Annotated in this window: 122 protein-coding genes, 2 pseudogenes and 1 riboswitch (2 of these 125 running past the window's edge); of the genes and pseudogenes, 20 read left to right on the top strand and 104 right to left on the bottom strand. The window is 48.0% G+C overall.

Translation table 11 applies throughout. From position 1 onward, the window contains the following. The 54 genes from proS to sucC form a co-directional block, all read right to left on the bottom strand. Positions 1-391, bottom strand: partial view of a proline--tRNA ligase gene (gene proS / locus HI950_RS06315; RefSeq protein WP_169083044.1) — the start only. It extends 1,058 nt beyond the left edge of the window; only the first 391 of its 1,449 coding nucleotides appear in the window; its start codon is at positions 389-391; its stop codon lies off the left edge, out of view. A gap of 6 nt (positions 392-397) precedes the next feature. Continuing rightward, a complete protein-coding gene (rseP, locus tag HI950_RS06320; protein ID WP_169083045.1) occupies positions 398-1,672 on the bottom strand; it encodes an RIP metalloprotease RseP in 1,275 nt (424 codons plus the stop codon). Positions 1,673-1,760: 88 nt separating this feature from the next. Then, complete coding sequence (locus HI950_RS06325; RefSeq protein WP_169083046.1) at positions 1,761-2,900, bottom strand: 1-deoxy-D-xylulose-5-phosphate reductoisomerase; 1,140 nt, start codon at positions 2,898-2,900, stop codon at positions 1,761-1,763. Positions 2,901-2,918: 18 nt separating this feature from the next. Next, positions 2,919-3,713, bottom strand: coding sequence for a phosphatidate cytidylyltransferase (locus HI950_RS06330; protein ID WP_169083047.1), 795 nt, complete (start codon positions 3,711-3,713; stop codon positions 2,919-2,921). 27 nt (positions 3,714-3,740) lie between these two features. Continuing rightward, positions 3,741-4,505, bottom strand: a complete 765-nt coding sequence (uppS, locus tag HI950_RS06335; RefSeq protein ID WP_169083048.1) for an undecaprenyl pyrophosphate synthase — start codon at positions 4,503-4,505, stop codon at positions 3,741-3,743. 61 nt (positions 4,506-4,566) lie between these two features. Beyond that, positions 4,567-5,121: a ribosome recycling factor gene (gene frr / locus HI950_RS06340; protein WP_169083049.1), complete on the bottom strand. Its 555-nt coding sequence runs from the start codon at positions 5,119-5,121 to the stop codon at positions 4,567-4,569. Continuing rightward, on the bottom strand, positions 5,121-5,849 hold the full coding sequence (pyrH, locus tag HI950_RS06345; protein ID WP_169083050.1) for a UMP kinase: 729 nt from the start codon (positions 5,847-5,849) through the stop codon (positions 5,121-5,123). The genes frr and pyrH overlap by 1 nt, the downstream gene beginning before the upstream one ends. Before the next feature lie 103 nt (positions 5,850-5,952). Continuing rightward, on the bottom strand, positions 5,953-6,648 hold the full coding sequence (gene tsf / locus HI950_RS06350; RefSeq protein ID WP_317618318.1) for a translation elongation factor Ts: 696 nt from the start codon (positions 6,646-6,648) through the stop codon (positions 5,953-5,955). Between the two features lie 98 nt (positions 6,649-6,746). Further along, positions 6,747-7,445 carry a 30S ribosomal protein S2 gene (rpsB, locus tag HI950_RS06355; RefSeq protein WP_053375748.1) on the bottom strand — a complete coding sequence of 233 codons (699 nt, stop codon included), beginning with the start codon at positions 7,443-7,445 and terminating at the stop codon, positions 6,747-6,749. A 179-nt stretch (positions 7,446-7,624) separates the two neighbouring features. Next, positions 7,625-8,197, bottom strand: coding sequence for a hypothetical protein (locus HI950_RS06360; protein ID WP_169083052.1), 573 nt, complete (start codon positions 8,195-8,197; stop codon positions 7,625-7,627). Then, the gene (locus HI950_RS06365; protein WP_169083053.1) at positions 8,190-8,753 is read right to left on the bottom strand and encodes a DUF6115 domain-containing protein; all 564 of its coding nucleotides are present in this window, start codon (positions 8,751-8,753) and stop codon (positions 8,190-8,192) included. Before HI950_RS06365 ends, HI950_RS06360 begins: the two co-directional genes overlap by 8 nt. Positions 8,754-8,789: 36 nt before the next feature. After that, positions 8,790-9,116: a hypothetical protein gene (locus HI950_RS06370; protein ID WP_169083054.1), complete on the bottom strand. Its 327-nt coding sequence runs from the start codon at positions 9,114-9,116 to the stop codon at positions 8,790-8,792. A 43-nt stretch (positions 9,117-9,159) separates the two neighbouring features. Further along, entirely contained in the window at positions 9,160-10,566 is a 1,407-nt protein-coding gene (locus tag HI950_RS06375; RefSeq protein ID WP_169083055.1) for a flagellar assembly protein A, read from the bottom strand. 15 nt (positions 10,567-10,581) lie between these two features. Further along, a complete protein-coding gene (locus HI950_RS06380; RefSeq protein ID WP_169083056.1) occupies positions 10,582-11,367 on the bottom strand; it encodes a FliA/WhiG family RNA polymerase sigma factor in 786 nt (261 codons plus the stop codon). A 4-nt stretch (positions 11,368-11,371) separates the two neighbouring features. Next, entirely contained in the window at positions 11,372-11,809 is a 438-nt protein-coding gene (locus HI950_RS06385) for a hypothetical protein (RefSeq protein ID WP_169083057.1), read from the bottom strand. Position 11,810: 1 nt separating this feature from the next. Then, the gene (locus tag HI950_RS06390; RefSeq protein ID WP_169083058.1) at positions 11,811-12,305 is read right to left on the bottom strand and encodes a chemotaxis protein CheD; all 495 of its coding nucleotides are present in this window, start codon (positions 12,303-12,305) and stop codon (positions 11,811-11,813) included. Continuing rightward, a complete protein-coding gene (locus tag HI950_RS06395; RefSeq protein ID WP_169083059.1) occupies positions 12,302-12,922 on the bottom strand; it encodes a chemotaxis protein CheC in 621 nt (206 codons plus the stop codon). The genes HI950_RS06390 and HI950_RS06395 overlap by 4 nt, the downstream gene beginning before the upstream one ends. Before the next feature lie 3 nt (positions 12,923-12,925). Continuing rightward, positions 12,926-13,387, bottom strand: coding sequence for a chemotaxis protein CheW (locus tag HI950_RS06400; RefSeq protein WP_169083060.1), 462 nt, complete (start codon positions 13,385-13,387; stop codon positions 12,926-12,928). Between the two features lie 14 nt (positions 13,388-13,401). Further along, positions 13,402-15,486, bottom strand: a complete 2,085-nt coding sequence (locus HI950_RS06405) for a chemotaxis protein CheA (RefSeq protein ID WP_169083061.1) — start codon at positions 15,484-15,486, stop codon at positions 13,402-13,404. Positions 15,487-15,530: 44 nt separating this feature from the next. Beyond that, complete coding sequence (locus HI950_RS06410) at positions 15,531-16,892, bottom strand: protein-glutamate methylesterase/protein-glutamine glutaminase (RefSeq protein ID WP_169083062.1); 1,362 nt, start codon at positions 16,890-16,892, stop codon at positions 15,531-15,533. A 26-nt stretch (positions 16,893-16,918) separates the two neighbouring features. Beyond that, positions 16,919-17,788 carry a MinD/ParA family protein gene (locus tag HI950_RS06415; protein WP_169083063.1) on the bottom strand — a complete coding sequence of 290 codons (870 nt, stop codon included), beginning with the start codon at positions 17,786-17,788 and terminating at the stop codon, positions 16,919-16,921. Beyond that, positions 17,785-18,987 carry a flagellar biosynthesis GTPase FlhF gene (flhF, locus tag HI950_RS06420; protein WP_169083064.1) on the bottom strand — a complete coding sequence of 401 codons (1,203 nt, stop codon included), beginning with the start codon at positions 18,985-18,987 and terminating at the stop codon, positions 17,785-17,787. The genes HI950_RS06415 and flhF overlap by 4 nt, the downstream gene beginning before the upstream one ends. Then, the gene (flhA, locus tag HI950_RS06425) at positions 18,984-21,014 is read right to left on the bottom strand and encodes a flagellar biosynthesis protein FlhA (protein ID WP_169083065.1); all 2,031 of its coding nucleotides are present in this window, start codon (positions 21,012-21,014) and stop codon (positions 18,984-18,986) included. The genes flhF and flhA overlap by 4 nt, the downstream gene beginning before the upstream one ends. Positions 21,015-21,036: 22 nt before the next feature. Continuing rightward, positions 21,037-22,134, bottom strand: coding sequence for a flagellar biosynthesis protein FlhB (gene flhB / locus HI950_RS06430; protein ID WP_169083066.1), 1,098 nt, complete (start codon positions 22,132-22,134; stop codon positions 21,037-21,039). Between the two features lie 13 nt (positions 22,135-22,147). Next, complete coding sequence (gene fliR / locus HI950_RS06435; protein ID WP_169083067.1) at positions 22,148-22,945, bottom strand: flagellar biosynthetic protein FliR; 798 nt, start codon at positions 22,943-22,945, stop codon at positions 22,148-22,150. Between the two features lie 11 nt (positions 22,946-22,956). Beyond that, on the bottom strand, positions 22,957-23,226 hold the full coding sequence (fliQ, locus tag HI950_RS06440; RefSeq protein ID WP_169083068.1) for a flagellar biosynthesis protein FliQ: 270 nt from the start codon (positions 23,224-23,226) through the stop codon (positions 22,957-22,959). Between the two features lie 22 nt (positions 23,227-23,248). Continuing rightward, positions 23,249-24,004: a flagellar type III secretion system pore protein FliP gene (gene fliP / locus HI950_RS06445; protein WP_169083478.1), complete on the bottom strand. Its 756-nt coding sequence runs from the start codon at positions 24,002-24,004 to the stop codon at positions 23,249-23,251. Continuing rightward, a complete protein-coding gene (locus tag HI950_RS06450; RefSeq protein WP_169083069.1) occupies positions 23,994-24,593 on the bottom strand; it encodes a flagellar biosynthetic protein FliO in 600 nt (199 codons plus the stop codon). Before HI950_RS06450 ends, fliP begins: the two co-directional genes overlap by 11 nt. Positions 24,594-24,650: 57 nt before the next feature. Further along, positions 24,651-25,013 (bottom strand): response regulator, encoded by a 363-nt coding sequence (locus HI950_RS06455; RefSeq protein WP_169083070.1) that lies wholly within the window; start codon positions 25,011-25,013, stop codon positions 24,651-24,653. A gap of 20 nt (positions 25,014-25,033) precedes the next feature. Then, the gene (gene fliY / locus HI950_RS06460; RefSeq protein ID WP_169083071.1) at positions 25,034-26,299 is read right to left on the bottom strand and encodes a flagellar motor switch phosphatase FliY; all 1,266 of its coding nucleotides are present in this window, start codon (positions 26,297-26,299) and stop codon (positions 25,034-25,036) included. Then, positions 26,289-27,290, bottom strand: a complete 1,002-nt coding sequence (gene fliM, locus HI950_RS06465) for a flagellar motor switch protein FliM (protein WP_169083072.1) — start codon at positions 27,288-27,290, stop codon at positions 26,289-26,291. Before fliM ends, fliY begins: the two co-directional genes overlap by 11 nt. A 37-nt stretch (positions 27,291-27,327) precedes the next feature. Continuing rightward, positions 27,328-27,792, bottom strand: a complete 465-nt coding sequence (locus tag HI950_RS06470; RefSeq protein WP_169083073.1) for a flagellar basal body-associated FliL family protein — start codon at positions 27,790-27,792, stop codon at positions 27,328-27,330. Beyond that, positions 27,789-28,016, bottom strand: coding sequence for a flagellar FlbD family protein (locus tag HI950_RS06475; protein WP_169083074.1), 228 nt, complete (start codon positions 28,014-28,016; stop codon positions 27,789-27,791). The genes HI950_RS06470 and HI950_RS06475 overlap by 4 nt, the downstream gene beginning before the upstream one ends. Before the next feature lie 56 nt (positions 28,017-28,072). Further along, positions 28,073-28,891, bottom strand: coding sequence for a flagellar basal body rod protein FlgG (gene flgG, locus HI950_RS06480; protein ID WP_169083075.1), 819 nt, complete (start codon positions 28,889-28,891; stop codon positions 28,073-28,075). Positions 28,892-29,008: 117 nt separating this feature from the next. Beyond that, complete coding sequence (locus tag HI950_RS06485; RefSeq protein ID WP_169083076.1) at positions 29,009-29,386, bottom strand: TIGR02530 family flagellar biosynthesis protein; 378 nt, start codon at positions 29,384-29,386, stop codon at positions 29,009-29,011. After that, complete coding sequence (locus HI950_RS06490) at positions 29,386-29,898, bottom strand: flagellar hook capping FlgD N-terminal domain-containing protein (RefSeq protein WP_169083077.1); 513 nt, start codon at positions 29,896-29,898, stop codon at positions 29,386-29,388. The genes HI950_RS06485 and HI950_RS06490 overlap by 1 nt, the downstream gene beginning before the upstream one ends. A 41-nt stretch (positions 29,899-29,939) precedes the next feature. Beyond that, on the bottom strand, positions 29,940-31,310 hold the full coding sequence (locus HI950_RS06495; protein WP_169083078.1) for a flagellar hook-length control protein FliK: 1,371 nt from the start codon (positions 31,308-31,310) through the stop codon (positions 29,940-29,942). Positions 31,311-31,358: 48 nt separating this feature from the next. Next, complete coding sequence (locus HI950_RS06500; protein ID WP_169083079.1) at positions 31,359-32,264, bottom strand: MotE family protein; 906 nt, start codon at positions 32,262-32,264, stop codon at positions 31,359-31,361. Positions 32,265-32,301: 37 nt separating this feature from the next. Then, positions 32,302-32,748 (bottom strand): flagellar export protein FliJ, encoded by a 447-nt coding sequence (fliJ, locus tag HI950_RS06505; RefSeq protein WP_169083080.1) that lies wholly within the window; start codon positions 32,746-32,748, stop codon positions 32,302-32,304. Between the two features lie 8 nt (positions 32,749-32,756). Further along, on the bottom strand, positions 32,757-34,082 hold the full coding sequence (fliI, locus tag HI950_RS06510; RefSeq protein ID WP_169083081.1) for a flagellar protein export ATPase FliI: 1,326 nt from the start codon (positions 34,080-34,082) through the stop codon (positions 32,757-32,759). After that, positions 34,069-34,908: a FliH/SctL family protein gene (locus HI950_RS06515; RefSeq protein ID WP_169083082.1), complete on the bottom strand. Its 840-nt coding sequence runs from the start codon at positions 34,906-34,908 to the stop codon at positions 34,069-34,071. The genes fliI and HI950_RS06515 overlap by 14 nt, the downstream gene beginning before the upstream one ends. Beyond that, entirely contained in the window at positions 34,901-35,902 is a 1,002-nt protein-coding gene (fliG, locus tag HI950_RS06520) for a flagellar motor switch protein FliG (protein WP_411268077.1), read from the bottom strand. Before fliG ends, HI950_RS06515 begins: the two co-directional genes overlap by 8 nt. 23 nt (positions 35,903-35,925) lie before the next feature. Then, positions 35,926-37,500 carry a flagellar basal-body MS-ring/collar protein FliF gene (fliF, locus tag HI950_RS06525; RefSeq protein WP_169083084.1) on the bottom strand — a complete coding sequence of 525 codons (1,575 nt, stop codon included), beginning with the start codon at positions 37,498-37,500 and terminating at the stop codon, positions 35,926-35,928. Between the two features lie 43 nt (positions 37,501-37,543). Further along, on the bottom strand, positions 37,544-37,849 hold the full coding sequence (gene fliE / locus HI950_RS06530; protein ID WP_169083479.1) for a flagellar hook-basal body complex protein FliE: 306 nt from the start codon (positions 37,847-37,849) through the stop codon (positions 37,544-37,546). A 39-nt stretch (positions 37,850-37,888) separates the two neighbouring features. Further along, positions 37,889-38,338, bottom strand: coding sequence for a flagellar basal body rod protein FlgC (gene flgC, locus HI950_RS06535; protein WP_169083085.1), 450 nt, complete (start codon positions 38,336-38,338; stop codon positions 37,889-37,891). 2 nt (positions 38,339-38,340) lie between these two features. After that, on the bottom strand, positions 38,341-38,754 hold the full coding sequence (gene flgB, locus HI950_RS06540) for a flagellar basal body rod protein FlgB (protein WP_169083086.1): 414 nt from the start codon (positions 38,752-38,754) through the stop codon (positions 38,341-38,343). Between the two features lie 216 nt (positions 38,755-38,970). Continuing rightward, on the bottom strand, positions 38,971-39,741 hold the full coding sequence (gene codY / locus HI950_RS06545; protein WP_169083087.1) for a GTP-sensing pleiotropic transcriptional regulator CodY: 771 nt from the start codon (positions 39,739-39,741) through the stop codon (positions 38,971-38,973). A gap of 27 nt (positions 39,742-39,768) precedes the next feature. Then, a complete protein-coding gene (gene hslU, locus HI950_RS06550; protein WP_169083088.1) occupies positions 39,769-41,169 on the bottom strand; it encodes an ATP-dependent protease ATPase subunit HslU in 1,401 nt (466 codons plus the stop codon). Between the two features lie 76 nt (positions 41,170-41,245). Then, positions 41,246-41,791, bottom strand: coding sequence for an ATP-dependent protease subunit HslV (hslV, locus tag HI950_RS06555; RefSeq protein ID WP_169083089.1), 546 nt, complete (start codon positions 41,789-41,791; stop codon positions 41,246-41,248). 60 nt (positions 41,792-41,851) lie between these two features. Then, positions 41,852-43,171 carry an FADH(2)-oxidizing methylenetetrahydrofolate--tRNA-(uracil(54)-C(5))-methyltransferase TrmFO gene (trmFO, locus tag HI950_RS06560; RefSeq protein WP_169083090.1) on the bottom strand — a complete coding sequence of 440 codons (1,320 nt, stop codon included), beginning with the start codon at positions 43,169-43,171 and terminating at the stop codon, positions 41,852-41,854. Positions 43,172-43,714: 543 nt separating this feature from the next. After that, positions 43,715-45,820: a type I DNA topoisomerase gene (gene topA / locus HI950_RS06565; protein WP_169083091.1), complete on the bottom strand. Its 2,106-nt coding sequence runs from the start codon at positions 45,818-45,820 to the stop codon at positions 43,715-43,717. A 28-nt stretch (positions 45,821-45,848) separates the two neighbouring features. Then, a complete protein-coding gene (gene dprA, locus HI950_RS06570) occupies positions 45,849-46,982 on the bottom strand; it encodes a DNA-processing protein DprA (RefSeq protein WP_169083092.1) in 1,134 nt (377 codons plus the stop codon). 177 nt (positions 46,983-47,159) lie between these two features. After that, positions 47,160-48,092: a succinate--CoA ligase subunit alpha gene (sucD, locus tag HI950_RS06575; RefSeq protein ID WP_053375706.1), complete on the bottom strand. Its 933-nt coding sequence runs from the start codon at positions 48,090-48,092 to the stop codon at positions 47,160-47,162. A 60-nt stretch (positions 48,093-48,152) separates the two neighbouring features. Then, the gene (gene sucC / locus HI950_RS06580) at positions 48,153-49,313 is read right to left on the bottom strand and encodes an ADP-forming succinate--CoA ligase subunit beta (protein WP_169083093.1); all 1,161 of its coding nucleotides are present in this window, start codon (positions 49,311-49,313) and stop codon (positions 48,153-48,155) included. Positions 49,314-49,662: 349 nt separating this feature from the next. On the opposite strand from sucC, the gene HI950_RS06585 reads away from it, so the two are divergent. Continuing rightward, positions 49,663-51,231 carry a YifB family Mg chelatase-like AAA ATPase gene (locus tag HI950_RS06585; RefSeq protein ID WP_169083094.1) on the top strand — a complete coding sequence of 523 codons (1,569 nt, stop codon included), beginning with the start codon at positions 49,663-49,665 and terminating at the stop codon, positions 51,229-51,231. Between the two features lie 63 nt (positions 51,232-51,294). Here the strand turns inward: HI950_RS06585 and HI950_RS06590 are convergent, their stop codons facing one another. The 7 genes from HI950_RS06590 to rplS all read right to left on the bottom strand — a co-directional run bounded on the left by HI950_RS06590 (position 51,295) and on the right by rplS (position 56,764). Then, positions 51,295-51,711 carry a YraN family protein gene (locus HI950_RS06590; protein ID WP_169083095.1) on the bottom strand — a complete coding sequence of 139 codons (417 nt, stop codon included), beginning with the start codon at positions 51,709-51,711 and terminating at the stop codon, positions 51,295-51,297. Beyond that, positions 51,704-52,012 (bottom strand): EscU/YscU/HrcU family type III secretion system export apparatus switch protein, encoded by a 309-nt coding sequence (locus HI950_RS06595; RefSeq protein ID WP_169083096.1) that lies wholly within the window; start codon positions 52,010-52,012, stop codon positions 51,704-51,706. The genes HI950_RS06590 and HI950_RS06595 overlap by 8 nt, the downstream gene beginning before the upstream one ends. After that, positions 52,009-53,847: a hypothetical protein gene (locus HI950_RS06600; RefSeq protein ID WP_169083097.1), complete on the bottom strand. Its 1,839-nt coding sequence runs from the start codon at positions 53,845-53,847 to the stop codon at positions 52,009-52,011. The genes HI950_RS06595 and HI950_RS06600 overlap by 4 nt, the downstream gene beginning before the upstream one ends. A 254-nt stretch (positions 53,848-54,101) precedes the next feature. Further along, the gene (locus tag HI950_RS06605) at positions 54,102-54,716 is read right to left on the bottom strand and encodes a ribonuclease HII (protein WP_169083098.1); all 615 of its coding nucleotides are present in this window, start codon (positions 54,714-54,716) and stop codon (positions 54,102-54,104) included. 21 nt (positions 54,717-54,737) lie between these two features. Then, positions 54,738-55,604, bottom strand: coding sequence for a ribosome biogenesis GTPase YlqF (ylqF, locus tag HI950_RS06610; protein ID WP_169083099.1), 867 nt, complete (start codon positions 55,602-55,604; stop codon positions 54,738-54,740). 9 nt (positions 55,605-55,613) lie between these two features. Continuing rightward, positions 55,614-56,219, bottom strand: coding sequence for a signal peptidase I (gene lepB, locus HI950_RS06615; RefSeq protein WP_317618319.1), 606 nt, complete (start codon positions 56,217-56,219; stop codon positions 55,614-55,616). 203 nt (positions 56,220-56,422) lie between these two features. Continuing rightward, on the bottom strand, positions 56,423-56,764 hold the full coding sequence (gene rplS / locus HI950_RS06620; RefSeq protein ID WP_053375699.1) for a 50S ribosomal protein L19: 342 nt from the start codon (positions 56,762-56,764) through the stop codon (positions 56,423-56,425). 203 nt (positions 56,765-56,967) lie between these two features. Between rplS and HI950_RS06625 the strand changes: the two genes are divergently transcribed. Continuing rightward, the gene (locus HI950_RS06625) at positions 56,968-58,380 is read left to right on the top strand and encodes a CAP-associated domain-containing protein (protein ID WP_169083100.1); all 1,413 of its coding nucleotides are present in this window, start codon (positions 56,968-56,970) and stop codon (positions 58,378-58,380) included. A gap of 76 nt (positions 58,381-58,456) precedes the next feature. Here the strand turns inward: HI950_RS06625 and trmD are convergent, their stop codons facing one another. The 18 genes from trmD to HI950_RS06715 form a co-directional block, all read right to left on the bottom strand. Then, positions 58,457-59,209 (bottom strand): tRNA (guanosine(37)-N1)-methyltransferase TrmD, encoded by a 753-nt coding sequence (gene trmD, locus HI950_RS06630; RefSeq protein ID WP_169083101.1) that lies wholly within the window; start codon positions 59,207-59,209, stop codon positions 58,457-58,459. 3 nt (positions 59,210-59,212) lie between these two features. Then, on the bottom strand, positions 59,213-59,737 hold the full coding sequence (rimM, locus tag HI950_RS06635) for a ribosome maturation factor RimM (protein ID WP_169083102.1): 525 nt from the start codon (positions 59,735-59,737) through the stop codon (positions 59,213-59,215). A gap of 162 nt (positions 59,738-59,899) precedes the next feature. Beyond that, positions 59,900-60,130, bottom strand: coding sequence for a KH domain-containing protein (locus HI950_RS06640; protein ID WP_169083103.1), 231 nt, complete (start codon positions 60,128-60,130; stop codon positions 59,900-59,902). A gap of 25 nt (positions 60,131-60,155) precedes the next feature. After that, positions 60,156-60,428, bottom strand: a complete 273-nt coding sequence (gene rpsP / locus HI950_RS06645; RefSeq protein ID WP_053375694.1) for a 30S ribosomal protein S16 — start codon at positions 60,426-60,428, stop codon at positions 60,156-60,158. Positions 60,429-60,461: 33 nt separating this feature from the next. After that, positions 60,462-61,838 (bottom strand): signal recognition particle protein, encoded by a 1,377-nt coding sequence (ffh, locus tag HI950_RS06650; protein ID WP_169083104.1) that lies wholly within the window; start codon positions 61,836-61,838, stop codon positions 60,462-60,464. A gap of 27 nt (positions 61,839-61,865) precedes the next feature. Continuing rightward, entirely contained in the window at positions 61,866-62,228 is a 363-nt protein-coding gene (locus HI950_RS06655) for a putative DNA-binding protein (protein ID WP_169083105.1), read from the bottom strand. A gap of 166 nt (positions 62,229-62,394) precedes the next feature. Next, positions 62,395-63,402 (bottom strand): signal recognition particle-docking protein FtsY, encoded by a 1,008-nt coding sequence (ftsY, locus tag HI950_RS06660; RefSeq protein WP_169083106.1) that lies wholly within the window; start codon positions 63,400-63,402, stop codon positions 62,395-62,397. Between the two features lie 41 nt (positions 63,403-63,443). Further along, on the bottom strand, positions 63,444-67,022 hold the full coding sequence (gene smc / locus HI950_RS06665) for a chromosome segregation protein SMC (protein WP_169083107.1): 3,579 nt from the start codon (positions 67,020-67,022) through the stop codon (positions 63,444-63,446). 189 nt (positions 67,023-67,211) lie between these two features. After that, entirely contained in the window at positions 67,212-67,916 is a 705-nt protein-coding gene (gene rnc, locus HI950_RS06670; protein WP_053375688.1) for a ribonuclease III, read from the bottom strand. Further along, positions 67,906-69,147, bottom strand: a complete 1,242-nt coding sequence (gene fabF, locus HI950_RS06675; RefSeq protein ID WP_169083108.1) for a beta-ketoacyl-ACP synthase II — start codon at positions 69,145-69,147, stop codon at positions 67,906-67,908. Before fabF ends, rnc begins: the two co-directional genes overlap by 11 nt. Before the next feature lie 273 nt (positions 69,148-69,420). Next, positions 69,421-69,654, bottom strand: a complete 234-nt coding sequence (locus HI950_RS06680; protein ID WP_053375686.1) for an acyl carrier protein — start codon at positions 69,652-69,654, stop codon at positions 69,421-69,423. A 91-nt stretch (positions 69,655-69,745) separates the two neighbouring features. After that, complete coding sequence (fabG, locus tag HI950_RS06685) at positions 69,746-70,495, bottom strand: 3-oxoacyl-[acyl-carrier-protein] reductase (RefSeq protein ID WP_053375685.1); 750 nt, start codon at positions 70,493-70,495, stop codon at positions 69,746-69,748. Between the two features lie 29 nt (positions 70,496-70,524). Next, complete coding sequence (gene fabD / locus HI950_RS06690; protein WP_169083109.1) at positions 70,525-71,448, bottom strand: ACP S-malonyltransferase; 924 nt, start codon at positions 71,446-71,448, stop codon at positions 70,525-70,527. Positions 71,449-71,590: 142 nt separating this feature from the next. Further along, positions 71,591-72,577, bottom strand: coding sequence for a beta-ketoacyl-ACP synthase III (locus tag HI950_RS06695; RefSeq protein WP_169083110.1), 987 nt, complete (start codon positions 72,575-72,577; stop codon positions 71,591-71,593). A gap of 9 nt (positions 72,578-72,586) precedes the next feature. Beyond that, complete coding sequence (gene plsX, locus HI950_RS06700; protein WP_169083111.1) at positions 72,587-73,576, bottom strand: phosphate acyltransferase PlsX; 990 nt, start codon at positions 73,574-73,576, stop codon at positions 72,587-72,589. Then, complete coding sequence (gene fapR / locus HI950_RS06705) at positions 73,560-74,156, bottom strand: transcription factor FapR (RefSeq protein WP_053375681.1); 597 nt, start codon at positions 74,154-74,156, stop codon at positions 73,560-73,562. Before fapR ends, plsX begins: the two co-directional genes overlap by 17 nt. Positions 74,157-74,426: 270 nt before the next feature. Further along, positions 74,427-74,600: a 50S ribosomal protein L32 gene (rpmF, locus tag HI950_RS06710; protein WP_006036546.1), complete on the bottom strand. Its 174-nt coding sequence runs from the start codon at positions 74,598-74,600 to the stop codon at positions 74,427-74,429. A gap of 38 nt (positions 74,601-74,638) precedes the next feature. Continuing rightward, positions 74,639-75,157, bottom strand: a complete 519-nt coding sequence (locus HI950_RS06715) for a YceD family protein (RefSeq protein WP_169083112.1) — start codon at positions 75,155-75,157, stop codon at positions 74,639-74,641. Positions 75,158-75,319: 162 nt separating this feature from the next. On the opposite strand from HI950_RS06715, the gene HI950_RS06720 reads away from it, so the two are divergent. Then, entirely contained in the window at positions 75,320-76,567 is a 1,248-nt protein-coding gene (locus tag HI950_RS06720; RefSeq protein ID WP_169083113.1) for a nucleotidyltransferase, read from the top strand. Between the two features lie 15 nt (positions 76,568-76,582). On the opposite strand, the gene HI950_RS06725 is transcribed toward HI950_RS06720, so the two are convergent. Beyond that, a complete protein-coding gene (locus HI950_RS06725) occupies positions 76,583-77,638 on the bottom strand; it encodes a YlbL family protein (RefSeq protein WP_169083114.1) in 1,056 nt (351 codons plus the stop codon). 206 nt (positions 77,639-77,844) lie between these two features. Here HI950_RS06725 and HI950_RS06730 point away from each other — a divergent pair, with 206 nt between their 5' ends. Beyond that, positions 77,845-79,077 carry a nucleoside recognition domain-containing protein gene (locus HI950_RS06730; protein ID WP_169083115.1) on the top strand — a complete coding sequence of 411 codons (1,233 nt, stop codon included), beginning with the start codon at positions 77,845-77,847 and terminating at the stop codon, positions 79,075-79,077. 36 nt (positions 79,078-79,113) lie between these two features. Here HI950_RS06730 and coaD read toward each other — a convergent pair whose 3' ends face one another. Next, a complete protein-coding gene (gene coaD / locus HI950_RS06735) occupies positions 79,114-79,617 on the bottom strand; it encodes a pantetheine-phosphate adenylyltransferase (protein ID WP_169083116.1) in 504 nt (167 codons plus the stop codon). Then, positions 79,604-80,197, bottom strand: coding sequence for a 16S rRNA (guanine(966)-N(2))-methyltransferase RsmD (rsmD, locus tag HI950_RS06740; RefSeq protein WP_169083117.1), 594 nt, complete (start codon positions 80,195-80,197; stop codon positions 79,604-79,606). Before rsmD ends, coaD begins: the two co-directional genes overlap by 14 nt. A gap of 1,329 nt (positions 80,198-81,526) precedes the next feature. Here rsmD and HI950_RS06745 point away from each other — a divergent pair. Both HI950_RS06745 and HI950_RS06750 read left to right on the top strand, forming a co-directional pair. Beyond that, the gene (locus HI950_RS06745) at positions 81,527-81,886 is read left to right on the top strand and encodes a hypothetical protein (RefSeq protein WP_169083118.1); all 360 of its coding nucleotides are present in this window, start codon (positions 81,527-81,529) and stop codon (positions 81,884-81,886) included. Positions 81,887-82,266: 380 nt separating this feature from the next. Then, positions 82,267-82,488, top strand: coding sequence for a DUF2905 domain-containing protein (locus HI950_RS06750; RefSeq protein ID WP_169083119.1), 222 nt, complete (start codon positions 82,267-82,269; stop codon positions 82,486-82,488). Positions 82,489-82,766: 278 nt separating this feature from the next. Here HI950_RS06750 and HI950_RS06755 read toward each other — a convergent pair whose 3' ends face one another. Then, entirely contained in the window at positions 82,767-83,129 is a 363-nt protein-coding gene (locus HI950_RS06755) for a YmaF family protein (protein ID WP_169083120.1), read from the bottom strand. A gap of 571 nt (positions 83,130-83,700) precedes the next feature. After that, a complete protein-coding gene (locus HI950_RS06760) occupies positions 83,701-83,988 on the bottom strand; it encodes a hypothetical protein (RefSeq protein WP_169083121.1) in 288 nt (95 codons plus the stop codon). Positions 83,989-84,311: 323 nt separating this feature from the next. Here HI950_RS06760 and HI950_RS06765 point away from each other — a divergent pair, with 323 nt between their 5' ends. The 6 genes and pseudogenes from HI950_RS06765 to HI950_RS35685 form a co-directional block, all read left to right on the top strand. Further along, positions 84,312-84,452 carry a hypothetical protein gene (locus HI950_RS06765; RefSeq protein ID WP_169083122.1) on the top strand — a complete coding sequence of 47 codons (141 nt, stop codon included), beginning with the start codon at positions 84,312-84,314 and terminating at the stop codon, positions 84,450-84,452. 204 nt (positions 84,453-84,656) lie between these two features. Then, complete coding sequence (locus HI950_RS36355) at positions 84,657-84,788, top strand: hypothetical protein (protein ID WP_262985667.1); 132 nt, start codon at positions 84,657-84,659, stop codon at positions 84,786-84,788. A 152-nt stretch (positions 84,789-84,940) separates the two neighbouring features. Then, positions 84,941-85,099, top strand: coding sequence for an asparagine synthase (locus HI950_RS06770; protein ID WP_169083123.1), 159 nt, complete (start codon positions 84,941-84,943; stop codon positions 85,097-85,099). 226 nt (positions 85,100-85,325) lie between these two features. Next, entirely contained in the window at positions 85,326-85,439 is a 114-nt protein-coding gene (locus HI950_RS06775) for a sporulation protein YjcZ (protein WP_169083124.1), read from the top strand. Between the two features lie 1,397 nt (positions 85,440-86,836). Beyond that, positions 86,837-87,262: pseudogene (locus HI950_RS06780) on the top strand (NucA/NucB deoxyribonuclease domain-containing protein); the annotation flags it as partial. Between the two features lie 78 nt (positions 87,263-87,340). Further along, positions 87,341-87,439: pseudogene (locus tag HI950_RS35685) on the top strand (excalibur calcium-binding domain-containing protein); the annotation flags it as partial. Positions 87,440-87,453: 14 nt separating this feature from the next. On the opposite strand, the gene HI950_RS06785 reads toward HI950_RS35685, so the two are convergent. Both HI950_RS06785 and HI950_RS06790 read right to left on the bottom strand, forming a co-directional pair. Continuing rightward, positions 87,454-88,662 (bottom strand): MFS transporter, encoded by a 1,209-nt coding sequence (locus HI950_RS06785; protein ID WP_317618309.1) that lies wholly within the window; start codon positions 88,660-88,662, stop codon positions 87,454-87,456. A 55-nt stretch (positions 88,663-88,717) separates the two neighbouring features. After that, positions 88,718-90,250, bottom strand: a complete 1,533-nt coding sequence (locus HI950_RS06790; protein ID WP_169083126.1) for an FAD-dependent oxidoreductase — start codon at positions 90,248-90,250, stop codon at positions 88,718-88,720. Positions 90,251-90,414: 164 nt separating this feature from the next. Here HI950_RS06790 and HI950_RS06795 point away from each other — a divergent pair, with 164 nt between their 5' ends. Continuing rightward, positions 90,415-91,269, top strand: a complete 855-nt coding sequence (locus HI950_RS06795) for an MBL fold metallo-hydrolase (RefSeq protein ID WP_169083482.1) — start codon at positions 90,415-90,417, stop codon at positions 91,267-91,269. Positions 91,270-91,374: 105 nt separating this feature from the next. On the opposite strand, the gene HI950_RS35690 is transcribed toward HI950_RS06795, so the two are convergent. After that, positions 91,375-91,668 carry a WGxxGxxG family protein gene (locus tag HI950_RS35690; protein WP_223285154.1) on the bottom strand — a complete coding sequence of 98 codons (294 nt, stop codon included), beginning with the start codon at positions 91,666-91,668 and terminating at the stop codon, positions 91,375-91,377. A 301-nt stretch (positions 91,669-91,969) separates the two neighbouring features. On the opposite strand from HI950_RS35690, the gene HI950_RS06805 reads away from it, so the two are divergent. The 3 genes from HI950_RS06805 to HI950_RS06815 all read left to right on the top strand — a co-directional run bounded on the left by HI950_RS06805 (position 91,970) and on the right by HI950_RS06815 (position 94,767). Then, entirely contained in the window at positions 91,970-93,619 is a 1,650-nt protein-coding gene (locus HI950_RS06805; protein ID WP_169083127.1) for a glycoside hydrolase family 5 protein, read from the top strand. A gap of 294 nt (positions 93,620-93,913) precedes the next feature. After that, a complete protein-coding gene (locus tag HI950_RS06810; RefSeq protein ID WP_169083128.1) occupies positions 93,914-94,072 on the top strand; it encodes a hypothetical protein in 159 nt (52 codons plus the stop codon). Positions 94,073-94,188: 116 nt separating this feature from the next. Beyond that, a complete protein-coding gene (locus tag HI950_RS06815) occupies positions 94,189-94,767 on the top strand; it encodes a nucleotidyltransferase family protein (RefSeq protein ID WP_169083129.1) in 579 nt (192 codons plus the stop codon). An 80-nt stretch (positions 94,768-94,847) separates the two neighbouring features. Here HI950_RS06815 and HI950_RS06820 read toward each other — a convergent pair whose 3' ends face one another. The 11 genes from HI950_RS06820 to HI950_RS06865 form a co-directional block, all read right to left on the bottom strand. After that, positions 94,848-95,621 (bottom strand): glucosaminidase domain-containing protein, encoded by a 774-nt coding sequence (locus tag HI950_RS06820; protein WP_169083130.1) that lies wholly within the window; start codon positions 95,619-95,621, stop codon positions 94,848-94,850. Between the two features lie 174 nt (positions 95,622-95,795). Next, a complete protein-coding gene (locus HI950_RS06825) occupies positions 95,796-96,578 on the bottom strand; it encodes a TatD family hydrolase (RefSeq protein WP_169083484.1) in 783 nt (260 codons plus the stop codon). 78 nt (positions 96,579-96,656) lie between these two features. Then, positions 96,657-97,451, bottom strand: coding sequence for an ABC transporter ATP-binding protein (locus HI950_RS06830; RefSeq protein ID WP_169083131.1), 795 nt, complete (start codon positions 97,449-97,451; stop codon positions 96,657-96,659). A gap of 3 nt (positions 97,452-97,454) precedes the next feature. Next, positions 97,455-98,228: an ABC transporter permease gene (locus HI950_RS06835; RefSeq protein ID WP_169083132.1), complete on the bottom strand. Its 774-nt coding sequence runs from the start codon at positions 98,226-98,228 to the stop codon at positions 97,455-97,457. Further along, positions 98,218-98,520 carry a thiamine-binding protein gene (locus tag HI950_RS06840; protein WP_169083133.1) on the bottom strand — a complete coding sequence of 101 codons (303 nt, stop codon included), beginning with the start codon at positions 98,518-98,520 and terminating at the stop codon, positions 98,218-98,220. The genes HI950_RS06835 and HI950_RS06840 overlap by 11 nt, the downstream gene beginning before the upstream one ends. A gap of 75 nt (positions 98,521-98,595) precedes the next feature. After that, entirely contained in the window at positions 98,596-99,642 is a 1,047-nt protein-coding gene (locus HI950_RS06845) for an ABC transporter substrate-binding protein (protein ID WP_223285155.1), read from the bottom strand. Positions 99,643-99,810: 168 nt separating this feature from the next. Then, positions 99,811-99,924: riboswitch (TPP riboswitch) on the bottom strand. Positions 99,925-99,961: 37 nt separating this feature from the next. Beyond that, positions 99,962-100,090: a hypothetical protein gene (locus tag HI950_RS36360; RefSeq protein ID WP_262985669.1), complete on the bottom strand. Its 129-nt coding sequence runs from the start codon at positions 100,088-100,090 to the stop codon at positions 99,962-99,964. A 70-nt stretch (positions 100,091-100,160) separates the two neighbouring features. After that, positions 100,161-101,612, bottom strand: a complete 1,452-nt coding sequence (locus HI950_RS06850; protein WP_169083134.1) for a glycosyltransferase — start codon at positions 101,610-101,612, stop codon at positions 100,161-100,163. Between the two features lie 167 nt (positions 101,613-101,779). Further along, positions 101,780-102,862 (bottom strand): GerAB/ArcD/ProY family transporter, encoded by a 1,083-nt coding sequence (locus tag HI950_RS06855; RefSeq protein WP_169083135.1) that lies wholly within the window; start codon positions 102,860-102,862, stop codon positions 101,780-101,782. A 16-nt stretch (positions 102,863-102,878) separates the two neighbouring features. Then, positions 102,879-104,087 carry a Ger(x)C family spore germination protein gene (locus HI950_RS06860; protein WP_169083136.1) on the bottom strand — a complete coding sequence of 403 codons (1,209 nt, stop codon included), beginning with the start codon at positions 104,085-104,087 and terminating at the stop codon, positions 102,879-102,881. A 38-nt stretch (positions 104,088-104,125) separates the two neighbouring features. Then, positions 104,126-105,673, bottom strand: coding sequence for a spore germination protein (locus HI950_RS06865; RefSeq protein WP_169083137.1), 1,548 nt, complete (start codon positions 105,671-105,673; stop codon positions 104,126-104,128). Between the two features lie 268 nt (positions 105,674-105,941). On the opposite strand from HI950_RS06865, the gene HI950_RS06870 reads away from it, so the two are divergent. The 3 genes from HI950_RS06870 to HI950_RS06880 are packed head-to-tail and all read left to right on the top strand — an operon-like array spanning position 105,942 to position 107,726. Then, on the top strand, positions 105,942-106,151 hold the full coding sequence (locus HI950_RS06870; RefSeq protein WP_169083138.1) for a hypothetical protein: 210 nt from the start codon (positions 105,942-105,944) through the stop codon (positions 106,149-106,151). Further along, the gene (locus HI950_RS06875) at positions 106,141-107,406 is read left to right on the top strand and encodes a DNA polymerase IV (RefSeq protein WP_169083139.1); all 1,266 of its coding nucleotides are present in this window, start codon (positions 106,141-106,143) and stop codon (positions 107,404-107,406) included. Before HI950_RS06870 ends, HI950_RS06875 begins: the two co-directional genes overlap by 11 nt. Then, positions 107,403-107,726: a YolD-like family protein gene (locus HI950_RS06880; protein WP_169083140.1), complete on the top strand. Its 324-nt coding sequence runs from the start codon at positions 107,403-107,405 to the stop codon at positions 107,724-107,726. Before HI950_RS06875 ends, HI950_RS06880 begins: the two co-directional genes overlap by 4 nt. A gap of 278 nt (positions 107,727-108,004) precedes the next feature. Here the strand turns inward: HI950_RS06880 and HI950_RS06885 are convergent, their stop codons facing one another. Next, on the bottom strand, positions 108,005-109,297 hold the full coding sequence (locus HI950_RS06885) for a DUF2515 domain-containing protein (protein WP_169083142.1): 1,293 nt from the start codon (positions 109,295-109,297) through the stop codon (positions 108,005-108,007). Positions 109,298-109,471: 174 nt separating this feature from the next. Here HI950_RS06885 and HI950_RS06890 point away from each other — a divergent pair, with 174 nt between their 5' ends. Continuing rightward, positions 109,472-110,167 carry an SOS response-associated peptidase gene (locus HI950_RS06890; RefSeq protein ID WP_169083143.1) on the top strand — a complete coding sequence of 232 codons (696 nt, stop codon included), beginning with the start codon at positions 109,472-109,474 and terminating at the stop codon, positions 110,165-110,167. Positions 110,168-110,227: 60 nt separating this feature from the next. Here the strand turns inward: HI950_RS06890 and HI950_RS06895 are convergent, their stop codons facing one another. The 5 genes from HI950_RS06895 to HI950_RS06915 form a co-directional block, all read right to left on the bottom strand. After that, complete coding sequence (locus tag HI950_RS06895) at positions 110,228-110,515, bottom strand: stage VI sporulation protein F (protein ID WP_053375644.1); 288 nt, start codon at positions 110,513-110,515, stop codon at positions 110,228-110,230. A 70-nt stretch (positions 110,516-110,585) separates the two neighbouring features. Beyond that, the gene (gene recG / locus HI950_RS06900; protein WP_169083486.1) at positions 110,586-112,637 is read right to left on the bottom strand and encodes an ATP-dependent DNA helicase RecG; all 2,052 of its coding nucleotides are present in this window, start codon (positions 112,635-112,637) and stop codon (positions 110,586-110,588) included. A 7-nt stretch (positions 112,638-112,644) separates the two neighbouring features. After that, a complete protein-coding gene (locus HI950_RS06905; RefSeq protein ID WP_169083487.1) occupies positions 112,645-113,499 on the bottom strand; it encodes a DegV family protein in 855 nt (284 codons plus the stop codon). 33 nt (positions 113,500-113,532) lie between these two features. Then, positions 113,533-115,263: a DAK2 domain-containing protein gene (locus tag HI950_RS06910; RefSeq protein WP_169083488.1), complete on the bottom strand. Its 1,731-nt coding sequence runs from the start codon at positions 115,261-115,263 to the stop codon at positions 113,533-113,535. A 56-nt stretch (positions 115,264-115,319) separates the two neighbouring features. Beyond that, a protein-coding gene (locus HI950_RS06915; protein ID WP_053375640.1) for an Asp23/Gls24 family envelope stress response protein crosses the window boundary here: on the bottom strand, positions 115,320-115,343 show its final stretch. Its footprint extends 336 nt past the window's final position; the window shows 24 of its 360 coding nt (coding positions 337-360); its start codon lies off the right edge, out of view; it ends in the stop codon at positions 115,320-115,322.

Raw genomic sequence — 115,343 nt, forward strand, 5'->3', positions numbered from 1 at the left:
ATGATTGAATCCACTTCGAATACATATGGCCGAACATCGTTTCCGATGTTGGACGGATAGCAAGACGTTCTTCCAGCTTCTCCCCCGCCGCTTCCGTTACCCACGGCAGCTCCGGATTAAAGCCTTCAACATGCTCTTTCTCCTTCTGGAAAAAGCTCTCCGGAATGAATAGCGGGAAATAAGCATTGCGATGGCCCGTTTCTTTAAAGCGGCGGTCAAGGTCACGCTGAATATTTTCCCAAAGCTCATAGCCTTCCGGGCGGAACACGATACAGCCCCGCACCGGTGAGTAATCCATAAGCTCAGCTTTTTTAATAACATCAATATACCATCTGGAGAAATCTTCGCTTTGCGGCGTAATTTCTGTAACAAATTGTTTATCCTTAGACATGAGCGACTATTCCCCTCTAACCAATCGTAAAATATCATTATAGGTTACTACAAGCATCAGAAGCATAATGAGCGCGAAGCCTACAAAATGCACCATGCTTTCACGGTTTGGATCTATTGGCCTTCTTCGAATCGCTTCAATTCCGAGGAAAATGAGGCGGCTGCCGTCCAGCGCTGGAATCGGAAGCAAATTGAAAATACCTAGGTACAAGCTGAGCAATGCTGTCCATGAAGTAAGCTGCGCGATGCCTTGCTTGGCAATTTGACTGGTTACCTCAGCGGTACGCACCGGCCCTCCAAGATCATCAAGCTTGAACTCTCCGAAAATAAGCTTCTTGAACCCTTCAAAAATGCTTATCGTCATATTTTTCATCAGCTTGCCTGCACCGGTAAATGTTTCGGAGAACGAAGCAGGACGAGTCGGCAATGCCGCGCTAATGCCTACCTTGCCTACCCCTTCCTCGTTCGGCTCGGGCGTAATAACGATCTGCTGTGCCTTGCCTTCCCGAATGATGTCCATTTTGACAGGCACATTCGGTGATTTGCCGATTATTCCAATCATCTTATCAAAATCAGCACCGATTTTGATCCCGTTTACCGCATCGATAACGTCGCCTTTTCTCAGATCGACCTTATCTGCCGGCATTCCTTCGGAAATTTCGCTGACTAGCAGCTTATCCGGTGATTCAACTGGTATGCCAACCATCTGAATATACGTCGCAAACAATACGAATGCGAGCACAAAATTCATCAGCGGCCCAGCAAATATAGCAAGCGCGCGCTGCCCTACCGTCTTGCTGCCAAATTGTCTGTCAAACGGCGCAATTTGGGTGTCCTTGCCTTTGGCAATCATCAAAGCCTGAGGATGCACCGAGAAAGTCTCGTTCTCGCCTTCAACATCCAATGTTACGGATAGACTTCTTTCTAAATCAATTTTGACAATTTCGCCGCGAATAACGCCGCTTCTCTCGTCAAGACGATCCAAATACAATCGCGTAATTTTGTCATCCTTCAGACGAACCGCTATCGTTTGGCCGGGCTGAACGTCGACAATTTCAGGATCCTCGCCTGCCATGCGAACAAATCCACCCGCCGGCACTAGCCTTAGCGTATATCTAGTCTCGCCGCGTTTTACCGAAAAGAGCTTCGGCCCGAACCCAATTGCAAATTCTCGAACCAATATTCCCGCACGTTTTGCGAAATAGTAATGACCCCATTCGTGGATCGTTACGATAACGAAAAAGACGAGTATAGTCAAAAAGACGACCTGAATCATGTGCATAAAGCTGAAGCCTCCTGTTCGTTACGGCCTGTACATAGATTATCATTATTCTCCCGTCCGATACAAGAGAACCGGAATTTGACCGATATTATACGGATTCTGCCAGCTGGCGCGCCCAAGCGTCCACTTCTGCGATCATTTGCAGGTCATTAATATTCGATGCTTCATGACGTCCAACTACCGTTTCCAATATCCGCTCAATGTCAAGAAACGTAATTTCACCCTTTAGAAAACGAGCCACCGCGACCTCATTAGCTGCATTGAACACGGTCGGCGCAGATTGACCAAGACGGCCGCATTCAAAGGCCAGCCTAAGGCATGGATACCTGTCATAATCCATTTCACGGAAGTTCAGCTTGCCGATTTGAGCTAAATTCAGCCTATTCGTTGGTGTAGCGTTCCGCTCTGGATAGGATAACGCATATTGAATCGGCACACGCATATCCGGCATCCCAAGCTGCGCGATTACGCTATGATCGGAAAACTCCACATAAGAGTGAATGATGCTCTCCGGATGAATAATGACATCTATTTGCTCGTATGTAACGTCGAAGAGCCATTTTGCCTCAATGACCTCAAGTCCTTTATTAACCATCGTCGCGGAATCAATTGTAATTTTGGCGCCCATGGACCAGTTCGGATGATTAAGCGCCTCGGCAACCGTCACACCTTCAAGCTGCTCCCTAGTGCGATCGCGGAAAGAACCGCCAGAGGCTGTTAGCGTAATTTGCTTGATCGATTTACGATCTTCCCCATTCAGGCATTGGAATATGGCAGAATGCTCGCTATCAATCGGGAATATCGAAACGCCGCGCTGCCGCGCTCGCTCCATTACGATATGGCCAGCTGTCACAAGCGTCTCTTTGTTCGCCAAGCCAATCGTTTTGCCCGCGTCAATTGCCGCGAGCGTAGCAGGCAAGCCTCTGCTGCCCATAATTGCCGTTACAACGATGTCAGCGTCTGCACCAGCCGCTACCTCAACGAGACCCTCCTCGCCATGTACAACCTTAGTACCCGCCGGTAAATGGGGTCTTGCGGCGTCAGCATCAGCCTTTGAGGCCAAACTAACGATGGATGGCTTAAATTGCTTTGCCTGCTCTATAATCAAATCGACATTTGCACCCGCCGATAAACCGACAACCTGATAACGATCAGGATCATGGGCTATAATGTCTAGCGTCTGTGTTCCGATTGAACCTGTCGAACCTAATATACTTATTTTTTTCATGCCAAAAATCCTCCTGACTTATACGGGCAGCAGCTCGGTCAGCACTAACAGCGGAAATACGATAAGCCAGCTGTCGCATCGGTCAAGCACACCGCCATGTCCCGGCAATAACGTGCCTGTATCCTTAATATCTCGAACACGCTTATACGCCGATTGTATCAAATCTCCAAATTGGCCAGCTACAGCAGCAACTAAGCCAATGAGCAGCGCCTTTGGCAAATCGATAAAATCAGGAATCGCTAAAGCGAATACCGCAGACACAATTAAGGAAAATAAAACGCCTCCAAGGGCGCCTTCAATCGTTTTATTTGGACTAATGGATGGCCAGAGCTTCGTTTTCCCGAAAGCTCGTCCCATAAAATAAGCGCCGATATCCGATGCCCAAATACAGCCAAAGGCCAAAAACGTCCAAATTAAACCATCCTGATCAATTTGACGTGCCTGAACCATAGCGGAAAAGCCATAGCCTACATATAAAGCGCCAAGCAACATAAGTGCGGCGCCGTCAATTGTTGTTTTATTTTTTGTAATTACAGTTATGGACAGCAGAAGGAAGGCGAGCACCCAAAGGATGGTTAGCGGCGAAGGGATTGTTATCCCCCAATAAGACCAAGGCAGCACGAACAGTAGCACACCCGCATATCCAAGCAATGAGGACGGATGCGACCATGCTACACCATTCATGCGCGCATATTCAGTAAAGCCGATAATTGCAAGTAATACGAGTAGACTTGTGTATAGCCATCCGCCTACTATTGCTAAACCGATGAACACAGCACCTGCTACAACTCCGGTAATAATTCGTTGTCTCAATGAAAAGTCACACTCCGTCGCTTGAAGCTACAATCCGCCATATCGACGTGCACGGCGCTGGTATTCCAAAATCGCCTCTTGAAAATGCGCTTCCGTGAATTCCGGCCAATACACATCTGTAAACCACAACTCACTGTACGCAAGCTGCCACATCATAAAATTGCTAAGACGCAGCTCACCGCTAGTGCGAATGAGTAAATCTGGATCGGGCAATCCGCTCGTAAGCAATCGATCTGCCATCACTTTTTCATCAATGTCATCCAAGGATATATCTCCTTGCTGAACGTCTGAAGCGATGCTCTTTATTGCTTCAAGCATTTCCTTGCGGCTACCGTAATTCAGAGCAAAATTTAAAACAAGTCCAGTATTATTAGCAGTCTTCACAATGGCCTCTTCAACTGCGCTTATCGTAAATGATGGCAAATCCTCTTTATGGCCCATCATGCGAACCTGAACATTGTTGGCAATCAGCTCTTCTAATTCAATTTCAAGAAACTGCTGGGGCAGCTTCATGAGGAAATCCACTTCAGCTTTCGGTCTCTTCCAGTTTTCCGTTGAAAACGCGTATAACGTCAAATATTTGACGCCTAACCGGTCTGCTGCAATTGTTATTCGTTTGACCGCTTTCATGCCGGAATGATGACCTGCCATTCGTGGCAATCCACGATCTTTAGCCCAGCGACCGTTCCCATCCATTATAATCGCAACATGCTCAGGCACATTTTCTAAGGACACAGAATCAGTCGGCTGTAAGGACGATTTGCCTAGTTTGGCCCAAAGTCGCTCGATCATCTTACTTCCTCCCAACCGAAATCAAAACCAAACCCCACCTATCGGAGGGGCCCAGAGATTATTATACTTCCATAATTTCTTTTTCTTTGGCAACAAGCACTTTATCAACTTCAGCAATAAATTTGTCAGTTGTTTTCTGAATATCCTCTTGATGTCCGCGCGACTCGTCTTCGGAGATCGTCGTTTTTTCAAGCTTCTTCACGCCATCGTTGGCATCGCGACGAATGTTGCGAATAGCTACCTTCGCTTCTTCACCAAACTTCTTCGACGTCTTCACAAGCTCTGCACGACGTTCTTCTGTAAGCGGCGGAATCGAAATGCGAATCGATACGCCATCGTTCGAAGGCGTTAGACCAAGATCGGATTTCATAATTGCTTTCTCAATGGCCGACATGGACGATTTGTCCCACGGCTGAATAAACAGCGTGCGTGAGTCAGGCGTGTTGATGTTCGCAAGTTGATTGACAGGCGTCATTGCTCCGTAATATTCCACTTGAATACGATCCAGCAAAGCAGTATTCGCTTTACCAGCGCGCAGCGACGACAAATCACGCTTAAGCGCGGAGATCGCTTTTTCCATACGTTCTTCTGCGTTTTTCTTCAGCTCTTGTGGCATTATTTAGCACTTCCTCTCACTATCGTTCCGATTTTCTCACCCAGTACGACGCGTTTAATATTCCCTTTCTCCGTAATTGCAAATACGATAAGAGGAATATTATTGTCCATGCAAAGTGAGGCTGCAGTTGAATCCATTACACCTAAATTGCGGTTTAACATATCGAGGTATGTAAGCTCCTCAAATTTCTCAGCCGTATTATCCTTAAATGGATCTGCGGAATAAACGCCATCCACTTTATTTTTCGCCATTAGTATTACTTCTGCTTCGATCTCAGCTGCACGCAGCGCTGCTGTCGTATCCGTTGAGAAGAACGGATTTCCGGTTCCTGCTGCAAAAATGACGACGCGGCCCTTCTCCAAATGACGGATGGCACGACGTCTAATGTACGGCTCAGCGATTTGCTGCATCGCGATTGATGTTTGTACGCGAGTTGGCACATCAATTTGTTCCAATGCATCTTGAAGTGCGAGTGAATTCATCAGTGTAGCCAGCATACCCATGTAATCGGCTGTTGCACGGTCGATCCCTTTTGCAGAACCGGCAATACCGCGCCAAATGTTGCCGCCGCCGACGACAATTGCGACTTCTATGCCAAGTGCAACAACTTCTTTTACCTGATCAGCAATCGAAGATATGACTGTTGCTTCAATGCCATAACCTTCCTGTCCAGACAATGATTCACCGCTAACTTTCAGAACGATACGTTTATACACAGGTTGCTCCAACGTTAATACCTCCATCATGCACCTCATTAGATGAGGTCCCTCAAATATGTTCTAATCATACAAGCAGGCGGGGCGGACGCCCCGCCCCGCCTGTGCGTTCGGATTAATGTTTTACTTGTGCCATTACTTCTTCAACGAAATTGTCTACTTTTTTCTCTAGGCCTTCACCAAGCTCGTAACGTACGAAGCGACGGATGGAGATGTTTTCACCAATTTTGCTGATTTTTTCGTTAAGCAAAGTGGCGATTGTTTTGTCTGGGTCTTTAATGAAAGGCTGCTCAAGCAGACAGAATTCCTCGTAGTACTTCGAGATACGGCCTTCAACCATTTTCTCAACGATTTTTTCTGGTTTGCCTTCGTTAAGCGCTTGAGCTTTCAAAATTTCGCGCTCTTTTTCAAGCTCTTCGGAAGAAACTTCTTCACGGCGAACAAATTTCGGGTTAGCTGCTGCGATTTGCATAGCAACATCTCTTGCGAAATCACGGAATTGATCTGTTTTCGCAACGAAATCTGTTTCGCAGTTAACTTCAACGATAACGCCGATACGGCCGCCAGCGTGAATGTACGATTCAACTACGCCTTCAGTTGCAATACGGCCTGCTTTGTTTGCTGCAGCAGCCAAACCTTTTTCACGAAGGAATGCAATCGCTTTTTCGATATCATTGTTTGTTTCATCCAAAGCTTTCTTGCAATCGAGCATCCCTGCTCCTGTTCTTTCCCGTAGTTCTTTTACCGCGCTAGCACTAACTGCCATTGTAAGCCCTCCTATAAGTTTTACGAAGCCTTGTGACTTCGTAATAATATATTGTTGGTTCTAGTCATTTACATTCGAAAAAAGGGCAGTGAGAGGTTTATCACCATCTGACCACCCTTTGTTGACTAACTAAAGCCTCTAAATTAAGCCGTTGTTTGTTCGCCTTGGTTAGCTTCAACGATTGCATCAGCCATTTTCGACGTCAACAACTTAACGGCACGAATTGCATCATCGTTACCTGGAATAACATAGTCGATTTCGTCTGGATCACAGTTCGTATCAACGATACCAACGATTGGGATACCAAGTTTGCGAGCTTCTGCAACAGCAATGCGCTCTTTGCGTGGGTCAATGATGAACAACGCGCTTGGCAAACCTTTCATTCCTTTGATACCGCCAAGGAATTTTTCCAAACGGTCTTTCTCTTTGCGAAGAATGATAACTTCTTTCTTCGGAAGAACTTCGAAAGTGCCGTCCTCTTCCCACTTCTCAAGCTGTTTCAAGCGATCGATACGCTTTTGAATGGTTTGGAAGTTAGTAAGAGTTCCGCCGAGCCAACGTTGGTTGATGTAGAAGTTGCCGCAGCGTTCTGCTTCTTCTTTCACGGAATCTTGAGCTTGTTTTTTTGTACCTACGAACAGCATAGTGCCGCCGTCTGCAGCGATCGATTTAACAAAGTTGTATGCTTCGTCAACTTTCTTAACCGTTTTTTGCAAATCGATAATGTAAATCCCGTTTCTTTCTGTGAAGATATAACGATCCATCTTCGGGTTCCAACGACGAGTCTGATGACCGAAGTGTACCCCAGCTTCTAGTAGCTGTTTCATGGAAATAACCGCCATTTCTTCAACACCTCCTGTAATGGTTTTTTTAGTGCTCCTCCGCTAGTCGCATCTTTCACCAAAACTTCCGCCGGGCGGAAGCACCGTTTGGCAAAATTGACCTGCGTGCGTTTTTAACACCGTGAATTAATATACCATAAATACATGTCACGTGCAACATTCGTTTCAGAAAAGATAGGTTAACCAGCCTTTTTGCTAGACGATATCGCATCCGCTTCTTTTTTCGTTAAAGGTTCGCCCGTAACGACGTTGATTGCTTTATCAACCGTCATCCTTTCTTGAAACAAAAAATAACCGGCGCGAACCAGTTTTTTTGACTTTTTCATTTGACTGACGAAAGCTGCCTTATCAGCAATAATATGATTCTCAGCCAGCAGCTCTGCTGTTTTAGTTAAGCCAATTCCCACTTCGATCCGAATGACATGGTTTACTGCTGCCTGCTCCTTCACCGGTTCATCGGATGGCGCAGGAGCAGCAGCGGTCGCAGCTGGCTTCTCCTTGGACTCAGTCACGGGCAGCTCCGCTTGCTTCTTAATTACCGCCTTCGCATCTCGGTCAAGCTTAAACGAGTCGCGCTCAGCCTTAAGCAAGGCGTCTACCTCTACTTGTGTGTAGACCTTCTCGTTAGATTCATTGCCGAGTTGGCCTAGCTTTTGCCTGTTTTGTTCACCGGAGAGCATCAACTGGAATAATAAAGCGCCTAAAATGATACCTGCGCCGAGACCGATTAGAAATACACGATTTTTAAGCATGTGCGGATTCCTCCTGCTTAGCGAGCTGAATAATGAGCTGTACCTCGCCTTTATTCATGCCAAGCTTTTTGGAGATCATTTCAATCGATTTACCTTGTTCATATAATAGAAAAAGTTCCGAATACCGGGAATGAATGGTGTTCGTTTGAGGTGGCGCCTCTTCTGCTGGTTCTGGAAGCTTGTATATCGATGCATCCTTTTCTGCAGCATCATTCGGAATAGACAGGGTAGGAGCCGCTTGAGGCGCTATTGCTGAAGAACTAGCCTGCGACTTTTGCAGTTGAGCTGCAAGCTGCTCGCATTTTTTCTCTAGTTCTGCTATCCTCTGCTCCTTACTCTCTGCATCAACCTTAGACTCCTGCTGTGCTCTTCTAACCAAGTCAACAAGCTCTTCATTATCCTTCTCCATGTTCTCCATGAACTGCTCCAGCGCGTTTTCCATGTTTTGCATCGTTTGTGAAGGAAGGGTAGGCTCCTGCTTCTTCCTAGGCATTACAAAGGCGCCAACAATGACAACCGCTCCGAGTAATACAATATATTGCAAGTATGGCTGCATCGTTCATAGCCTGCCTTTCTAATATTCGCCTTTATTTTAAAGCTTTATATCTAGTTTATATCCTTTATAGGGATGAGCCGGAGGCTGCTCTTGCATGCTTTCTGCATCGTCGGTTTCTGAACGCTTACGTTTTGCTTGCTGATTGGCATGATCCGGATTACCCTCTTTGTCGCTGCGCACGTTAAGACCGTTCGTATGCTCTATCGCCGTATTTTTCCCTCTTGCAAGCTCTGTTTCCTTCGTTGACTGAGCTGCCAGCATATTCTGATCCGCTACAGGTTTATGTATAGCTTGTCCATGCATACCGCTGAATTCTTGCGTACGTGGAACAGACATTTGCAAATCTAGAGATTTGAACGTCATACCAGCTCGCCCCCTTGCGTCATTCATTTGCACCTTGTAGAAATTACCTTATAAAGGGAACTAAAACGATATCCCCTTCCGAATAACGGAAAGAAACGCGCTGCGAAGAATCCTTGACGAATTTGGTGTATCTGCCGATTACAATTTTGGTACCGCCAAATACGATATTGCTTACGTCGATTCTCGAACGGTCGGCATCCTCAAGCGATTTTTCAATGTCAAGAACACGAAGCTTCGTTTGATCATTCTCAAGAATCGTTTGACGCTTCGTTGCTGTTAATTTAATGCGAAGTGCCATCTTCTCCGGTGACAGTTGACCTTTTGCAGCTAGTTGATCCAATATAGTTAGCGCTTTTTCCGTTTTGTCTAGGTTTTCCATATTTTGTTTAAGCCGGCCTCTGAGTTCAAGCAGTTCTTCGCGATGTTCTGGCTTGACGCCTACCTCGATTGTTGTAGCGGTTGACATGGAGTTGCCGATCGTTCGAGCACTAACCAGATCGCCCGCTTGTACGAGACCTCCAACGATTAAACCTTTCGCGCCAGAGCAAATGACATTCTTTCCTGCCTTTACATGCGAATGCATAATGCTCTGAGAGACAAGCACTTCTTCACCGGCGATGACGTTGCCTTCTTGAATAAATGAACTGCGCACATTTTGACCAGCCTTAACGAAGCCTTTATTGCTTCCTAAAATTCCGCCTGTTATTTCAACGGAGCCCTCTGATTCGATTTCTGCCCCTTCGACTCCGCCGATTACTCGAATATCGCCAGATGCCTTCACGCGGAAACCGCTGAGCACGTTTCCTCTAATGACGACTGTTCCTACGAAATCGATATTTCCGATACTGTAATCAACGTCACCATTCACTTCATATACAGGGAAAACATTAATTTTTTCTTTGTCAGTCAGCGAAATAAGACCGTCAATGGCTGAATACATGGCCGTCTGATCATCATTAAGGACGACATTTTTGCCAACTTTAAATCGAACATGCTTGCCAAGCTTTGCTGGAACTTCTTCCCCCGTCACCGTCTTGCCGGATGGACCTGGCTGCGGGTCAAATCGCTCTGCAATCAATTGGCCTCGCTTGACATTTTTAAGCTGAACGACTTCTTTGAAGTCGACTTTTCCATCTTCAAGCTCAGCAGGAGCGCTGTTTCTTTTTTCCATATCATAAACAAGCCTAATGCTGCCATCCTTACCGGGTATGGGTGACTCGCCTTTTGCAATCAATGTTTGATCCTTATAAAATGCGAGCGGGTTTTTTGCAATTTGATCCAAAAGTTCATCTCGTATGCCATAAACGATCCCTTTGCTGCGTACGAAACGCTCGAGGTCTGCGCCGCTGCATCCAAACTCATCCGTAATTCGGGTAAATATTAAGAAGGCAGACAACTGATCGGTTGATGTCTGTATGCTTAGGTATGATTCTAATTGTAGATTTTCCACCTTACTCCCTCCTTCCTATTGCTGCATGAGTTGATCTTTATGCTTAGCCAAAACTCCCCGCAAGCGCAAAATGGCTTTTGAGTGGAGCTGGGAAATTCTCGAAGGTGATAGTGACATTACTTCAGCAATTTCACTTAATGATAATTCCTCGTAATAAAATAGGGAAACGACTGTGCGTTCCTTTTCGGTAAGACGTTCAATTCCTTTAACCAAAGATTCCTTCAAATAAAACTCATGTACTTTATGATCCGGATTTTTTGCCTTATCATCTACTAACAATGACATTCTAGTCTCCGATTCCTCTTCTCGAATCGGGTCTTCCAACGAGCATATTGTAGTTACGGCAATATCTTGGAGCATATTCGTAAATTCTTTCTCCGAAACTTCGAGGTAACGGCTAATCTCAGCATCTGTGACGGTGCGCAAATATTGCTGTTCCAAATGCTGATACGCCTCTTCCACTCGCTTCGCTTTCTCCCTTACGGAACGAGGAACCCAGTCCCCCTGCCGCAATCCGTCTATAATAGCACCGCGAATACGCCAAGATGCATACGTTTCGAATTGTAAGCCGCGGCAATAATCGAACTTTTCAATTGCATCGATTAGTCCCATAACGCCATTGCTGGCAAGATCATCCTTAATGACGTTTTTCGGCAGTCCAATTGCCATTCGATTCGTGACATAATCAACAAGCGGCAAATATTGCTCGATCAGCTTCTTCTTCGCTTCCAACTCGCCTTGTTCTCTCCAGGCTTGCCACATCTGCAAGTTTGTCAGATGAGGGTTTTTTTGCTCAATCATCGACTCACTCTCCTGTCAGGTGACGAATGGCTTTAACCAATTCTTCTGGCTGTGTATTTTTTGTAGATAATAATTGAGGAGGATTCAACGGTCGAAATCCAGTTGCTTCATTAGATTGTGCATCCCCACTGGATTTCGCCCCGCCATCCTGCAGCTGTGTTTTTAACAATTGATTAATATCCGCTGACTCGTCAGGGGTATGCAAATCCAGCCGGCTGCCCTTGCTCTCATCGTCTTCGATCTGCTCGCCTACTAGTATAGGAGGCTGAAGAATGTATGCCAATATGGCACGTACTCCATACGCAAGAACAAAAAAAGCGATGAAAGCATACATACTTCTAAGCAGCATTACAGAAATCGGATTATTTCCGATTGAGAAAGCTACCGTAAGCACGGTGCCGAAAATTCCAAATACGACATTCCATCGCCATGTTCCTAGCATATCAAATCTCCTTTGTACCGAACTGCACACTTCTTATTGATAACATTCCATTTTCACTATTAAACTCTATCGTGCGTCCAAAGCTGCCACCCGTATCCTGCGAAATAATCGGGATCTTAAACTTAAGCAGCATTTCCGTACAGGAATCCACGTTTCGGGGACCAATTCTTAATGAATCGGTATGGCCAGACATGGCAAACATTTGTGCTCCACCTGCCATCTTAGCTTTCATTCTCTCAACGTAAGCTCCGGCTGCTATCATCCGATCTAGCAGCTCGGGGATGGCTGTATCTGCATATTTAGCCAAGTTCATTTTGGTCTCGCGGGCAATCTCTGAAGACGGCAGCATGACATGTGCCATACCAGCTATTTTTCGGATAGGGTCGTACAACGTGAGCCCTACACACGAACCTAAGCCAGTCGTTTTGAGTATCGCTCCATCTGTTGCAATATTTAAATCAGCCATGCCTACTTTGACCAAGTTCTGTTGTATCATTCAATAACGACTCCCAAAGCCCTAAATATTTTTTCAAATGACTCTGGATCAGGTATTAGGAAAAAATGTCCTTCAAGCGATTGACAATCTTCCAAAAATGTCGTTTCAATAAGTAGGGCCGAGTCTCCCATCTCTCCGTATTGCATGAGACCGTAGCTTAGTACGGCTCCTGCCATATCTACTGCTATGGAAGGAACAGATGGTGCCATCGTTAAACGAGTAAAGTCTGCCAGCGAAGACAAGTATGAGCCTGCCAAAATGTTGCCGATCTCGCAAAGCGCGGACAGCTCCATCTCGGAATAGCTCTCTTGCGATTCTAAATTCATCGCCAGCAGCTGCCGCAAAATCCGCTTAGCAGATGCTTCCTCAATAATGAAAAACATATTGCCAGGCGCTTCGCCTTCCACCCGAAGAAAGACGGCGATGACGATTTGCTCGGAACCGCCAACACGCTCAGCGATCTCTTCAAAGGGCAGTAAGCTTACTTTGGGCACAGCCATATCTACTGGTTTGTCCAACAACCGTGATAGTGCAGTCGCAGCGTTTCCTGCTCCAATATTGCCGACTTCTTTTAATACATCAAGCTCAAATGCTTCTAATCGGTTGAATAGATTCACTCGTTATACCTCTAGCTGCTCTAGCTGTATGATCTCGTTTTTGTTCAACACTTCAGACAAATTCAGCATGATGAGAAGTCGACCTTCACCAAGCTTTGCGATGCCTCTTAAGTATTTAGCTTTAATGCCTCCAACAATTTCCGGCGGCAAATCGATCGTATCGGTATCGATATCAATAACATCATTTGCGGAATCAACGATAAAGCCCACCTCAATATCAGCCACTGCTACAACAATAATTCTGGAATTTTCGGTTGCAGTCGTTTCTGAAAGATTAAAGCGGCCACGAAGGTCGATCACTGGAACGACCACGCCCCGTAAATTAATAACCCCTTTAATAAACGAAGCTGTTTTGGGTACGCGTGTAATTGGAGATAATCTTTCGATCGTGCGTACCTTATCCACTTCAATTCCATACTCTTCGTTCCCAAGAGCGAACACGATAACCTTTAATTCTTCTCCCATCGTAAAAACCCCCTTTATTTGATTAGTGCATTCGGATCAATAATCAATGCCACATAGCCATCGCCTAGTATCGTTGCGCCAGAGATCGCTTCGACATTGGTTAAATATTTGCCTAACGATTTGAGGACGATTTCGCTTTGGCCGATAAATTCGTCAACCATTACTGCAGCCCATTTCTCGCCTTTGCGCACCACGACTATTTCAGTTTCCTGCTCTTGATTCTCATCAAAATCCGGAGAATCAAGCACTTTGCTAAGCGATACGAGCGGAATGATGGTGTTTCTAAACTCAATCATTTTGTTGCCGTGAACATGTAAAATATTTTCCTTACTGATGATTCCGGTTTCTACGATAGAAGATAATGGAATTGCATATTTCTCTGAACCTAGCTTAATAAGCATCGCCGATATAATAGAAAGGGTAAGCGGCAGTTGAACGGAAAACTTAGTGCCTCTGCCAAATGCGGAGTCAATCGTTACGTTTCCGCCTAACGATGTAATTTTGGATCGCACGACATCAAGACCGACGCCTCTTCCTGAAATATCCGAGATCTTGTCAGCAGTGCTAAAGCCTGCTGCAAATATGAGCATATTAATCTCGTCAGGTGACAGCAGCTTTGCTTGCTCTTCCGTAACAACACCATTTTTAATGGCTGTCTTTAGGACACGTTCGTGATGGATGCCACGACCATCTTCTTCTACCTCAATAAAGACATGATTTCCGCTATGGAAGGCACGTAAGTAAATTGTACCCGTTTCCGACTTGCCTGCAGCAACTCGCTCTTCAACGGTCTCAATGCCATGGTCAACCGAGTTACGTAGTAAGTGAACGAGCGGATCACCAATCTCATCAATTACGGTACGATCAAGCTCCGTATCTGCGCCTGTAATGACTAAATCGATTTTTTTGTCTAACGATTTTGCCAAATCTCTAATCATGCGAGGGAAACGGTTGAACACCGAGTCGACTGGAACCATCCGCAGCTTCAGCACGATACTTTGCAAGTCTGAGCTGACACGCGTCATATGCTCGACCGTCTCTGTTAAATCGTTGCGCTTAATTTCACTGGATAGCTGTTCAAGTCTTACGCGGTCAATGAGCAATTCGCTAAACAGGTTCATTAGCGTATCCAATCTCTCAATGTCCACCCGTATCGTTCTCGCTACATTTGCAGGTGCGGCAGGTGCGGCAGGCGCAGCCTGCGCTTGCCCTTTACCAGCTGCTTCTTGAGCTGATTGCTCCTTAACGATCGGCGGGGCCGGAGCTGCATCAACAACTTCTACTGCTGCAGCAGCGGTTGATTGACTGAGTACAGCTAACGACTCAGCATCGAGCAACGTTACGGTTGCCGTTTCGATTTCGGAGATGTTTAGAAGCTGCGATTGAAGATCTTCCTGCGTTAACTGAGAGATTGTAAAGACGGTGAACGAGAAATCGAATTTTTCCTGCTCGATATCTTGGGCAGGCGGATCAGATTTAATAACCTCTCCGTTTCGTTCCAGCAAATCAAACACCATATAAGCGCGTACTGCTTTAAGCATGCAATTATCACGAATTGCGATCTGAATGTGATAGACATAGTGTCCGGACTCGATCGATTGAAGCAAAATGGAGGATTGAAACTCATCAAGCAGCATCGCCCCTGATACGCTTGATGATGAAGCACCTGCTGCGTTTGCTGCCACTGTTGGAGCAGCAGATGCATGGCTAGCGCTATAATCGCTCTTTAGTATCGTTTGCAAGGATGCAACGATAGAGGTGACGTCAGCTTTGCCCGTACCTCCGCCAACAATATCCTGAACCATTGCTTCAAGAGCGTCTAACCCTTTGAATAAGGTGTCAAAAATAAAGCTGTCCATTTTGAGCTTATTATTGCGAACGAGATCCAGCACGTTTTCCATTTCATGCGTTAACGCAGCCAAATCCTCAAAGCCCATGGTCGCTGACATCCCTTTCAGCGTATGAGCTGAACGAAATATATTTTGAACGATACTAAGCTCCTCAGGCTCGCTTTCTAGCCTAAGCAAATTTTCATTCAGCGATTGCAGATGATCATTAGATTCATCGATAAACATCGATAAATAGGCATTCATATCCATTTACTAGCACCTCCTGTTAGTATGTTTAAACGATTCTAGCCTATTTATTTCAGCACTGCCTGTACAAGTTGCGGGGCAATGAGCTGCAGCGGCAATACTTTATCTACGCAGCCAGCCTCAACCGCAGATCTAGGCATCCCATACACGACGCAGGTTTCTTCTGCTTCTGCGATCGTAGTTTCGATTCCGCTGCCTTGAAGCAGCTTCATGCCCTTTGCGCCATCGCTTCCCATGCCCGTCATGATGACAGCATGCCGCTTCAACTCTCGAAACGGAGCCAATGATTCAAACAATACATCGACCGATGGCCGATGACCGTTGCGCGGCGGCTGCTCTGTCAGTAAGATCGAATAACCCGCAGCATCCTTGGCAAGTTCCATATGGAAGCCGCCAGGTGCAATGTAAACCACTCCTACAGATACTCTCTCCCCCTGCTCTGCTTCCACCACTTTCAACTCGCTAAAGCTATCCAGTCGCTGAGCTAGAGATTTCGTAAATTTAGGAGGCATATGCTGAACGATGAGCACTGGTGCCTGAAAATCTCCTGGCAATGAAGTAATGACCTCATGAAGCGCTCTCGGGCCCCCTGTTGAAGTACCGATGGCTACTATATGTTTGATTGATGCTAGCGGGCTGCCCGCCCTTTCCTTCCTAATAGAAGGTGGCTCTACATGAAGGGGCTTAGCAACAACCGGTGTTTCTTTATGTACGGTTTTGTGCGCGGCAATCGTCGGTTTGATTTTGCTAGGCGCAGCAACCTCAGGCTTCGTGCTTTTTTGTTGTTTATGTAAAGGGGGTGCCGTTTGCTCCAACGTCTGCTTGTCCACCATTTTCGGATCATTCGGTTTGCTCCGATCCTTGATGGGAGTAGGCAGCGGTGTTGCTTGCGGCTCCTCTTGTTGTGAAGGCTTAATCTTTGTTGATTTTATAATTTGCTCTGCCCGCGCAGGGCCAACCTCGTTTGGAGCTTGCTTCTCGCTAATTGCAATAATCGGTTGATAACGCTTTGTGAGTACAGCAATCCGCAATTTTTCAAGTAAAAAATCGCCAACCTGATGAATGTCATTCGATATGGCGCTTGAAGGCTTTCTAATGAAGTCGAAAGCGCCAAATTGCAAAGCCTTAATCGTTTCTCTCGTATTGTCTTCACTAATTCCCGAGAGCATAATGACAGGTGTCGGATTGTCCCTCATGATAATTTGCAGCGCTTCAATTCCGTTCATTAAAGGCATTTCTAAATCTAAGGTAACGGCATCCGGCTTCCATTCACGGACCGCTTCAATCGCTTCTTGACCATTTTGGGCAGTAGCTACAATTGTAAATTGCGGGTCCTGAATAATTAAATCACTAATAATTTTCCGCATAAAACCGGAATCGTCAACAACAAGTATGCGATAAGGAGCCATGCCATTTCCTCCTCACTTCCAAAGGATTATCTTGAGAGTCTGAACATTTTATGCAAAAATCCTTTGACTCCGCCGCTAATTGTAGAGCTCTGTGGTATTTCGAGAAAGCGCTTCGCTATCCGATCAATAGCTATGGATGCCTCGCTTCCTGGGTAAGCGACCGTAAACGGTACTTGGCGTTTAACCGCTTTAGTTACGTTAGGATCATCCGGCAAAATGCCCAAATGCGGCAAGTCGGATTGAAGAAAACGCTGAGCTACCATAGTGATCTTATCTGCCGTTTGCTTACCTTCGCGGGGATCCACGGCGCGATTGACGATTAATTTGAAATGAACGTTCACATCCATACCTTTAACCATCTTAATCAAAGCATACGCATCCGTAATCGATGTTGGTTCTGGCGTCGTAACCACGATTGTTTCCTGAGCGGCGGTAATAAACTTTACCGTTTCCTTCGAAAGTCCTGCGCCTGTATCAAATAAGATCACGTCATACTTCCCATGCAGCTTGCTTATCTCCACTTCGAAGCGATCGAGCTGATCTTCCGATAAATCCATCAGGTCGCGAAAGCCTGAGCCGCCAGCGATAAAGTTCAGCCCCTCTGGACCTTCCTGAACGATTTCCCAAATCGTCTTCTCCTGCTTAAGCAAATGGTATAAATTGTAGGTTGATGAAATGCCCATAAGCACATCGATGTTGGCCATACCGATATCCGCATCGAATACGAGTACTTTTTTGCCGAGCCTCTGAAGCGATAAGGCAAAGTTTAGGCTGAAATTCGATTTCCCGACGCCCCCCTTCCCGCTGGTGACGGTTACAACGCGGGTCGTTCGGCCTTCGTCTTGAAGCTCCTGCTGTTTGACTAAGTTGCGTAATGCTTCTGCTTGATCCATCATGGGCCATTGCTCCCGAGCAGCTTCTTAATGTATGAATCGATTTGAAACAACTCGATATCATCAGGTACTGTCTGTCCGCTTGCCATATAAGTAGGCAGCAATTCAAAGTTCATAATCAGATTGAAGATCGCGCCGTATACAGACGTTTCATCTAATTTTGTAAACAACACTTTTCGGACGCCATATTTGCTGAAGTGATCCGCAACCGCCGCCATATCGCGCGTTTTGCCAGTCAAGCTAAGCACGAGCACCGTTTCGCTGGGCTCAGAGGTTTGAAGCAAGCTATTTACTTCAGAGACATGCAGCTCGCTGCGAAAATTCCGTCCGGCTGTATCCATATAGATCAAATCCTGCTCGGCAAGCTGCTTGAAGGCACGAGTGAGATCCATTTGCGAGAATACAACCTCAAGTGGGACGTTCAGTATAGTGGCATACGTTCTTAGTTGATCTACTGCTGCTATTCGGTACGTATCAGAAGTAATAAATCCAACCTTGCGGCCCTTTTTTAGCGTTTGCTCCGCTGCCAGCTTCGCGATCGTTGTCGTCTTGCCAACACCGGTAGGGCCTACAAAATGAACGACTCGTGCATGATTGCTGATTCCGCTGCCGCTATAGGGCTGCAGCCACTCCTCAATCTGCTTTGCTGCATGCTCCCAAACTAACTCTTTACCGAATTCGCTTTGTTCTTCAAGCTGCTTTTCTACCATTAACTGCAGCAACCGCTCGATCCATAACGGGTCCATTTCCTGCTCGATCAAATGCTCTTTGAGCTGAATCAAATGCTCGGACATCCCACTATGGTTGCTTTGCTGCTTCGAAAGCTTAACCATGTATTCTCGTAAGTCGCGTATTTCGTCAATAATGTACTGTTCACGTTCTTTTCTATAATCTGATTCTTTCACAGAGACTGCCGCAGGCGGTTCCATGACAGCAGTAGCCGTACGCTGAGCCGTTTGCAAAATCTGTTCAACCGCCGCATCTACTTGAGGATTTGCTGTTCGCTGCTGGGGTGAAGGGATATTCGCTTGATTCGACTCGATAGCGGCTATCACTTCCATCTTCTTCTTGCGAAACATTCCCATAAACCCGCCAACCTTAATTTCCTTTGTATTCAGAATGACGGCATCTTTCCCAAGTTCGCTGCGAATCATAGTTACAGCCTCGGGCAATGCATTGACGACATATCGTTTTACTCTCATAGGTTCACCACCCCGACGCTTTGAACTTCAATGTTAGGTTCAAGCTCACTGTAAGAAAGCACGGGCAAATCTTGCATTGTTCTCTCCACAATTTGTCTCAAATACATACGGATAGTGGGCGATGCGAGAACGACAGGCTGTTGACCGGACTGAATTTGACGATTGACTTGCTCATTTAGCTTCTGGTAAATCTGCTGTGTAGATATCGGATCTAATGCGATATAGCTTCCTTGATCTGACTGCTGTACGGATTCTGCAATTTTTTTCTCTAACTGCGGGCCCACTGTGATAACTCTTAACGTATCGCCACCGGAAGAGAATTGCTGGGTAATTTGCCTTGACAAGGATTGACGAACATACTCGGTTAAAATATCCGGGTCCTTCGTATAATTCCCATGATCTGCCAACGCTTCGAAAATCGTAACTAGATCTCGAATAGACACTTTCTCACGCAGCAGCTTGGCTAGCACTTTCTGTACATCGCCGATGCTAAGAATGGAAGGAATTAATTCATCGACAAGTGCTGGATATGACTCTTTGACATTTTCCACAAGCTGCTTCGTTTCTTGCCTGCCTATGAGCTCATGCGCATGTCGTTTAATAATTTCCGTTAAATGTGTGGCAACGACAGACGGCGGATCAACAACCGTGTACCCTGACAGCTCTGCACGCTCCTTCATCTGCTCATCGATCCAAATGGCTGGCAATCCGAAGGCTGGCTCGGTCGTTTCAATACCGACGACAGAATCGTCCTCGAACCCTGGACTCATTGCCAAATAGTGATTGAGGAGCAAGTCGCCGCGAGCAACGGTGTTTCCTTTTATTTTGATCACATACTCATTCGGTTTAAGCTGGATATTATCTCTGATCCGAATTACAGGTACAACGAGTCCAAGCTCCAAAGCACACTGCCTGCGAATCATTATGATCCGGTCTAGCAAGTCTCCGCCCTGCTGAGTATCGGCAAGCGGGATTAGCCCGTAGCCAAACTCGAATTCGATTGGATCAACCTGCAAGAGACTGATAACACTCTCAGGACTTCGAACCTCTTCAATCTGTTGCTCCTCAACCAGCATATCCTCTTGCTCCTGCTGCTTATTAATCGCCTTCTGCATATACCAGCCGCCGAATGTAAGCATGATGGCGAATGGCCAAGTCCGAATCGGACCGATAGGCGTTAAGCCTAGCAAGCCGATTGTGCCAGCTGCGATAAACAATAGCTTTGGATATTTAAACAACTGCGAGGTAACATCCTCGGCCAAGTTGCCGTCTGATGCTGCCCTTGTTACGATAAGACCTGCAGCCGTTGAAATTAGCAAGGCAGGGATTTGACTGACGAGACCGTCACCTATCGTAAGAATAGAGAAGGTTGAAAGCGACTCGCCAAAGCTCAAATCATGGATAGCCATCCCGATAATGAAGCCGCCGACCAAGTTGATGACTAGAATGATGATGGAGGCAATCGCATCACCTTTTACAAATTTGCTGGCGCCATCCATGGCTCCATAGAAATCTGCTTCTCGTTCAATTTTGGATCTGCGGGCTTTTGCTTGCTGCTCGTTAATCAAGCCGGCGTTCAAATCCGCATCAATACTCATTTGTTTGCCGGGCATCGCGTCTAGCGTAAATCTTGCCGCGACCTCCGCCACCCGCTCGGAGCCTTTCGTAATTACGATAAATTGTACGACGACAAGGATGAGGAAGACGATAAATCCGATTGCGATTTGCCCTCCGCCAACCCAGCTGCCAAATGTAGCAACGACTTCCCCCGCTTCAGCATGCGATAAAATATTTCTTGTTGTAGAAACGTTCAGCGCGAGACGAAATAGGGTGGTTATTAATAGAATGGCCGGAAAAATAGAGAAGTCTAGCGCTTCCCTCGTATTCATAGCGATTAGCAAAATCATCAAGGCTATCGAAATGTTTAATATAATAAGGATATCTAGTAATAGGACTGGGATCGGGATAATCATCATGAGCACAATACCAATTACGCCAAATAGTACTACAAAGTCCTTTGCTTTCATGATGCCGTCTCCTCTCGTAGCGTTATGATGATTTTACTCGGCCCTTCATCTTATATACGTATGCGAGCACCTCGGCCACAGCTTGGAACAGGTCTGGAGGAATAACATCCCCTATCTCAGCACGTTCATAAAGCGCTCTGGCCAGTGGTTTATTTTCCATAGTAACAACGCCGTTCTCTTTGGCTATTTCTCTAATGCGAAGCGCGACATGATCCATGCCTTTGGCAATTATTTTTGGCGCCTCCATCTTCGTTGCATCATATTTCAATGCGATAGCAAAGTGTGTAGGGTTGGTGATGATGACATCCGCGTTAGGAACTTCCTGCATCATTCGCTGCATGGCCATTCTGCGCTGGCGCTCACGAATTTTGCCCTTGATGATCGGATCGCCTTCCGATTTCTTGTATTCATCTTTTATATCTTGCTTGGACATTCTGAGACTCTTGTTATGCTCGTAACGTTGATAGAAAAAATCTGCAAATGCGAGTACTGTAAGCACTGCACCAATTTCAATGCCTAATCTAACCGTCAAACCGGCTGTAAAGCTAAAGATCTGCTGAACAGGCAAGCTTGCCAAAACCAATATGCGGTCCCACTCTTTTGAAATAGCCATATAAACGAGAACGCCTATAATAAGCAACTTCAGTACGCTTTTCAGAAATTCAACGATCGTTTTTGCGGAAAAAATTTGTTTAAAGCCGTTTATTGGGTTTAGCTTGCTTAATTTCATTTGAAGAGGTTCGCCGGTGAGCAAAAAACCAAACTGGATGATGTTCCCTAGAATCCCAATGACAACGGCTATTGCAAATATCGGCATCAAAATGAGCAGCAATTGAATGGTTACGTCGGTAAAAAGTGACATCACGTTTTCGGTCGTCAGCTCCATCAGCAGCCAGTCTTCAAACAGATTTCCAAACAGCATCATAATATGCTTTTTAAAAAATCCGCCCAGCATGATGAATCCCATAAATGTAAACAGCATTATTAATGAACCGGGTAGGTCAGAGGATCTAGCAATTTGACCTTTCTTCCTAGCTTCGTCCTTTTTCTTCGGAGTTGCTTCCTCGGTCTTCTCCTGACTGAAAAGCTGAAGATCAAGCTTTAGTCGGTAATTACGCATGGGCAGCATCCTCCTATTGTCCCTCAGGCGGCGGTCCTTGCACGATTCCGAATAACTGCTCCAAAGCATCGAACATGATGGAAAACAATCTTTCGAATATGCCAGCAAGACTTGGCATTAACAAAATAAGCAAAAACATGCCAATGATCAGCTTAAGCGGGATACCGATTACAAACACATTGAATTGAGGTGCCGTTTTGGTCAAGAAACCTAGTCCAACATCCGTCAAAAACATCGCAACGATTAACGGTGACGCAATTTGGATGGCCAGTAAAAATGTGTTGCCTACGGATCTCGTCAAAAAGTCGGTGACGCTACCACTCATTAATTTGCTGAATAGTTCGTTTGACAAAGGCATCCATTTGTAGCTATCCATAAGCGCTGTCAACATAAAATGATGGCCGTTCATCATTAGAAAAATGACGATGATCAGCATGTACTTGAAATTGCCGAGCAATGGGGCTGACGTACCAGTGTGAGGGTCTACGATGTTAGCCATTGCAAAACCAACCTGCAAATCCATAAAGGCGCCTGCTGTTTGTACGACAGTAAAAAACAAATAGACCACATAACCCATCAGTACGCCGACCAATATTTCTCGCAGCAGAACAAGCACATATTCCGCATCCGGTACGATGGTCTGATTCATTCCATACGTCAAGAAAACGATAAATGAAATGAATGAGCCAAGCCCGATCTTGAATACATTCGGCACGCCTCGGGAAGAAAAGACAGGCGCTACGACGAAAAACGCTGTAATTCGACAAAAGATAAGCAAAAAAATAGGAAAGCCTTGTACGATTGCGTTCATCCACTCACAACCTAACCGATGTAATTATGAAGATTATTCAGCAGATTGTAAGTGAAATCGATAATCGTATTTAGAATCCATGGGCCAAATACAATGATAGACACGAAAACCGCTACAATTTTTGGAACAAAAGCAAGCGTCTGCTCCTGAATCTGTGTTGTTGCTTGAAATATGCTGACAATTAACCCTACAACCAAAGCAAGAACGAGCATTGGCGCACTGGCTTTCAAAACCACGAATACGGCCTCGCCGGCTAATCCGATTATGAAATCAGTACTCATCGAACGTCCCTCCCTGCTAGTCTCACGTGTTGAAGCTTAACAATAATGATTTTACGATTAAATACCATCCATCTACTAATACAAACAAAAGCAATTTAAACGGTAACGATATCATAACGGGCGGAAGCATCATCATCCCCATCGCCATCAAAGTGCTTGCAACAATCATATCGATGACTAGAAACGGAATAAAGATCATGAAGCCCATTTGAAACGCTGTTTTGAGCTCGCTTATGGCATAAGCAGGTATTAGTACCGTAATCGGAATCTCCTCGAATGAAGCCGGCTTCTCCGTCTTGGTGTAATTCATGAAGAGCATCAAGTCCTTTTCTCTCGTATGAGAGAACATGAACTTCTTCATTGGCACGGATGCTTCCTTAAAGGCTTCGGTTTGCGAGATTTGACCTTTTAAATAAGGCTGTAGAGCAACCTCATTTACTTGCGAGAATGTCGGAGCCATGATGAAAAAAGTTAAAAACATCGCAAGTCCTATTAGCACTTGATTGGGAGGCATTTGCTGCGTTCCGAGTGATGTTCTTACAAAGCCAAGTACGATAACGATACGGGTAAAGCTGGTCATAAGAACCATAATCGCTGGCGCGATGCTTAGCACTGTAATTAATAGAAGAATGGATAAAGCGCTAGTACCGGGCGTTTCGCCGCCTCCATCGCCGATATTGATGGATATGTCGGGCAACGGCTCTGCAAATGCTTGATTATGTAAAAATAGTGCAAGCAGTTGTACAGCAACGATTGATATCAACCATTTATTTTTCATCATCCATCAACCGTTCATTTGTTTTTGAGTCTTGTAGCAGTGATTCCAGTTGTTGTTTACGGTCCGCTTGCTTGCTTAGCTTGCTTTGTAACAAATCCGAAAAGGAAGATTCCTTGTTCCATTGTTCGTTTGACGGTTCGGGACTTGCATTCTCATTTCGGTTTTTCAGTTTGCTAAGCAATTGAGAGATTATATCCTTTGACCAGGCAGACTCTTGCTGGCGCTCAAGCGCCGATATAACCGCCTGAGCTTGCTCTGGATCATCAAGCTTATCAAGTAAAGTAATGTTCTCTCCTACGCCTACGATGTAAATCCGACCTGCAATTTCAACGACTTGAAGCGAGTTGTTTTGTCCTAGCGCAATTCCGCCGAGTGAACGAAGCGATCGATTCGTTCCCCACATACGGTTGCGCTGAGATAGCCATTTTATAACGAATATGATCAGCACGATAACGATGGCTAGCGAGATGATCACCCAAACCAAGCTGCCCGCTAGATCCTTTGACCCAGTAAACACCATCTGTTCATCTTGATTTGCGCTGCTGCCGTCAATTGCAGCAGCAGCCGCAAAACGAGGCCATATCGCCATCCCAAGAGCAGACACCATTGAAATGCGCGAAGGTATGTTAAGCATAATGTCCTACCGTTATCCGAGCGTTTTCTTAATCGCTTCAATTACGCGATCTGCTTGGAACGGTTTGACGATGAAGTCCTTTGCGCCTGCTTGAATCGCATCAATAACCATTGCTTGCTGACCCATTGCTGAACACATAATAACTTTAGCATTGCTATCAAGCTTTTTAATTTCCTTCAGTGCGGAGATTCCGTCCATCTCAGGCATCGTAATATCCATTGTCGTCAAATCAGGTTTCAATTCCTTGTACTTCTCAACCGCCTGAGCGCCATCTTGGGCTTCACCGACGACTTCGTAGCCGTTCTTTGATAAAATGTCTCGAATCATCATGCGCATGAAAGCTGCGTCGTCTACGATTAGAATGCGGTTTGCCATCTTTTTATCCTCCTAGGATACTATTGTAATTTTTGAATGCGGTCCCATTGGCTTACGATATCAGTTACGCGAACACCAAAGTTTTCATCGATGACAACAACTTCGCCTTTAGCAATTAGCTTGTTGTTTACTAGGATGTCGACTGGCTCGCCAGCAAGCTTGTCCAGCTCAATAATCGAGCCTTGCGACAGCTCTAAAATATCCTTTATTTGCTTTTGGGTCCTTCCTAATTCTACCGTGACCTTAAGCGGTATGTCGAGAAGTAAATTGAGGTTTGTTTCGTCTGGTTGAACAAAAGGTGCATTTCCAAAATTAGCAAATTGCACAGGCTGAACGTTCACATTTCGATTTGCTGATTGGCCATATGTATGCGGTCCAGGCGGCTGCATCGGAATGTCATAGCCAGCAGCTGGTGTTTGATACTGCATAGGCGGCATTTGCTGCATAGGCGGTTCCGTATACATCTGCGGCGGTACAGCGTTCATTTGAGCCGACGCAGCCGTTTCCTGCATCGCCATAGCTTGCTGTGCTGCGGGCGCTGTAGCTGGTGCTGGCTGGGCCGTAACAGCTGGCGGAGCCGGTTCTTCCTCTACAACCCCCATCAAAATATCCACCATTTGCTTTGCAAATGGGATGGGCAGCAGCTGCATAATCGTCGAATCGATTAAATCGCCTATCGTCAATCGGAACGAAATTTTAATAAACAAATCCACAGGCGGCAAATGATCCATGCCATCTCCGTTGTTTACATCTAAAATATCAATTCCCGGAGGCGAAATATTTACAAATCTATTAAATATCGTCGACATGGAAGTAGCGGAAGAACCCATCATTTGATTCATTGCTTCTTGTACAGCACTAATATGGATTTCATTCAGCTCTTCAATCGTAATGTTGTTACCATCACCACCCAGCATGAGATCAGCTATGATTTGGGCATCCTTCGTCTTAATGACGAGAGAGTTAATGCCTTGAAAGCCATCGACATACTGCACGCTTACTGCTACATGCGGCTTAGGGAAGATGTCAGGAAGCTCATCTTTCCTTACAATAGTAACTTGCGGCGTCGTAATATCTACTTTCTTGCCAAGCAGCGTTGACAATGCTGTAGCGGCGCTGCCAAAGGTAATATTTCCAATTTCGCCGAGTGCAGACTGTTCCATTTCGGATAAGAAGTCTGCAAGCTGAGCTCCGCCATCAGAGGACTGCACGGGCTCCGGCTCCATGGAGGATTGACGAAGCAACGCATCAATTTCCTCTTGCGACAAATAGTCCTTACTCGTCATAATCTTCTTCCACTCCTTCGCTGACGATCTCATCTACTTGTACAGCCAGTCGCCCTTTAACCGAGCCTGGACTGCCAATGAATTTAAGCTTGTCTCCAACTTTAATTTTCAGGCCATCATCGACTGTCTTATTCAAGGAGATCACATCGCCGACATTCAGCCCTAAGAACTCTTTTATTGTAAGCGCGGACTCGCCAAGCTCAGCGACAATAGGCAGCTTAGCTTTGTTTACGCGCTGCTCCAATATTTCAACTTCTTCAGGCGCACGCGCTTTCTTCTGCGAAACAAACCAATGATGAACGGAAAGTCTGGACATGATCGGTTCGATGACAACATGCGGAATACATAGGTTAATCATACCGGTAGTATCGCCTATTTTGGTACTGAAGGAGATTAGCGCTATCGTCTCATTCGGGGAAACGATTTGCATAAATTGCGGATTCGTCTCCAACGCTTCCAGCCTTGGAGAGATATCAATGATCGTTCTCCACGCTTCCTGCAAGCTTTCGAAAGTTCGGCTAAAGATACGCTCCATAATGATCGTTTCGATCTCCGTTAAATTGTTGATTTTGGAAGGCGCAATGCCTTGTCCGCCTAACATTCGATCAAGCATAGCGTAAGCTACGTTTGGATGCACCTCAAGCACCATTCGACCTTCCAGCGGCTCCGCTTCAAATATGTTCAAGATTGTCATCTTAGGAATCGAACGTATAAATTCGTCATAAGGCAATTGCTCGACCTGCACGACATTTATTTGAACAAAAGTGCGAAGTTGCGCTGAGAAATAGGTTGTCAAATATCGCGCAAAATTTTCGTGGATCCGTGTTAAGCTTCTAATATGATCCTTGGAGAAGCGAACGGCGCGTTTGAAATCATACAAGCTGACTTTACGCGTTATCTCTTCCTTTTTTAAATCCTCTGCATCCATTTCACCGGAGTCCAATGCAGCGAGTAGCGCATCAATTTCATTTTGCGATAAAACATCAACCAAATATCTCACCTCCTTCGAGGAATGTCTGCGTAGTCAGTTAAATCTCGGTAATTAGGAAATTAGTGATTTCAACCTTAACCAATTTACCTTTCGGTATAATCGGGGTAATTAGGTTAAGCAGCTTTGATTCAAGCGCATCCTCGCCTTGCGAGCCTTGAAACTCTGCAGCAGTCATGTCCGCTAAAGTACGGTTAATGATAGGCCGAACTTCAATCTCAAGCAGCTTGTCAAATTCTTCCTTCGTCTTCTTGCTGTCAAGCTGGAATGCGAAGCTTAGCACCACAACATATTCGGGATCCTTCAGATTTCTTCTGAAATCTTTTAATTCGGATGTAACCTCTACCCGCTCATCTGCCGACAGCACTTTAACCTCAATCGTTTTGGTTTCTGTCGCCGTTTCCTTCGGATCAGTAAAAAAGGACTTAAACAAAATGATAGCTACAATTGCGATTAAAGTTATGGATAATAAGATCGTTATTAACCATGGAAGCATTTTTTTCATGTTGAGGGACCCTCCGTTTGCTCACTCTTCTGGGCCGCCGCAATGAGGCCTATTGTTCGAAGATACTGTTGATTAAGCAGCAACAGATCAGCTGTCTTCTCTTTGACTACCAGCTTTTTTCCTGTCGTAAGCGTAATAACCGTATCAGCAGCTTCTTCAATCACTTCAATGAGTAATGCATTAATCGTGACTTTTGTTCCATTCAAACGTGTTACGGTAATCATCAGTTACCCCCTCACACCATAGGGAGGCTTTAAGCCTCCCGCTCATTATGACTTACCTATCGTTTTAAGTTAACGACCTCTTGCAATATTTCATCAGAAGTCGTAATGATACGCGAATTGGCTTGGAAGCCGCGCTGCGCAACGATCATTTCCGTAAACTCAGCCGTTAAGTCTACGTTAGACATTTCAAGCTGACCTGCAATGATTGCGCCCGTACCTAGATCCGGGTCGCCCGCGAAGGTCAGAAAGTCTTCAATGGAAGCATCGGGGTTTGCATTAGCCGTCACACGATACATATTACCGCCAAGCTTCTCAAGTCCGCTTGGGTTTACGACCTTGGCAACGCCAAGCTGCGCAATAGGCTCCGTGCCGTCAGCAGTAACCCCCATAATGGTTCCATCCTGTCCGATGGAGAATGCCGTGATCGCCTCATCAAGCACGATCGGCTCCTGGTCAGCGCTTAGAACAAAGTAACCATCACCTGTAACGAGCTGTCTATTCGCATCGAGAGTAAAATTGCCCGCGCGAGTAAGAAGCATTTCAGAATCATCATTGGCTCTTACTACAAAGAATCCATCTCCATCGATGCGAAGATCCGTCGGTTGATTCGTTGTCATTGCACTACCTGCGGTATGTACCGTATCGATTGAACCGATAGATACGCCTAAACCGATTTGCTTCGCGTTTACACCGCCGCGTACGCCATCTTCAGGCGCAGTAACACCCGCAACCGTTTGGCTTAAGATATCTTTGAACATGACGCGGCCAGCTTTGAAACCAACCGTATTGACGTTCGCAATATTGTTACCAATTACGTCAAGCTTTGTTTGAAAGCCGCGCATACCGGATACGCCCGAATACATCGATCTTAGCATTGTTTGTTATTCCTCCTGGAATATGGATTAGTCTCATTTGGCTTGAAAAGGATGTATGCACTATCATAGAGCTGCTTCAATCGGTCCACAGCTTAAGGCTTCCTGATAGGTCCAGCCTTACGATAAAATAATAGCACTGTCTATTTGCGTAAATACATTGCTCTTCATTTGTCCGCCATCCATCGCCGTTACGACTGTACGGCTTGGCACATTCACGATCATGGCAATATCTCGAAAAACAATTAATGAGTCCTGAGCGCCTTTTGATGCTGCCTCTTCAACAGCATTCATAATTTTCGTCAAAGATTCCGGCTGCAGCTTAATGCCTCTCTGCTGCATGCGCACCTCTGCATGATGACTGAACTTAAGCACCTTCGCATCAAGCATCTCTTGAAAAGGTGTTGGCTGCGAAGTACGGCTAACTGCTGATTTGCTTGGCTGTAGAGGTGTGGACTTAACCGGAAAAATATGCCCGATTCTCACGCCATCATTCACTAGACCTCAGCCCCCTCCTCAGCATTTGCTGTTTCAGAAGAGCTGTCAACCGATTCGTCTGGCTGCGTACTATCGCCATTTGCCTCCGAAATCGAAGTGACATAATCAAGAGCTATTTCCGCACCGCCTACCCTTGCATAGAGGATGCCTTCCTTCGAAATAATGGAACTTACAACCCCGCTTGCGGATGTTACTTCTCCTGCTTCGTCGTACTCGTTCCATTCAATCGTTTTTCCGATCATGGTGGACGCGGAACCTATACTCTGACGCATTAAGGTTAGCTCGGTCGCCATGTTCATAAGCTGCTCTACCGATGTAAACTGAGCCATCTGTGCAATAAAGTCTTTGTCCTGCAGCGGCTGCATAGGGTCCTGATTCCGCAGCTGCGTCACTAGAATACTAAGAAATTGATCCTTTCCTAGTGTATCTGAATCCTTTTTGCTTGCTGCCGCTTGCACGTTCGCTTGACTATAGTTCGGCCAAACTACGCGAGTAGAAATGCTCTCTGACATTCCCGATCACCTCCATCCTCTTTAGCGATCAAACAGCTCAGCTAGGCTCTGACATTTATTCCTCTACCGAAGCCAAGTCCTTGAATTGCAGCTTGTTCAATCATTTCGGTTTCGAATTGGGCTTCGCCTGTTCCTTCATCGCCGATAAAAGTATGTCGGCTCGAAGATTGCTGCTCTCTGCTTCCTTGGCCTTGATGCTGCTGGGAAAGCTGCGCTGCCGACTGCCCCTGTGATACCTCAAGCTTATCAACCATTAAGCCTTGCGCTTGTAGAGCAGATCGAAGCTGTGCCATCTGATTGTCTAGCATATCCTTAGCCATAGCCGTATCGGTTTGGAAGATTGCCGTTAACAAGCCATTTTGCATCGTAATTCTAACGTCCACTTGACCTAAATGCTCTGGAAATAGCATGATTTTCGCTTCTGATACCCCGTTCAATGTCGTCATATCAAATTTCTGCACGATCATTCCTGTCATAGACTTAGCAAAATCGTCCGCAACAACGAATGATGCAGCTGTAGCTGCTGCATTAGCGGCAAGCGGTGCAAGTCCACGAAGTGTTTCCGATTGACTTGTGCCGAGCTGAAGCTGCACGTTAGGCTCGATTGGCGAAACCGCCGTTTCTGCATTGACTGCCTGCTCCATGCTCTGAACTGCCGTAGAAAACAATGCAGGATGAACAGACTGCTGCGATAAACGCTGAAGCAATGTGCTAACCTCAGCTTGTGGAGCATTTTGCAAAGCAAACAGTTGTTGTGTGAAGGCAGACGATTTCGTCTGTTGCTTATTCGTATCCACCGTCTCGCCTTCCAAAATCGCCGTTAACGCTTTAAGCTGCTCCGCTATTAGCACGGTTGGCTCTTGCTGTTGAATCATCTTTGACGTCCCTTGCTGAAGCATGGCTTGCAGTTGAAGCAAGGTGTCCTGAAGGCTTGACTTCACATTAGAGATATTTACTGCCGCTTCTTGAACAGACATGCTTCCATTCTCAACCTGCAATTGGACATTGGTTTGTTGTATAACAGGCACTGGAATTCCTAAAAGCGCAAGCAGCGCATTCATCTGATCAAGTACAGCCTCAAGCTGCTTTGACTGCTGCTCATCTACAACTTGCGCCTCGACGTCTTCTGCTTCCGGAGCTTCAAGCTGTGCAAGCAATCCGTCAATAATCGACATCAGATCGGATAAAGCAGGTGCAGCAGCTATCTCTGCTTCAACCGTTCCTTCCTTTGACACATTCGCAACAAGTTGAACTCCCTGTGTATTTCCAGTCCCGCTAGCCGCTTCCCCGTTAATTTGTTGCACTAACGTTTTTTGGAATTCCGCTCCGCCTGCACTTTTGCTTGCTTGTCCACTTGCAGTCGATTGCGTCTGTTGCTGGGTCGATGCGATTTGAGAAACTATCATTTCCATTTTTTTCACCTCCTTTCAATTAGGGGGCTTAAAGGCGCATGGACAGCCTCAGCTGCCCGGCATCAACTTCGATACCAGCTGAGCTGTGATCGTTTCATTAAGAGCTGACATTTCGGCTAAAATCGTCGATCTGCTCGTGTTGTCAACCGCATTTAAAATGCGCAGCACTTTGCTTGGGCTTACGTCAACCATTTTAACAAGCAATTCAGCTGCGCTTTTAGGGTCCATAGCCGTAAAAGTTGCGCTAAGCTGCTCTTGATCAAGTACAGAGGAAGCCTGCGTCTTTTGCGGCGTCTTCTGTGCATCAAGCTTTGCTTGCAGTGCTGCAATTTGCAGATCCTTGACCTTCACATTATCCTTTAGCTTCATTGCTGCGTCAGCAGCCGTCTGTGGATTCATTTTCTCCATAATACGTACTCTGTCGTCAGCTCGCATATTTGCAAACACAAGGACCATTTCATCCAAAGTCATGCTTTGCAAAATAGGTGCTGCTTTGCTTGGCGCTATTTTGGAAAACATGCTCGCTAATTCTTGAATTTTCGCCTGGTACTGTTCATCCTCAAGCAATTGATCATCATTAGCGCTCTTGAGCTGAGTATTATCGCTCTCCAACTCCTTAACCTCTTGCTCCAGCGTCGTCTTCGTTTGATTCGCAGCAGCAAGCTCGCTTTCAATCGCAGTAAGCTGTGCTTGCAGATCCGCAATCTTCGCTGACATGTTTGCTGTTTTCAAATCATCATCATTTATTGCCCCGCCTGCAACCTTTGGCTCCGGAAGCACGTCTTTTAAGAATGGGATAGAGTTTCCGGTTTCCAGCATTTTATTGCGAAAGTCAATATTGAACAAGGTATACAATACGCCGAGCAAAACGATGGCGAATAAAATCGGCGTCATCAAAAACATAATTCGTTCTAGTGTGCTGTAGCCTTGCTTCTCATTTTCCGTACCCGCCAATTCCACTCACTCCCTCTAGCCGGTATATCGCATCAATTTATGGGGTTGGTATCATGAAACGGACGCTTGCCAGCTCATCCAATTCGTTCTGCTCTTTAATTTGCATCGCATACTGGAACCGGTCACGCGCATGATCTTTTGCTTTAAGCCATACTTTCTCATCCTTCATCTTATCTGAAAGTCTAAGCCTGCTTTGCTCAACCGCCTTCTGTGCATGCCATACATCTCTCAACTTGCTCGTAATACAAGCTATTAAATAATCCAAGTACTGCTGTATGAGCTGCAGCTCCGACAAAGGAACGGCAATGCTTGAAGCCTCTTGCAGCTTCACTTCCCATACTTGCTGCTTCGCGCGAAGCTCCTCTAGCGACAGCTCCTCTGCAGCTAGAGCGCCAATTGCCGTTGACAGCAACCATTCTGCTTGTGTCTTCTCACTCGACTTCAAATCAATGACCTTCTGAAATGAATACTTAAACGATGCCATCTATCGATTCAACTCCTGTAAAAATCGGTAATTAAACGATTTTGCGCTTCCTCTAAGCTCACCTTTTCATTGGTCTTCTGCTTTGTGAAGCTCTGAATGGGCTCAATAAATTGCAGCGCTTTATCAATTTCTGCATTTGATCCTCGTTGGTACGCCCCAATATTGATTAAGTCTTCCGAATCTTTATAAATAGCTAGCATTTTCTTCAATTCATTGGCGGCATCCTGCTGCTCTTCTGTCACGATTTCTTTCATAACGCGACTGACAGATGCAAGGACATCGATTGCCGGAAAATGTCCTTTATGCGCCAATTGACGGCTCAAAACGATGTGACCATCCAGTATTCCGCGGACAGCGTCCGCGATCGGCTCATTCATGTCATCGCCATCAACAAGTACGGTGTAGAAGGCAGTTATCGAGCCTGTAGGTCCTGTCCCTGCTCTTTCAAGCAGCTTAGGCAGCGCTGCGAATACAGAAGGCGTATAACCGCGTGTAGCAGGCGGCTCGCCAATTGCAAGTCCAACTTCACGCAATGCCATCGCATATCGCGTCACTGAATCCATCATCAACATAACGTTCAGGCCGCGATCGCGAAAATATTCTGCGATAGATGTCGCAATCAACGCGCCTTTCATTCGTATTAAGGCTGGCTGATCGGAAGTAGCGACGATAACGACTGAACGCGCCAAGCCTTCAGGTCCAAGGTCCTTCTCTATAAATTCCAGCACTTCGCGTCCGCGCTCGCCGATCAATGCGATTACGTTGACATCTGCAGATGTGTTCCTGGCAATCATGCCAAGCAGCGTACTCTTCCCGACGCCGGAGCCTGCGAAGATGCCTACACGCTGACCGCGGCCTACGGTAAGAAGTCCGTCGATAGCTCTCACGCCTATGCCGAGCGGTTCAACGACTCGAGGACGCATGAGCGGATTGCTTGGTGCATTATGTGTCGAATAATGAGGCATGCGGCTTGGCAAAAAAGAACCGTCGAGCGGATTGCCTAAACCGTCAAGCACTTTTCCAAGCAGCTCTGATCCGACTTGAACCGTTAGAGGCTTGCCGGTACCTACGACATCGCAGCCAGGGCTAATCGCATGAAGATCGCCTAGCGGCATCAAGATAACCTTGTTATCACGAAATCCGACGACTTCTGCTTTGATCGGCTTCGCGCCTTTGGATGGATAGATGAAGCATACGTCTCCTATGCTAGCATCCGGTCCCTCCGATTCGACCGTTAGACCGATGACCTGCGTTACTTTTCCGTTTATTCGTACCGGATCAAGCGGCTGTAGATGCTCAATGTATTTCAGAACATCCAAGTTATTCACTATCATTGTAATGACCTCGCTCTTCGCCGCTATGATGAGCAAGATGGATTAACTCACGTTTAATCTCAGCAAGCTGCGTATCGATGCGTGCGTCGATGCTGCCAAATGAAGAACGAATAACGCAGCCGTTATCCTTCACTGTCGAGTCAGGCAAAATTTGCAATTCCGCTTGTGAATCGATCGCGAAATGAAGTTCTTCCCTTGCTGCTTGCACGAAAGCAAGCTGGCCAGGAGCGACGCAGAGTGTGATGACTCCCTGCTCTCTACGGCGAGACAATGATTTGCGTATTAATTCAATCGCCATTTCAGGAGCTAACGTAAGCTGCTGCCCAATAATTTTTTCGGCGATGGCACAGCTTAATTCCACTAGAAATGGCTCTGCTTCCTGAATGATTTGTTCTCTCATTTCGAACGCAGTTTTCAGCACATCAGAAGCCTCAGTTAGCTTCTGCTCCCAAATTTCACGCAATTCCGTTTCTGAGTTTGCGGCTCCTTCCGCATAACCAAGCTCATAGCCGGATTGCCTTGAGGCTTCAGAAGCCGCTTCGTCATCGGTGCGCTTTTGCAGCCACCAGACATCGATTTGCTGCTGCGTTTCAGCCAGAAGCCTTTCGCTTTCCTGTGCTGCCTCGCGAAGACGTTCTTCAGCGTAGAGCTGTGCATCATTCAAAATTTGATCTCGCAAAGAGATCGTCTCTTCATCAGGAACAGGTTCGGTATTCGCTTCCTCTTCTTGCGGTTCGTTGATTTCTAGATTCCGTTGGTGCAGCCATTCAAGCTGCTTTAGTTGTTCAAGAGTAATCACGCTCGAAGATTTTATCAAATTAGACAATGATATCGTCTCCTCCACCGCGGGCGATGATGATTTCTCCTGACTCTTCTAATCTGCGAATGGTAGCAACGATACGTGTTTGCGCTTCTTCCACGTCGCGTAGTCGCACTGGGCCCATGAACTCCATCTCTTCTTTGAAGGTGTCGGCCATGCGCTTCGACATATTGCGGAAAATCGCTTCCCGTACTTCTTCGCTCGCCACTTTGAGCGCAAGCTGAAGATCTGAATTTTCGATATCCCGAATGATCCGTTGAATCGAGCGGTTGTCGATATTGACAATATCCTCGAACACAAACATGCGCTTCTTGATTTCTTCTGCAAGCTCCGGATCTTGAATTTCAAGCGCGTCGAGAATGGTACGCTCTGTACCGCGATCGACACCGTTTAGAATTTGTACGATTGAATCGATACCGCCGGCATTTGTGTAATCCTGTGTAACGGTAGCGGATAGCTTTTGCTCAAGAACACGCTCTACCTGCGAGATTACTTCTGGCGAAGTACTATCCATTAGCGCAATACGCCTTGCGACCTCTGCCTGCTTCTCTTGCGGAAGCGAGGAAAGAATATGCGAGGATTGCTCGGATTGCAAATACGACAAAACCAATGCGATCGTCTGCGAATTCTCATTTTGAATAAAATTCAAAATTTGTGTAGGCTCTGCTTTTCTGGCAAAATCGAATGGCCTTACCTGCAAGGTAGCCGTTAACCGATTAATGACTTCAAGCGCTTTTGTTTCACCAAGTGCTTTTTCCAAAATATCTTTAGCATACGAAATACCGCCTTGCGTAATATACTCTTGAGCCATGCATATTTGATGAAACTCGCTTAGTATGGTTTCGCGGTCTAGACTATCCACTTTGCGAACGTTCGCAATTTCAAGCGTTAACTGCTCAATTTCTTCATCGCGCAAATGCTTGAATATTTGTGCCGATACTTCAGGTCCAAGCGTTATGAGCAAAATGGCTGCTTTTTGACGACCAGACAAGCCTTGCATTGATTTTGACAATGGAACCACCTCTATTCATCCACAAGCCATGTGCGAAGAAGATTAACGAACTCATCCGGTTTACGTTTGGCAAGTGTTTCAAGATTTTTACGTGCTTGACTGTCATTATTGACACTTTCCAAATCAAGCGTAGGGTATTCAACTTTTGCAGGAGCAGCCAGTTCAATTTCTTCTTCAGCCACTTTTTTGCGTCTGCGGGCAGCAATTACATATATTAATCCGCCGATTACTGCGAGAGCAGCGACACCAATACCGATTAGCCATGGCATTGACAGTACACTTGCTTGGTTATCCGTGCTGCTTCCAGAGAATGTTCTCGCTATCAATGCAACCTTTTTGGCCATTAATGCGTCATCATTCACATCTTGACCGGAATCAGCGAGCTGTGCTCTCACCAAAGCTGTCAAATAAGTCATAATAGCTGTTCTGCTAGCTTCATCATTCATTTCTGCTTGCTCAATACCGATACTAATAGAGAGGTCTTTGAGAACGAACGGTCCTGAAACGATATTATTGTTTATTCGAGTTACTTCATAATTCCGGATCTGCGAGTTTGATTCCGAAGACCCTTGCCCAGCTGATGAATCTGTATATCCTGGTACATCAGTCTCTCCAGTACCCGCAACACCGCCAGCCTCACCAGCGCCTCCCGTTGAAGTACTGCTATCAATTTGTTCGCTAATGATTATTCCGTTATTGTTATTGTTATCTAACGGCTTCACAACTGATTCCTGCGATGTCTTCTTGTCGAAGTTCATGCTGCTAGAAATTTGAATAACTAGATTATCTGCTCCAACGATTGGTCCAAGAAATTGCTGAATGTTTTTCTTAAGCTCTGTTTCATATTTCCGTTGAATGCTGAATTGGGATTCTACAGCATCTGTACTATTAGCTAAACCGCCATCCACTTCGGAATATGTAAGTTCTCCTTGCGGGCTAGAAATCGTAATGTCCTTAATAGCTAAATCAGGGACTGCCGTTTTCACAAGGTTATAATAACCGTCTATTTCTTTTTGACTAGGTCGATAGCCCGACATGAATTTCATCATGATAGAAGCTGAAGCTTGCTCTGCGTCCTCTGCTGATAGAAACACGCTCTCTTCTGGTAAGTTAATAAGAACCTTAGAGCCGTCTACTCCCTGCATCGCATTAAGCAATTGCTGAATTTCGCCATTCAACGCATTCAAATATTTAACATTGAACTCATTTTCTGTCGTTCCAAACTGGCTGGAGCTTGTATTGAAAGCTTCAAATCCAATGGACCCGTTCTGAACCAGACCTTGTGAACCTACGTCTACCTTTATTCGCGATGCCTCCGTGCTGGGAACCGAAATGCTTTTCCCATTGTCGCTAAGCTGATATGGAATTCCGCTTCCGTCTAAGTAAGTCATTATGGCAGCTGCATCGGTTGTGTCTAAATTTTGAAAAGCAATCTCGTATTCCGTTCTCGTAAATACGATTGTCAACAAAATAATTGTCAACAATATTCCACTAATGGATGCCCCCAACCATATTTTTTGTTTTCTGCCCATTTGGCCCCAAAATTGAGTAAGCCTGCCTCTAAATTGGGCGATTCTCTCGTTCACATTGTCACCTCACCCAAATACTTATGCTAGGTCAAAAGTTGGATTAAATTTGCATCCGCATCATTTCTTGATAAGCCTCGACTACTTTGTTGCGGATTTGTGAGGTAAGCTGCAAGCTCAACTGCGATTGCTCGGAAGCAATCAGAACCTTCGTAACATCCACTTGACCCATCAAATATTTGTCATTGAGCTTATGAACGCCTTGCTCTTGGTTGCTTACGTTATCAATTGCTGTTTGCAAAAACTGTCCAAATGATTGTGTTAATTGCGCCGGAGTCGCTTCTTGAACCGATTTAGCTTCAATGAGTTTGGTTGGCTGAACCGGACCGAGCGACATCGATTGAATCATCATTATTCCTCCATTACTTTAAATGATGTTTACTCCTACTTATTTCCCTATTTCAAGCGCCTTTACGAACATGGATTTGGTTGCATTCAGAGCTGTTACGTTCGCCTCATAGGAACGTGTCGCCGCAATCATATCAACCATTTCCTTCGTAACATCCACATTAGGCATATTTACATAGCCATTCGCATCCGCATCAGGATGCGTCGGGTTATAAATCAGCTTATTCGGTGATTGATCTTCTTTAATTCTCGAAACCTTAACGCCCTGCGCAGCTGAATTACCGCTTAATTGCTGGGAGAGCACGCTTGAAAACGACTGCTGCATAGGCTCCATTACGACCATTTTTCGCTTGTAGGGCTGAAATTGTCCGTTTACGAAACTGCCGCGTGTCGTTTCTGCATTTGCGATATTTGATGAAATTACATCCATCCTAAGTCGCTGTGCCGATAAGGCGGAAGCACTAATATCAAATCCTGTTGACAACTTCACCCTTAGACTCTCCCTTCAATCGCTGTGCGCATCATTCTCACGTCATGATTAATTTGTTGGATATAAAAGTTATAGCTTAATTGATTTTTTGCTAGCAAAGACATTTCACGGTCGATATCAACATTATTTTCATTGTTGTTCATCGAAGTTGTTTCATCGGTAATAAGTTTGGGTATAGGTAGATTAGAAGACCCTGATCCGATCGGAATATGCTTTTGATTTGTTCGTTTGCCGATCAATTGCCCTTCCGGATTTCCCATCGATTGTTCTAATAATTCCTCAAACAAAACCTCAGACCGTTTGAAATGCGGCGTATCACCGTTGGCCACATTGTTAGAAATGACGCGCTGACGCATTTCAGCTGCTTGAAGCGCACCTTCCATTCTTCCAAATGCTGCGCCATTCAACAAATTCACGTAGTTTCACCACTTTCACATAGAAGATCTTCATAACGTATTCAACAGATTAATCCTCAATCCTTCTTTGTTCGACAGTAAAAATTAAAAAAATGAGACACAAGTGTCGATTTTTGCCGACATGATAATATTCAACAATTTCCTAAATTATTACAATAAGAAAAAAGCCCTATCTTTGCAATAAGATAGGGCAAATGTGGGTTTAACGTCCTATAATCAGGACTTAATTTTGTCCAATTCCTGTAAAAGCTGGTGATTTAAGATTTTAATGTATGTGCCTTTCATCCCTAATGATCTAGTTTCGATTACTCCGGCACTTTCCAGCTTACGCAGCGCGTTTACAATAACTGAACGTGTGATGCCTACTCTGTCCGCAATTTTGGATGCGACAAGCAGGCCTTCCTTGCCATCCAGCTCCTCAAAAATATGCTCCACTGCTTCGAGCTCACTAAACGACAAAGATCCGACCGCTACGGCAACGACAGCACGGCTGCGAACCTCCTGCTCAATTTCCTCTGTCCGCTCGCGCAAAATCTCCATGCCTACAATCGTAGATCCATATTCAGCCAAAATAAGATCATCATCATCGAATGTGCCCGACAACCGGGTCAGCACCAAAGTTCCTAGACGATCTCCCCCGCCGATGATCGGCACGACCGTCATAATTTCTTGATCGCCTAACCTAGGGAAAGTTTCATAAATGCCAGGATCAGGCTTAACATTTGTCATCGACTCTTGCATATCAAGAAAACGGACATTGCTCTCCTGAGGAAAACGAAGCTCATCTGCCGATAACGTTCGCATAAAATCATGATCATACGCATCAACAGCAGAACAGCCAAGTATTTTCCCTCTGCGACTAACGACAAACACATTCGTCTGAATCGTTGTGCAAAGCACTTCCGCCATTTCCCTGAAGCTGAGCGCCTTGCCGGCCGCACGCTGCAGCAAACGGTTTAGCGTTCTTGTCTTTGTTAGTAAAGTCATTCTATTGCCTCCCAAAACTCATAACAACTACAGTATATATTGACTCAAATCGCGGTTTTGTGCAATGCTTCCCAGCTTTTCCCGTACATATTCCGGAGTAATCGTCATTTTCTCGAGTGACAGCTCGGGCGCTTCGAACGAAAGATCCTCCAGCAGCTTCTCCAAAATGGTATGCAGACGCCGTGCACCAATATTTTCGGTATTCCGGTTTACGTCTGCGGCAATGGATGCCAGCTCATGAATCGCTTCATCCGAAAACTCGATTTGGATGCCCTCAGTCTCTAGCAAGGCTGCATATTGCTTTGTTAAAGCATTTTTAGGCTCCTTCAATATGCTTACAAAATCATCCAGGCTAAGACTCGTCAGCTCGACCCGAATTGGGAAACGCCCCTGAAGCTCAGGAATCAGATCGGACGGTTTTGCGACATGGAATGCGCCTGCAGCAATAAATAGCACATAATCGGTTTTGACGGGGCCATACTTGGTCATGACCGTTGAACCCTCTACAATTGGCAAAATATCTCTTTGAACGCCTTCTCTAGAAACATCCGGGCCTGAACCGCGTGAAGGGCTGGCGATCTTATCAATCTCATCTATGAAAATAATGCCGGATTGCTCAGCTCGTGTTATCGATTCCGATATGACATCATCCATATCGATCAGCTTATTTGCTTCCTCTTGGGTCAACACCTTGCGCGCTTCCTTGACAGGCAGCTTGCGTTTCTTAGGCTTCTTCGGCATCAGCTGGCCGAACAGCTCCTGCATATTCATGCCCATGCCTTCAGGTCCCTGACCAGATAGCATATCCATCATATTAGGCGAGGAATCCTCTACCTCAATTTCAATCACATCATTTTCAAGCTTGCCTGCAGCCAGCTGTTCCTTGATCTGCGAGCGTTTTTGATAAAGCTCATTTTCTACCTCAGGCGCTTCCTTCGGCTCATCCGCTTGCTGTTGATTGCCAAAGAGCATCTCGAATGGATTTTTTGAGGACTTGGCCTTTGTGGAAGATGGCGCCAGCAAAGTAACGATCCGCTCGTTAGCGAGCTTTTCGGCGCGATCTTTTACCTTTTCGGTTTTTTCGGTTTTCACCATACGAATCGCCGTTTCGATGAGGTCGCGGACCATCGATTCAACATCGCGGCCGACATAGCCTACTTCCGTAAATTTTGTCGCCTCAAGCTTTACAAAAGGGGCTTTGACCAGCTTCGCCAAACGCCTAGCTATTTCCGTTTTACCGACTCCGGTTGGTCCAATCATCAAAATATTTTTCGGAACGATTTCATCGCGCAGCGTTTCATCGAGCAAACTTCTACGGTAACGATTGCGAAGCGCAATGGCTACTGAACGTTTAGCCGGCTTTTGTCCAACGATATACTTATCAAGCTCCGCTACGATCTGACGCGGCGTCAGTGCATCATTTCCCATTATAAAATCCCTCCGATATCTATTCTTCGCTATGGCATTCCGAAGCTTATCCGTCTATTCCAAACAGCATTATGATTTATACGATTTCTTCTACGATAATATTATTATTCGTGAAAACGCAAATTTCAGAAGCGATCTCAAGCGACGAACGCGCGATATCCTTTGCTTCCATCTGGGGGGCATGGCGCTTGAGCGCTCTAGCCGCCGATAAAGCAAAGCTGCCGCCTGAGCCAATCGCTAAAAGTCCATCATCCGGCTCGATAATCTCGCCATTGCCCGAAATTAGCAGCAAACCGGTTTTGTCCATCACCAGCATCATAGCTTCCAGCCTGCGCAGCACGCGATCCGAGCGCCATTCCTTCGCAAGCTCAACAGCCGAACGCTGCAAATTGCCATGATGCTCCTCCAGCTTCGCCTCAAACTTCTCGAACAAAGTGATAGCGTCTGCAACCGAGCCTGCAAATCCTGCGACAACTTGGCCACGGTATAGCCTTCTCACTTTTTTTGCTGAATTTTTCATGACCATGCTGTTCCCGAAAGTTACCTGTCCGTCTCCGGCAATCGCGCCCTTCCCTTCATGACGAACTGCACAAATAGTCGTTGCGTGAAATTGCATTTCCATTGCGTTGCCTCCTCAAGGTTCCATATTGAAAATAGAATGCCATGCCATCATTACGAAATACTATTGCAAATGTTCCCGTTTAAATTGCTCAATGCCTTCTAGAGCCCGATTTGCAATCATTTCGTTCTTTTCTTTCTTGCTGCGAATCTTCTTCTCAAGCGGCGGGAACAAGCCAAAGTTAGCATTCATCGGCTGAAAATGCTTAAAATCTGCAGTCGTAATGTAGTTAGCCATACTTCCAAGCGTTGTATGCTCAGGCAGCACTACCGGCTCAAGGCCACGCGCTAGCTTAGCAGCATTAATGCCGGCGATTAATCCAGATGCCGCCGATTCCACATAACCTTCAACTCCAGTCATCTGACCAGCAAAGAAAAGGGTGTCGCGATTGTTAAGCTGGTAGGTCGGCTTAAGCAGACGCGGCGAATTGATAAATGTATTGCGGTGCATCACACCGAACCGTACAAACTCCGCGTTCTCAAGGCCAGGAATTAGCGAGAACACGCGCTTCTGCTCGCCCCACTTCAGGTGAGTTTGGAAGCCGACCAAATTATATAAAGTGCCAGCGGCGTTGTCTTGGCGAAGCTGAATAACCGCATGCGGCAGCGTGCCTGTATGCGGATTAACTAAGCCTACCGGCTTCATTGGTCCGAACAGAACCGTTTGCTTGCCTCTGCTTGCCATAACCTCGATTGGCATACAGCCTTCAAAGTAAACTTCCTTTTCAAAATCTTTAACTTCAGCTTTCTCAGCCGTCGTCAGCGCCTCATGAAAAATTTCAAATTCCTCTTCTGTCATCGGACAGTTCAAATAGGCTGCTTCCCCTTTGTCGTATCTGGAAGCCAAATAAACTTTATTCATATCGATTGAATCTTTTTCTACGATCGGAGCGGCGGCATCATAGAAATAAAAGTACTCCTCGCCAAGCAGCTCTTGAATTTGGGAGGATAAGCCCGGTGCCGTTAACGGGCCAGTTGCAATGACGACGATACCATCAGTTGGAATCTCCGTAACTTCCTCATTGCGAATCTCAACTAATGGATGCTCATGCAGCCTGCGCGTTACTTCACCCGAGAATCCGTCGCGGTCAACGGCAAGCGCTCCGCCTGCCGGCACAGCATGCAAGTCGGCGCAGCTTAAAATAAGCGAGTCCAGCTGGCGCATTTCTTCCTTAAGGACGCCTACAGCATTGGTAAGTCCATTTGCTCTTAGGCTGTTGCTGCAGACAAGCTCAGCAAATTGATTGGTATGATGGGCAGGCGTTTTCGTGACAGGGCGCATTTCGTATAAAACGACGGGCACTCCCTGCGATGCGATTTGCCAAGCGGCCTCGCTTCCTGCTAGTCCAGCTCCGATGACGGTTACTTTTTGTGGTTGTGACAAAATGTATTCAATCCTTTCGAAATATAATTCACATGGCTATAACTTCGCTGCACTTTATTCAAAGAAACCCTCATTGTATCTGCTACTCATTTAGCTACACTGCACTTTATACAACAGAATTACTTAATTCATCTTAACTCCCACTTTAAAAAACGGATTCCATTGCAATTATGCAACGCAGTCCATCTTACATCGTGTCATGTTAGGTTTCTGTTGTGCTTTCTGCAATGGAGAAGCCTCGCATTACAATTTAGTCGTTTTGTATGGTCATTAAGAAGCAAAACCGTTGTCAACACGTTTCATCATTTGTTAGCTTTCTTATCGAGGCTCTAAAACCTAATCGAGCAAATAATCATATAAAGCAACATATAGACGTTGGTTAAACCCTCCTAAATTTAGGAGGGTTTAATATGATTTAACTGCCCGTTTAACAACGGTGTCCTCCCTATTGCAGGGAGGACGAGTACAGCGTTATCATTCGTTTGCAGGCTGGCTAATGAGCGATACCTGTGACATGTTGTGTAAAATACCTCACATGGCTTGTTAATCCGTATCCGTACCTTGCTCATCCTCGTCCAAAACCTCTTCGGAATAGTCGCAGGTCGGGCAAAGCAGCTTCACCCCGCTGCGATTGCGCTTTTCTACGAGCTTGGAATCGCATTGCGGACAAGGCTTATTCGTTGGTTTGTCCCACGATACGTAATCGCAGCCAGGATATTGATCGCATCCGTAGAAAATACGGCCCTTCTTGCTCCTACGCTCAATGATCTTTCCTTCGGCGCATTTCGGGCAAGTTACGCCGATGTCCTTGACGATCGGCTTCGTATTGCGGCATTCCGGGAAGCCGGAGCATGCTAGAAATTTACCGAAGCGCCCCATTTTGTAAACCAAATGGCGTCCGCATTTCTCACATAACTCATCCGAAACTTCATCTTGAATCTCAATTTCCTTCATCTCATCCTCGGCTACTTCCAGCCGCTTCTCGAAGGATTCATAGAAATTGGCAAGAACCTTTACCCAGTCCTCCGTGCCTTCCTCCACATGGTCAAGGTTGCCTTCCATGTTGGCTGTAAATTCGGCATCGAGAATTTCAGGGAAAAATTCCTCCATAAGCTGTATGACGAGATCACCAAGCTCTGTTGGCATAAATTTTTTCTCTTCCATTGCAATATAACCGCGCTTCTGAATCGTCTCAAGCGTAGGAGCGTATGTACTTGGACGTCCTATGCCCAGCTCCTCAAGCGTCTTCACAAGCCGAGCCTCCGTAAAACGCGGTGGCGGCTGAGTGAAATGCTGTTTCGGATCAACAGATTCCGAGCTGATCACATCGCCAGCAGCGAGCGGAGGCAAAAATTTATGTTCTTCAACCGTGCCGTCGTCATTGCCTTCCACGTATACCTTCATGAAGCCTGCAAACTTCACTTTAGAACCGGTAGCTCTGAACACAGTCTCGCCAGCTTGCAAATCAACTGTCATCGTATCCAGCACCGCAGATTGCATCTGGCTCGATACGAAGCGCTCCCATACAAGCTTGTATAAACGAAACTGATCGCGACTAAGAAAAGGCTTCATTGTTTCGGGATCACGCAAAATGGATGTTGGACGGATCGCTTCATGCGCATCCTGCGCGTTGCTATTTTTCTTCGTATATACACGCGGTTGTTCAGGCACGAATGGCGCACCATACTTTTCCGTAATGTACTCCTTCGCTTCCTCTTGCGCGATTGGCGAAATACGAGTGGAATCCGTTCTCATATAGGTAATTAATCCGACGGTTCCTTCTTTGCCAAGCTCTACGCCTTCATAAAGCTGCTGTGCGACAGACATCGTCTTAGAAGCTCGGAAGCCCAGCTTCCTTGCCGCTTCCTGCTGAAGCGAGCTTGTGATGAACGGCGGCGCCGGATTGCGCAGGCGCTCCTTCTCTCTCACGTCAGATACGGTAAACTTGCTACCCTTCATCGCGGCGAGCACTTCCTGAACCTCAGCTTCCTTGCCAAGCTCGCGCTTATCGCCATTAATGGAATAATATTTTGCATCAAAAGGGATTCCGGAATGGCTCAGCTTCGCAGTAATCGACCAATATTCTTCTGGCACGAAGGCATCGATTTCATTTTCGCGATCAATGATAAGCTTAACCGCAACGGACTGCACCCTGCCGGCCGACAAGCCCTTTTTCACTTTTTTCCATAGCAGCGGACTGATTTTGTAACCTACCAAGCGATCCAAAATACGTCTCGCCTGCTGTGCGTTGACAAGATCCATATTAATTTTGCGCGGCGTTTTAAATGCATCCTTAACCGCTTGCTTCGTTATCTCATTAAATACGACGCGGCAAGTATCGGTTTCATCCAGCTCCAAGTAATGTGCCAAATGCCAGGCAATCGCTTCTCCTTCGCGATCCGGATCGGCTGCTAGAAAGACATGTTTCACTTTTTTGCTGGCATCTTTCAATTCCTTAAGGATGCTGCCTTTGCCTCGAATTGTTATATATTTTGGATTAAAATCATTATCAACCTCGACGCCGATCTGGCTTTTGGGCAAATCGCGAATATGTCCCATGGAAGCTTTAACGATATATTTGCTGCCTAGATATTTGCCAATCGTTTTGGCTTTTGCGGGTGATTCGACGATAACTAAAGAATCTGCCATGTAAGGCGCCTCCTCTCTCCATTGCAAGCTATAAAGCAATATATATTGATCCGGGCTGCAATTCAATTTTGCGTTTTATACATAAATTTAGCAGAAGTGCGTTCAAATGTCCAAACGGAATAGCTGATAGCTCGTGCAATTCATTGATAGATAATGGCTGATCCCTCAAAAAAGCGATCAATTTGCTCTCCTCCAGCGTCAGCTGGACGCTATCTGCCTTCTGTTTGGCATCGCTCGTTTTCTCTGCATCCTTGTACGCTTCTAATGCAGCCGGCAGCCAATTCAGCTCATCGATAATGTCATGTGCGCTGCTTATCAGCTTGGCTTCGCCGCGCTTAATTAGTTCATTTGGACCCTCACTCTTAGGCGATGTGATCGGTCCTGGTATGGCGAACAGCTCACGCGACATGTCAGAGGCGTGCTGAGCGGTAATAAGAGAGCCGCTCTTTGTTGCGCCTTCTACGACGACGGTTCCGACAGATAAGGCAGCGATAATCCGATTGCGCTGCGGAAATTGTCCCGGATGCAGCGGTGTGCCGATGGGAGTTTCAGAGACTAACAAGCCGTGCTCCGCGATTTTGTGAAATAAAGACAGATTCTCTGGCGGGTAACACTTATCAATCGGTGTCGGCAGAACGGCTATCGTTCCTCCCGCTTCGTAGAGAGCCGCTTCATGCGCTTTGCAATCTATACCTCTCGCTAAGCCGCTGACAACTGTCAACCCCTCAGAGGATAGCTCCTGTGCAAGCGTAGCCGCTGAATGCCTGCCATATGCGGTTGGCACTCTCGTTCCAACAATCGCAATGGACGGTCGCTGCAACAACTCTAACCTACCTCTGGCATATAAGACCCAAGGAGGCTGAGCAATTTCTCTCAATATCGTTGGGTATGCCAAATCATAGGGTGTTAACGCAACTGCATTCAATCTAGTTACTGCTTCATCCCGGACCTCAGCAAGCATCCATGACTGTTCAGCATAACGCTCCGCAGCTGCGTTTGCTTGGCCGCGATGCAAGCCTATCACAAGTAAATCCTCTATACTCCATAATGGCTTATTCCAAAATTGATGCCGGACGGCCTTCTGAATAGCATGCCATCCAATGCCGGGAATTTCATGCAAAGCCATAATCATTTGCCTGCGAATATCGTTGTTTTGTTCCATCCTCGTCCAACCCCTTCTTCAATAGGGCTGGCCTGCATACTTATCTATTGTGCGTTACACAGCATAAGAATGCAAGTCAACCCACAAAATAATGGCGACCGGCAACAAAAAAAGCAACCTTCCAACGCCCGTTATCGGGTAGTTGAAAGGTTGCTTACCTTGTATGGATCTATTTCATTATTTACGCGTAATGCATTTTTCGAGCAAGCCTTGCTCTTCAAGAACGCTAACAAGCGTTGAACCCATTTCCGATGGCGTTGGCGCTACTTTAATGCCGCAAGCTTCAAGCGTTGCGATTTTTTCAGCAGCTGTTCCTTTACCGCCAGAAATGATTGCGCCTGCATGTCCCATCCGTTTGCCTGGAGGCGCTGTAGCGCCGCCGATGAAGCCGACAACCGGTTTTTTCATGTTGGCTTTAATCCACTCAGCAGCTTCTTCCTCTGCCGTACCGCCGATTTCACCAATCATGATGACCGCATAGGTATCAGGATCTTCATTGAAGAGATTCAAAATATCGATGAACTCTGAGCCTTTAACAGGGTCGCCGCCAATACCTACCGCTGATGATTGTCCAATTCCGCGAGTCGTCAATTGATGAACCGCTTCATAAGTCAATGTACCTGAACGAGAGATAACGCCAACATGTCCAGCTGTATGAATGTAACCGGGCATAATGCCGATTTTGCACTCATCCGGCGTAATGACGCCTGGGCAGTTAGGTCCGATTAGAACGGTTTTGCTGCCGTCCATGTAACGTTTAACTTTTACCATATCAAGCACTGGAATGCCTTCTGTAATACAGATGACAAGATCCAATTCAGCGTCAACCGCTTCCATGATCGCATCGGCAGCGAATGCCGGTGGAACGTAGATTACCGAAGCGTTAGCTCCAGTAGCAGCTTTAGCTTGAGCAACCGTATTGAATACAGGCAATGATACGAGCGTGCCGTTATCAAGTGTAATGTCAACGTTCGTGCCACCTTTGCCAGGTGTTACGCCGCCTACCATTTGCGTGCCGTATTCTAATCCGCCTTTGGTATGGAACAAGCCAGTAGCGCCTGTAATACCTTGGGTAATGACTTTTGTATCTTTATTGACCAAAATGCTCACTCTTAACTCACATCCCCTGAATGAATTCGTATGCAGCCTAATGCCGCACAGCAAGTTATCTTATTTCACGAGAGCGACAATCTTCTGCGCGCCGTCCGCCATGGAATCCGCAGCCACGATGTTCAATCCCGATTCTTTCAAAATGTTTTTGCCGAGGTCTACGTTCGTACCTTCTAGACGAACAACGAGCGGACGGTCAAGACCGACTTGCTTCGCTGCTTCGACAACGCCATTAGCAATAACGTCGCAACGCATGATGCCGCCGAAAATGTTAACGAAAATACCTTTAACCTTCTCATCGGACAAAATGATTTTGAATGCTTCCGTTACCTTCTCCGCTGTAGCACCGCCCCCTACATCTAGGAAGTTGGCAGGGTCGCCGCCGTAATATTTGATAATATCCATTGTCGCCATCGCAAGGCCTGCACCGTTAACCAAGCAACCGATGTTGCCGTCAAGGGCGATGTAGCTAAGGTCGAATTTGGACGCTTCGATTTCTTTTGCGTCTTCTTCTTCCAAGTCGCGGAGCTCAACGATATCTTTGTGACGGTAAAGAGCGTTGGAATCGAAGTTAAGCTTCGCATCAAGTGCAATAACTTGTCCGTCGCCAGTTACGACAAGCGGATTGATTTCTGCAATGGAAGCGTCTTTCTCTACGAATGCTGTGTAGAGCGAGATCATAAATTTAACCGTTTTGTTAACAAGCTCATTTGGGATGTTGATCGCATAAGCCAATTTGCGAGCTTGGAAAGCTTGCAAGCCAACAGCTGGATCAACGATTTCTTTGAAAATTTTCTCCGGGGAGTGCTCGGCTACTTCTTCAATCTCCGTGCCGCCCTCTTCCGAAGCCATTATAACGACGCGACCTGTACCGCGGTCTAATACAACGCCGATATAATATTCTTTTTTGATGTCGCAGCCTTGCTCGATCAGAAGACGTTTTACTTCTTTGCCTTCTGGACCAGTTTGATGGGTTACGAGCACTTTGCCTAAAATTTCGCCAGCGTATGCGCGTACCTCGTCGATACTTTTTGCTACTTTAACTCCGCCCGCTTTACCACGGCCACCTGCGTGAATTTGTGCTTTCACGACAACTACCGGTGTTCCGAGCGCTTTAGCCGCTTCAACAGCTTCGTCTACGGAGAAGGCTACTTTACCTTCTGGTACGACGACACCATACTGTTTAAGGACCGCTTTCCCTTGATACTCATGGATATTCATTGTTGAAATCCTCCATTTCACAGACTGAAATCAGTCATATGTACACAAACCTCTATTATTGTAGCACCTTTCCCCATCCGTTACCTTATTTTAATACATAATTAATACGGCTTTTTTGATATGGGTTTCATCTCAAATTGAGATTAAATGAGTAAAGCCTTGTGCGGCGGCCATTTAACGGTGCTTTAAACTACGCCATCTAGTATGACCCAAAGCGCTTCTCTATACCCGAAACATTTTATACATTGACAACTAGAAGCAGCCTCCTCTATGATATTGGCAAATTCAAATTTGCAAACGGAATCGTAAGGAAGCACCTTCATCCATCATATTGGGGGTGCTTTTTGTCATGTTTAGTTTAATTCAGAGTGCAAGCGTATACGGGGTAGACGGCAAAGGGATATCGGTTGAAGTTGATATTGCAAGCGGACTGCCGCAGATCAGCATCGTCGGCCTGCCCGATCCTGCCGTCCGCGAGTCTGTTGAGCGAGTCAGGGCTGCGCTCAAAAATAGCGGCTTCACCTTTCCGATGGACCGGATTACGGTTAATTTAGCTCCCGCCGACCTGCGCAAAGAGGGGACATCCTTTGATTTGGCTATTGCTGCAGGCATCTTGACAGCAAGCAGCCAAATTAGCGCTGCTCTCTTCGAAAACACGATTCTATTAGGCGAGCTTTCGCTTAACGGTAGCGTTCGTCCGGTAGCTGGCGTATTGGCGATGCTTGAACAAGCAAAGCGACTTGGGCTTACGCGTGTTTTGCTGCCTATCGGCAATGTTAAGGAAGCAAGCTGGATCTCCGGGATGGAGCTGTTTGCTTTAAGTCATTTGAATGAGCTTGATATACACAAAAAGAAACAAGAAGGCTGGGCGCATATTCGCGTCGTTCACGCTAATGATCCCATCTATAATCCGAGCAGCTCTGCTGCTGTCTTGGATGGTCACGGTAATACCGGAGATTACGGGGACGTCATCGGTCAGCATCAGGCCAAACGCGCGATGCTTATCGCTGCCGCCGGCAAACATAATATTTTGCTGAGCGGGCCTCCAGGCACGGGCAAAACGATGATGATTAGAAGATTGCCCGGCATTTTGCCGGCCCTTAGTGAGGAAGAAGCGCTTGAGGTGACGAAAATATACAGTGTGGCAGGCAAGCTGCCGAGCAGCTCTCATGGCCTCCTTACGCAGGCTCCCTTCCGTGCTCCTCATCATACGATTTCATCCGGCGGCTTAATCGGCGGCGGCTCTATACCGAAGCCCGGAGAAGTCACGCTTGCACATCGCGGTGTGCTATTCCTAGATGAATTGCCTGAATTTCCAAGGCAGGTGCTAGAGGTATTGCGACAGCCGCTAGAGGACCGAATCGTCACGATATCCCGCTCCAAGGCTGTGTTCCAGTTTCCCGCCAGCATCATGCTCGCCGCTTCGTACAACCCGTGCCCTTGCGGTTATTTCGGTCATGAATACGGAGATAAGCGCTGCACCTGCAGCTCATCCATTATCAGCAGGTATCGATCCAAAATATCCGGCCCATTGCTCGACCGCATCGATTTGCAGCTGGAAGTTCCACGTCCGATTTCGCTCGATAATGCCGCCTCTGGTCCATCGTTGAACACTGCTCAGATGAAGGCGCTCGTAATGAATGCCATAGTCTTTCAGAATGCCCGAAGCGAGGATTCCAATTCCAAACGAATGGGTGAATTAACGGGTGCTGCCCTCCGTAAATCAGTAAATATTAAGCCCGATGCAATCAGCCTCTTAGAGCATGCGTTTGATGCGCTAGGCATCAGCATGCGTGCGTATGATCGTATGCTAAAGCTTGCACGGACCATTGCCGATCTTGAAGCAAGCGATTCGATTTCGGCAGAGCATGTTGCTGAAGCTATTCAGTATCGTGGTCTCGATAAGCAGCAGCCGTGAACATATAGAAAGGGCTTTCCCTGCAGGTTAACAGCCCTGGGAAAGCCCTTCATCAATTATTTTTCAAAAAGCGCCCTCATAATGGTTGCATTCAACGACCGTCGCATCCATTCGGTTAATGGCTATAGCGATGACATCGAACCGAATGGCCATATTTGCATGTCCAGCGCTCCGCATATAAACCTGAGCCGTATTTCTCACCTGCTGCTGTTTTCGCCGATCTACCGATTCGGCTGCTGTGCCGAATCTCCCGCCTAACTTCCTTGTCCGAACCTCAACAAATACGAGCCTTCCTTCATGCTCCGCGATAATATCGATTTCCCCGCTGCGGCAGCGCCAATTGCGCTCGACAATGGAATAGCTTTTCTTAATCAAGTATTCGGATGCGGCCGCTTCGCCAATCATGCCAGTCTGCTTTCTGGTGTCTCGTTTCTCTTTCTCGGTATTTGTACGCTCGCGCTCGCTTTCGTGGTCAACCATTTTTCATATCCCTCGCTTTACGGTCTGAGCGGTAGACGAAGCTTAATATTTCTGCAACGAGCGTATAGAGCTCAGGCGGAATCTCCTGATCGATATCAAGCTTCGAGAGCACTTCGACAAGCGAAGAGTCCTCTTGAACTGGAATGCCGTTTTCCTTCGCTTTCTCCAGTATAAGATCGGCCATATGCCCTTTTCCCTTGGCGACCATAACCGGTGCTGTACGTTCGCCAGGCTCGTATTTTAATGCTACTGCCTTCTTGATTTTTGATTTGGGCAGATCATTCGCTGAATCGCTGCTCATATGCGGTAATCGACTCCTTTGTAGCGATTCGAGGAAAAAGCGGTCATATCCGGCACTTGCAGGCTCGTTGCTGCAGCTGCCGCCTCCTCTGGCGCCTGAGCGCCAGCTTTTGGCAAAGGCGTAGTGCGCAGTGAAAGCAGCTGAAAGCCGGCTTGCTGAAGGCTGCTGGCAATTTCGCTTCGGGAAGATTCAGCCAGCATGGAAATGGCAGGATGATCATTCCATAAATTCAAGCTAACGATTTTGTCCATCACATTAACGTCAACCATCGTGTCTCCTAGCGTATTCATAGACAAATTGAACAGCAGCCTGCAGTTGGCAGAGTCCAGTTCTCCCTTTCGTCCTCTTCTCGTCTGAATATGAACCGAAGCGGTCTGTTTGCCATCCGGACTGTTAAGCGGAATAAACATCGTTACATGGGTTAGCACGGAGCTATTTCGCTCTGGGGTCAGCAAAAGCTGTTGTCCCGTAATTTGCTGAACGAGCTGCTGTGCGGTTTCTTTAATGGCAGGCGGCGTTTGATCGGAAGATACTAATGCAAGCAGCGCGCTTTTTAGGGACTCCTGCTGTGCAGGCATTGCATGATCTGTTACGGGAATACCGTCAGCAATTGAAGAAATGATGGCTGCTGCTGCTCGCTCGACATTATGCTTCGTATCATGGAGTCTAATCTGCAGCGGCTCATCCAGATCATCCGTGCTTCCTTGAGGAGGCGCGCTCGTTTGAGGCGTCTCCTTGCTGCTCATTTCAACGGTTTGACCTGAATGCAGGGCGGGCTGAGGCACAGCACCAGCCGCAGGCTTTGCAGCAGCTGCAGTATCAGCTGCTTGAGATGGCTGCGGTGCTATTGCCGTCTGACTCGCGGACGTTTCATTCCCCGCAATAAATGTCTTAGCTAGCTGCTGCTCGTGGTCCACACCCATCCACTTCATCATTTGTCCGAGCCAATTCGGCTGAGCCGCAGCGGATCTGCCCGCTTGTGATACCGGTTGATCTGCCGTCCCCTCATCGTTTGATGCAAGGCCGCTTGCAGTGGACTGCCCTTGTGTCAGCTCAGTTCTAACCATTTGGGCAGGCGGCGCTTTTACAGCTGCAGCCTCTTTCGTTCCGATTCCTGCCGTTCTAGCCGACTCGCTCTCATTTGAAACGACGCGCAGCAATTCCATGCCTTCTGTCAGCAGCGCTTGCACCTTTGCGACTGCTTGAGTTAATGGCTTCGCATCCCCCGAACCGTCATTCGAATCGCTGCTTGTAAGGGCCGCAAGCTGCTGCTGCATGGTTTCCAGCAGCTCATGCGCGCTGCGTCCGAACATAACCTGCTGCATAGCTGCTACGGTAGCACCTGTCATTGGCAAGCCCCGTTTAAACGTAGCCGCGGCGGCCTGCATCCATTGCTCCGCATCCCCTCCAGCCGGCATCGCGGCTGCGGCTTGCTGGAAGGCTTGCGCCACCTCGCGGTTTAGAATAACGCCTTCTTTTCGCAAATCCTTTACAATATGCGCCGCCCATTTCTGCTCGGGCAATGCGAGCTGCTTAGCCCATTCCTTGAATGTATCCTCCGGCAGCCCCACCGCACCGGGCTCAACCTGCTTTAACGTCACGAGCGCACCGCTTGATTGCGGTTGTACCTGAAGCATTGCGGTTTGCCCCACTTGAAGGGGGGCCTCCAGCTTCGCTCGCACCTGCACGCCGTTAATTTGAACGAGCGCCTCATTATTTTCCATCACCTGCAGGATGACGCCGCGCACCACTTGTCCCACCTTAAGCTCCATGGCCCGCGTATCCGTGCCAGACGCTTCTCCTAGGAAGCTTCGCATCATTTGACTAATATTCATCTGTTCATTCGCCTCCGCTGCGCTAGCGCCTATCTGCGCGTTTCTACGCACACGCTTATCGTTCTACTTTCTATGGTCACACGACACCATTAAACCTATAAACCATATATCGGTCACAATGCGTCCAGCATGAAGCGGTAACACCCAAAAACATGTTTCTAAACGAAAAAACGCCTGATCAACAAACGAAGCGTTCCTCTGCCTCGTACCATTAATCAAGCGTCATGCTTGTTTATTATTCAAAAGCTATTTCATTAAAAGAGCACTAGCTGCTCCTCTGTAAACAAGTTGCCTAGAAACGATCTGCGATGCAAAGGGCTTGGCCCTTTCTCTAGCAATCGCTCGCGGTGAAGCTTCGTCGCGTAGCCTTTATGTATAGCGAGCCCATACTCTGGATACTCCTGCTCCCATTGTCCCGCGCAGAGCCGATCACGAGTGACCTTGGCGACGATCGAAGCAGCCGCGATGGACTGGCTCGTGGCATCACCTTTGATAATCGACAGCTGAGGCAGTGATACGTCCACCTTCTCCGCGTCGATAAGCAAATAATCGGAAGGAATCTGCAAGGATTCCACTGCAAGCTTCATCGCAAGCCTAGCAGCCTGCTTTATATTGATACGGTCAATCGTTTCCGCGTCAACACGTGCAGCAGACCAAGCCACGCATTCTTGTAAAATAATTTCATATAGCTGATCCCGCTTCTTCTCGGACAGCTTCTTGGAATCATTGACTCCTTCAATCACGAGTCCTGGCGGCAAAATTACAGCTGCTGCCACCACATCTCCAAACAAGCAGCCGCGTCCTACCTCATCCACTCCGGCAATCGCCTTGTAGCCATCTTGCCATAACGACTGTTCATGTTGCAGCACGTTACGTTCCCCCGTTTCACATCAATAAGGTGGAGCTTCCAGCGTGATGCGTCCAAGCTTTCCTGCACGCAAATCACGTAAAATGATGCCTGACGTCTTCTCCAAATCGACGCGTCCGCCGCTTAGCAGACAGCCTCTCCGACGTCCGATATCCTCCATTACTCGTACGATCTCATCCGAATCGGATGTATCCTTTGGAGGCGTATCAAGCTCATAACGCTCCTTCATGTTAGGCCAGTACCGATCTAACAGCTCACGCATCGCAAAAAAGGCGATATCGTCAACGTTCAAAATTTGCTCACGTATTGCTCCTGTCATTGCAAGGCGGTAGCCGACCAGCTCATCTTCAAACTTCGGCCACAAAATACCCGGCGTATCAAGCAGCTCCATTTCTGTTCCGATCTTAATCCACTGCTGACCTTTTGTTACCCCTGGGCGGTCGCCGGTTAAAGCAATCGCACGTCCAGCCAGCTTATTGATCAGCGTAGACTTTCCGACATTCGGTATGCCGACGATAAGTCCGCGAATAGCGCGCGGATTTATCCCTTTGGCGATTTGACGCGCTATTTTGTCATGCAAAATCTGCTTCGCCTTAAGCGGAACCTCATTGACACGCGTTCCCGTCGAGGAATCGATCGCAATCGATTCATGGCCTTCGCTGCGGAAATAAGCCATCCATTGCTCGGTCGTCTTCGGGTCAGCCAAATCGGATTTGTTCAAGACGATCAGTCTTGGCTTGCCGTTCAAAATTTCCTCTATCATCGGATTGCGGCTCGAAAGCGGTACCCGAGCATCCAATAGTTCGATGGCAAGATCGATTAGTTTGAGCTTTTCTTGTATTTCCCGCTTTGCTCGGGTCATATGACCCGGAAACCATTGAATGGCCATTTACTCACCTCATTTTGTCCAGTGCTTTATAAACTCTAGCTTGTCCAATGGCCAAAAAATAATATCGGCGCGGCCAACAATTTCTTTATCGGTTACAAAGCCGATTACGCGGCTATCTGTGCTGTCGCTGCGATTATCGCCAAGCGCGAAAATCATGCCTTCCGGAACCGTCATTTCAGGCACATCGGCATTCGGGAAGTTTGGTCCGCCGCCATTGTACAACTCACCATTGGCATGCGCTTTTTCAATCGCTTCCTTAATATAAGGCTCTTCGATTTTTTTGTCATTGATATAAAGGTCATCGCCTTCTACTTTAATCGAGTCGCCAGGTACGCCAATAACCCTTTTAATGAATTTCCGGCCCTGCTCCGGAACGTCAAATACAACTACCTCACCAAACTTTGGCTCGCTGAACGTATACAGTATTTTATTTACAATTAGACGCTCACCTGTCTCGAAGTTAGGCTGCATAGAAGGGCCGTCAACGATAAATGGTGAAAATAAAAATTGGCGAATAAGAAATACGAGAACGACCGCAATGACTAAAGCTTTGATCCATTCTACGATTTCCTTGTAAGCACCGCCCTGCTTGCCTGAGCCGGATGCATGGGCCACGGCACGGTCTGGTAATTTTTGCTGAAAGTCTGTATGGTTTGGCGTATCTTTCAATTCATTATCATTACCGTTGTCCAGCCCGTCATTACGCTGCTGTGAGTCCACTTTTGTTCGCCTTCTTCCCATATGCTGTAATATGTAAATGACCTTTGTGAAAAAACGAAAAGGAGCTTGTTTGCGCAAGCCCCTCTTGTCGTTTGTTCTTAACGAATTTCTTTAATACGAGCAGCTTTTCCGCGAAGACTACGTAGGTAGTACAATTTCGCGCGACGTACTTTACCACGGCGAGCCACTTCGATTTTTTCGATTTTAGGCGAGTTAAGCGGGAAAGTTCTTTCCACACCAACACCGTAGGAAATTTTACGCACTGTAAAAGTTTCGCTGATTCCACCGCCGCGACGTTTGATTACAACGCCTTCGAACAATTGGATACGCTCACGAGTTCCCTCGATAACTTTTACATGAACTTTTAGCGTGTCACCAGGACGAAAGTTCGGTAGACCTTGGCGCAGGTTTTCTTGCGCAATAGTTTGCAAAAGATTCATTTGATTCACTCCTTCCACCATAGACGTTCTTATAAGCTCACCGAATTCCTCTGAACCGGTTCATCGCTGATAGCGGACCGTCCGACTTTACGAACAACATTAGAAATTTTACCACAGCCAGCCCAATAATACAATATGCTTTTTTTATTCATTATTCATGTATACTAAATAATGACATACACCGACAAGAAGAGGTGGATTATTTGATTCCTTTTACAAAGCGTTATTTTACCATAAAAAAAGGGGGGATTGTTGCTGTACTTTTATTTTTAGCCCTTTCAACGCCAGCTCGCGCAGTCGCCGAATCCATCGTATTCAAAGACACAAAGGAACATTGGGCCGGCTCTTACATATCATGGGCGATTGAACAAAAGCTAACGCAAGGGTATGGCGACGGCTCCTTTAAGCCCAACAAGCTTGTTAATGAAGCGGAATTTCTAGCTATGCTGCTCCGGGCATATGGCCTTGTTGACGAATCGCCCTCAAGCGGCAGTTCATGGTTTGAGCCTTATTATGATTATGCCAATCGTCTCGGGTGGCCGATAAGCGCAGCGCAGCAAAACGGCGAATTTCGACGCGGACAGGCTGCATTGCTACTTGCTTCTGCAGCGAGCGGCAAAGCATTCACGGAGCAAAGCGCTGTTCAATGGCTGCTGAATGAGAAAATATCCAATGGCCGAACATCCGCCACCGTAAGCGGCTTTATCCCAGACGGCAAGCTTACACGTGCAGAGGCGCTAACCTTCTTCTACAATCTCAAGCAGCATTCAAGCACGCTATCTGAAGCGAAAATCCCAAAATTGGTTAACTCGCTTGGAGGAATCGCTCTAAACGACACGCTACAGAAGCTCCAAAATTCGCTTGGAAAACCTGCACGCATCGATCCTAGCGAATACGGCTTTTCCTGGCATGTCTATAACAGCAGCTATAATCATTACATGATGTTTGGCGTTCAAAATGACCGTATTACGGCGCTCTTCTCAAATGACAGCGAAAGCTGGGTGAGTTCAACCGGGATCCAAATCGGCCAAACGATCACAGCAGTTAAAAAGCTCATTACTCACGGTACAAACGCCGAAGCAAATGAAAACTATTATGCCTTTACAACCGGCAGCGAACGTACGACCCTTTTCATCGACCGACAAAACGGCAACAAAATTGCCGGCATGATGCGGATGAGTCAGGCCGCTTCCAAACCAATAAAATCATCTTATTCAAGCAAGCTTGCAGCAGCCTTTGAATGGCAGCTATTTGATTTGGCAAATGCGGAACGTGCTGTTCGCGGCATCCCTATCTTGGAGTGGGACAAGCTCGCTGCCGCCTCTGCCCATAGCCATAGCGGCGATATGAGTAATCGTAGCTTTTTTAATCACACGAATCCGGACGGTTCTTCTCCCTTCGATCGCATGAAGGCCAAGGGCGTCAAGTACCACTCAGCAGCTGAAAATATAGCTGCCGGGTACCAAAACAGCATTTTTACGCACTACGGGTGGATTAACTCCAAAGATGGGCATCGTGAAACGCTGCTTGACCGCAAGCTTACTCGGCTTGGCACAGGCGTTGCCATAGGAGGAAGCTATAATGTCTATTATACCCAAAATTTTTACACCCCATAATCTCTCACTTCTATAGTAAAAAAGTAGAAAGCCGCAACGGATTCCGTTGCGGCTTTGTTACATTCCTAGGCTGCACTTATTTGCCATCTTTATTGGGCCCCTGCTTCAGCTGTGCAGCGATCCATTTCCGTTCCTTATCCGTGAGCGCTGCGCTCTTCAGCAGGTCAGGACGGCGCTGCAGCGTGCGCAGCAGCGATTGCTCGCGCCGCCATACCTCAATATTCGCATGATGGCCGGAAATAAGAACATCCGGCACCTCCCAGCCGCGAAACTCGGCAGGACGCGTATAATGCGGATGCTCGAGCAAGCCCGTGCTGTAAGAGTCTGTTACCGCAGAAGTCTCGTTGCCCAACACGCCCGGAAGCAGTCTCACAACGCTATCGATAAGCACCATCGCCGGTATTTCCCCGCCAGTTAGAACGTAGTCGCCGATCGACAGCTCGTCCGTCACGAGATGCTCGCGAATACGCTCGTCATAGCCTTCATAGTGACCGCATATGAGCACCAGATGCTGCTCCTTTGCAAGCTCCTCTGCCTTTTGCTGCGTAAACTGAGCACCCTGCGGGCACAGCAAGATGACGCGAGGCTTAATATTTTCATCCAGCTTAAGATCTTCAACGGCTGCAAATACCGGCTCTGGCTTGAGCACCATGCCGCCTCCGCCGCCGTATGGATAATCGTCCACCGTATTATGCTTATTGCCCGAATAGGCTCTAAAGTTGATCGCTTGCGGGACAACAATCCCTTTTTCCTTTGCTTTTCCAAGAATGCTCGCGTTAAACACACCGTCGAACATTTCCGGAAACAACGTTAGCACATCTATTTTCATCGGTTAAATCAATCCTTCCATCAACCGGACCGTCACGATTTTCTCTTTCGTATTCACGCTGATCAAGACTTCATCGATGACAGGCAATAGCAGTTGCTTCCCTGAGCCCTTCGGACGATCAACCACCCACACATCATTGGCGCCGGGACTTAATATCTCCGAAATGGTTCCCAGCTCCTCGCCTTCTTCTGTAACGACGCGGCAGCCAATGATTTCGTGGTAATAATATTCACCCTCGTCCAAATCGACCAAATTAGCTTCGGACACCTTGAGCACCCAGCCCTTGTATTTCTCTACTTGATTAATGTCAGTGAATCCTTCAAGCTTCAGTATGTATACGTTTTTGTTCTCACGAGCGCTAACGACCTTCACTTCAAGCGTTGCTCCGCTTTCCTCGTTCAGCATGAGCAGCTTGCTTCCCGCTGCGAATCGAACATCCGCGAAATCCGTTTGCGATAGTATTTTCAGCTCTCCACGAATGCCGTGGGTGTTAACAACCTTCCCGACTGTAAACCATTTTTCGCTCATTACAACCAGCCCTTCATATGTGTATCTTCCTATTATACATGCAAAAACGGCTTCGTTCCACGTTGGAGAACGAAGCCGTTTGGATATGCGTAGTATCTAGAATTAACTGCATTAAAAAAAGGCTAGGACATGCATCCTAACCTTCTCTCTCCAATACGTGCATCATGACATAATGTCAACGATGACGCGCTTTTGCGATTTGACGGAAGCAGAAGTCACTACCGTACGCATCGCTTTCGCAATGCGTCCCTGTTTACCGATGATTTTACCGATATCCTCGGGATGAACCGAAAGCTCGTATATCGTGCCACGGTCATCATCCCTCACATTGATTTGCACCTGATCAGGATGATCAACCAATGCCTTCGCTATGACAAGAATCAATTCTTTCATCTCAAGGCCCTCCGCTGTTCAACAGTTATTTCTGTTGCTTAAGCTCATGGAACTTTTTAAGAACACCTGCTTTGGAAAGCAAGTCACGAACTGTATCAGAAGCTTGCGCTCCTGTTTGCAGCCATTTCAACGCTTTCTCTTCATCGATCTTAACTTGAGCCGGTTGTGCAACCGGGTTATAAGTGCCGATCTCTTCGATAAAACGTCCGTCACGCGGCGAACGGGAATCCGATACTACTACGCGGTAGAAAGGAGCTTTGTGAGCACCAATTCTTTTCAAACGAATACGTACTGCCATGAAAATTCACCTCCTTCAAAGAGTAAACTGCGATTAAAACGGGAACTTCATATTTTTGCCGAGCATGCCCTTCAGGCCTTTCTTGCCGCCCTTCGGACCTTTCGGCCCCATCATCGATGAGAATTGCTTCATCATTTTCTTCATGTCGTCAAACTGCTTAATGAGGCGGTTAACCTCGACGATCGTCGTGCCGCTGCCAGCAGCTACACGTTTGCGACGGCTGTGATTAAGCAGCTCGGGCTTTTGCTTCTCCTCTTTCGTCATGGAGCGGACAATCGCCTCAACTCGGCCGATTTGCTTCTCATCGACCTTCATATCCTTCATGCCCTTCATCTTGTTCATGCCGGGCAGCATATCCATAATTTGATCAAGCGGTCCAAGATTGCGAACCTGCTCCATCTGCTCAAGGAAATCGTCGAACGTAAATTCTGCTGTACGCATTTTACGTTCCATTTCCTTCGCTTTCTCCGCATCGATGTTCGACTGTGCCTTCTCGATCAGGGAGAGCATGTCGCCCATGCCTAGAATTCGGGAAGCCATGCGCTCCGGATGGAACGGCTCCAAGGAGTCGATCTTCTCGCCCATCGCCGCGAATTTAATCGGGCAGCCTGTTACAGCTTTAACCGATAGCGCCGCGCCACCGCGAGTATCGCCATCAAGCTTCGTTAGTACAACACCCGTTAAAGCGAGCTGTTCGTGGAAGCTTTGTGCTACGTTAACCGCATCTTGCCCCGTCATTGCATCGACGACTAGCAACACTTCGTCCGGCTTCGTAACCTGATGAATTTGCTTGAGCTCTTCCATTAACTCTTCGTCGATATGCAAGCGGCCCGCGGTATCGATAATGACATAATCGTTGCCGTTCTCTTTGGCATGCTGGAGTCCTGCTCGCGCAATCTCTACAGGCGATGTCTGATCGCCCAAGGAGAAGACCGGCGCATTGATTTGTTCACCAAGCACCTGCAGCTGCTTGATCGCGGCGGGACGATAAATATCACACGCGATAAGAAGCGGTTTATTGTTGCTCTTCTGAAGCAGCTTAGCCAGCTTTCCTGTCGTCGTTGTTTTACCGGCACCCTGCAAGCCCGCCATCATAATGACCGTTGGCGGCTTGTTGGCCTTCGCAAGCTTGCTCTGTGTGCCGCCCATAAGCTCGGTCAGCTCTTTATTTACAATATCGATGACGACCATGCCGGGTGTAAAGCTCTTTGACACATCGAGGCCGATAGCCCGTTCCTTCACTTTCGCGATAAAGTCCTTCACGACCTTGAAGTTAACGTCCGCCTCCAGTAGCGCCAATCGCACCTCGCGCATTGCTTCGCTGACATCTTCCTCAGAAACCTTGCCTTTGCCCCTCAGCTTGCTGAACACATTTTGAAGCCGACTTGATAAGCTCTCAAATGCTGCCATGTACCGTCACCCCCACTCTTCATGTTATTAGTCGTTTAATTGAAATTGTGCAATAACACTCATGAGCGCCTGCCTGTCCTGCTCGGCAATCGATAGCTCATTTACGCTGTTCACGAGCTGCACCGTTAATTGTTGGAGTGATTCATGCCTCACAAGCAAGCCAAGCTTGCTTTCATAGCTTTCGAGCATCTGCTCGGCACGCTTGATATGCTCATATACCGCTTGCCGGCTAATGCCGAACTCGGCTGAAATCTCCCCAAGGGAGAAGTCATCGTGAAAATAATATTTGAGAAACGTCCGCTGCTTCTCAGTCAAGAGCGGCTCGTAAAAGTCGAACAACAAGTTTATTCGGGTCGTTTTGGATAAGGCATCTGGTTCATTTGCTTTCATCCCGTCAGCCCCTCCTGTTATTAAGCTTGTGTCACCGACATGGTAAACACCTTTACACCTGACAACGTTTATTATCATACATGACGCCATAGGCAGCTGTCAAGCATTTCCCCTTGTCACCTTTACAAGCAGCTATGACTGACTCTTAATAGGACTCAAACACAGCTTATTCCGCTGTTTTCTCCTCATCCTGCGTTTCCTCGCGCTGGATTAATCCAGCGAACAGCGCGTGAATGAATTGCTCCGAATCGAACTGCTGCAGGTCGCCCATCTTCTCGCCAAGCCCAACGAGCTTAACAGGCAAGCTGAGCTCATTGCGAATCGCGATAACGATGCCGCCCTTAGCTGTACCATCCAGCTTTGTCAGCACTAGGCCGGTAACGCCGCTCTTCTCTCCGAACAGCTTCGCTTGGCTAAGCGCGTTTTGACCTGTCGTAGCATCAAGGACGAGCAATACCTCATGCGGAGCATCGGGCAGCTCGCGCTGAATGACGCGAAAAATTTTGTTCAGCTCTTCCATCAAATTCGTTTTATTTTGCAGTCTTCCAGCCGTATCGCATAGAAGAACATCTACGCCGCGCTGCTTGGCAGCTTGGACGGCATCGAACATCACGGCTGCCGGGTCTGATCCCGACTGCTGCTTAATCACATCAACGCCTACGCGCTGGCCCCATACTTCAAGCTGCTCGATCGCTCCTGCACGGAACGTATCGCCCGCTGCCAGCAGCACGCTTTTGCCTTCGCTCTTGAACTTATGCGCCAGCTTTCCGATTGTTGTCGTTTTGCCGACGCCGTTAACGCCCACGAACAAAATAACGGTAATGCCGCTTGACGCCATGCGCAAACCGGAATGATCGTCACCCTTCATAAGCTGAATCAGCTTCTCGGATAAAACAGGCTGCAAGTCTGCAGCGTCCTCGATTTTGCGCTTCTTCACCTCGACGCGAAGCTCGTCAATCAGCTGCATGACGGTGTTAACGCCAACGTCCGCGCCAATTAGAATTTCTTCAAGCTCCTCGTAAAATTGCTCATCGATCTTTTTCCGGCGCGTAATAAGCTCCTCGACCTTCTCTACGAACGCCGTGCGCGTCTTCGACAAGCCCTCTTTGAAAATATTTGTCACCGCTTCGGTTTTCGTTGCGATGCTTTCCTTCAGCTTCTTAAAAAAGCTCATCGTTTCAGCTCCCTATCCTCACATTGCCGGTTTGTCTTTTTTTATGCGGATACCGGCTCTTCCTCATCCTCCAAGCGTACGGAAACCAGCTTCGATACGCCGCCTTCTTCCATCGTAACGCCGTACAGTACATCTGCTTCCTCCATCGTGCCTTTACGATGCGTAACGACGATAAACTGCGTAAGCTCCGAGAATTCGCGCAAATATTGAGCGAATCGCGACACGTTAGCCTCATCAAGCGCGGCCTCAACCTCATCGAGCACGCAGAATGGCACGGGCTTCACCTGCAATATCGCAAAAAGCAATGCAATTGCCGTCAATGCGCGCTCTCCACCTGAGAGAAGCTGCAGGTTTTGCAGCTTTTTGCCTGGCGGCTGCGCAACGATATCAATACCGGTATCAAGCACGCGGTCCGGCTCAACGAGCACTAGATCAGCCCTGCCTCCGCCGAACAGCTTCGCGAATACGACGACAAAATGGCCGCGAATCGCCTCAAAAGTCGCTTTAAACCGCTTCGACATCTCATCGTCCATCTCACGGATGACTTGGTATAGCGTCGTTTTCGCGTCAATCAGATCATTTTTCTGTTCCGACAAAAACTCAAAACGTTCGCTGACTCGCTCATATTCCTCAATAGCGCCGAGGTTAACCTCGCCTAGCGACGTTATTTGGCGCTTAATATCTCGAACCTCGTTTTGCGTTCCAAGAACATCCTCCGGCACGGGATACTGCTCCTTAGCCAGCTCATAGCTCAGCTCGTATTCCTCGCTAAGCTTGCGAAGCAAATTGTCAAGCTCAACGTCCAGACGGTTAGCAGCGATTTCGGTTTGCCTCATTTGCTCTTCAACCTGTCTTAGCTGAGCGCGCTGCTCCTTCGTCTCACTTTCGCCCAAATCGAGCTCGGCAATACGCTGTGCACGCGCGGATCGCTTCAGATCCGTCTGCTCCGCGCATTCTTGCTTCTTAATGCGGAGGTGATTGAGCTGTTCAATTTGCTGAACCGTCTCATTCGCATGTCTCGCAATCTCTTCCTCTTGCTGGACAGATAGCGAGCGCAGCCCTTCCAGCTCCTGCTTCGCCCTTTGAATATCAGCGCGAACGCGCGCCGATTGGTCCTCGAACGAAAGCTTTTCCTGATCCGTCTTAGCTGCTGCGATCTTAATATCGGTAAGCTGTCCCTGCAGCTCTTCCTTAGCGGATTCGCTCGCTTTGCGGCGCTCCTCCGCCATGCGGATCGCTTCCTGCAGCCTTGCTTCATCTACTACAAGCTGCTCTAGCCGCAGCTCTGCCGAAGCTGCCGCAGCCTGAACATCCTTTTGCTCGGTTAAATGCGTATTGCGGTCCGCCGAATATAGCTGCCGCTGCTCATCCAAATGCTTTGCTTCATTGTGCAGCTGCTGAAGCTCGGCTCTGATTTGCTGCTCCTCAATGCGGCTTTTCTCGCCTTCAGCGCGCAGCTCCTCAATGTTATGCGTGCGTATCGAATGCTCCTTGCGCAGATCGCTTAGCTTGCTGCGAAGCTGCTCCGCCATCCTTGTTGCATCGGCAATTTCTTTATCAAGCGAATCGATCTGGCGTTGACGGCCAAGCAAGCTGGCGCCTTTCTTCTGCAAGCTGCCGCCCGTCATCGATCCGCCTGCATTGACGATATCGCCCTCAAGCGTAACGACGCGGTAGCGGTATTGACATTTCGATGCGATCCGATTCGCTTGCTCTAGCGTTTCTGCAAGCAGCACGTTGCCAAGCAAATTGTTGACGATTGCAGCATAGCGTGAATCCGAGCTGACCAAATCAGCCGCAACGCCGACGAAGCCTTCTACAGACTCCGCAGTCCGTTTGTCATGCTCAGGCACTTGCCTGCCGCGAATGACGTCAAGCGGAAGGAAGGTTGCCCGCCCTAGCTGGCGCTGCTTCAGAAAGGCGATCGCGGTACGGGCCGTTTTCTCATCCTCCATGACGATATGCTGCAAGGCGCCGCCAAGCGCCGTCTCAACAGCTGTCTCAATCCGTTCGGGCACTCGTACAAGCTCTGCTACAGCTCCATGAACGCCACTGATGCCTCCATTGCCGCGCCTTGAAGCTTTGAGCACCTCTTTAACGCCCTGCATGAATCCGTCCAGCGCATCCTGCATTTCCTTCATCGTATCGCGCCTCGAAACATGGCTGTCGAGCTTTTGCTCCCACTTTCGAATCGCAAGCGTAACCTCTTCCAAGCTTTGCGAGATCGCTCTGGTTTGCTCGGACTCGGAAAGCGTCTTGCTCCTTGCCTGCTCAAGCCGCGCAAGCGTAGACTCCAGCGCCTCCGCAAGCTCCGAGCGCCTTTCATCCAGTTTCTCCTGCTGCTCCAGCCATTTTGTCTCGTCCTCGCTAATTCGCTCCATACGACGCTGCAGTGTTTCCTGCTGCTGTGCCGCGTAACGAATTTCATTGCGATGCTGCGCCATTGCGCTGAGTACCTCAAGCAGCTCGCTCTTAAGCGTCTCCTCTGCATCAGCAACCGCGCCGCCTGCAACGCCGAGCAAACGAGCTTCCTCTTCGGAGATTTTCGCGCGAAGATCAGCAAGCTGAAGCTGGAGCGCAGCTGCACGGCTGCGGAATTCCGCTTCCTCCTGCGTCATCGTGCCAATTCTGGCATCCTGCGCCGCTATGGATTCCTCCAGCTGCCGCTTATTCTGCTCCAAATTGCGTTTGCGTTCTTTCAAAACCTCGCCGTAGCCTTCACATTTCTCAAAATCCTCGCTGATCTGCAGCATCGATTCATGAAGCTGATCAAGCGCCTGCTCAAGCTCCCGCAGCTGCTGGCGATCCTTCTCCAAATGCGCATCATGCTTGCTGACTACGGTGGATAGCTGCAGCTGCTCCTGCGTCAAGCGCTCCAGCTTGCCGTTCGCTTCCGTCCATGTGCCGTGGATCTGTTCAATGTTATGTACGTACATGGAAATTTCTTTGGTTTTGAGCTGCTCCTTAAGCGCCTTGAAGTGAATAGCCTTCTCGGACTGCTTGCGCAGCGGACCAACTTGATCCTCAAGCTCTGTTACAAGATCATGAATGCGGAGCAAGTTCGTCTCGGTTTCATCGAGCTTCCTCTGCGCCTCGCGTTTGCGCGACTTGTATTTGACGATGCCGGAGGCTTCCTCAAAAATACCGCGGCGGTCCTCCGAGCGCGTACTCAAAATTTCTTCAATTCGGCCTTGTCCAATGATGGAATAAGCCTCTTTACCGATACCGGTATCCATAAATAGCTCGGTAATATCTTTTAGCCTGCATGGCTGCTTGTTAATCAAATATTCGCTATCGCCGCTCCGGTGTACACGCCGCGTTACGGTAACCTCGTTATACTCGAGAGGCAGCGCACCGTCTCCGTTATCGAGGGTGAGCGAAACTTCGCTGTAATTAACCGCTTTGCGGGCGTCGCTTCCGGCAAAAATAATGTCTTCCATCTTGCCGCCGCGCAAACTTTTTGCGCTTTGCTCCCCCAGCACCCATCGAATACCGTCCGAAATGTTGCTTTTGCCGCTGCCGTTTGGCCCTACCACCGCAGTGATCCCGGTTACAAACTCCATTTCCGTTCGATCGGCGAAAGACTTAAAGCCTGATAATTCAATCCGTTTCAGAAACATGTCTTGGTTTTCACCTCACCCCTCATTGTACCACAACTTCTAGGCCTTGATAACCATTTCAGCCGTTAAAACAGCCTCGCCCCAATCAGAATTCACCGTGAATTCGCAATATTCGTTCAATCTTCTTTCTATAAAAAAAGAAAGCGCCCAGAGGGCCGTATGGCCTGTTCTGGACACTCTCTTCGCATACTAGACTTGCTCCTGGGAAAGCGTACGCCATGCTTCTGCCGCAGCTCGCTGCTCCGCTTCCTTCTTCGTTCTCCCGCTTCCAACGCCAAAGCGTTCTTCCCCGAGATATACCTCAACGACAAATTCACGGTCATGCGCAGGTCCACGTTCCTCAATGATGCGATATTCAACAGCGCCAAGCCCATGATGCTGCGAGCGCTCCTGGAGCTTCGACTTGGAATCCTTTACGAGCAGGCCATAATCGTTAGACTCAACGAATGGAAACATATGCTCATTCAGAAATGCCCTCGTTTGCTCAATACCCGCATCAAGGAAGATCGCGCCGACAAAAGACTCAAACAAGTCGGCAAGCAGCGCCTGACGCTGCCTGCCGCCTAGCTGCTCTTCGCCGCGTCCAAGCAGCACGTGAGAGCCGAGCTCTAAACGTTCCGCGAACTGTGCCAATGATGGCTCGCAGACGATGGATGCACGCATTCTCGTCAGCTCGCCTTCCGGGCGCTGCGGATAGGTCGCGAACAAATATTCCGATACAAGAAGCTGAAGCACGGCATCACCCAAAAACTCCAAACGCTCATTGTCCTGAGCAGAACCGCGCTTGTGTTCATTCACATAAGAGGTGTGGGTAAAGGCCTGTCTCAGCAGTTTCGTCCGCTTAAAACTGAGCTGCAGCCGCTGCTGCAGTTCATAAAAGGAATCACGCTTCATAAACTTTCATCACGATCGATGCATTGTGGCCGCCAAAGCCAAACGAGTTAGACAATGCTGTCTTCACATTTGCTTCCCGCGGTTTGTTCGGAACGTAATCAAGGTCGCACTCTGGATCCTGATTGTCCAAATTAATGGTCGGAGCAATGATGCCGTTTTTAAGTGTAAGCCCGAGAATAACAGCTTCAACGCCACCAGCAGCACCAAGCAAATGGCCTGTCATCGATTTTGTCGAGCTAACCGCTACTTTATATGCATGATCTCCGAGCGCTTTCTTAATTGCCTTCGTCTCCGAACGATCGCCAACCGGAGTCGATGTGCCGTGCGCATTGATGTAATCGATCTCTGAAGGCTCGATTCCAGCATCCTTTAGCGCCTTCACCATACAGCGAGCAGCGCCATCAGGATCAGGCTCAGTCATATGATGAGCGTCGCCGCTCATGCCGTAGCCAATGACCTCTGCGTAAATTTTCGCTCCGCGTGCTTGCGCATGCTCAAGCGATTCCAGAACCAATACGCCAGCGCCTTCTCCCATAACGAAGCCATCGCGGTCCGTATCGAACGGACGGCTTGCCTTCTCCGGCTCGTCATTGCGAATAGACATCGCGCGCATCGAGCAAAAGCCTGCCATACCCGTCGGCCTAATTGTCGCTTCCGCACCGCCTGCGATCATCACGTCGGCATCGCCGCGCTGAATCAGCTTGAACGAATCGCCGATCGAATGCGTTCCAGTGGCACAAGCTGTAACAGCCGTGCTGTTAGGGCCTTTTGCGCCTGTAAGCATCGACACCTGGCCAGAAGCCATGTTCGCGATCATCATTGGAATAAAGAACGGGCTGACGCGCTTAGGACCCTTCTCCAGCAAAATGTTGTGCTGATCTTCCCATGTGCCAAGTCCGCCGATTCCGGAGCCAACCATCACGCCAACGCGCTCAGCGTCTGCATTTTGACCAATTTGCAAATCTGCATCTTTTACAGCTAGTTGACTAGCTACTGCTGCAAATTGTACGAAGCGGTCCATTCTGCGTGCTTCTTTTTTATCCAAACCGTAATCTTCGGGATTGAAATTTTTAATTTCAGCGGCAATACGTGTTGGGTATTCAGAGAAATCGAAAGCCTCAACAACCGATACCCCTGATTTACCTTCTAGCAAGTTACTCCAAAATTGCTCCAAATCGGAACCAAGCGAAGTAATAACCCCCATACCCGTAACGACAACTCTTTGCTTCATTCGATTCACCTCTATGTCCTGCAATATAGATGAGCATGCTGCATCATCTTGTCAAATATTAGTCGATGTTAACGTGATGCGTATACCCTGCTTATATTTCTCGGTAAATCCAAGCTATGCCGTTCGTGAACGGAGTGAGCCTTTACACTCGAAATATAAGGAGGTATAAAGTCGATGTGTATATCAAGCTATAACGCAGTGCATAATCGTAAATATTTAAAATCGCCTAGATGGAGAGAAGTCCCGTTTGTTAATAAACGGGACTTGTCCAACTTACGTATGAGATTGTATGTATTTAACTACTTCTCCCACAGTGGTGATTGTCTCAGCATCTTCATCAGAAATTTCCATATCAAACTCGTCTTCTAGCTCCATGACCAATTCAACGACATCAAGAGAGTCAGCGCCGAGGTCATCTTTAAATGAAGCTTCTAGTGTAACTTCCGCTTCGTCTACGCCTAGTCGGTCGATGACGATACGTTTTACGCGATCTACTACTTCGGACATCCGGTTCACCTCCTCCATGGTATTATACGAGAATTAAAGATAAAATGCCATACGTAACCGTTTTAATTCCGTTTAACGAAATTATTTGGTGCTACATATACATGCCGCCGTCCACATGAATCGTCTGTCCAGTCATATAGGCTGAAGCATCCGAAGCAAGAAAACGGACCGCATTTGCGATGTCGCTCGGATCGCCGAGACGGGCAAGCGGAATTTGGCCAGACAATGATTGGCGCATTTCTTCCGGAAGCTTATCCGTCATTTCGGTTTGAATAAATCCAGGGGCGACGCAGTTAACGGTAATGCCGCGTGAAGCAAGCTCGCGAGCACTAGCCTTCGTCAGGCCAATTACACCAGCTTTCGCTGCAACGTAGTTGGCTTGCCCCGGGTTTCCGAGCACACCAACGACTGAAGAAATGTTAATGATGCGGCCGGAACGCTGCTTCATCATCGAACGAGTGACCGCCTTAATGCCATTGAAAACGCCCTTGAGGTTCGTTTCAATGACTTGGTCGAACTCGTCCTCCTTCATGCGCATGATTAAATTATCTCTAGTAATACCCGCATTATTCACCAAAATGTCTACAGCTCCGAATTGCTCGATGACTTCCTTGACCATCGCTTCAAACTCGTCTACTTTGCCGACATTAGCTTTGATGACTAATGCGCGTCTACCAAGCGCTTCAACGGCTTGTGCCGTTTCAGCTGCCGCAGCCTCGCTGCCGGAGTAGTTAATCGCTACATCTGCGCCTGCCTCGGCAAGTGCAATGGCAATCGATCTGCCTATTCCGCGCGACGCTCCGGTTACGAGCGCTTTCTTCCCTTCCAAGCTGGCAAACATGCTATCCCTCCACCCTAATGATCAATCACCTACAGCGCTTCAAGCGCAGAGATGCTGTTTATCGAAATGACACGAACGTTTTTGTCGATCTTCTTGATCAAGCCGGCAAGCACCGTGCCAGATCCGATTTCTACAAACGTATCCACGCCTTGCTCGATCAAATAGCGCACGCTATCCTCCCAAAGCACGGGAGAATAAACCTGCTCTACAAGCAATGAACGAATCTCATCTGCTGCTGTAGCTACCCTAGCTGTTACATTAGCCACAACAGGAACAGACGCATCCTTCATATTAATCGTTGCGAGCGTCTCTTGAAGATTAGCAGCGGCAGGCTTCATGAGCGAAGAATGGAAAGGACCGCTCACTTCAAGCGGAATGACCCGCTTCGCGCCTGCTTCCTCCTTGCCGCGTTCTACCACCGCTTGAACGCCTGCAGCCGTGCCTGATACTACGATTTGGCCCGGGCAGTTCACATTGGCCAGCTCGACAGCAGATCCTTCGGCCGTAATAGCCGCGCATAGCGCTGCGAGCGTCTCGCGCTCGGCGCCAAGCACTGCCGCCATTGCGCCAAGGCCGCTCGGAACGGCTTGCTCCATAAATTGTCCGCGCGCGCGAACCGTACGGACGGCGTCCTCGAAAGACAATACGCCTGCTGCGACAAGAGCGCTGTATTCGCCTAAGCTGTGGCCCGCAACATAATCAGGCTTCAAGCCGCGTCCCTCCAGCGCTTTAAGTAGAGCAACGCTGACGGCAAGCAATGCAGGCTGGGTGTTGGCTGTTTGCTTAAGCGCATCATCAGGTCCTTCAAATATAATGCTGCTTAGGGAGAAGCCCAGCGCTTCATCCGCTTGCTCAAAAATCGACCGTGAACGATCAAATGCTTCATACACATCTTTGCCCATACCGACAGCCTGAGCACCTTGTCCTGGAAAAACAAATGCTGTTTTACTCAAAGTGTTTCCCCCTTGCGCATTCCAATAACCTATCCCACATGAGTAGCGGTTAAGCTTGATAGCGCGTTGTAATGTAAGCCGAGCGTAAGAGGAAAGCTTATCACGGCTTATTTTATAGAAATAACTTACGAAAGTACAAATACTACCAGACCAGCACCGAAGCGCCCCAAGTCAAGCCGCCGCCAAAACCAACGAGCACGAGCTTGTCGCCTTCATTCAAACGGCCCTGCTCCACCGCTTCGGCAAGCGCAACCGGAATGGAAGCAGAGGACATGTTGCCGTATTTATCAAGATTTATCATCGCTTTATCCTCTGACAGGTTAAGACGATTCAATGCAGATTGAATAATGCGAATGTTCGCTTGGTGCGGCACAAGAAGATCGATATCTTCCTTCTCAAGCCCTGCCTTCTGCAAGGCTTCTTCAGCCACGCTTCCCATAATTCGAACGGCAAACTTGAAAACATCATTGCCGGCCATGTGAATGTAGTGCTGCTTCGTCAGTATGCTCTCTTCCGTCGCCGGAATGCGTGAGCCTCCACCTGATACCTTCAGCAATTCTCCGCCGCTGCCGTCTGCGCCGAGCTGGAACGACCGGAAGCCGCGCCCCTCTTCAACCTGTCCGAGAACAACAGCGCCTGCTCCGTCTCCAAACAAAATACATGTATTGCGGTCTGTGTAATCCGTAATGCGGGACAGCGTCTCCGCGCCTACGACAAGCACATGCTTGTACATGCCGCTAGCTACCATGCTCGATCCAGTCGCCAGTCCGTAAATAAAACCTGAGCAAGCAGCAGACAAATCGAATGCGGCAGCTTTTTTGGCGCCTAGCTTATCTTGAAGCAAGCATGCTGTCGATGGAAAAAACATATCCGGAGTAATCGTAGCAACAATAATAAGATCAATATCTTCCGGCGTCAAACCAGCCGCAGCGATCGCTTTAAGCGAAGCATGCAGCGCGAGGTCTGACGTTGCTTCCTGAGCGGACGCAAGGCGTCGTTCTTTGATGCCCGTGCGCGTAACGATCCACTCGTCGTTCGTTTCTACCATAGCTTCTAGCTCTTTATTTGTTAAAATGCGTTCTGGAACATATTTGCCTGTTCCGATTATGCCTACAGGATGTAAACTCATTTCGCACTCTCACTTCCCGTTTATTTCTGCTGCAATGGTTTCGATCAATTGACCTTGGATAGCGCTGCGCGCCTGCCTTACGGCGTTCTTAACAGCGAGAGCGTCCGATGAGCCGTGGCATTTCACGACGAGGCCGTTTAGGCCAAGCAATGGAGCGCCGCCATGCTCTTTGTAGTCCATTCTTTTCTTCAATGAACGCAAATTCGGCATCATGATCGCCGCTGCAAGTTTTGTCAATAACGACTTACCGAAAGCATCCTTAAGCGATGTGAAAATCGTACCCGCCGCGCCTTCCATCGCTTTCAGCATAATATTGCCGGCAAAGCCGTCGCAAACAAGCACATCACAATTGCGGTTGAGAACATCCCTAGCCTCGACATTCCCGATAAAATGAATCGGAGCCTGTTGGAGCAAAGCGTATGCCGCTTTGGACATCTCGTTTCCCTTCATCGCTTCGGTACCGACGTTCAAAAGGCCAACCCTCGGCTTCTCTAGGCCGTGTACTTTAGCACGGTAGATGCTGCCCATAATCGCATATTGGAGCAAATGCTCCGGCTTTGCGTCCATGTTCGCACCCAAATCCAGCGTCAATATGCCGACATCGTCCATCGTTGGCATCATAGGCGCAAGCGCCGGCCGCTCAATGCCATCCATTCTTCCTACAACGAGAAGCCCCGTCGCCATCAGAGCGCCAGTATTGCCTGCAGAGAGCATAGCATCCGCTTGCTTCTCGCGAACGAGCTGCCCGGCAACAACCATGGACGCCCCTTTCTTGCGGCGCACCGCTTTAACTGGCTCGTCATCGGCTCCAATAACTTCATCCGCATGACATATAGTAACGTTAGAGGGCTTCTGCCCTTTCATGAGCGGTTCAATTACTGACGTTTCACCGACAAGCAGCAGCTCCGTATCCGGCCACTGCGCCGCCGCGTCAAGCGCGCCCTGCACAATTAAGCTTGGTGCGTTATCCCCGCCCATAGCATCAATAGCGATCCGCACGTTCGTCGCCTCCTTCAGTATCTGTGTCTCCCGCGGACCGAAAAATTACAAAGTTACCTTGGAACACCATTTCATCTCCAACATACGTAAACAGTTCCACCTTCGCCTTGCTCCGCTCGCCCGAGATGGAACGAACATAAGCCTTGGCAATACATTTCTCCCCAAGCTTAACGGGGCGAATGAATCTGATGTCCGCTGTTACGGTTAGTGCAATTTCATCATCTATAATAGCAACTGCAAGTGAATTCGCTTGAGCAAATACGTGATGGCCCCTTGCGATTCCGGTCCTGGAGAATACATGCTCCTCGCGAATCTCGAACACCGAGATGCCGCTCTTGTCCAATTCCAGATCGACAATGTCACCGATTACCTCATGCAATGGCAACGATCGAACCGAATCATAGGAACGTTCAGCCATCAGCTTAAGTCTTTCTCTAAGCTCCGGAATGCCAAGCTCCATTCGGTCAAGCCGAATCGTTTGGATGCTTACTTTCAGCAGTCGCGTGAGTTCCCGATCAGTTATAAAAGGATTTTCATCAATGTGTCGGGCAAGCTGCTGATGCCGCTGCCGTTTGGGCATTCGTTCGATGTTCGGCACCACCTTTTACCGTGTAATGACATAAACGATTCTAATTGCGCATAAGCCGTTTAAGGCACCAGCACGATTAGTATATGTATGCTGCTTGATATTATCACCTGGTACTAATTAAGTATATAAAAAAATACGCGAGAGCGCAATGTAGCATGAAAATATAAGACTTTTAGCGCATTCTATAATTAGAACTACGCCTCCTTACAGCAAAAAATAGCACCTCATCACTGATGAAGTGCTATTTCTGACATCAATCCACTATTGGGAAATGATCTCTTTTGTTTTGTAATATCCACAAACTTTGCATACGTGGTGAGCCAATTTCAACTCTCCGCATTGCTCACACTTCACCATGCCCGGTACTGCAAGTTTGAAATGCGTACGACGTTTATCACGGCGAGTCTTGGATGTTCTACGCTGAGGTACTGCCATATTTAACACCTCCTTCAAAAATTCAATCAGCTTTACGCTTATTCCTTAAATAGATCCTTTAGCGCTGCAAAACGAACATCAATCTTCTCGTTCGAACAGCTGCATTTGTGCTCATTTAAGTTCTGTCCGCAAGTCTGACAGAGACCTTTACAGTCATTGCTACAAAGCGGCGCAAAAGGCATGAACAATTGAAGCGCTTCTTCCACATAAGGCTTCAAGTCCAAACTTTCTCCATTCACCTCAATGAAGTCATTCTCTTCCTCTTCCATATCCTCATCGCGCTCTTCAGTCGAAGGCCGCTTGAATACTTCCGAGAATGGAATAACCGTATGGTCCTTCACCGGTTCAAGACAACGCGAGCAAGGAAGCTCGAGATCGATGGCAAGCTTGCCGTCGACTTCAATAAATCCTTCATGCCCAGTCACCTGAAGCGATACATGGAGCGGTCCCGTACGATAAACATCTTGGCGTCCTTTAAAAAGGTCACTGACATCCAACTGTTCGTCAATTGTCGTTTTCAACCCTTTGGACATTGTTTCTTGAATATGAAACTGCATCAGATCACCCCAAACAAACAAAGATTATTATATCTATCAGACTACCGTTTTGTCAACATTTTCACACTGCTTTTCCGTAAGTCTTTGAGCAGCCCGTGATTGAACGCCTTCTCTATGCTATAGTGAAACGACCAACATTTAACAGAGAGAGGACCCAAGCGAATGCGCACAGTCGGACTTATTGTCGAGTACAACCCGTTTCATAACGGACATTTGTATCATTTGCAACAATCACGTAAAATAACGCAAGCTGACGCAGTCGTTGCGGTCATGAGCGGCCATTTTCTCCAGCGCGGAGAGCCTGCCCTGCTCGACAAATGGGCCAGAACGCGCATGGCGCTTGAGGGTGGCTGCGATCTCGTTATCGAGCTGCCTGTCGCTTACGCGACGCAAGCCGCCGAATGGTTCGCCTATGGCGCAGTATCGCTGCTTGAAGCGACAGGCGTCGTTGACAGCTTCTGCTTCGGAACAGAAAACGGCGAGCTTGAGCCGCTGCTGCAGGCAGCGGAGATCGTTGCAAACGAGCCGCAGGCGTTCAAAACGCTCTTGAAGCAGCATCTTCAAACAGGCATCAGTTATCCAAGCGCATACAGCAGCGCCATAACCGCTTACCTGTCGGAACAAGGATATGCCTCTGCTGCTAATTTCCCGTTCTCGCTTCCAAATCATACATTAGCGCTTCACTATTTAATTGCCTTAAAACGGCTTGGCGGCAAAATGGAGCCCTTCACCATCACCCGAGAGAAGGCGCAATATAATCAGGATACGCCTACCGACAGCCTGATCGCAAGCGCGACAGCGATTCGCAAGCTGCTCCTCGAGCAGCGCTCGCTTGAGGAAGCCCGCGCATACGTTCCTGAGACAACCTATCGTATCTTGACGCAGGAATGGTCGGCAGGCCGCTGCCCGATCAGCTGGGAGCCGTTTACCGACGCTTTGCTGCATGGCATCGTCACTCGCTCACCAGCGGAGCTAACGCTCATGCATGAAATATCAGAGGGCTTGGAGCATCGCTTGCTGAACGCCCTTCCGAAGCTTGCGTCACGACAGTTCGAAGATCTATTGGAAGCATTGAAAACGAAGCGCTACACGCGAACGAAGCTTCAACGCGCGCTGCTCGCCATTCTGCTCGGACATAACAAAGCCGACCTCACACAAGAGAAGCTCGCTTCAGGCGTTGAATATATAAGAGTGCTTGGTTTTACGGAAAAAGGCAAGCATTTATTACGCCGTATGCGAAAATCCGCTGAATTGCCTGTGCTGCTAAGCGCTGCAAGACCGCCAAAGCCTTTCCGCTACCTAGAGCTTGACACCCAAGCAAGCAGCGTTTATATGCTGGGTGTTTCCAAAACATCATCCCCGCAGCCATTGTTCCGTGATTATACGGATAAACCGATTGCGGTCGAATAGCATGTGGCATAGAAACTATGAAGCATTTGCCGCTTGGAGGGCTTGTATTTGATCCACCGCTTCCTGCAGCGTGCTGACGCTGACCACCTTCATCGATGTGCCTAGCGCTTTTGCTTTTGCGCTTGCATCCTCAAAATTATCGGCAGGCGCCAGAAACAGCTGAGCGCCTTCTTCGCTTGCGATTACAATTTTCTGCTTGATGCCGCCGATCGCGCCGACCTTCCCGTCTAATGTGATCGTACCTGTCGCCGCAATGCGATGACCGCCCGATAAATCGCCTTTCGTAAGCAGATCCAAAGACTGGAGAGCAAAAACGAGACCAGCCGATGGACCGCCGATATCTCCAGCTGTTATAGTCAGATGGTTATCGCGATCCGCCGGAACTAGGCTGCGAAGCTCGGTTAAGCTCCTAATGCCAAGCGCCTCCAAGAGCTGATCATTCGACATGCCTGAATGAAAAGTGTTGGCCGGGAAGTTCACGCTTAGCTTTTCTCCGCTGCGGTCGATGTAAATCTGGATCGGCTTATCCTTGCTGAGACCTTGCAGTATGTCAAACATTTCATCCGTGCTGTTAATCAGCTGTCCGCCAGCCATGCTTAGAAGCCTGTCTCCCGCTTGAAATGAGCCGGAATCGGTTTGATCCTTCACTACAACGTCAGAGACTACTAATCCGTCCAGCTTGCTCTCATAAGGCAGGCCTGCGAAGCGGTAAGCAGCTTCGATTGCATTATTTTGCGAGCCCTGCATGATGACATTCAGTCGTTCTGCGTATTGCTCCTTCGAATAACCTCGCAGCACGTCCCGTTTACGATGCACCTCCATGCTTGAATTCAACATCGACGAGAACGCGCGTAAAAAATTCGGCTCCGTTAATTTTACCGCGGTCAGCAAAAAATCACCCTCGCCCAGAAGATCGCCCTCTTCAATCGACACCATGGACTTAACGGGAACAGCAATCCCGGGTTCATAAACTACATAAGGCGTCGGCGCATACAATAACACCCACATTAAGACTGCGGTCGAACCCACAATCATAGCCATTCTGCGCAAATCAGATTTTTGCTTTTGCATCCGCCACTCCCCTTCAAGCCTTCATTCCCATTTCAAAAATGCCAAAACTGTTTTTACGCCTGGACAGGCAATCTCATATGGTCTATCACACGTTTTGCATGCGTACTATTTAACGTATAGGATTGTCCATTTCATCATGACAGCAGCTTGTTAATCAAGATGATACAGTCATGTTTTTCCAAGCGTATTAAAGGAGTTGAGTAGCATTGGCTAAAACGGTTCTGTTAGCGTTCCTGTCCGTATCGCTTGTCGTAGCTATTATCCTCCAGCCGGATGCTTCCTTTCAATCCTCTTTGCAAGGACTCACCGTGTGGTGGAATATCGTATTTCCCGGCTTGCTGCCGTTTCTTGTATTGTATGAGCTCATTGCCGCCTTCGGCCTCGCTAGCGCCATTGGGTCGCTGCTCCAGCCGGTCATGACCAAATGGTTCAAGCTGCCAGGAGAAGCCGCGATCGCAATCGTTCTAGGCTGGATGGGAGGGTACCCTGCCGGTGCGGAGGCAGTGGCTTCCTTGCGCAAAAAAAGTCTCGTCTCAAAACAACAGGGCCAGCGATTGCTAGCCCTTGCCCACATGCCTAACCCCTTGTTCATGCTCGTTGTCGTCGGCGCAGGCTTTCTTCATAAGCCAATTGTCGGGGCAATCATCGCTGCTGCTGTATGGATTTCCGCATTGTGGCTGATGCTTCTAATGACTCTGGTCAGCCCTAAAGGGCAAACTGTAGACTCCCCTGTTACGTCAGCGAACGCAAACGGATCAGAGCAAACAGGCGGTATGCTTCAGAGAGCTGCAGAGGCGCTTCGCATCGGCAGGGAGCAGGATGGCCGCACCTTTGGCAAGGCGCTTGGCGATTCCGTCGCAGCCAGCGTTCAGAAGCTTATGATGATCGGCGGCTTCATGATTTTCGCCGCAGTACTTGCTAAATTGTCAGAGCCGCTGTTATCCCCGCTTCTGGCTAAGGCCGGACTAAGCTTCGTCAGCCAAGCCTTCTTTGAAGGTCATTTAGGCGCTTACGCAGCAGCTATATGGGACTCGCCAGGCGCTGGGACGATTGGAAACGCGGCCGCGATCGCTGCGGTACTCGCATGGAGCGGTCTCAGCGGTATTTTGCAAGCGGGCTATTCGATTACCGGAACGGACCTTAAGCTGCTCCCGTTCGTCGCATGGAGAATCGCTCACGCCTTGCACGCCCTCCTATTTATACTACTTCTATGGAAGCCAATCACCACGTTGCTGAGCCCTCTGCTTGCTCCGAGCGCCAGACCAACTTTCACAGACATGTCCAACACGCCTGATCAAGCTGTTGCCGTTGCTGTCAAAGCCGGTGATTTGCCGGTATTATGGCAGTTCTCCATATCCGCTTGCGTGCTGCTTGCCCTCTTCGGACTCATCGTATCCATCATACTGCTGCCATTTCGCCGTGCAAACAGAACATTATAGTAACAGGATGCATAATGGCTTTTTATTCATATCCGATTAAAGTTTTGGCTTGTATTTCTCCCTTAATTGCGTCTCCACAACCGGTGGAACCAGCTCATGCACAGCCCCATGGAACTGGGCAATTTCTTTTACAATGCTAGAGCTCAAATAAGAATATTTAGGGTTTGTCATCATAAACATCGTATCGATTTCGTTATCGAGCAAATGGTTCGTCGAAGCGAGCTGAAGCTCGTATTCAAAATCGGTTACCGAGCGAATCCCTCTAATAATAACGTTTGCCTGCCGGGATTTCATGAAACGAACGAGCAGGTCCCTGAAGCTGTCGATCTCTACATTCGGAATATCTCGCGTTACTTCTGCAAGCAGCGCCTTGCGCTCTTCAACGCTGAACAATGGATTTTTGCTCGAGTTATTCAAAACGGCTACGATAAGCCGATCAAATTGCTTCGCGGATCTGCGGATAATATCCAGATGACCATAGGTAACAGGATCAAAGGTACCTGGGTAAACGGCTACTCGCTCTTGTTTATTCGTTGACATCAGCTTTACTCCCGTCGCAGCTGTCTAGGCTGTTATATTGATATATGGACACGGCGGTATCCCCGTATTTCGCATGCTTCAGCTGGTCAAAATGGTCCAACTGATCCGAATACCTGTGAGCGGCGTCATGCTCAACTACTATAATCGCATCCGGCTCCAGCATTTGTTTCTCAACGAGCTGTGCCATCAAGCTATCCATCGTGACCATTTTGTATGGGGGGTCAAGAAAAACAAGCCGGAACTTCTGCCCCCGCTTCGCTAGCGCTTTCAATGCGCGCTCCGCATCATTCCTATAAATTTCAGCAGCACTGCCCATATTCGCCGTTTGCACATTTTGACGAATAATATCGATGCTTATATGCTCCCGATCAACAAACACAGTACGCTCTACGCCTCTGCTCCAAGCCTCTATGCCCAAACCGCCCGTACCTGCAAACAGGTCCAGTGCGATGCCTCCGTCGAAGTAAGGTCCAATCATGCTGAAAATAGCTTCCTTCACCTTATCCGTTGTCGGCCTCGTGTTCATGCCAGGCACAGCCTTTAGCGTGCGGCCCTTGGCCTCGCCCGCAATGACTCTCACTGCAATTGCCCCCTTCTATCTCATTCCCGCCTATCGTACCATAGAATCCGTTTCACAATAAAGCAGAACTCGACAAAAATTGAATGGCACCAAGCGGTTCGGGAGAATGAAATAATTATTCAATTCCCTGATGATGTATATTTTCCAGCAAACCGGACATGATAAACTCATCGGCGTCGCAAGATGTCGTAGACAACCGCGGAGAAGACTTACGTTTCCCCATAAGCTCTTCGTCCGGTTTCTCCTCTCCCATGAAAAGGGCGCCCCGAAAGGGGCGCCCGATTTTTTTGTTTAAAGCCTTATATATCAATGTTTCTTTGAGTTTCATTGAATATCATCTATAAACTCGTCTTCCAACCAGTATTATCCACCAGTGCTATCATCAACATATTCAATTATCTCTTCATCGTCCATGATCCTTTAGTTTGCACTTATATTTACGCTAATCCAGTTAATCCGATTCCACCTTTAGTTATTCTTGATTTCGAATGCTTATCCGGTGCCGAAAAGGCAATGGGAGGTGAACCAGAAATGAATTTATTCTAATCCACCTTAATTTTTTCTAATTGGCATTACGCGCGCTAATTAAGTACCATACGTACATAACCTTTTTTTCTGCTCCTCTAAAGCGGCAAGATAACCGCTCTAGAGGCGCCTTTTAATTATTGAAATTCTTCCCTGGATATGAGTGAAGACGACTTTGCAATCATGGAGATTACTATTCAAGCATGCTTAAACATCTCCCTCTCCAGCGATCTGTCGACTGTCTGTTAATTTATAACCCTCCCATGTTTGCCATTATTCAGTCGGTATTCATGCCTTCGACGTTCCCGCAATTATTGCACTCCCTACTTTTACTCTGTTGCTGCTATGCTTTTCAAAACCTTCACATCTACGACAACCCATGCTGACGACGCTCACAATTGGCATTTTTTTATTTCTTCCAAAGCAACTCCACGAACTAACCCCCATGTATTTCTGTATTCATTCAATGTTCACTCTGCTCGCGGGAAAATATCGATCTCTACCGGATTTACATAATTCCAAAATTCGGTCGCATAGCTGCCGGAAAATCAATATTCAAAACGGATTGAATGGGGTTGATATGTTCTCGGATATGAAATCATTTGCCCGTTCGTTCCAATCCTCATTTATATTGTCTCGCTCGTTCTCGATGTCCTGTTCAAGCATGCTAATTTTATAATAAATCAGCTTTGATATTGTCAAATTAATTAATAATATCTTTAAATAAGAGAGAATTTAATAAATAAGGTGTACAATACAAATAGACTCCGGTTAAGCAGTAAAATTAGATGATGAGGTGTTCCATTGATCCCAGAAGGCATTGACTGTTCAGTATTTTTTGATGAAATTAAACAAAAGCCAAAAAGTAACTCCACATTATTAATTAAAGGAATTGTCAGTTCGGGCTTTAAAATTAAAATGAGCTTGGAGTACTCCGGGTCAGAGCTTATCGATAACAGTAACGCCATGATGCCGAATGAGATTTTAACTTTATTAAATGAAGATCTATTTGAAATTTTCGGGAACGGTCCATTTGATAAGAAGGTATTAAAACAAGAAATCAAAAACCTCAATATGTTGTACTATGTAAGATATAATGGTAAGGCATATCGAAGTGATGAATGGGATGCTATGCAGCCAGAAGACTTTGCACAAATTCAATAAACGCCATCATCAATAACAAAATGTCCAATATCCCAAGCGCTTGGGAAAATAAAAAATGAGCCCGCCAACCGAAATGGATGGTGGGCTCTTTTTTATTTGCTGATCCAAAGTTTTATTATGATTGTTCTTTTCACATACAATAAAACGGAAACGGTTCTGTAAGGATGCCTTTGGTTCTTTGGTAAAGTTGTATACGAACACGGATGAAACTTGGCATGGACGTATGTTTCGTATCAAATTGCCGCTCTCTCACTTATGGAATCTACCATATAATTTCAAAACACGAGTCCGCAAACTGAATTGCTTAACCCTACTTTTTAGATTACTGAAATATGCCTATAATAAATGTCATCACCATCTTCATGAAGGAGCCAAATATAATGAATGCCATTCCAAAATTACTTATAGTAGCTGGTATTGCGTTAATTATTGTTGGATTGATTTGGGCTGGGTTAGGACGGTTTATCAATCTTGGCCGTCTACCTGGCGACATAGCAGTTGAAAAAGGGAACGTGAAGTTCTATTTTCCTATAGTCACATGTATAGTCATTAGCATTGTTTTGTCATTGGTCGCTTACATTGCGAAATGGTTTTTTAAGTGATTCTATAGAGATGTAGGCTTAATCAATCACTCTATTGCCTTTGCAGTTACCGCATGCATGCGTCGAGGGGAGATAGCCAATCTAGAATGGTCTAAAAGCAACCTTGAGCTAGGTCAAATCTATATTACTCAAACTATCCCGCAAATGAAAAAAGGCTCACCAAACTTGAAGTTAACCAAGAATGGTAAGCCGCGTAAAAATGCATTATCAGAAACATTGCTTATAGATTGGCGTCTTTTTTTGCTGAGTGTGAAGCAATCTCGTTCAACGTTTTGTCATTAAACAAGTGGTGCTTGAATCAATGTTGCGAACTTGAATTGATGAACATGACCATCATTTAATGTCGTTTGGCCTGTTACAAAATGTACGTGTTTGCCATTCCCGACTGGAATAGCTGGTCCCGTGCGAATCTTTTTCAGTTTATGAAAATGGTTAAAGAAATCCGTGTTCGTAAGATCAATATCATGGACATGACTTTTTCCTACTCGAATCGCTTGCCCTGTAACGCCTGCAAAGCGATGGTTATGTCGATCATCGCCTTCTTCAGCCTGTTTTGTACTACCTTCAAATTCATGTACATGCCGTTGTACCTTTTTACAAGATCTGATTTTCTTTCTTATTGTTGGTTTTTTCCTCTGCATCCGTGCATGCCTCCTAATAATCATGTGACTCACCACATCCTATTAGGAAAAACAAATATATGTGCTAGGCAACTATCAACGTTTCTAATTTTGTGTGATTATATATTGATTTAACAAATAAAAGTACCATGTAATTTTAGTACTTAAATCAATATGCTTCAAAAGCTCAACTATACACCCATTTTCCATAAAAGTGCCAATTGTCTAATCAAATCTATTAATCTATGAATATTCTAGATTAACTTGAGAAGAGGAGATGATTTGAATGGGATACTGTAACTGCAATAAAAAAGAGAAAGAGAAAGATGTTAAAGTTATTTTTGTTAAACCGGGTCAAAAAGTTCTTGTTATCGGTAAAAAGCAGCATCGGACATGTAAACATTATTACTAATCGTTTCGTGAAGTGCTGCTTTATTCAAGCGTGCTTAAAATGTCACAAAATGACCAATTAATATTTCAAAGAAAAAGACCTAAATTCTCTATTTTATAGAGGATTGAGGTCTTTTTCTGTGCCTCGAGTATTTCGAAGGCTTCATTCATCTTCTCTTATTTCATTTTTATTTCAGCGAATCTATCCATTAGAATCTTGAAGTGGATTGTTTTGAAGAGTCATTGCAGCGGCTTGTGCCTGTTGAAGTATTTGTTGTGCCAATTGAACGTCTTGTTGTTCCTGTTTGACTTGTTGTTGTGCTTGTAATACTTGTTGAGTCTCCGTTTGCAACTGTAGTTCCGCTTCTAGCAGTTGCTGACTCTCCGCTTGCAACAGTTGATGTGCTGCTTGAACTTCTTGTTGTGCCTGCTGTAACTGTAAGTTTTCCTGAAGATCATTAGCTAACTGTTGTTGATTTTGATTTATCATAAAGCGAGCCTCCCATATTTATTGTTTTAGTCCTGTATTGACCAATAATTATGGTGCTCTTAATACCAAGTTTCTATGCGATCAAATAATTGCTTTTTACTGTACGTTTCATTTGCACCTTGAATGAGGAAAAATCTTCTTTTTTGTTTAAACACCAAAACATTCATTCTAAGATTATTCATTAAATGACCGGGATCTATAATATTTATTTTGCTTCAAAACCAAACCGTTCACCCAATCTTCTCCAATCTATCAATTGTCCAATCGAATCTACTAATCTATGAATATACTATGATTATCTTGAAGCGTAGGAGGTGATTTGAATGGGATACGGAAACTGCTGGAAAAAAGATAAAGAGAAAGACGTTAAAGTTGTATTTGTAAAACCTGGTCAAAAAGTTCTTGTTATCGGCAAGAAAAAGCATCATCGCACATGCAAACCTTGTAAACATTTCGACTACTAATCATTATGGAGCGCTTGGTCCTCAAGCGCTCTTACATACTTATAGAAGCGGAAGAGGGAAACCTCTTCTTTTTTCATGAATAAAAAACTCTTTTCGACTTATATTTCCTGCTTAATACCCAAATTGTTCCGAATAATCAAATGTCCAAGCGAATCTATCATCTATGAATATATTATATTATCTTGATAAGAGGAGTTGATTTAAATGGGTTACGGAAACTGCTGGAAAAAAGAGAAAGAAAAAGACGTTAAAGTTGTATTTGTTAAGCCTGGTCAAAAAGTTCTTATTGTTGGCAAGAAGAAAGAACGGAAATGCAACTGCAACCATAATTACTAATAATTTGATGGAGCGCTTGGTTCTCAAGCGCTCTTACATACTACAATCAGATACATGTTGCTGCTGAGCTCCGAGGACCATAATGAATATGAAAATCATTTTGAAGCACAATAAGATGTCTTGCCAAACAAAACCAAAAAGGAGTGCTGTTTATGCGCGAAGGTTTGATACCTGCCGTTCTTGGAACTGTAGTTTCTGCTTCTGGTGCAAAAATGCTGAATAGCAAGTACAAACTTGTTGGTATCGGTGTCCTTGGCTTTGGTCTAGCCCACGTCATTCTTGGAGCGATCGATTTGGTTGAACATCGGTAAATTTGGCGAGATAAACGGGGAGGCTTCCTATGCCTCCCTCCCTGTCTATATGAAGACTTTATTTAGAATGAAACGACATGTGGGTGAGAAATGGGAGGTCATTTCTCTTCCTTTTAAGTTTGGGCATTTGGCCTAGTTAAAATGCCGCCGTGACAAACATCCAATCACTAAGCAGCCGCCACGCATAACTTACAGGGTACTTAAGATGCTGGGAGGTGAATGTTTAATGTCTGGATTCGTTGGTGGTGCTAACAACAGTATTGGTTTTATTCTTGTACTGTTCATTTTATTGGTGATTATCGCTTGTAGTTGTGGAATTGGCGGCTTCGGCGGTTGTTAAGAATAGTACTTTAACATCTAATTGCAACCCCTCCATGCGTTAACCGTTCATTTTCTCATGCTTTGCCGAAGGGCTCATATTATGGGCCTTTTGGTATTCCCTTCCTCTTACCAGACTTTTTAATCCATTACATAAAACAAATCGTCATTCTCTTTCGCAAACATGCTTTGGGCTAATGACCGTTATCACGTATCTCCGAGACAAATACCCAAGCACAAATCAACATTGATGCATAATTTACAGAGTACTCAACTCGCAAGGAGGTGCATTTATACAATGTCCGGTCATGTTGGTGGTGCTTTTACAAACATTGGCACAATTTTGGTGCTTTTCATCTTGCTGGTAATCATCGCTTGTAGCTGTGGCGTATTCGGAGGTTATAAAGGCTACTAATAAAAGCCTCTGGATGTCCTCCATGCATTCAAGCTGCTAACACCCCCAAAATAGAATTTCCGAAAAGGCCTATCGCATGGGCCTTTTCCCTTTTTCATTTTCTTTTCATTGAATTGAAAGCGATAGTAAATAGCAATCTCTTAATTTTTAAGCATAAAATCAGTCAAATCTATTAAAAAAGGCTATTAGCTTATAGCAAGCTGCTTCCGATCTGCATTTGATATAGAGAGCTTCTTGAAAGTGAGGTGATCGATATGTCTCGTGTAGGTATTCCTCTTGAGCCAGATTTAGTATTAGTTTCTTGGACAAGAAACCCGCTTGCTCCCGGCTCAGCACGTCGAATAACGGCTTCTCGCGTAATCGGCAGCGCTAGACCCTGTGGCTGCAAGCTAAAACCGAATTCACTCCTAGTCCCTGCTATTAAATGTTTGAAAAAGAACGGATTTGTAATTGTGGTCAGCAAGAAAACAACGGACGTATCAGGGTATATTCTTTTGCAACGCGGATAGCCGTTTACGGATTTGATATGCGGATTGTAGGAGGCTCCATTTATTGGGGCCTCTTTCCTTGCGTAGCGTGGTGTTTACCTGATCAATTTGTCTAGGAAGGTGACAAACACCCAATCAGAACGCTGCGTCCACGCATAACCTACAATGTACTCAACACATGAGGAGGTGCAATGAAAAATGTCCGGTCATGTTGGCGGTGCTTTCACAAACACTGGTACAATCCTGGTCCTTTTCATTTTATTGGTCATTATCGCGTGTAGCTGCGGTGTCTTCGGCGGTTACTAAGGGATAATGGAATACCCTCTCCAATGTCATGTCCCAATCACGAGAATGTTTTATTTTATTCAAAATAGTTGTTCAAAAGGCCCATATAAAGGGCCTTTTGTGTTATTATTCCCTCTATAAATGTGCTGCACGGAGAAACAAGCTCCTCCCTAAACGCCGCAAGATGTAGTATGATGTTTTCAATCCATTAACGAGAAACGGAGTCCCTCCATGAAATCATTATTAACCGCATTGCTAGCATTGTCTCTTATCCTCTCAGGCTGCGGAGCTTTATCAGTCAAGCTGGAAACAAACCGTGCTGCAACCGATTTAAATGTGGATACGACCATCGTATTACCGACCGACCGTTACCCAGAGACGATGGCTCATATTGCTGCAGCCATTCGTGCAGGCGCTTCAGCCATTTGCACAATCGATAGAAATGGAGCTGAAGCCAACCGTGAAGCGTCTTTAAGCGGCATTCCTACCAAAAAAGGCTTCGACCGGGATGAATGGCCGATGGCCATGTGCAAAGAAGGCGGAGACGGCGCAAATATCGCATATGTTTCGCCAAAAGATAATCGCGGAGCGGGTTCGTGGATAGGAAATCAGCTAGCGGATTTAAAGGATGGCACACGGGTATTATTTGTTATTGAAGGCCCGGCAGCTGCTGCAGCTCCAGAAGCAACGGAGCCGCCGCCGGTGAATGAAAAAACGGTATACTACGCCAATTGCACTGCCGCAAGAGAAGCGGGAGCCGCTCCGTTACATAAAGGCGAACCTGGCTTTAGCGACAAGCTCGACCGGGATAAGGATGGTGTCGCCTGCAGCTAATCAAGCAAAACCTATCACGTTGCCGATTGCTCTTTACTTGGCTTGATGACGAGCAGAGCCAGCACACTGCATAGGATTGCGAATCCAGCAAATAAGTAGAATAACAAAGCTTCGTTTTGCAATAGCAAAGAAGCCACTGGAGGACCCACCGCCACACCTATAAAGCGTGCGCTGCTGTAGAGCGAGGTAATCGTTCCCCGTTCCTTCTTCTCGATTCCTTCCGTTATTAATGCGTCTAAACTAGGAAGCGCGAGACCGATCCCAGCGCCGCTGACAAACATGAAGCACAGAAGAAAAATAATCCCTTTCGTATTCATCACTGCACAGAGAAGCATCATAATTGCTAAAATAGCCATACCTGTGACGATCAACCACTTCATTCTCCCCTTGTTTTCACCAACGATTTTCCCAGTGATGAACGAAGCCAGGCAGATCGCGCTAAGTGGAATTGCAAGCAGCAATCCTTTCTTAATGCCATCTATTTGATTGCGATCCTCAAGGACCGATGACAAGTCATAGAGAAATCCGAACATGATGAACATGCCTATACCGCCAATTGCAAATATTGCATACAGCCAGCGGCCATTCTCAGCGAGTATCTGTTTAATCGATTGAAAAAAAAGCTTAAGATTGCCTCCCTCTTTCTGTCCTCGCTCCGGCTCTTTGACAAGAAAGATGACTCCAATGATGGCAATCAAGGATATGAACGGAATGACGGCTAGAGGCAGAAACCATACGACAAGCGCAAGCGCTGCGCCTAACACAGGACTGAGTACCTTTCCAAACGTGTTGGAGGTTTCAATCATACCCAGCCCGCTGCTTACTTCCTCCTCGCTCTCGAACATGTCCCCTACCAAAGGAAGGACGACCGGAAATGCCCCAGCAGCGCCAACTCCTTGAATAAAACGGCCTGCCAAGATAACCGCATACGCATGAGAATCCATTAACCACGCGGCTAATCCAGCTACCAAGCCTCCAACCGCTGCAATGGAGAGTCCGGTCGTTATAATGATTTTTCGTCCATAGAGATCAGACAAATAACCCGCAACTGGAATACAGAGGATGGAGACAGCTGCATATACCGTAATGATTAAGCTCGACTGTACGGAGCTAATATGCAACTTTTTCTGCATCAACGGTAGGACTGGAATCAGCATTGAGTTAGCGAGCGTCATAATTAAAGGAATGGATGCTAATGCAGCTAAGTCCCACTTTTGTTTCACTACAGCTCTCCTCTCTCTATTCTGGCAGCTATAAATGGATTACTATGAATCGCAATTAGAGGTGCAGGGTCTTCAACGGTTTCTCTGCTGGGCCTTCGACTACTTCGCCGCTTACTGAAAATCTCGAGCCATGGCATGGACAGTCCCATGTTCGATCCCCATTATTCCATTCCACTTCGCATCCCATATGAGTGCAAGTCGTATCCACAAGGAACAGCTTTCCTTCGGAATCCTTGTAAGCCCCTGCTCGTTTGCCATGAAGCTTAACGACACTGCCTTCATCCGGCGCCAAATCCTCTGGATGCTTGTGAACCATTTCAAGCTTGCCAGCTATGAGATGCTTAGCCACGTCAGCATTGTCGACAATAAGATTTTTGATGGTCCCAAGCCCGATCGAGCGCGATGGAGCATACAGCTCCTCGTACGCACTGTCCTTTTCCATAATTAAATCTCGAATGAGCAGAGCAGCCGCCGTACTATTGGTCATTCCCCATTTGCGAAAGCCGGTTGCTAAGTACACATTTGGCGAAGAAGCCGTTATTCGGCCGATGTATGGTATTTTATCTCCAGTGACAAGGTCCTGAGCAGACCATCGATACGCAATTTCCTTCATCTGAAAATGTGTCTCCGCAAATTTACGAAGCTCTTCGTAGTGATTGATCGTGCAAATCCCTTGCCCCGTCTTGTGGCTCTGGCCCCCTATAAGCAGCAATTTGCCGTGCTTCGCCGTTTCAGCATAACGAATAGATCGCTTCGGGTCCTCAGCACTTAAATACATGCCTTCCGGACATTTATTCTCAACATGGACTCCAAGCACGTATGAGCGGTCCGCATGCATTCTTGCAAAATAAAAGCCCAGCCCGTCATAAAACGGAAAGTGTGTGCAGGATACGACATGCTTGCATGCAATGCGATGGCCTTTGCTCGTAATAACCTCAGGATGGGAACCCGGCTCGACATCTACGGCTGTTGTGTTTTCATAGATCTTTCCACCCGCTTCTACAAACTTAAGCGTTAATGCAGATAAATATTGCAGCGGATGGAACTGTGCTTGATTATGCATAATGACAGCTGCTTTTGCAGGTATTTGCAGCGGCGTTTGTTCCACATAGGCTCCCGGTATTCCTAAAGAGGCGTAAGCGGACATTTCCTGCTCCAGCTTATTTATGTAATCATCCGAATTCGTATAGACATACGCGTCCTGCACCGAAAATCCACAATCGATTTTGTTTTGCTCAATCGTTTGCTTCATGAACTGAAGGGCATCATGATTAGCCTTGTAGTATAGCGAGGCCTTCTCTTCCCCTTCTTGATGAATCAGCTCATCATAAATCAAATCATGCTGCGCCGTTATTTTGGCCGTCGTATGTGCCGTTGTACCGTTTAGAAGCCGCCCTGCTTCGATTAGCACGACGCTTAGCCCTTCCTTAGCGAGCAAATATGCTGTTGTAATGCCGGAGATACCCCCTCCGACAACAGCAACATCAGCTTCGATGCTTTGCTCAAGCGTTGGATAAGATGTAAGCCCGGGCGAAGATTCGACCCAATAAGACTCTGGGAATTTGGGGATATGGTCCTTTTTTGACATTTCTGATCTCCTCCTAGTAAATATAGCATCTTAATTTGTGCCATTTGATTACATTTCATTCTGTGTGAATCCGATCCCGCGATACATTCGGAAAATTTTCAAGTCTTACTGCGGTTTCAAGCAGAATAAGCGCCTGACTTTAGGACAGTTTATAAAGGAGAATGATGACAAAGGAGGCGCTTTGCTTGGAGAGCTCATTCGAGCAATCTTTTATGCCGATTACCACTTTTGCTAGTGGAGAGGGTCTTGCTTATCGACCTGATATTTATTGCTACCCGATCCAAATCGTAAACGTTTGTTTTATTGGCGATCCGAATAACAAACAGGATGGCTGGGTTCTCGTTGATGCCGGCATGCCAAGATCGGCGAAAAAGATCATTAAAGAGGCTGAGGAACGTTTCGATTGTGCGCCTAAATCCATTATTTTGACGCATGGACATTTTGATCATGTTGGTGCCATCATAGAACTGATTGAGCACTGGAATGTTCCCGTATATGCCCATAAGCTCGAGCTTCCCTATTTGACCGGAGAGTCTGACTATCCTCCTGCCGATCCCTCGGTTCATGGCGGACTCATCTCTGAGATGTCCTCCTTCTTTCCCCATGACGGCATTAATCTTGACGATCGCGTAAAGGCGCTTCCAGAGAAAGGCGTGGTCCCTGGTCTCCCGGATTGGAAGTACATTCATACCCCAGGTCATACGCCAGGCCATATCTCGCTGTATCGCGAGGAGGACGGCACATTAATTGCCGGCGATGCTTTTGTGACGGTTAAGCAGGAATCGCTTTATAAAGTGATGACGCAGGAGCAGGAAATTAGCGGCCCGCCAAAATATTTTACAACGGACTGGGCATCCGCTGAGAAATCCGTGAAGAAGCTGGCTGATCTCGATCCTTATTTGGCTATTACAGGGCATGGTGAACCGATGTTTGGCGAGACGTTGAAGGGCAATTTAACGCTGCTTACGAAGAAATTCAAAGAAATTGCTGTGCCGGAGCAAGGACGTTTTGTCCAGTAGTGCCGGCATTCATCACATAGAGCCCCTGCCTAAGGCAGGGGCTCTATGTTTAAGCTCTAGGTTCCTTGCAGCAAGCCGCTGCTTTCAGCTTTCAAGAAACAAAAATCAAGTACGCTCCCGGTCACGGCCTTTTAAACCGATCAAGCCTAACAGACCGAGTAATCCGAGCCAGCTCCAATCCATATCATCATCGGCTGCGGTTGTACGATACTGGTTTGCATTCATGTTGTCATCCACATCGAGTGCTCTTGCCGTGTTATTAACACCTCGCTCGACATCCGTACGCAGTTCTGTAGCAGGCCCAGCATTGCCAGACTTCGCGTTATCTCCAAAAGCGGGTACAGCCATTACGAATGTTAAGCAAACAACCACACTGAAAATCGTCCAAAACTTCTTCATGTACTCGTCCCCTTTGCCTATTAGTTTCGTGCATTTTATTTTGTCTCAAGCTCAAATAATCTATACGAGCGCTTATAATCATTTACATACCTGTTCCGTAAAAATTCCATAATTTGAATACCTAATCGAAAAAATGAGTACTTTTATGAAAAAGTTTACAACGCTATTCTTTTGAAGGGGATGATGATTGATAGGTAGACAAGGAGATGATCAGACGTTTCGACTTATTTTTGAAAGCGTTTCCTAATAGGCTTGGCCATTTAGCCCACGATTCGCAATGAACAAAAAATGAGGAGGCGTGATGATTTTGAAAAAAGGGTTGCTTGTTATGCTTTGCAGTACGCTATTGCTGGGATTGTTTTCGATAATGAGGCCTGCTGTCGCCAATGCCGCATTTGGATCGGGAGATTTTCTGAAGACTAGCGGTACCGTGCTTAAAAATAACTGGGGAGCCGGTTCTGTAATCAATCTGCGGGGAACGAATCTCGGCGGATGGCTGCTGCAGGAGGATTGGATGACGCCAGCGGGTGCGGTCGATGAATATACGATTCGTCGCACACTCATTAACCGCTTTGGTGAAGCGGACGCTCAAACGTTAATTAACGGCTATCAGGATGCCTGGATTCAAGCAAGTGACCTCGATAATATAAAAAATATGGGTATGAATGTTGTGCGCGTTCCTCTCTATTGGGAGGATTTTATGTACACGAACGGAACGATGAAGCCGGATTCCATTACATTCCGCAAGCTTGACTGGCTGATTACGCAGGCTGGAAACCGCAATCTATACGTCGTATTAGATCTTCACGGAGCCCCTGGTGCGGCATGCCCATGGCATTCCTGCGGCCAAGAAAATGCTAACCAAATGTGGACAAATGCCACGTATCAAAATTGGACCGTTCAAATTTGGGAGCGGCTTGCGACCCGTTACAATAACAACCCAACTGTCGCTGCGTATGATCTGCTTAATGAGCCCCTCGTCACGATGGGGTCGGGCGAGAACGCAGCTCAAATTAAACAAAAGATGGACTTCTTCAACAGGCTGTACCAAGCCGTTCGCGCAAAGGACCCCAATCATATCATCATCATTGCCGCCTTCTTCGACTGGTTCGCAGCCTCCCCTCCTTCTGCTTACGGATGGAGCAATGTGATGTATCAAACCCACCATTATCAATTCGCCGATTATAACGACTGGAACCTAACCAACTCCGAAATCGATAGATGGCTCAAAGATATGGCGCTTTACCAAAAAAACTGGAACGTTCCTGTCTATGCGGGAGAATTCTCTTTTGGCCAAAATGATTTGTATGAAAAATGGCTGAACGGCTTAAACGGCCTAAACGCCTCCTGGACGAATTGGAGCTACAAGGTCAAAGGCGGAGGCAACTGGGGCTGTTACATCAATAACAACAACCCTGCTCCCAATCTAAATAGTGACAGCGCAGCAACCATTGCATCCAAATGGAATCAGTTCACGACCGCCAATTTCACCTCGAATACCGTCTTTCAAAATTTAGTAAAAAAATATACAGGTGCCGCTCCTGTTGCGGCGACATGGTCAAGCCTCAAAGCGAATGCAAACAGCATGTTTGTCAGCGCAGATAACGCAGGCGTTAATCCGTTGATTGCCAATCGGACGACGGCGGGGGATTGGGAACGGTTTAAAGTCATCAACAACGCAGACGGCACGATTTCCCTGCTATCACTCACCAACATCAAATATGTCCAAGCCGATCTAAACAATGGCGGCCGACTGATCGCGAGCGCCTCATTCATTGGGACATGGGAGAAGTTTTATAGGCAGGATTTAGGCAACGGGCTGGTTGCGCTTAAATCGGCGGCCAACAATCTATTTGTTTGTGCCGATTTGAATAACGGCAACGTTCTGTATGCTAACCGCTCTGCGGTCGGTGGTGCTTGGGAACAATTTATTATCGCTTCTACTCCATAAGATTTAAAAAATGGTTTACCTTCCTGAGCTTTCAACAAACCGACAAACATTTTTAATCTTGAGTTAAGGTTCACTTTTTATAATAAAAGACATCAACCCCACTGTTGATATATATAGTTCTAGGACACCGGCCCACAGCGATGTGGGCCATTTTTTTGTCCTCATCCCTCCTGCAGCACATTATTTGGAACCAGACAACCCATAAAAACGTTATAACCGAATATACTTTCTGGTAGTGGCTGCTTACGAAGAGGGGTTTGCTATGCAAAACCCAAGCATAGGAGGCGATTGACAATGGAAACATTCGGCAGAGGCTGTCTGTACATTATTATTGGTGTCATTATCGTGATGGCGCTCGCTTTTATCGTTGGAGGTACGATTACTATTCCATGGTACATTCTCATTCCCCTTATCATACTTGCCTTCTGGGCTGCTTCCAAGAAAGGCAAATAAGCAGCGTTTTGTAAGAAACGCAATGAAACCGGCATTCCAGCGGCTCGCGGCCGAATGCCGGTTTCATTGGGCTCAGCACTTATGAATAACCTAAACCTTAATGAGGAGGATCTCCTTTGATCATTCAAAATGAAGAAGACATTATAAGGCTCGTACGTGAAGATAAGTGGATGATGGACGTATTGAGCGCCGCTAAAACGCTGCAATTGCCGGATTGGTGGGTCTGCGCAGGCTTTATCCGTTCAAAAATTTGGGACATGCTTCACGGCTTTCCAGATCGGACAGGCACACCTGACGTGGATGTTATTTATTACGATGCCGGCAATCTGGAGGAAGCCGAGGAGAAAAAGCTGGAGGAGAAGCTTAAGAAGCTGAATCCGAGCATCCCTTGGTCTGTCAAAAATGAGGCAAGAATGCATCTCATCGATCAGTCGCCTCCTTACTCCTCGTCAGTTGATGCTATTTCCAAGTTTCCGGAGACGGCTACCGCGCTTGGCCTCACGCTAGATCGTGATCATCATGTTGTGCTTGCTGCCCCATGCGGAATAGACGATGTCATCGAAATGCGAGTCAAGCCTACTCCTTTTTTTGCAAGCTCGAAGGAGAAAATGAAGCATTACGAGTCACGTATCGCGAATAAAAATTGGCAAAAGACATGGCCAAAGGTAACGATTGCCGAACCGGATCGAATTTAACTGCTTCGAATAGACTATGCACAAAAAAAAGCTTACGGCTGCCCGTAAGCTCTATTTGTCCTTTGATCATTTGACTCAATTTAGGTCAGAAGTATAGCGCGTATTGCCGGGTCCCAGCTGACAGCAAGCCCTAGCTCCGTTGCCAAAGCTCGTACCTGAACATAGCCCGTTGCTTCTGACAAAATGGATTCAAGCTCTTTGCCATTTACGGTTACCTCTGTTCCTGTCCAACTAATCTTCGCCCCCAGCGCTTCGCCAAGCACCCTTGCAGGTACCCAAGTTACCCCATTTAACAGGTAACCGTCCGAGATCACCTTACCCTTATATTCAACCGCAACATGCTCCGCATCCCCCAGCTTCTCCGGTTTTGGCACCTGCTGAACGCTTATAGCGTCATATTTTTTCAAATTATACTGTGCAATAACAGCTTTTAATTTAGCTGGATATGCTGGATCCGTTGCGTAGCCGCATGCAAACAGCATATCTGCTTGCTGCTCGGGCGTTACAGCACGGCGAACGCGCTCATAGCGAGGAGATGCGAGCAGCAAGTCCAAATCCTTATAGAAATCGTACACGCTGTCGTAGGCTCGAAATGCGGCTTGTGTTTTTAAGCTGCGCCCGTCAATAACCTCCCAAGTTCCTTTTACAACCGCTCTACCATGCCAATATGCATTCGTCTGACCACTGCCAACCTTAATGCCGCCTAAGTTATTCCAAGCATGAATGACTCCTCCCGTTTCGAGAAGGTTTTGCGCTAACCGCACGGATGGAAACATCGGCGAGCCTTCTCGCTTTACCCTTAAAACAGTTGGCGCCAATGTCTCGATAAATTGTTCCTTTGTGAGCTTTGCCATCGTCCCACTCCTTTCTGCCTTCCTTGTGCCCTGGCATATTACCCTGTCCTTATTTGTATGCTGCGGCAACGGCTTTGGCAATGGACAAAGCGGTACGATTGACGATTGCCGCAAACAAAGCGAAGGCTGCCTTATAGAATTATTCATTCTACAGGGCAGCCTTCATTTAGTCGATTAGAGTCCGTAAAAACGCCGCGTGTTCGCCAGCAAAATCTTAGCGGCCTCAGGAGCGGGTAGCCGCTTAATGTCCGCAATATGTCTCGCTGCATCGGCAGCCATGGCAGGGCGCGTCGGCTTGCCGGCATAAGGTCCCTCGAATGGCCACGGCCCGTCCGTCTCGACCATCAACTGCTCGATCGGATACTGTACGGCAAGCTGTTGAATTTCCTCCTCGTAAGCAACGTCCGGCGTAACCGAAACCATATAACCGCTCGCCGCCATTCGGCGAACGACATCCTCGCTGCCCTTGAACCAGTGAAAATGCGCCCTGCGAACGCCATGTCTCTCCAATATATCACAAGCTTTGGCCGCATCCTCATATACCGCATGCAGCACAATCGGGCGATCCAGCTCACTGGCAAGTGCCGCGAAGCGCTCAAGCAGCTCCAAATACGGCTTTTCGTCAAATGGCATACCCGCTTGTGAGGCTTCTAACCGCGTATAATACGGCAGTCCGACCTCTCCGATCGCAAAACGCTCGCCCGCTGTATGTCGCAAGCGAATCCATGAGAACAGCTCGTCCAGCTCCGCTTCGGAAGGGAGCGGCTGCTCCGGATGAAAGCCATACGCCGGATGAACCCGTCCATCGTAGCGCTGAGCGATTTCGCGGTTCAAGACCGAGGATTGCAGATGCATAGAGACAGCAACTACCGCCTCAACGCCTTCAGCGAAGGCAGCAGCAAGCAGCGCCTCCCTCTCCTCCTCCGCATACAAATCCACGTGAAGATGGGCATCCATCCATAAGCCAGCTGGTGAAGCAGCCTCTAAGCTCGAACGCTTCTCAGGCTGATTTTCGCCTAATGCTTTTGCCATCTGTTAGCTCTCCTCCTTCGCGCCGACCTTAAGCAGCTCATAAATCTGCTGCTTCAATGTATTGAACCGCGGATCTGTCCATAATGACTCATGTCGCGGACGCACGAACGGAACCTGGAATTCCTCCAACACCACAGCGGGTGAAGCGGAAAGCACGATAATCCGATCGGAAAGAAACAAGGCTTCCTCAATGCTATGCGTAACGAGCAGCACCGATCTGCGATTTCGCTCCCAGATCGACATGAGCCATTGCTGCATTTGCATCCGTGTCAACGCATCCAAAGCTCCAAACGGCTCATCCAGCAGCATCAGGCGCTGCGGCGCAAGCAATGCCCGAAGAAACGATACCCGCTGCTGCATGCCGCCGGATAACACATGCGGATAGGCATCCGCATATTCATGCAGTTCGATTCGCTCCAGCCATTCCCTCGTTTTCTCCTTCGCGATCTTACGGTCAACGCCAGAAATCGCAAGCGACAGCTCGATATTGCCCGCAACGGTTTGCCAGGGCAGCAGCGACGATTGCTGCGGCATATAAGAGATATGTCCGCGTTCGCCTGTCGTCTGCTTGCCGTCGATCCAGATCTCGCCTTCCGATGGCCGCTCCAAGCCGCCAATGACTTGAAACAAGGTTGTTTTCCCGCTGCCGGAGGGCCCTACGATGGACACGAATTCTCCATCTGCTACGGAAAATGATAGGCCTGCCAGCACCTCTTTCGTGGATGACCCTCGGCCAAACTGCTTCCGAATGCCCTGCACCTGCAGCGTCGCCTGTAAATTCTCACCCTTATTGCTCATTCGCTATCTCACCTCTTTCTCAGGGCGCCAGCGAATGACTAGGCGCTCTGCTATGGTGATTAGCCCGAATAGCGCTAAGCTGATCGCTACGATAATAATGACCGAAGCAAACACGCGGTCAGGCATAAACCCTTTGAACGAAATGATCATGAATGCGCCGAGCCCTTTGTTCGTGCCTATCCATTCGGCCACAACTGCGCTTAGCACGCTGTAGGAGGCTGCGATTTTTAAGCCGGAAAATAAATGTACGATCGCATGAGGAAGCTCCAATTGCCAAAACAACTGCCATTTACGTATGCCGATCATTTGCAAATAATTGCGAAGCTGTGCATCGGTGTTCATTAATCCGCTCAGCATCGCAACTGTAATCGGGAAGAAGCACACCATGATGACAAGCAGCACCTTTGGCAGCATCCCCCAGCCCAGCAGCATCGTCAGAATAGGCGCAATCGCAATAACCGGCACGTTTTGCGACAAGACAAGCAAGGGATATACCGCCGTACGTACGCCGGGAATTAAATGCAGCAAAGCGGCGAGCACGAAGCCCACCGCCGATCCTCCTACAAAGCCGAGCAGCATGATTCGCACTGTCGCTCCCGTATGTTCCATTAGCCTCGGCCATATTTCAATCGCTTCCTGCACGATTGAAATCGGCGACGGAATGAGCCATTCTTGAAATAATCCAAGCGAGGCTGCTGCCTGCCAGCAAGCCAGCAGCGTGATAAGCACTGCGGCTGGAGGCCATATTTGGGGCCAAAATGTTCTCCTATTGCCCATCTGGATATTTCTCGAGCAGCCTGCCCATCGAAGCGCCGCTTGCCGGATTGTAGTAAATTTTAATTTGTGAAATAACAGACGGGCAGCCCATCTCCGTCATCGCTTCGCTCATCGACTGCACGACGCTCAGCAGATGGCTAAGCTCGCCTTCCATCGTTGTTTCAAGCGGTGCGACGCGGTACGGGACCCCCGCCGCTTTGATGATCTCGATTGCCCGATCCACGTAAGGAATGACACTTTCGCCGCCCGGCGTTGTCGGCAGTATTTGAATGCTTACCAATGCGTTAGCCATATGAATTCCTTCTTTCTCATCGTTGTTGGCGAAAGCGGCAGGTGCTGCCGCCTTCTTATCCTTGCATGATAACGCTTATTCCGGCAAAAACTCGTTCGTGAAAGCTTTGTCCGCTTCAAGCTCCTTCTCCAGCAGCTTGTGCTCAAACATCCAGCTCGCGTAATTTTCCCATACGCTAAGCTTTTGCTCGCCCCAACGCGGCGCGTCATCCTGATATTTCGGGCTCAGCCACTTCTGGCTTGCGCGCACAAGCTCCGCATTCAAATCAGGCTCGGCTTTAATCAAAATCTCTGCCGCGTCCTCCGGATTGTCAATCGCGTATTGGTAGCCTTTTGCTGCGGCAGCCGTGAACGCTTTGACCACTTCAGGCTTATCCTTAATCATCGTCTCGTTCGTCGCAAGCACTGGCGTATAGTAATCCAGTTTGTCGCTGTAATCGGTCAAATAAACCATGTTGATCTTTTCGCCGCGAAGCTCAGCTTCCACGCCTGTCCATGCATAATAGATCCATGCAAAATCAATATCTTTCTTAACTGCCGTGAAGAAGTCGCTGTCGCCAATGCTGATCAGGTTGACCTTGCTGACATCCGCACCCTTCTCCTGCATAATGGATTGAATGACCGCTTCCTCGACAGGAGCGCCCCAGCCGCCGTAGGTTTTGCCTTCGAACTTCTCCGGCGAATCGATCCCCTTAGCAAGCGGAGACGCGAAGCCTGAGGTGTTATGCTGAATAACCGCTGCGATCGATACGAGCGGCACGCCCGCAATCCGAGCCATCGTGATCGACTCCTGATAGCTTACGCCGAACTGCACGCTGCCAGTCGCTACCATTTGGTCGGCGCCGCTTTGCCCTGGCTGTATAATTTCAACGTCAAGTCCCTGCTCTTTAAAAAAACCTTTATCTCTAGCTACATAAAGCCCGGTATGATTCGTATTAGGCGTCCAGTCCAGTACAACCTGCACCTTCTCTAGCGGCTTGTCCGCTGCTCCCTCTTGCTCTTGCGGCTCCTTGCTCGCTTCCGGCGCATTGTTGTTTGTGCCGCAGCCGGCCAGCGCCATGACGAACACGAGCATTGCGGCTACGATTCTCCACGATTGTTGCCCCGTTTTCTTCTGGTTCATGATGTGTTTGTTCCCCTCTCACTGCTTCTATTTGTATAAGATGACGAGTCCGTATCGGTATCCGGTTCAGCAACAACAAAAAAAGCGTCCCCCTAATCCGGAGGACGCCATATAATCGGCTGTGCAGCTGCTTGCAGCAAAGACTTGATCGCTGTGATCGAGCTTGCTGAATAAACAGAGCTTCTGTCCCTACGCTGGCATTATCCAGATCAGGTTTAACGGGTCGGAATTGTACAGATAATTCCCTCTCAGCCGGCCTAACCAGCTCCCCGGAACGTATTCGGTTCGTCAACACCTTCAATTGTATAGCAAAACCCGATCATAATGCTAGTATTTTTTTGAAAATGATTATCATCAAACTGCTTGCCGGCGCAATGTCGTTCATTTGGCGCAGCCAGCCTTCGCTCGCAGAAAATCTGGAGTCGTCGAACGCATTTTGCCCATACACAGCGTTGACCGCCTAGTGCTGAACGAGCTTTCCACTCTGCTCTGCCGTACACTATTCAAAGCAGCGTATCCTATCCTTCCGCGCGAACACCCTCTCCCTCGGCGAGCGCATCCGTTTCCTCAGCCGCCTGCAGCGCTGCTGCGGAAGCAACGCGGCCATACACGAGCAGATAAGCGGCCGTAAGCTCATCCGCAATCGATTCATTCGTTACCTGTCCCAGCAGCCTGATATAGTCAAGCTGCTCCTGCGGTTTATGCTCGACTAGCGTCACCTTCGCGTATGCAAAGCCAGACTGCACGTACAGCTGCTTCACCTGCTGAAGCGTATACTGGGCTGCCGCTTGGCGCTGCGCTTTCGTATTCAAAGGGTCTAAATATTGCCGAATATTTTCAAAATAATATCGATTCGCGAAGCAGCCCATAATCCAGCCTCCAGGCCTTAGCAGCCTGATTAAGCGCATCATCGACTGCGGCGTGCCGTAAGCATGGGCATGGGCATCCCCGACCAGAATGCCGTCCAGCCCTTCAGCAGGCAGCGTCCATTCTTCAGGCTCTTTCGAGCGGAACACTGTTATTCCTGACGCCTCGGCAACGCTCGCCGCTAGCTCGCTGTGCTCGACACCGTACCATTTGGCCGCAGGGAATTGCTTCTTTAGATGATGGATCGTTGCCCCGCAGCCGCAGCCGATTTCCATGATAGAGCTATTCCCGCGCCTGTATTCATGGGATTCTCGTTGTATGACCGTGTTGAAATCCATTCGTATATGCGTCGCAGCATTCGGATCCATGCCCCATTTCGCCCTAAACACTTCCGCAGTGCCATTGAAGGCTTGTTGAAAGTGCTCCGGCTCATCCCTAAAGGTGACGCTGCCGTAATGGTGAATAAATGTATCTCCGCAAAGCATAAGCTTGTAGCCTGCCAGCCGCAGCCTCAAGCCGTAATCGTCGTTCTCGAAGCTGCCGATACCGAAGCTCTCGTCAAGCGGTCCGACCTTCTCCCACGCCTCCCGCCGCATAAGCAGGCAAAAGCCAATCAGCTTCACGCGCTCCTCCCACTTCGTTTTGTCGGGAAGCGCGTGCAGCGCGGAAGCGAACAGCTCCAGCTCCTCTATCGTCTTATATGCGGTCGGAATAGTCGTCCAGTAGGCTGCCGAGTTCGTAACGGGGCCAACCGCTCCAATCCTGTCATCGCTAAGCAAGCAGCGCTTTAATCCGTCAAGCCAGCCCGGCGTTGCGATCGTATCGTTATGCAGCAGCATGAGCAGCTCGCCCGAAGCTGCTGCAAGCCCTAAATTGCAGCCTTTAGGAAAACCTGCATTGAAACCGTTGTCGATTACGATGAGGTCCCTCTCGTTTTTTGCCCATTCCACCGTATGATCCGTCGATCCATTATCTACAATAATCAGCTCATAGCAGCCTCGCTGCGTATGCCGCCGAATGCTCTCCACGCATTGCTTCGTGTATTCAAGCTTATTGTAGGCAACAAGAATAATGCTTGTCATGCACCTATTGGCATCGCTCACGCGTATCCCCCTCAAACAAGCGTAAACGGCTTACGCAGTCCATTGGCGGCAAAAAGCTCGTTCCGCGATGAAAGATAAGCAGCTCATTAAGCTCATATTTCAAGCTGTACCCATAAAATATGTCAGCTCAGCCGTTTCGGTGAGGAGTGCCTAGCAACTACCCGGTTCTATGCCGCTTTCTTATACTTCTTTCGTATGCCCACGATCAGCATAAGCAGCGGGAGCAAAACTTGAAATATCGGGGCGACCTTCAGCGTAATGTCGAGGCCGACCCACATATGCACCGTATTATTCCTCTCCAAAAACGACGCGGCGTAGATAAGCAGGCCGATCGGCATGACGCAATACCGATAGGCGATGCCTGTTACCGCGTTAAACGTGAATACCGATGCCATGTACAGCGCCGTCATTTTGACATAGAGCCCGATAAACAGAAGCAGCGTTACAATGACATCCAGTCGCTCCAAAAAGTTAGCCAGCCTGATCAGCTGCACGACCTCAAGCAGCGGCAGCGCGGTAAGCGAAGCGAACTCGGGTCCAAGCACGCACAGCGTGAGCGCATTCATGAGGATAAGAAAAGCGGATACCCCAATATAAGCCCAATAAGACACGCGTCCGATAATTTTTTTCTCGCTGACATGCTTCCAGAACACGAAGAAAATTATCATTTGCCCAAAGGGAAAGGACAGCAAATCGGGAAATGCCGCCTTCACAACAGGCATAGCCCCATGCTCTAGGAGTGGAAGCAAATGCGTGATTTTCGGCAATCTGGCAATAAGCAAAAGTAGAATAATGAAAAAATAACTAAGCGCTGCAATGGGAAACAGAAGCTGCACGACCCGGACAAACACTTCAAGCCCCTTGCTTACGGTGTAGGCCGCAGCGCTCAGAATTAGCAGCATAATAATCCATTTTGGCGTAAAGGAAAGCAGCGCCATCATCGTAAGCTCGCCGACATCCCGCACGTTGCGCATCGATTCGTATGCAAACCATAAAGCATGGAGGATGCCAATAAAGCCGCCGATCCATTTGCCAAAATGCATGATGTAAAGCTCGGCAAGCTCCGATTCAGGAGAACGCTTCTGTACGCGAATATACATGACAGTAAGCAGCAGGCCGGCAAGCGCTGCCAGCGTCATCGCCAACCATGCGTCCTGCTTTGCCTTGATGCCGAGCTCGAACAAAGGCGTGCTTCCTAGCAAAAAAACGATGACCAAAATAGAAAGCTGGTTTTTCCCGATCTGCTGCATACGGTCTCCTTTCCGTCTATGAGCTTCCCTTCTCCTGCTCCTTCTTAAATCCGCTTCCGCTCATTCCCGTTGATACGATTTTTACTTTTACCGATATTTTCACTTCCGTGTTTGGAAACTGCTCCGTCCAGTTCTCTTTTGACTGAGACCATTGCTTCGGATATTTTTTGTGGATGACATCGCCAAAGCCCAGCACATCGGCTTGATGCTTGCGAACAGCCTGCCAGCCATTCTCTATAATGGCTGCAATCTCTCCTTCAATGAGCTGCTCGACCTTCACCACCTGCTGAGGCTCACCGAGATTGCCATTGCAATTGTATTCCATCAGCGTCCCTTCCGCGTTTGCATTCACGTGCATAATCCACTTGCCGTTTGACAGCTCTGGTCGCAGCTTTGTCTTCGCATGCGTTATGCGTATAGAGGAGCTCCGCTTTCCCTTCCCATCCTCCGCGCATGCAAATGAGATCGTTGTTCTCTTCACGTGATTTGCAAGCCACATGGCGCCTTGGCTCTCCTCATTGTTAATCCAGCCTACCAGCTTATCGTTTTTAATTAGCGCCATTTCCGATAATCTAACCTTGGAGGGCGTATTGGTACGGGTCAGTTTTTCCGCCTTATCCATGCTTTCTTTCGTGCCCGCAACAACCAATCCTGGTATGCCCGTAGCGTGTGCCGTTCCGAGCAAGTCCATCAGCACTTGATGGATGGTCATCTGCCGAAAGATAGAGCTGTTCATCTCTTCATTGGTGATCATCCGCTGAATGGCTGCGCCTGGGATTTTCTCAAGCGGGATCAGCTGCTCCAGCATCCGGCGCGCGCTGCCCCTCGCCAAGTAGACGCTTACCGTCTCACGGGAATCATGGTTGCGAAGATAAGTGTCGAGCAGCGGGCTCAGCCCCTTGCGGGCAGCCTCCTGTCCGATAATAAGAATTTGCGTATGCGAGAAGTAGAGACGCCGCGACGTTTCCTGGCTCGCCTTGCTGACAGCGCTCCGAATGCTCTCGCCCTTCGTGGAAAACACATTGACCGCCGCTGAGTTGCTGGATGCGCCCTGATTGGAAATCGCTTGTGGAATAACAACCTGATACGACAACACCCATTTGCCGTCCTGCCAATCAACGCCGGATGCGGAAATAACGGCAATATCATTCAGCTCTACACGGTTCCAGCAGCCGGCAGCAAGCAAGCATACAAGCAGCGGCAGCAGCAGCTTCCATTTATTCATTGCCGTTCCTCCCTTTCTTTACGGCTCTTTACGGCTCTTTACGGCTTGCCGGAATGCCGCTGGGCCGGCGGTTTTTTGCCATTTGGCCGACGCTTCGGATTACGCAGGTTCAAATCAAGCGGCCGAAGCACAACCGCCCACCATGGCAGCCGTATGAACACATCTCGCCATATTCCTTGCTTCGTGGGTCCCGGCGCCATCGGTGACATATATGGCACGCCGAAGGATCGCAGCGATGCGAGATGGATGAGCATAAACAGCACCGAGACGAAGATGCCAAAAAAACCTAAAATGCCTGCCATAATCATGAAGAGGAACCGGATAATGCGGGAGGTCGCCGCCATATTGAATTCCGGCATGACGAAATTGGAAATGGCCGTGAAGGATACCACGATAACCATACCCGCTGAAACAATGCCTGCCTGTACGGCAGACTGTCCCAACACGAGAGCGCCGACGATGGAAATAGCCGGCCCGATCGCACGCGGCATTCGCAATCCCGCCTCACGGAGCACCTCGAACGTGACCTCCATGAGAAGCGCTTCGAGCAGTCCCGGAAACGGGATGCCTTCCCGCTGCGCCGCTAGACTAATCAGCAGCGTTGTCGGCAGCATCTCCTGATGATATGTCGTGACTGCGATATACAGAGCAGGAAGGAGAATCGAAACCACGTAAGCACCGTAACGAATTATGCGGACGAATGTCGCAATATCGAACCTTTGATAATAATCCTCTGGCGACTGAAAGAAGGTGAAAAAAGTTGTTGGGGCCATTAAAACCATCGGTGACCCGTCAACCATAACCGCGACTCTTCCTTCAAGCAGAGCTGCCGCTACCGTATCCGGACGCTCTGAATTGAGCAGCGTCGGAAACAGCGAGAAAGTTTCGTCTTGAATAAATTCTTCTATATATCCGCTCTCCAGCACGCCATCGATTTCGATTGACGCCAGTCTGCGGTAAACCTCCTTCACGATCCCTTCATCCGCTACCCCGTGCAAATAGAGCACGCCCACGTTCGTATGCGTCTGCTGGCCGATCTTATGCACCTGCACATGAAGGTCGGAGGAGCGAATGATGCGCCGAATTAAGCTAATATTGGTTCGAATGTTCTCGACAAAGCCATGCTGCGGCCCCCGAATGACGGTTTGGGTCTGGGGAATAGTGACGCTGCGCTGCTCGCCTCCGCCCGTATCCGCAGTCAATGCCGATGCGCTCCCATCCGCCATAATGACGCATAGCCCTTCCGCCATAAATTGGAGAGCTTGCTCCAACGAATGGATGTGCTGTACCGATCCGATTGAAACAATGCAGTTGCGAAGCGCCTCCAGCAGCTGGCTACCCTTTACAAACGCATGTTCCGGCAGCTTCATGGACATTAACGGCTCCATGACGCTTTCGTTAATCGTCTCCGAATCCACGATTCCATCCACATATATAATCGCGACCTCGCGATCTGGCGCGGCATCGCTGCGAAACAATCGGGTCACGATATCCGAGCTGCCGCCGAAGCGATCACGAATCGTCTCGACGTTCGCATGCAGCGATGGACTGAACGGCGTTAGCGTCCCTTCATTTTGTTTGTTCATAACCGGCACCTTTCGTTTCCATGTTGCTTCTATTTTGGCGCATTATGGATGTAAATATGTACGGCGCTATATTTGTCATACTATAAGCTCCCATGCAGGACAAAAAAGACCATTCACATAATGGCCTCCCCCTCTCTCGCCATGCATCGCGTATGCAGCGGGAAAGTCCGCTAATCCTTGTAAAAAACATCCACAAAAAACCAGTGGTATAAGAACGGGTGTTCTGTATATAATAAGAACAAACGTTCTTGTTGTGGAGGGATGCATCATGACATTGGAAAAAGGGTTCAGCGCAATCGGTTGTGTCGTTGATGTGATTTATATGAGCAAAAAAGGCAAGTTTACGAAACGAAGAATTCGGGTCATATCCGTGAGGGACGGTTACGTCAGAGCCTTCTGTATCGACTCGGGAGCGCAGCGCGTCTTTCTGGCGGCAAATATATTAGCGGCAGAGCTGGTGAGCCGAAATGTCTCTTAGCAAGGTCATCATGCTGGCGGATTGCCAATCGTTTTATGCGTCAGTGGAGAAGGCGGAGCATCCGGAGTACCGCGATTTGCCGGTTGTCGTTGCGGGCGACCCCGAACGCAGGTCCGGCATTATTCTTGCCGCTTGCCCCATCGCCAAGTCATTTGGGGTAACGACTGCCGAGCGGCTCGGCGACTCGCTCGCCAAGTGTCCGAATTTAGTGATCATTAGGCCGCGGATGCAGCTGTATATCGATATTTCCATGATCATTACGCGCATTTATCAGTCGTATACCGATCTTGTCGAGCCCTATTCGATCGATGAGCAGTTTCTCGATGTGACCGGCTCGCTCCATTTGTACGGATCGCCCGAGGAGCTGGCTCATCATATCCAAACCCGCATTTCCGCCGAGCTTGGCATATACACTCGCTTTGGCATCGCGGAAAATAAAATTTTAGCGAAGACGGCCTGCGACAATTACGCGAAGAAAAACGATTCGGGCATTTACATCCTCTCGAAGGATAAGCTTCAGGATACGCTTTGGACTTTGCCCACCACCAAAATGTTCATGGTCGGCAGCCGGATGACACGGCATTTTAATGCGATGGGACTCGATACGATCGGCAAAATAGCCGCAACGCCGCTCGATAAGCTGAAGCTGATGATGCGCCGCAAATTCGGCAAAAACTCCGATATCAACGCCGAGCTGTACTGGCGGATTGCCAATGGAATCGATGATAGCCCCGTTACGCCGGGAACGCATCAGGTCGCTCCGAAGGCGGTAGGGCATATGATGACGCTGCCGCGCGACTATGGCAGGCTGGAGGAAATCAAGGTTGTGCTGCTTGAGCTGACGGAGCTTGTTTGCCAGCGCTGCCGCGGCAAAGGGTATATGGGGCACGTCGTTTCGGTTGGCTTAATGGGCGCCGACTATGACCGCCCGACCGGCTTTAGCCGCCAAATGAAAATGGACGATCCGACCAACGTCACCAATCAGGTTTACCGCGCCGCGGTACAGCTCGTGCTGCGGCACTGGGACGGTAATCCCGTAAGAAAGGTCGGCGTCAGCCTGACGCAATTTTCGCAGGATGACGAGTACCAGCTCTCGCTGTTTGACCCGCACCGCGAGAAGACGATGGCGCTTGAGAGAGCAACGGATGCCCTGAAGCAGAAGTACGGGGACGCCGTTATTTTAAGAGCCGTGTCCGTATCTCCCGCCGGGCAAGCGCTGCATCGCTCGGAGAAGATCGGAGGACATTACAAATGAGAAAGAAGCTTGAAGGCAATGGACTTTGGGAGTCGAGCCGCATGATGCTGCCCGAGCACAAGGTCGCTATTAATGAGCACGAGAAGGCGCTGAGGAATCGAGAGCGCGTAGAGCTTGACGAGCAGGAATGGGAAAATGTAGCCCGCCTCGTCACCGAATCGCTGCAGCAGCGCCATTCCATCACACTCCGTCTGTTCCACCCGCTTGAGGAGCTGACCGTCGCCGGCATTGTCGATCGGGTCGATCAGCTGAAGGGCCGCTTTATGGTCGACGGCGAATGGTTCTCGATTCGGGATATCGAAGGCGCTGCGATCGAGTAAATAATGAGGCGGACCCCTTTTTTAGAAACTCACATATATGCACAGCATAATAAGGAGCTGCCCCGCGCCAAGGCGGGATAGCTCCTCTTTTTATTTTCTGATTATTAATAGCCTATGATCCCTAAACCCCGGGCCTTAGCTTATCCAAGTCAGCTTGCCAATCAGCTAGCTTGTAAGCCACGAACAAGGAACGCTCAACAGGCTGAAGCAGCGGGTCAAGCCATCCCATTGTCACGTTACCTGCTTGTGCACTATTCAATTTCACAGCAATCCCAAGTTTATTTCCCGCGCTGCATCGCGAGCACAGCCAGCTCGATCTTATTGAGCATTAGCCCGTATTCATTCGTAATTTCAAAGGAATGGGGCATCGGCAGCTTCCCAAAATAAGGCGCGATATCCGCTGCCGACTTAAACCAATCGCCGAGCTCGGGCGGCTCAAGGGACTGATCGGCCCACGCTGCGCTAAGCTCCGGACTATAGATCGGCTCTGCTCCAGGCTTCAGCCGCCCGCCAAGCAGCCGCTCCACATAGATGCGCTTCGGCGGCCTTTGACGAATGCGAGCGAACATATGCGGCGCATAATCGGCGCGCGAGCCGCTATGCTTAACCGCTCCCGCAAAGCATCTAGCGCCTTCATGTACGCGCGGGATGCCAAATAGCAGCGCATAGAGACGCTTGCCGAATTCAATTCGCTCCTGCAAATTTTCGAAGCTTTCCAGAATAAGGCCGGACAGCCTGAGCACGTCACCTTCATTGCCTTTTTCTTTCCCATTTCCATATGGAAAAATAACGCCGTTCAGCTGAAGAAGCGACTGCAGTCCAAAAAACAACGTATGAAGCACTTTTTCGCGGAAATACGGCTGCTGGACGACACGCTGCTCGATATAATGCTGCTCGTTTACAATTAGCGCAATCGTCAGCGGCACCGCATCGCGGTCTCGCCAAAACTGCTTCCAGACAGGCGCCATAAACGCCGATACCCCAAAGGCAGGCAGCAGATGAAATAAGCTTCTCCCCTCACGCCTGCTCCACTCGTACAATAACAGCTGCGGATATGCATCCTGAAAGATAAAGGCATTCGCCTGCTCCAAAAACCGGAATACCGCCTCCCGCTGCTCTTCCGTAAGCAGCAATGGGAGCCACTCCCCTTGCAAATCCGTCATATTCCAGCCGCCATTTCGCGATACCATATGGGCAAGAAACGCCCAGTGGAGCTCAGGCGTACGAAAATAGATGCTGCGATAGGCCTCCGTTCGCGTCACATTATTGCGGTTGCTGGTTGCCGTCTCCGAGCGGATTCGATCAATAAGCGCCAGCTCCTCCATGCTCCAGCTGCCCGATGGCCCGGCCGCAGGCAAGGCGATAGGCTTTGACCATGCGTACATCAGCTTCGCTACGGCGGCAGATGACAATTGCAGCGGAATCGCCTCCGTCATCATCGCATGCGAGGCGCTCATTGCGCCCCACTTCCCCAACGCGTAATCAAACGCCGCGCCGGGAAGCGCGAGCAGCTGGCGCAGCCAGTAGCCGAATGAACGGCGATATGTCCCTACTCCATTATTTTTGCCCATCGTCAGCGCTCCTTGTTCAACATCATTGCCAGTGCAGGAGATGATACAAAGCTGCATGCCTATATGAACCAGTATCTGCCATAGCGCCGCTTGTCATACCGTTTAAGCAACATATGCGCTTCGATTTCCCAAGATGTATAATAAGGATATGCGAAAGGAAAGGAGCCAGGAGTCATGTGCGGAAGATACACGCTCACCGTAACGCTGGAGGAGCTGATGGTCAGATATATGATCGAGGAGACGATGGTTCCGTTTCACCGGCCAAAATATAACGTAGCTCCAAGCCAGCAGGTGCTGACGGTCATTAATGACGGACACCACAACCGGCTGGGAGAGTTAAAATGGGGACTTGTGCCGCCATGGGCTGACGATCCGAAGATCGGCTTTCAAATGCTTAACGCGCGCTCAGAGACGGCTGCGAGCAAGCCAGCCTTTCAGAAGCCGCTGCGCCACAAGCGGTGTCTCGTCCCGGCAGACGGCTTTTATGAATGGAAAACGACGGCGAGTGGCAAGCAGCCGATGCGCATCGCGCTGAAGAGCCGCGCTATATTCAGCATGGCCGGTCTATATGAAACATGGCTCTCGCCCGACGGAACCAAAATCAATAGCTGCACGATATTGACAACAACGCCAAATGAGCTCGTCGCCCCGATTCATGACCGCATGCCGGTCATTTTGCGTCCAGAGGATGAGCAGCTTTGGCTAAGCCGTGCAGTGACGGACGTTCATGCCATTGCCCCGCTTCTGCGGCCATACTCGGCGTATGAACTTGATGCCTATCCCGTTTCAACAGCAGTTGGCAGTGTCCGGAACGATGAGTCCTCGTTGATCGAGCCATGTAAAGTGGACGAGCAGCTAGAGCTGTGGTAAGTGCAAGGAAGGAAGCGATGACCCTGCTGACAGCAAAAAAAAATCGCTGACCGTAAGCGGTCAGCGAAACATTCCCCACAGCTTCAACAAATGAAACGTGTTGTTGGGATCGATTTTTTGCCCCATCACGAAGGCGACGATTTGATCCTCTTGCGTATCCGTTAGCTGCTCCTGCAAAATAACGGCCGCCGCTTTCACAAGCTTCCTCACCTTTGGCCGGTCTTGCAGATCATATTTCGTCACATTTCCAAGCAGCTGCCTAATTTTGTCCTTCACGACAGGATTTTTCATTTTGTATTTAACGCGCTCGACCAGCTGCGGCCGAATTCCATAATTTTGGTAACTCACTGTCCTGACACCTCCATCCGGCAATCCAATCACATCGTTAAACTATATGCCGCATGGAGGTAATTATTGCCTAGTCCAGCTGTTCTCCCTGAAAAAATTGATCCTTCGCGAGCACGCTCCGTACTCTAGCATAGGACTCATTTGACCAAAAATCGTCACGCTCCGTTAGTTCAGCCGCATCGTCTCTAGCAAGCTCCAGCACCTCGTAATCGGCTACCATATCCGCCAAACGGAACTCCGGCAGCCCGCTCTGCTTTGTGCCAAAAAAGTCGCCAGGGCCGCGAATTTCAAGATCGCGCCGCGATACCTCAAAACCGTCATCCGTATCCGTCATCACCTTCATCCGCTCTTTACCGGTTTCCGATTTTGGATCAGCAACAAGAATACAATGCGATTGATGCTCGCCACGGCCTACTCGGCCTCTAAGCTGATGCAGCTGAGACAAGCCAAATCGCTCAGCGTCCATAATAATCATGAGCGTCGCATTCGGAACGTCGACACCGACCTCAACAACCGTCGTCGCGACAAGCACATGCGTCTCGTTCGCGCCGAAAGCGCCCATAACCGTTTCCTTCTCGGCAGCAGAAAGCCGGCCGTGCAGTAGCCCTACGCGCAAGTCTGGAAAGGATTGCTGCGTTTGCACGTATAGGTCAATCGCATTTTGCACATCGAGCTTCTCCGATTCTTCAATCAGCGGACAAATGATATACGCCTGACGCCCCTTGCTAACTTCTTTGCGAATAAAGCCAAGCACGCGCTCCATCATGCTGTGCTTCACCCAATACGTTTTGATCGGCTTCCGACCATGCGGCCGCTCGCGAATCGTCGATACATCCATATCTCCGAACGCCGTAATCGCCATCGTTCTTGGGATAGGCGTTGCCGTCATCGTCAGCACATCGGGATTCATTCCTTTGCGCCGCAGCACGCTTCGTTGATTTACGCCGAATCGATGCTGCTCATCGACGACAACAAGCCCCAGACTCCGAAAGAAAACATCTTCTTGTATAAGTGCATGCGTTCCGACTGCAATATCGATGATTCCCATCTGAAGACCGGCAAGCACGTCTCTCCGCTTCTTCTCCGTAAGGCTTCCAGTCAGCAAGGCAACCTGGATACCCAGTTCAGCAAACATTCTCGTTAGTGAGCGCATGTGCTGATCCGCCAATATTTCAGTCGGCACCATTAGTGCTCCTTGATGGCCTGATTTAACCGCAACGTACAAAGCGATGGCTGCAACTACCGTTTTGCCGGAACCAACATCACCCTGGAGCAGACGATTCATGCATGACAGCCTTCTCATATCCACGCATATCTCATTAACGACCTTCTTCTGGGCATCGGTCAGCTCAAACGGAAGCGTAGCAGCGAACTTGCGAATCGTCTCGCTCTCGATCTGATGCGCAATGCCGTCATTGCGCTTGCGATTAAGCGCCCGATAGGCCTGCAGCTTCAGCTGGAAAAGAAACAGCTCTTCGTACACAAGTCGTTTGCGGGCAGCTTGTCCTTCCTTTGTGTCATCCGGCAAATGAATGCGCTCAACCGCATCGCGCCTTGCCATCAGATCATGCTGGCGCACCAGCTCATGCGGCAGCATCTCTTCAATCATCGCTCCGTACTGCGTCAACGCTTGGCGTATCGTCTTACGTATCCATGTCTGCGTAATGCTTCCGCCAACCGAATAAACCGGCTGCAGCGTTCCAGACTTCGCTGCCCCGCCGCTTCCCGGAAACTCCGAGTCCGATATCGTCATTTGCAGCCGCTGCTGCTCCCATTTGCCCGTGAGCATAATTTCCCGCCCGATTACAAGCTGATCCTGAAGGAAATGACGATTGAACCAAACGGCCGTAACCAGCCATTGTCCAACCTCTACCTTGCAAGTCAGTCTCGACTTGCCCTTCCCGTAGCGCTGCAGGAGGGGAACGCCCCGAACATGCCCCAGCACCGTGACCTTCTCGCCTTCCTTCACGTCGGTAAGCTCACGAATGCGGTAATCCTCATATCGAAACGGAAAATAATCGAGTAAATCCGCAACTGTTCTCACGCCAAAGGCGTGAAGCTCCTCTTCCTTAGGAGCGCTCACGCCTTTGATTTGCCGAACAGAAATTTGATCCAGCGTCATCATTCTATCACATCCTGTACATAAACACGGCCGATGCGCCAGGTCCCGTATGGGTGCCAACAACCGCGCCTATTGTCGTCCAGCCAATGGCTTGCACATTGAACTGGCTCTTCAGAAGCGCTAACAGCTCCTCTGCCCCTTCCTTACGGAAAGAGTAGGCCATTGTGAGGCCAACCGGCTCATCGCCGTACGTCTGCTTCAGCAGCTCGACGATACGTGCCATCGCCTTCTTTGAGCCGCGCACCTTATCTACCGCAAGCACAACGCCATCCTTGTCCAAGGATAGAATAGGCTTTATGTTTAAAATCGAACCGATCAGCGCTGAAGCTTTGCCAATCCGTCCGCCCTTTTGCAAATACTCAAGTGTATCCACTAAAAAATATAAATTCGTATCGCGCTCTAATTGCTCAATGGCCTCGATTATCCGTTCCTTCGATTCGCCTGCCTGTGCCATTTCAGCCGCTTTCACGACGCGCATCCCAAAGCCAAAGGAAGCCGATCTGGAGTCCAACACTGTAATATCCGACTCTTCTTCGAGCATCGACTGCGCAATAACAGCCGATTGATAAGTTCCGCTGAGCGCCGCAGAGAGATGAAGCGAAATAATAGGCGACTCAGCGTCTTCCGCAAGCAGACGCTCGTATACGTCTGAGAATTCCATTGGCGATGGCTGCGATGTCGTAGGAAGCGCAGAAGAATGTGCCAGCTTCTCATAGAACTCCTCAGAAGTAATCGTCACGGCATCCAGAAACGTTTCTTCGCCGAAGAGTACTTTAAGGGGGACTATTGTAATTCCCAAGCGTTCTCTAATTTCCTTTGGAACGTCCGCCGTGCTATCCGTTACTATTCTGACCTTCCCCAACATAACCCCTCCCAGCATTAAAACGACTGCAATTTATTCCAATGCAAAAACATAAGGATACAGCGGCTGTCCGCCCTTTTGCACTTCCAGCTCCAGCTCAGGATACTGCTCCCCGATCCATTCGCATAGCGACGCCGTCTCTGCAGCATCTGCTTCCTCGCCGGTAAGAATCGTCAGCAAATCTCCGCCTGTGCTCAGCATGCTAGCGATAAGCGATTGGCAGGCCTCCAGCAGATCAGCGTTAGACACGACAATCGTTTTTTCCTTGATCCCGATGAAGTGGCCCGCGCGAATATCCACGCCTTCAATCGTCGTATCTCGCACAGCCTTCGTCACTTGTCCAGAGAGCACCTGCTCCGCCGCATTTTTCATCCATGAACTATTTCGCTCAGCCGTTTCATCTTCCTTGAAAGCGAGAACTGCCGCTAACCCCTGCGGTATCGTACGCGTCGGAATGACTGTGACGCTGCGCTCGCTTAGCTCGGCAGCCTGCTCCGCCGCCAAAATAATGTTTCCGTTATTCGGGAGGATATAAATATGCTCCGCGGACAAAGCCTTGATTGCTTTTACGAAATCCTCCGTGCTTGGATTCATCGTCTGCCCGCCGGACAATACCGTATCGACTTCATTTTCCAGAAAAATATCCGCGATACCCTCGCCTAGTGCCACGGCGATGATGCCAAATGGTGCCTTCTCAAATACTTGGCCCGGCGGAGTGACTGGAACGGCCTGCCCTGCTAGCAGTTCAGCCGCTGAAAAATCTGCAATAGTAGAGTTTTCTTGCTCATGCTCAAGCAAATCACGATGCTGCTCACGCATGTTGAGAATATGAATATCCGTCAATTCACCGTAAGGTAGAGATAGATTGAGCACGTCTCCAGGCTTGCGCGTGTGAACATGCACTTTAATAATATCGTCTTCAGTTATGACTAGTATGGAGTCTCCGTCTTTTCCAAGCGCTCGTTTGTAAGCGGATTCATCAAAAAACGCTCCTGTATGCCCCGATAGCTTGCGATTGATAAAAAATTCCATATCGTATAAAAACTCAATCGCTTCCGTTGATAAGCGTGATTGCGCCGATGACAGCTCTTGCTTACGGATGATTGGCGGTGCAACTGTCGGAACAGCGACCTCTTCCGGTGGAGCCGCTTCTGAAGCCATCGAATAGGAATCCAAATTGCCATCTAATTCCGCAAGGCTGCGCACGAAGCCTTCATAAATAAATACGAGGCCTTGTCCGCCGGAATCTACTACGCCTACCTGCTTTAGCACTGGCAATAAATCAGGCGTGCGCTGCAAAGCTTCATGTGCCTTCTGATGCACCTCGCGCATCAATTCAACCACATCATTCGTTCTGCGGGCATATTGTACGGCATGCTTGGCAGCTTCCTTCGCGACCGTAAGAATCGTTCCTTCGACTGGCTTTACGACAGCTTTATAAGCGAGGTCAACACCGTATTGCAAAGCAGCGGCAAGCTGCGCCGTTCCCGCCTCTTCAAGACCGGCAAGCGATCTGGAGAAGCCCCGGAACAGCTGTGACAAAATAACGCCAGAGTTGCCTCTTGCGCCCATAAGCAGCCCCTTCGATAATGCTTCCGTCGCTTTTCCGATGCTGCTTGACGGCTTGTTGCGCAGTTCGCTAACGCCAGAGGACATCGTTAAGTTCATGTTTGTTCCCGTGTCGCCATCCGGCACTGGGAACACATTTAGTGCGTTAACGTACTCTGCGTTGCGCTGTAAATAATCCGCGCCGAGCAGTGCCATTGCGGCAAAATCAGATCCGTTTATAAAGCGCTTACTCAACGAAATTTCCCTCCCTGTTACTTAAGTACCCTGACATCTTG

The organism is Paenibacillus sp. PL91 (assembly GCF_012935325.2).
In the GTDB taxonomy this organism is placed as follows: domain Bacteria; phylum Bacillota; class Bacilli; order Paenibacillales; family Paenibacillaceae; genus Pristimantibacillus.

Bases quoted from the DNA above. Each gene is read 5' to 3' on its own strand.
- rseP (WP_169083045.1), bottom strand. From the start codon at position 1,672: ATGCACATGATTCAGGTCGTCTTTTTGACTATACTCGTCTTTTTCGTT.
- HI950_RS06325 (WP_169083046.1), bottom strand. From the start codon at position 2,900: ATGAAAAAAATAAGTATATTAGGTTCGACAGGTTCAATCGGAACACAG.
- uppS (WP_169083048.1), bottom strand. From the start codon at position 4,505: ATGATCGAGCGACTTTGGGCCAAACTAGGCAAATCGTCCTTACAGCCG.
- frr (WP_169083049.1), bottom strand. From the start codon at position 5,121: ATGCCACAAGAGCTGAAGAAAAACGCAGAAGAACGTATGGAAAAAGCG.
- rpsB (WP_053375748.1), bottom strand. From the start codon at position 7,445: ATGGCGGTTATTTCCATGAAACAGCTACTAGAAGCTGGGGTACACTTC.
- HI950_RS06360 (WP_169083052.1), bottom strand. From the start codon at position 8,197: ATGCTTAAAAATCGTGTATTTCTAATCGGTCTCGGCGCAGGTATCATT.
- HI950_RS06365 (WP_169083053.1), bottom strand. From the start codon at position 8,753: ATGCAGCCATACTTGCAATATATTGTATTACTCGGAGCGGTTGTCATT.
- HI950_RS06370 (WP_169083054.1), bottom strand. From the start codon at position 9,116: ATGACGTTCAAATCTCTAGATTTGCAAATGTCTGTTCCACGTACGCAA.
- HI950_RS06380 (WP_169083056.1), bottom strand. From the start codon at position 11,367: ATGATTGAGCAAAAAAACCCTCATCTGACAAACTTGCAGATGTGGCAA.
- HI950_RS06385 (WP_169083057.1), bottom strand. From the start codon at position 11,809: ATGCTAGGAACATGGCGATGGAATGTCGTATTTGGAATTTTCGGCACC.
- HI950_RS06390 (WP_169083058.1), bottom strand. From the start codon at position 12,305: ATGATACAACAGAACTTGGTCAAAGTAGGCATGGCTGATTTAAATATT.
- HI950_RS06400 (WP_169083060.1), bottom strand. From the start codon at position 13,387: ATGGGAGAAGAATTAAAGGTTATCGTGTTCGCTCTTGGGAACGAAGAG.
- HI950_RS06405 (WP_169083061.1), bottom strand. From the start codon at position 15,486: ATGGATATGAATGCCTATTTATCGATGTTTATCGATGAATCTAATGAT.
- HI950_RS06410 (WP_169083062.1), bottom strand. From the start codon at position 16,892: ATGGCTCCTTATCGCATACTTGTTGTTGACGATTCCGGTTTTATGCGG.
- HI950_RS06415 (WP_169083063.1), bottom strand. From the start codon at position 17,788: ATGATGGATCAAGCAGAAGCATTACGCAACTTAGTCAAACAGCAGGAG.
- flhF (WP_169083064.1), bottom strand. From the start codon at position 18,987: ATGAGAGTAAAACGATATGTCGTCAATGCATTGCCCGAGGCTGTAACT.
- flhA (WP_169083065.1), bottom strand. From the start codon at position 21,014: ATGAAAGCAAAGGACTTTGTAGTACTATTTGGCGTAATTGGTATTGTG.
- flhB (WP_169083066.1), bottom strand. From the start codon at position 22,134: ATGCGTAATTACCGACTAAAGCTTGATCTTCAGCTTTTCAGTCAGGAG.
- fliR (WP_169083067.1), bottom strand. From the start codon at position 22,945: ATGAACGCAATCGTACAAGGCTTTCCTATTTTTTTGCTTATCTTTTGT.
- fliQ (WP_169083068.1), bottom strand. From the start codon at position 23,226: ATGAGTACTGATTTCATAATCGGATTAGCCGGCGAGGCCGTATTCGTG.
- fliP (WP_169083478.1), bottom strand. From the start codon at position 24,004: ATGAAAAATAAATGGTTGATATCAATCGTTGCTGTACAACTGCTTGCA.
- HI950_RS06450 (WP_169083069.1), bottom strand. From the start codon at position 24,593: ATGGCGATATGGCCTCGTTTTGCGGCTGCTGCTGCAATTGACGGCAGC.
- HI950_RS06455 (WP_169083070.1), bottom strand. From the start codon at position 25,013: ATGGCAAACCGCATTCTAATCGTAGACGACGCAGCTTTCATGCGCATG.
- fliY (WP_169083071.1), bottom strand. From the start codon at position 26,299: ATGACGAGTAAGGACTATTTGTCGCAAGAGGAAATTGATGCGTTGCTT.
- HI950_RS06470 (WP_169083073.1), bottom strand. From the start codon at position 27,792: ATGAAAAAAATGCTTCCATGGTTAATAACGATCTTATTATCCATAACT.
- HI950_RS06475 (WP_169083074.1), bottom strand. From the start codon at position 28,016: ATGATTACCGTAACACGTTTGAATGGAACAAAAGTCACGATTAATGCA.
- flgG (WP_169083075.1), bottom strand. From the start codon at position 28,891: ATGCTAAGATCGATGTATTCGGGCGTATCCGGTATGCGCGGCTTTCAA.
- HI950_RS06490 (WP_169083077.1), bottom strand. From the start codon at position 29,898: ATGTCAGAGAGCATTTCTACTCGCGTAGTTTGGCCGAACTATAGTCAA.
- HI950_RS06495 (WP_169083078.1), bottom strand. From the start codon at position 31,310: ATGGAAATGATAGTTTCTCAAATCGCATCGACCCAGCAACAGACGCAA.
- fliJ (WP_169083080.1), bottom strand. From the start codon at position 32,748: ATGGCATCGTTTAAGTATTCATTTCAGAAGGTCATTGATTTGAAGTCG.
- fliI (WP_169083081.1), bottom strand. From the start codon at position 34,082: ATGATAGTGAATAACTTGGATGTTCTGAAATACATTGAGCATCTACAG.
- fliG (WP_411268077.1), bottom strand. From the start codon at position 35,902: ATGCAAGGCTTGTCTGGTCGTCAAAAAGCAGCCATTTTGCTCATAACG.
- fliE (WP_169083479.1), bottom strand. From the start codon at position 37,849: ATGATTCAATCGATGTCGCTCGGTCCGGTTCAGCCAACCAAACTCATT.
- codY (WP_169083087.1), bottom strand. From the start codon at position 39,741: ATGACTTTACTAACAAAGACAAGAACGCTAAACCGTTTGCTGCAGCGT.
- hslU (WP_169083088.1), bottom strand. From the start codon at position 41,169: ATGGGAAATGATGCACTGACGCCGCGTCAGATCGTAGCGGAGCTTGAT.
- hslV (WP_169083089.1), bottom strand. From the start codon at position 41,791: ATGGAAATGCAATTTCACGCAACGACTATTTGTGCAGTTCGTCATGAA.
- topA (WP_169083091.1), bottom strand. From the start codon at position 45,820: ATGGCAGATTCTTTAGTTATCGTCGAATCACCCGCAAAAGCCAAAACG.
- dprA (WP_169083092.1), bottom strand. From the start codon at position 46,982: ATGGAACAAAACAACGATATTCGCAGGCAAATGATTATGGCTTTGCAT.
- sucC (WP_169083093.1), bottom strand. From the start codon at position 49,313: ATGAATATCCATGAGTATCAAGGGAAAGCGGTCCTTAAACAGTATGGT.
- HI950_RS06585 (WP_169083094.1), top strand. From the start codon at position 49,663: ATGTTTAGTTTAATTCAGAGTGCAAGCGTATACGGGGTAGACGGCAAA.
- HI950_RS06590 (WP_169083095.1), bottom strand. From the start codon at position 51,711: ATGGTTGACCACGAAAGCGAGCGCGAGCGTACAAATACCGAGAAAGAG.
- HI950_RS06595 (WP_169083096.1), bottom strand. From the start codon at position 52,012: ATGAGCAGCGATTCAGCGAATGATCTGCCCAAATCAAAAATCAAGAAG.
- HI950_RS06600 (WP_169083097.1), bottom strand. From the start codon at position 53,847: ATGAATATTAGTCAAATGATGCGAAGCTTCCTAGGAGAAGCGTCTGGC.
- ylqF (WP_169083099.1), bottom strand. From the start codon at position 55,604: ATGGCCATTCAATGGTTTCCGGGTCATATGACCCGAGCAAAGCGGGAA.
- rplS (WP_053375699.1), bottom strand. From the start codon at position 56,764: ATGAATCTTTTGCAAACTATTGCGCAAGAAAACCTGCGCCAAGGTCTA.
- trmD (WP_169083101.1), bottom strand. From the start codon at position 59,209: ATGAAAATAGATGTGCTAACGTTGTTTCCGGAAATGTTCGACGGTGTG.
- rimM (WP_169083102.1), bottom strand. From the start codon at position 59,737: ATGAGCGAAAAATGGTTTACAGTCGGGAAGGTTGTTAACACCCACGGC.
- HI950_RS06640 (WP_169083103.1), bottom strand. From the start codon at position 60,130: ATGAAAGAATTGATTCTTGTCATAGCGAAGGCATTGGTTGATCATCCT.
- rpsP (WP_053375694.1), bottom strand. From the start codon at position 60,428: ATGGCAGTACGTATTCGTTTGAAAAGAATTGGTGCTCACAAAGCTCCT.
- ffh (WP_169083104.1), bottom strand. From the start codon at position 61,838: ATGGCAGCATTTGAGAGCTTATCAAGTCGGCTTCAAAATGTGTTCAGC.
- HI950_RS06655 (WP_169083105.1), bottom strand. From the start codon at position 62,228: ATGAAAGCAAATGAACCAGATGCCTTATCCAAAACGACCCGAATAAAC.
- ftsY (WP_169083106.1), bottom strand. From the start codon at position 63,402: ATGAGCTTTTTTAAGAAGCTGAAGGAAAGCATCGCAACGAAAACCGAA.
- smc (WP_169083107.1), bottom strand. From the start codon at position 67,022: ATGTTTCTGAAACGGATTGAATTATCAGGCTTTAAGTCTTTCGCCGAT.
- rnc (WP_053375688.1), bottom strand. From the start codon at position 67,916: ATGAAGCGTGATTCCTTTTATGAACTGCAGCAGCGGCTGCAGCTCAGT.
- fabF (WP_169083108.1), bottom strand. From the start codon at position 69,147: ATGAAGCAAAGAGTTGTCGTTACGGGTATGGGGGTTATTACTTCGCTT.
- HI950_RS06680 (WP_053375686.1), bottom strand. From the start codon at position 69,654: ATGTCCGAAGTAGTAGATCGCGTAAAACGTATCGTCATCGACCGACTA.
- fabG (WP_053375685.1), bottom strand. From the start codon at position 70,495: ATGTTTGCCAGCTTGGAAGGGAAGAAAGCGCTCGTAACCGGAGCGTCG.
- HI950_RS06695 (WP_169083110.1), bottom strand. From the start codon at position 72,577: ATGAGTTTACATCCTGTAGGCATAATCGGAACAGGCAAATATGTTCCA.
- fapR (WP_053375681.1), bottom strand. From the start codon at position 74,156: ATGCCCAAACGGCAGCGGCATCAGCAGCTTGCCCGACACATTGATGAA.
- rpmF (WP_006036546.1), bottom strand. From the start codon at position 74,600: ATGGCAGTACCTCAGCGTAGAACATCCAAGACTCGCCGTGATAAACGT.
- HI950_RS06715 (WP_169083112.1), bottom strand. From the start codon at position 75,157: ATGCAGTTTCATATTCAAGAAACAATGTCCAAAGGGTTGAAAACGACA.
- HI950_RS06720 (WP_169083113.1), top strand. From the start codon at position 75,320: ATGCGCACAGTCGGACTTATTGTCGAGTACAACCCGTTTCATAACGGA.
- HI950_RS06725 (WP_169083114.1), bottom strand. From the start codon at position 77,638: ATGCAAAAGCAAAAATCTGATTTGCGCAGAATGGCTATGATTGTGGGT.
- coaD (WP_169083116.1), bottom strand. From the start codon at position 79,617: ATGTCAACGAATAAACAAGAGCGAGTAGCCGTTTACCCAGGTACCTTT.
- HI950_RS06750 (WP_169083119.1), top strand. From the start codon at position 82,267: ATGAATGCCATTCCAAAATTACTTATAGTAGCTGGTATTGCGTTAATT.
- HI950_RS06755 (WP_169083120.1), bottom strand. From the start codon at position 83,129: ATGCAGAGGAAAAAACCAACAATAAGAAAGAAAATCAGATCTTGTAAA.
- HI950_RS06760 (WP_169083121.1), bottom strand. From the start codon at position 83,988: ATGATAAATCAAAATCAACAACAGTTAGCTAATGATCTTCAGGAAAAC.
- HI950_RS06765 (WP_169083122.1), top strand. From the start codon at position 84,312: ATGGGATACGGAAACTGCTGGAAAAAAGATAAAGAGAAAGACGTTAAA.
- HI950_RS36355 (WP_262985667.1), top strand. From the start codon at position 84,657: ATGGGTTACGGAAACTGCTGGAAAAAAGAGAAAGAAAAAGACGTTAAA.
- HI950_RS06770 (WP_169083123.1), top strand. From the start codon at position 84,941: ATGCGCGAAGGTTTGATACCTGCCGTTCTTGGAACTGTAGTTTCTGCT.
- HI950_RS06775 (WP_169083124.1), top strand. From the start codon at position 85,326: ATGTCTGGATTCGTTGGTGGTGCTAACAACAGTATTGGTTTTATTCTT.
- HI950_RS06790 (WP_169083126.1), bottom strand. From the start codon at position 90,250: ATGTCAAAAAAGGACCATATCCCCAAATTCCCAGAGTCTTATTGGGTC.
- HI950_RS06795 (WP_169083482.1), top strand. From the start codon at position 90,415: ATGACAAAGGAGGCGCTTTGCTTGGAGAGCTCATTCGAGCAATCTTTT.
- HI950_RS35690 (WP_223285154.1), bottom strand. From the start codon at position 91,668: ATGAAGAAGTTTTGGACGATTTTCAGTGTGGTTGTTTGCTTAACATTC.
- HI950_RS06805 (WP_169083127.1), top strand. From the start codon at position 91,970: ATGATTTTGAAAAAAGGGTTGCTTGTTATGCTTTGCAGTACGCTATTG.
- HI950_RS06810 (WP_169083128.1), top strand. From the start codon at position 93,914: ATGGAAACATTCGGCAGAGGCTGTCTGTACATTATTATTGGTGTCATT.
- HI950_RS06820 (WP_169083130.1), bottom strand. From the start codon at position 95,621: ATGGCAAAGCTCACAAAGGAACAATTTATCGAGACATTGGCGCCAACT.
- HI950_RS06825 (WP_169083484.1), bottom strand. From the start codon at position 96,578: ATGGATGCCCATCTTCACGTGGATTTGTATGCGGAGGAGGAGAGGGAG.
- HI950_RS06830 (WP_169083131.1), bottom strand. From the start codon at position 97,451: ATGAGCAATAAGGGTGAGAATTTACAGGCGACGCTGCAGGTGCAGGGC.
- HI950_RS06835 (WP_169083132.1), bottom strand. From the start codon at position 98,228: ATGGGCAATAGGAGAACATTTTGGCCCCAAATATGGCCTCCAGCCGCA.
- HI950_RS06840 (WP_169083133.1), bottom strand. From the start codon at position 98,520: ATGGCTAACGCATTGGTAAGCATTCAAATACTGCCGACAACGCCGGGC.
- HI950_RS06845 (WP_223285155.1), bottom strand. From the start codon at position 99,642: ATGAACCAGAAGAAAACGGGGCAACAATCGTGGAGAATCGTAGCCGCA.
- HI950_RS06855 (WP_169083135.1), bottom strand. From the start codon at position 102,862: ATGCAGCAGATCGGGAAAAACCAGCTTTCTATTTTGGTCATCGTTTTT.
- HI950_RS06860 (WP_169083136.1), bottom strand. From the start codon at position 104,087: ATGAATAAATGGAAGCTGCTGCTGCCGCTGCTTGTATGCTTGCTTGCT.
- HI950_RS06865 (WP_169083137.1), bottom strand. From the start codon at position 105,673: ATGAACAAACAAAATGAAGGGACGCTAACGCCGTTCAGTCCATCGCTG.
- HI950_RS06870 (WP_169083138.1), top strand. From the start codon at position 105,942: ATGACATTGGAAAAAGGGTTCAGCGCAATCGGTTGTGTCGTTGATGTG.
- HI950_RS06875 (WP_169083139.1), top strand. From the start codon at position 106,141: ATGTCTCTTAGCAAGGTCATCATGCTGGCGGATTGCCAATCGTTTTAT.
- HI950_RS06880 (WP_169083140.1), top strand. From the start codon at position 107,403: ATGAGAAAGAAGCTTGAAGGCAATGGACTTTGGGAGTCGAGCCGCATG.
- HI950_RS06885 (WP_169083142.1), bottom strand. From the start codon at position 109,297: ATGGGCAAAAATAATGGAGTAGGGACATATCGCCGTTCATTCGGCTAC.
- HI950_RS06890 (WP_169083143.1), top strand. From the start codon at position 109,472: ATGTGCGGAAGATACACGCTCACCGTAACGCTGGAGGAGCTGATGGTC.
- recG (WP_169083486.1), bottom strand. From the start codon at position 112,637: ATGACGCTGGATCAAATTTCTGTTCGGCAAATCAAAGGCGTGAGCGCT.
- HI950_RS06910 (WP_169083488.1), bottom strand. From the start codon at position 115,263: ATGGCACTGCTCGGCGCGGATTATTTACAGCGCAACGCAGAGTACGTT.